Source organism: Roseinatronobacter domitianus, from assembly GCF_023336755.1.
Lineage (GTDB): Bacteria > Pseudomonadota > Alphaproteobacteria > Rhodobacterales > Rhodobacteraceae > Roseinatronobacter > Roseinatronobacter domitianus.
Window position 1 is genome coordinate 1 of sequence record NZ_JALZWP010000013.1, and the last position, 81,342, is coordinate 81,342.

The following is an 81,342-nucleotide window of genomic DNA, read 5'->3' on the forward strand; positions in this document are numbered from 1 at the left end:
TCCGAAACAGCGAAAAAGAAACGGAAGGAAACACCACAATTGACCCCAACATGACACGCAGAACATAACAACTGGGTGGGTCAGTTCTCGGTGACAATGCCGGGTCAGTTCTCAGTGACAATCAACAGACGGTGTGCATTTTCCCAAATGGCCATCATTTGGAACGGTTTTCTGAAATCACACCAAGATTGATTGCAGACGAAAGGATCATTCATACCCGCCGCGACAGTGATTTCTTCAAAAGCCTTGAAGACGCCTTTCTGGATGAGGATTGCAGTCTGATTTCCTTGGTCGAAACACGGCAATTTACTGCCGCTTGCGAAATTGTCTCGAATGGCCTTGGCATAGCGATTGTCAGCGAGTTGGATGCCATGCAATTTGTGCACCGGAACATTCAGATCAGACCGTTCTCACCTGCTATTTCTCACCGGTTGTCACTGGTCCGCCCGACCTTCAAACAGCCGTCTGCGATCACACTCGAATTCATAGATGCGTTCGCTGCGACCTTGGCCCCATTTGAAATGCGGGTCGCGCCGTCACAATAACTGCGCGATGGGTGGTTTTGAAGCAAATCCATCTGCAAGCCTTTGCGCGCGGCAGCGCCTTGATACGTAAATCTCGGCCCCGAAGAATCGCAACATGAAACCAAGCGGCCAGAGTGGCAATATAAACAAGCCATCCTCCGACCCTTGCTCGACGAGCTGCGGGTGTAGGGTGGAGAAGTCCTCATTATGGAATTAACAAAACACCTTTCGAAAAAGGTATCTTATCCAATGGGCACAGTTGCTCACTCAGTTTTTCTGTTTGAAAATGGCGCACCCAAGCGGCAGAAGATGAAAACTGGCAAGTTGTTTTGAAACGGTAGGTTGCGGTGGCAGGACTTTGGTTGAGTGCCCTGGGGCTCTGAGGTCTTAGCTGGGTAATCCCCCCTTTTTAACGGGGTGCATCCGTAGAGTTCACGCGGCCATTTTGTCGCTTCGCGCCCCTTTCAGGAGCAGTTTCATGGCGGGTGTTATGCCGCCGATGCCCATGTTCGGGCGGTCGTTGTTATATGTCCAGAGCCATTGCATGGCCTGATCCTGTGCCTCCTCTATGCTTTCGATGATGTATTGGTCCAGCCATTCATGCCGAACCGTCCGGTTGTAGCGCTCGACATAAGCGTTCTGCTGGGGCTGGCCTGGTTGGATGTGCTGGATCGCAACCCCATGTTTCTCAGCGTTTCACTGATGTATTCGGGGCCATTGTCGACCCTGATCGTGCCCGGTTTTCCGCGCCATTCGATGATGTGATCGAGGCTGCGTATCACCCGCTCGGCGGGCAATCGGATCATAGGAAAAGGCTTCGGCGCAGCCCCGAAAGCAGGATCGCGACAGTTGATCGGCCAGCAGCACCTTGGCCGCTTTGCCTTCAAGGCTGTTCCACTCTTCGCCGGTCAAGCTCGGTGGGTCGGACTTTAGTTCACGCACGACCGGCGCGAAGGGCTGGCAAAACGCATCGAGGGCCCGGCCGCTTTGAAACCAGATCATCATCAAAGGCCGCACCGTTTCGTCCTGGTTCAGGCTGTCACGGATTTCCGGCTTCGCGGTATCGCAGCCGCGCATGTAGTTGAGCACGCTGCGCGGGGACCGGGGATTTTCAACCGCCCGAACAACATCCGGTCGCTGGCGAAAGCTCTCAGGTGTCAGTTCATCGGCAGGCATTCGTTTTCCTTCTATCGATCATCAGGCAGACATCCGGTCAGTCGTGCGCTGTTTTCTCTGATTGCGGGCACGGATTGCGCGTGGCAGGCGGGCGTGGCGTCCCGCCTGCTTGGACGCTGCCCGTTGGCCGGGCTGTGTCGTGATGAGGTTTATTGCCCGATCGAGTCCGGCCCAACGCCGTCAAAGCCGGTGAACATGCCGTTGTCATTGGCGAGGCCCTCGGTCGGGACGGGCTGGATCACGTCCCAATGCTCGACGATCATGCCGTCTTCCATGCGGAACAGGTCGTAGAAGGCGTTGGTCGTGCCGTTCCACTGGCCTTCGCTGACGGTCAGGACGAAATTGCCCTCGCCCAGCACCGCGTGGATGTCGGTGTATTGGAACATGTTGCCTTGCGCCGTCAGCTGCTCGACCGCAGCGACGATCCCATCGAGCCCGTCCGCGATCATCGGGTTGTGCTGGGCGTAGCTTTCGGAACTGATATAATCGGTGATCCGCGACGGGTCCTCGCCCATCAGAACATCTCGCACCAGCGCAACGGCCAAAGCCTTGTTCGCCTCGGTCTTATCCAGATCGGTCACTTCGGTCGGGCCGTCGGTCTGTGTTCTGCCGCTGGCGGTTTCCGTCACCAGGGGCTGCAAGGCGTCCCAGTGTTCCGCGACCTTCCCATTCTCGTCCACGCGGATGATGTCGAAGGACACCATCTCGGGGGCGCCGAACGGCTCGGCATTTCGCCAGATATTGTGCATGAAGACGTAGTTGCCGTCTTCGAACATGCGGATGTTTTCGGCGGTGGTGCCCGCCTCTTGCAGCACCGGTAGCATCTCGATGAACGGTTCCAGCCCTGTCGGGATGAAGGGGTTGTGCTGGATGTAATCCGCATTCGCCACCTCGCGCATGGTATCGACGTCGCCTTGCAGGACAGCGCCCAGAAACTTGCCGACAATCGGCTTGATCGACGGGGTGCCCTCGGCAAGGGCGCCGGTGGCTAGCAAAGCGGTGGCTGCGACAGCAGTCAGGGTCTTTTTCATTGGATTGGTTCCTTTTTCGGTGGGTATTGAGGTGGTCAGGCGTCAACACCGCCCAGCACGGTGTCGAGCTGCATCTCTTTCAACAGCGCGTCCTGCCGCGGTTGGGTAACGGCGTTCATTTCGTCCACGCCCCAAGTGATGCCAACGACCGTGCGCGTGGGTCGCTTGCCGGGGGTGGCGTCGGCCAGCGACAAGTATGCGTCCACCACCAATTGAGGGTCGGGGGCTTCATCGCTGGCCAGCATCTGGGCGAACCCCGCGACCATGGCGTCAGGCACCTGCCCAAGGTCGCCATAGGAGGCCAGCACATCCGCGCGGGCGGGCGGCTTGCCGGCAGCCAGCAGGTTCGAGGGGAACGGCCCCGGTTCGACCAGTGCGATGTCGACGCCGAAGGGGGAAACCTCGTAACGCAAGCTTTGGCTGTAGGCTTCGAGCGCATGCTTGGTCGCGCAATAGGTGCCGAAGAAGGGCACAGAAACCCGCCCGGCGATCGAACTGGTGTTGATGATGAGGCCCGAACCTGCCGCGCGCATCGACGGCAGCACCGCCTGCATCGCACGGATGGCCCCGAAATAGTTGGTGTCCATCTGTTCCGCGGCCTGCGCGACGGAATAGGCCTCGGTCATGCCGATATACATGATGCCTGCGTTGTTGATCAGGATGTCGATGGGGCCATCGGCCAGAATGGCGGCGAACCCCTCGGCCACGGACGCGTCGCTGGTCACGTCCATCTCGGCGATGGTGATGCGGGGGGAGTAGCCCTCAAGCTCTGCCTTCTTGGCGGCGTTGCGGCCTGCCGTGTCGCGCATTGTGCCCCAGACGCGGTCGCCACGGTCCGCGAAGGCCCGCACGGCTGCCGCGCCGAAGCCGCTGCTGGCACCTGTAATGACGATGGTTCTTTCTGGTATGGACATGGGTCGTTCTCCTGCTTGCACGTTGTGTTACCAACTGGTACGAATATCAGATGCGCCCCGTCAAGACATAAAATACCGGATAGTATAAAAATGAGCGACGCCGATAAAGGACCCGCGCGCGGACGCCCGCGGACGATGAACGCCGAGCAGGTGCTTGACGTGGCAATGACCGCTTATTGGCACAGCGACCCGGCCGATGTGTCGGTCAATGCGATCTGCCAGATGGCGGGCATCTCGAAGCCCTCGCTGTATCGTGAGTTCGGCAGCGAGGACGGGCTGTCGCGCGCGGCGCTGGACCGCTATGCAGACCAGGTGCTGTCGGAGATGTTCGTGATCCTGCACGCCGGGGCGGGGCTGCGCCAGACGCTTGCCACGCTCATCGACTTCGCGAGCGATGATCCCCGGATGGAGACCGGGTGCTTGTTCTACAAGATGCGGGCGGGCAAGCACCGGCTTGGGACGGACACGAGGGCGCGCGTGGAGGAGATCGACGCGGCCGGGCAGGCTGCATACGCCGCTTTCCTGCAAGCGGCCCGCGATGCCGGTGACTGGCCGGATGGCCTGTCGGTCGAGGCCGGGGCGAAATACCTTGGCGAGCAGATCGCGCTTGCCATTACCCAACGCGCTTCGGGCGAAGACCCCGCGCGCATTCGCGAGATGCTGACGCTGGCGCTGTCGGTCTTCACCCGCCCATGACCGCATCGCCACGCGCCCTGATGCCCGACTATCTACGCCTTGTCGCGCTGTTCGGTATTGTCGTGGTCAATGTCCAGTTCATCGCGTTTTCGGCGCTTGGCAGTTTTGCCGATCCGGGCGGTGAGACCCAGCGCGACGAGATCACCCTGTGGTTGGTCAACGGGCTGGCGCTCCTGAAGACCTACGGGCTTTTCTCCTTCATGTTCGGCGTGGGGCTGGGGTTCCTGATGCGTTCGGCGGCGCGGCGCGGGCTGCCCTTCGGGCGCGTCTACCGCAACCGGATGATAGGGCTTGCGATACTTGGGGTCGTGAATGGCTGCCTGTTCTTTCCTGGCGACATCCTGACGATCTACGCGGTCACCGGTTCGATCCTATACCTGTTCCGGGATTGGCAGGTTGGTCGCCTTGTGCGGGTCGGTGCAGCGTTGCTGATTGTGCAAGCCCTTATCGCGCCGCCACTCCTGCTCGCCGCGCCGGAGACGCCGCCCGACATCGTCGCGATGGAACGCGCCATCCTGACCGGGGGCGGGTTTCTGGAGGCCGTCCTGTTCCGAAGCGTCGGCTTCGCGGTCATCATGCCGTCCTTCCTCGTGATCCAGGGAACCGCGGCGCTCGGCTGGTTCTGCCTCGGCCTTGCGGCGGTGAAATCCGGCATGATCGACGATGCCGCGCACCCGCTCTGGCGGCGCGCGCGGCGCTGGTGCCTTGGGCCGGGGGTGGTGCTGGGGCTAGTCGGGGCCGCGCTTTCGCAATGGGGGCCAGCGGTGCCCGGCGTCGCTCTGACGGTCGTTGCTGCACCAATAGCAACGCTTGGCTACCTGGGCCTGATTGCCGCCATTTCGCGCCCGCCGGGGCCGATCATGGCGAAGGCGCTGGCTGCGGGCGGTTCAAGCCTGAGTATATACCTCGGCCAGTCGATCCTCCTATCGATGATCTTCTCGGGCTATGGGCTCGGTCTCTGGGATGATGTCGACCGGTTCACCGCCGTTGCGATCGCCCTTGCGGTGACGGCGGGCTTGATGGGGGCTTTGATGATCTGGCGTGTCCGCTTCGCGCTTGGCCCTTTCGAATGGGTCTTGCGGCGGATCACCTATTTCAGGATTCGCGTCTGAGGCCTCAAGGCATCAGCCGATGCCACTGCATCGGTGTGAACATCGACAAAAACAAAAACAGAATGTTCATGATACCATTTCGTGTCTCACCCGCGTAATACGGGGGCCGATGCGGAGTGCAGCATCGCGGCCAAGATCTGTCGCCCGACGATCTCTAACCCAATGTGAAGCGCCGCTACAAGCACAGCCCCATGGGGTTTCCCGGAACCGCCCCTGCAAACGCGCACCATAAAACACAGTTGCCGCGCAGCAGACCCATCAACAACATATGCGGAATAAAATATGGCGCACCCGAAAGGATTCGAACCTCTGACCCCTTGATTCGTAGTCAAGTGCTCTATCCAGCTGAGCTACGGGTGCGTTGGAGGCTGATTATCGCCCTGCTCCAAGGTTTGCAAGGGGGGGCGGGCAGGGTTTTTCTGCGATCACGTCAAAAAACCGTCACGCATTGTTCGGCAGCCAGATGCGGAATTCGGTCCCGTCGGCGTCAGACCGCGCCAGTTCCAAGAACCCGCCATGCCCCCGGACCAATTCGGCGGCAATCGCCAGCCCCAGCCCCACGCCGCCTTTGCGCGCGCCACCTTGGAACGCTTCGAACAGGTGTTCGCGAGCCTTGGGCGGAAGGCCCGGCCCGCTATCACCGATACGAATTGTGACGCCGGATTGGGCCTCGTTGGCGGTTTCGGACGCCGTTATCTCTATCACGCCGGGTTTGCGTGTTGCCTCGAGCGCCTGACGCGCATTGCGCACCAGATTGCTCAGAACGCGGAAAAGTTGCTCGCTGTCGGCGCGCAGGTAGAGCGTCGGGTTGACCTCTGCGACAAAGGTGATTTCTGCATCTCCGCAAGCCAGCTTCTCGCTTTCGATCACGTCTTCCACAAGTGGGGCCAGCCGCAGCCTGTCCAGTCGGGGCGGGGGTTCTTCGGCCTTGCCGAATGCGAGGGTGGATTCGCAGAGGTTAATCGCGCGTGACAGGGAACTGACCAGCTTTGGCGCGGCCCGTTTCACGCTGGGGTCTTCGCTCATCTCTATGCGGTCGGCCAGCATGGAGGCCGTGGTCAGCATGTTGCGCAGATCGTGACTGATGCGCGCGACCGAGCCGCCAAGCTGGGCCAGTCGCTCTTTTTGACGCAGCAACCCTGTCAGATCGTTTTGCAGCTTTTGCAGCGCATCTTCGGCTTGGCGCAGTTCCGCAATGTTGGAATTGGGCGTAATGATGCGCCGCGCATCTTGGGGGGCTTCGGCATAGTCCGACATCGACCGGATGACGCGACTCATCGGTGCAACGACGAACAGGCGCACCGACAGATACAACAGCAACGCGGTGAAAAGCGAAATCGCCAGCGACAGCGCAAGAATGCGCCCGCTGTATTCCCACAACTCGCGCTGCAATTGAGCAGTGTCGAGCGTAATCTCTATCAGCAATCCGCCGCGCTGCACGGGGTTGCCGATGATGCGTATGATGCGCGGTTCTGTATGCGCCAACTCTTCCAACGCGTCACGGGTTAGCCCCAGCAGGCTTGCCTCGCGAAGATCGAAACTGGCATCCACCGGGCCGGGCAGAGGCGAGGCGAGCACCAGTTCGCGCACTTCGTCCCGGCGCAGCACCACGTTGAACACGCCTGCATTGTCCAGAAGTTCCGCCGCCAGTTCCCCGGCAATGGACCCATCAGAGGCCAGTAGCGCCAGCGAGGCGATTTGTGCGCGCTCCAGCCGCGCTTCCAGATAGTCCGCGCGATACCGCGCGACCGAGGGGCCGAAAATCAACACCTCGGCCACCATCACAAAGATGACGACCAACCACAGAAACCGCCCTGACAACGTATTTGCAAACATATCCGCCCAATGTGCCCGCAGGTCGGGTTAGGGCAGCCATTTCTGCACCAACCGCACCACGCGCTTGACCGTAGCATTATCAAACAGTTTGTCAGAGAAATAGGCCCCTGCGCCGCGTTTGCCGATTTCCGCCAATGTCGGGTAGGGCAGAACCGTGTTGGCGATGGCCGAAAGTTTCATCCTGTTGGCAATGGCCAACGCGTAGGGCGCGATCAACTCGCCCGCCTGACGGCCTACAATGGTGCAGCCCACGGGGCGGCCATTCGCGACCATCAGCTTTAGAAAGCCCTTGGTCGCGCCTTCGGCCTGTGCGCGGTCTATCTGGTCGTAACCCACTTTATGCACCGACAGTTTAATGCCGTATTCTTTGCGCGCCTCCGCCTCTGACAGGCCGACATGCGCCAGTTCCGGGTCGGTATAGGTAACATGCGGGATATGGTCGGCCCTGGCCTTGGCGGGCAGGCCGAACAGCATGGCGCGGATAATGATGCCCGCGTGATAGCCTGCCAGATGCGTAAACTGTCCTTTGCCCGCCACGTCGCCAATAGCATAGACGCGTTTATTGCTGCTGCGCAAATCGGCGCCGACCTTCACGCCCGTCCGGTCGGTTTTGACACCTGCGCGGTCCAGATCCAACTTGTCGATATTCGGTTTGCGCCCAACCGCGACCAGCAGGTGTGTGCCGGTAAAGATGGTGCCGCCCTTGACCTGCACCTCTATCGCGCCGGCGCGGCCTGACAGTGTTTCGACCTGAGCACCCTCGACAATGTCGATGCCCTCGGCCCGCAAGCTGGCCAGCACCACGGCTGCGGCGTCCGGGTCGTCGCGGCCCATTGCCTTTGCGCCTTCGATCACCGTCACCTCTGCCCCAAGGCGGCGATGCGCCAGTGCCATTTCCAACCCGATAGGGCCGCCGCCGATAACCAGCAAATGGCCGGGGCAGGCCTTTTGGTCGAACACGGTTTCATTTGTCATGTAGGCGACGGTGTCGATGCCGTCGATTGGTGGGACGAATGCGGTGGACCCTGTCGAAATCACAAACCGCCGTGCCTTCACCGTGGTGCCGTTCACCTCAACGCGATCTGGCCCGGTGAATCGGCCATAGCCTTGCAGCACCTGCACGCCCAAGCCCTCGAACCGTTCGACCGAATCATGCGGCGCGATGGCGGCGATGGTGGCTTTGACATGGTCCATGGCGGCGGTGAAATCGGCCGCGCTGGGCTTGGTGCCGCGCGCTTTGACGTCCCGCGCCTGCGCCAGCAGCGCCTTGGACGGCACGCAGCCATAGTTCAGGCAGTCGCCACCCATCTTGTGGCCTTCGATCAGCACCACCCGCGCGCCCATCTGCACCGCCCCCGCTGCCACCGACAGCCCGCCAGAGCCGCCACCGATAACGCAGATATCCGTTGTGATCGTGCTCATGTCTTGCGCTCCTTGCGGATGGATTTGACGATGTTGGGCAGGAAGGACAACGCCGCCAAGCCCAGCAGCGGGCCGATGATATGCGGTTCGAATATAATGCCCAGATTGGGGGTTTCCCCGCGTGCGAAGACCTCGCCCAGTCCGACACCGACCCAAGTGTAGACAATTCCGCCGGGGATGATGCCGAAAAACGTCGTTGCGGCAAAGACCGACAGGCGCACGCCAATCAGCGCGGGGATGATGTTGGCCACGAAAAACGGCAGCACCGGCACCAACCGCATCGAAAACAACACCGAGGCGCCATTGTCGCGGATGGCTTGCGTCATGCGTTTGACGCGCCCGTCGCTCGCATCGATCTTTTCAGCCAAGCCTTTACCCAAGCCGGTGCGCACGGCCAGAAATATCAACACAGCGCCGATGGTCGCGCCAAGGATGTTGAACAATGCTCCCGGAAACAGCCCGAACAGAAAGCCGCCGGTCAGCGTGGCGGGGGTCGCGCCGGGCAGCGAAAAGGCCACAATGACAATGTAGGCGGCGACAAAGGCAAACGCCGTCAGGGTGTAATTGGCATCGCGGAAGGCCAGAAGCGCCTCGCGGTTGTCGCGCAGCGCGTCAAAGCTCAGGTAGTCGCGCAGCGCGACGGCGCCGATGATGGCTACCAATATCACGGCGATAAGCGGCAGCCTTGCGCGCCATCTGGACGGGGGCGGGTCGGGGAAGGTCACGGGATGATCCTTTTGGTCAGGGTTACAGGCTGCACTTCGCCCTGAATGCCGCATGTGTTGCGAATGTGACAGCCTTATCACGGCTGGTTGATCGGGCGTGACCACATCGGGGCGAATGTTTCAATTCCGCACCAATTGCGGCACGTCCCCCGGTTTTCCGAATTGACTTGGCCGGGCGGGCCTTGTAACTCGCGCATCTGAGATTGATTGGCCGCCGATTCCGGCAGGAAGCCCGCGTGCCATAACGATTGTATCATACTGACAAGGACGCCAAGCGATGAAACGCACATTCCAGCCCAGCAATCTGGTTCGCAAGCACCGTCACGGGTTCCGCGCGCGCATGGCCACCAAGGCTGGCCGCAAGATTATCAACGCGCGCCGCCGCATGGGCCGCAAGAAGCTGACGGCCTAAGCCGTCCGGCCCGGTTCGGGCCGCGCTATGGGTGACAGCATGAATGCGCCGGGTTCAGACAAGGTGAGGAACGATGCCTCGCCGCGGTCTGGCCCGGCGTCGTCATGCGTGGCTGTCGAAACTCTGAAGCAGCGTGCCGATTTTCTGCGCGCTGCGAAAGCGAAACGGGCGCCATGCCCGGCGTTTTTGTTGCAAGCCCGGCACCGCGACGAGGCCGCGCTTATTCGCATTGGCTACACCTGTTCCAAGAAAATCGGCAATGCTGTCGCGCGCAATCGCGCCAAGCGCCGCCTGCGTGCAATGGCGCGGCAGGTGATGGCGCAGCATGGTCGCGCGGGTTGGGACTATGTTCTGGTTGGTCGGCCCGGTGCGACTGTGGACCATGATTTCGCGGCTATGGTCGCAGATCTGGAACGCGCGCTGGGCAAGCTGCATGGGGGGGCGCAATGACCCCAATGGCATGGATTGTCTCGGTGCCCATCCGGTTTTATCGCGTGGTGTTCAGCCCTTGGGTGGGACATGGCTGCCGGTTCCAGCCGACATGCTCGGCCTATGCGATGGAAGCTCTGGCGCGTCATGGGGCGATCAAAGGCACATGGTTGACGGTTCGCCGTCTTGGGCGCTGTCAGCCTTTGGGCAGTTCGGGCTATGATCCGGTTCCCGGCGCAGACCCGAACCACGATGCCTGCCAATCTCATACCGGCCAGCACGGAAAGGACTGACATGTTCGACGATACCGACCTGCCGCCGCTGCTGCAAAACGCGCCTGACAGCACCGAATTTCGCAAGCTGCGCAAACGCATCATCCGCGAAACCCGTGCGGCCATCGACCAATACGGCATGATAGAGCCGGGCGCGCGCTGGCTGGTCTGCCTGTCGGGCGGCAAGGACAGCTACACGCTGCTGGCCGCGCTGGTCGAATTGCAATGGCGCGGCTTGTTGCCGGTCGAACTGCTGGCCTGCAATCTGGATCAGGGGCAACCGGGCTTTCCGGCGACCGTGCTACCCGAGTTCCTGACGAAAATGCAGGTGCCCCACCGGATTGAATATCAAGACACCTATTCCATCGTGATGGACAAGGTGCCCGCAGGCCGCACCTATTGTGCCCTGTGTTCGCGGTTGCGGCGCGGCAACCTGTATCGGGTCGCGCGGGAAGAAGGGTGCAGCGCTATCGTTCTGGGCCATCACCGCGACGACCTGCTGGAAACCTTCTTCATGAACCTCTTTCACGGCGGGCGCACGGCGACCATGCCGCCCAAGCTGCTGAACGAAGAAGGCGACCTGTTCGTTTATCGTCCCTTGGCCTTTATCGCTGAAGAGGATTGTGACCGGTTCGCACGCGCCATGAATTACCCGATTATTCCCTGCGACCTGTGCGGGTCGCAAGACGGGTTGCAACGGATGCAGGTTAAAGCGCTCTTGAACGAATGGGAAAAACGCACGCCCGGACGGCGCAACAAGATGTTTCGGGCGCTGCTGAATGTGCGCCCCTCGCACATGCCGGACCCGGAGTTGTTCGACTTTCTTGGGCTTGCGCGCGAAAACGCCGGGCAGGAAGACACTGTTTGACGGGCATGTGACCCCGCCTTTCCGGGAAAACCGCTTGACCTTTGCGCGCCCCTTCTGTTGAACCGGGCGCGATAGCCGCAATGATAGGAACGCCCCTTCCATGGACGATCAGAATCGTAATCTTCTTCTGGCATTCGCGCTTTCATTGCTGGTTCTTGTCGGCTGGATGTATATGTTCCCGCCGCCCGAACCCGTGGCGCCCACGGCGGAAGATGCCGCCGAGATGAGCCTGCCTCCCGCAGAGGGTGCGCGGGCCATGGCCGATGCCGATGCGCCTGTGGCGGAAGAATTACCGCGTGTGACCATCGATACGCCGCGCCTGAAAGGCTCCATCAACATGCTGGGCGGGCGGATCGACGATCTGTCGTTGAAGGATTATTTCGAGAGCACGGATCCGGGATCCGACATTGTCCACCTGCTGACCCCAGAGGGCCGGAACGAAGCCTTCTACGCGCTGCAAGGCTGGCGCCCTGGCCGCGATATGTCGTGGGAAGAGGTGCCCGGTGCGAATACGCCGTGGCAGGTTGTGGAAGGAACCACGCTGGCCCCCGGAAGCCCGGTGACGATTGCCTGGGAAAATGGCGCGGGCCTGCGCTTTACCCGCCGCTTCATGGTGGATGACAACTACATGTTCACCATCACGCAGGGCGTGGAAAACAGCGGCACCAACACCGCGCGCATGGCCCCTTACAGCCTGCTATCGCGCCATGGCGAACCCTCTGACCTGGAGAATTTCTTCATCAGCCATGAAGGCTTTATCGAGGTTGCCGACGGCACCTTGACCGAGGAAGACTACGGTAATGTTCGCGATTTCCGCGTCGATGAGCGTGAAGGCACACATGCCCGCGTTGTCGAAGTGCAGGAAAACGGCTGGCTTGGTATTGCCGATAAATACTGGATGGCCACCATCATCCCGGTTCCGGGCGAAAGCTTTACGGCTGTCTCGCGCTATATTCCGGCTCGCGACGTCTATCAAACCCGCGCCGACCTGCCCACCGTGACTGTCGGACCGGGAGAGCGCGCCGAAGCGCAGACCATGCTCTTTGCCGGGGCCAAGGAATGGACCACGTTGCGCACCTACGAATCGGAGCTGGGCATTGATCGCTTCATCGACGCGATCGACTGGGGCTGGTTCTTCTTCCTGACCAAACCCATCTTCGCCACGCTCTATTTCATCGAAGGCCTGCTGGGCAATATGGGCTGGTCGATCATCGCGCTGACCTTGCTTATCAAGGCCGTGTTGCTGCCGCTCGCGTGGAAATCCTATGTCAGCATGGCGCGGATGAAGGAACTTCAGCCAGAGATGCTGGCGCTGAAGGAACGCGCGGGCGATGACCGCCAGAAGCTTCAGCAAGAAATGATGAAGCTTTACAAGGAAAAGAAGGTCAACCCCGCGGCGGGGTGTCTGCCGATACTGCTGCAAATTCCGATCTTCTTCTCGCTGTATAAGGTGATCTTTGTCACCATCGACTTGCGCCACGCCGAATGGTTCGGGGTGTTCAATGATCTGTCTGCGCCCGACCCGACCTCGCTTTACAACCTGTTTGGTCTGCTGCCTTGGGCGGCGCCGGGGCCGGAAAGCATTTTGTCGCTGGTCTTTATCGGGATTTTGCCGATCTTCCTGGGCATTTCGATGTTCTTCCAGATGCGCCTGAACCCCGCGCCGACCGAACCCATTCAGCAAGCTGTCATGACATGGATGCCGTGGATATTCATGTTCATGCTGGGCTGGTTCGCATCGGGGCTGGTTCTGTATTGGATCGCGAACAACACGATCACGTTTATTCAGCAATACTCGATCATGACCATGCACGGGTCGCGACCGGACCTGCTGGGCAATATCGGCGTGAAAAAGAAGAAGAGCTAGGGCCTTGGGGTGGCGGCTGGCGCATATCTTCCGTCACCCCATCAAGGCGCATGGGCGAGAGCGGCTTGACGCGGTCGATTTGACCGAAGGTCGCTGTCTGCCGTTCGACCGGCACTGGGCGGTTGCACATGATGGCGCCATGCTGATGCCGGGCTGGAACCCCTGCATGAACTTCACGCGCGGGGCCAAGACATCGGCCCTGCAAGCGATTGATGCAGCATGGGACGGCGCGAAGCTGACGCTGACCCATCCCGACCTTGCGCCGCTGACCTTCGAGCCGGACACCGCTGACGGCGAGGCTGCATTTCTGGACTGGGTTCGTCCTTTGCACGGGTCAGAGCGTGCCGGGCCTGCCAAGCTGGTCACAGCCGGGCGCGGTATGACCGATACCGATTTCGAATCCGTGTCCATCCTGAACCTTGCGTCCAACGCCGCATTAAGCGCCCAGCTTGGCGCGGAACTTGGCCTTGACCGCTGGCGCGCGAATCTGTGGCTGGAGGGTCTGGAACCTTGGGCCGAATGCGCGTGGATTGGCCGCGAGTTGGTCATCGGGGCCACACGTTTGCGGATTGTGGAACCCATTGGTCGTTGCCGTGCCACGATGGTGGATTGCGCCACAGGTCAGATCGACCACGACACGCTTAAAGCGCTGCGCATCGCGCGGGGCGATACGAATTTCGGCGTTTACGCCACCGTCATCCAATCCGGCCCGATCCGCGCGGGCGATGTTGTGGAGCTTGTCGCATGACTGTGCTGCCTTTCCCCTTGGCCCCAGAGGCCGATGACCAGAGTATTGAACAGGGCCGCAAGCTGCTGACCGGGCAGGTCGATTTCCTGAAAGGCGTGGTCGCCATGGACGGGCTGCCCCCGGCCGACCGGATGGAAGTGTGTTTTGCGGGGCGCTCGAACGTGGGCAAGTCCAGCCTTATCAACGCGCTTACCGGTCGCCGCGCCATCGCGCGCACGTCGAACACGCCGGGGCGCACGCAAGAGATCAATTTCTTTACTGCGGGTGACAGCCATTACCTTGTGGACCTGCCGGGCTATGGTTTTGCCAAAGCGCCCATCCCGGTGGTCGAGAAATGGCAACGCCTGCTGAAAGCCTATCTATCGGGCCGCGCCACCTTGCGCCGTGCCTTCCTGCTGATTGACATGCGTCACGGCGTGAAGGATGTGGATGCAGAGATCATGCGGATGCTCGACACCTCTGCCGTGACCTTTCAAGTGGTGCTGACCAAGGCCGACAAGATCGGCACGGCCGCGCGCGAAAAAACGCTGGCACAGGTGCGCGAAAAGCTGTCCAAACACGCCGCCGCCTACCCGGAACTTGTGGTCACCTCGTCCGAGACGGGTGACGGTATCGCCAACCTGCGCGCGATTATCGCGGGTCTGACCTGATGAAGAAGCAAAAGCCCATGTCCCAAGATTGGTTCGCCACCGCCCGCACCTTGTCAGAGGCGTTGCCCTATCTGCAACGCTATGCGGGCGCCATCGTCGTCATCAAATTCGGTGGTCACGCCATGGGCGATGCCGAGGAAATGGCCAGCTTCGCGCGTGATATCGTGCTGATGCGGCAAGTGGGCGTGAACCCGGTTATCGTGCATGGCGGCGGTCCCATGATTAACGAGATGCTGGGCAAGCTGAACATTCAATCCGACTTCGTGCGCGGCAAACGCGTGACCGATGCCGCGACCATGGAAGTGGTCGAAATGGTGCTGTCGGGTCTGGTCAACAAACGTATCGTGCAGGCCATTCAGGACGAAGGCGGGCGCGCCGTGGGGCTGTCGGGCAAGGATGGCGGCATGATCGCCTGCGAGGCGGACGACCCCGAACTGGGCCTTGTAGGCCGCCCGGTCGCGGTGAATACCGACCTGCTGCACCATCTGTTCACCGGTGGGTTCATCCCGGTGATTGCGCCTTTGGGCATGGGCCAAGAGGGCGAGACCTACAACATCAACGGCGACACGGTTGCAGGCATCATCGCCGCCGCGTTGAAAGCGGACCGGCTGTTGTTGCTGACCGACACGGCCGGGGTGAAAGACGCCAATGGCGACGTGGTCACGCAGCTTTCGCCCGCCCATGTGCGCGACCTGACCGACCAAGGCGTGATCGCGGGGGGCATGATCCCGAAAACTGAAACCGCGCTGACAGCCATTGCGGGCGGGGTGCGCGCGGCGGTTATCATGGATGGGCGCGCGCCCAATGCCTGTTTGTTGGAATTGTTCACAGATCACGGGGCGGGCAGCATCATCCGCGACAGTGACCCTCAGATCCTACCAAAGGCCTAGCCGGTGCCGGGCCTTGCAAAGATTGCAGAGGCGGCCCGCGCGCAGGCGCTAGATATTGCGGGGCTGGTCGCGCAAGGCTCCGCGCCGATGCCCGAAAGGGTGCGGACGATCCTGCTTCTGGCCCCGGACGAACCCCGCTTCTGGCCGCATTTTATCCAAAGCCCGGAATATCGCGATGGCGCGCCCGACCCGATGGACCGTTGGTCCTTACGGATCGTTGGCGCGCTGGCCAAGGAACTTGGCGCGCAACCGCTCTTTCCGTTCGCAACCCAGCCGCCGCACCCGTTCTACACATGGGCGCTGGCATCGGGCCGGGTATGGTCCTCGCCTGTGCAGTTTCTGGTCGGGGCAAGATCGGGGCTGTGGGCGTCCTATCGCGGGGCGCTTGGCTTTGCAGATGCACTGAACCCATTACCCAAGGTCGCCAAACCCTGCGACAGTTGCGCCCAGCCCTGTGCCACCGCTTGCCCGGTGGGCGCGTTGACCCCGGCGGGATACAACACCGATGCGTGCCACGCGTATCTTGACACCAAGGCGGGCCAAGACTGCATGACCAACGGTTGCGCGGTGCGCCGGGCCTGTCCAGTCTCGACGGCCTTCGGGCGCGACCCGGCCCAATCTGCATTCCACATGAGGCATTTTCACCGATGACATTGCGCCTGATCCTGACCCGCCATGCGAAATCCGACTGGGATAATCCGCTCGACAGCGATCATTCCCGTCCGCTCAGCGCGCGCGGAGTGGATTCCGCGCCGCGCATCGGGCGCTGGCTGTCGGGCAAGGGCTATCTGCCGGGGCAAGCGCTGGTGTCGGATGCCACGCGCACCCGGCAGACATGGGATCTGATCGCGGCTGAATTGCCCGACGCGCCTGTGCCGGAGGTTGACCGCTATCTTTACCTTGCCGGGCCGGACGTGCTGCTTGGCCGCCTGCGCCGGGCGACGGCGCCCTGCGTTATGCTCGTCGCGCATAACCCCGGCACGGGCGAATTCGCGGCGGCTGTGCTGCAAAGCCCCGTGGCCCATGACGCTTTCAACCGCTATCCAACCTGCGCGACATTGGTTGCAGAGTTCGATCTGCCGGATTGGTCGTCGCTGGACTACAAGACGGGCCGCGCGGCAGATTTTATCGTGCCGCGCGACCTGGACTAGTTGGTGTCAATGCACGCTGACCGGCTCGAAATCGTTTTGGCGGGCCATCACAAAGGCCATCGTGCGGTTTGAGACCAGCGCAAGCTGATCGCCTTCCTCGTGGTGGATGGCATACATTTGCGTAACGCCTTCAAGCTGTTCCTGAATATCATCAGGCAGGTCCGCGACCTGCACCGGGCGGACATAGGCAATGGGCCGCGTGCTGGTCAGATTCGGGAATTTGGTATCCATCAGTTCCCCCTTTCCTTGCGTTCGATGCGAATGGTCTGGATGGTGTCCTCGTGCTCGTGTCGTTTCAGGTCTATATGCAGTAACCCATCACTTAGCGCGGCACCTGCCACGTCCACCCCATCCCCCAAGGCAAAGACGCGCTGGAACTGCCGCGCCGCAATGCCCCGGTGCAGGAACACGCGGTCTTCTGCCTCGGTATCGGTCTGCTGACCGCGCACTACAAGCTGGCGTCCTTCAAGTGTGATCGACAGATCATCCTCCCGAAACCCGGCCAACGCGAGCGTTATGCGAAAGCTATGATCGCCCGTGACCTCTATGTTGAAAGGCGGGTAGCCCTCCGCTCCGCTGCGCGCGGTGCGTTCCACCAACCGTTCCAACTGGTCAAACCCCAGCAAAAGCGGGTGCGATGGAAAAGTAAGTTTGCTCATCAGCCATGTCCTTGTGCAAAAGCGACGGTGCTGCGGGCCCCGAACGTGGCGACCCGGTACACAAGATATGGGGCTGGAGGCTTTATTCTGCAAGCGCGGGCATCAAAGGCTTTTGTCACATCGGGTTCCGGGCTAGTCTGGCAAAAAACAACGGTAGTCCCGCATATGAACGCCCCCCATGAACTAAGCCATGAAGAGGTGTTGCGCCTGAAGCTGGAAGTGCTGCGGCGCAAACACCGCGATCTGGACGATGCGATTGACGCCTTGCAAGCGCAAGGACCGAACACGCAACTGACTGCGCAGCGATTCAAGAAAGAAAAGCTTGCCCTGAAAGACCAGATATCGCGCATAGAGGACGAGTTGACGCCCGACATTATCGCCTGAAGGAATTGCGCCCGTGCTTGCGCCTTGTATAAGGCCATAATTCAGCGGGACGGGGGTGTGCATGGCACAGGTCAAGGTCGGGATTATCATGGGCAGCCAGTCTGACTGGCCGACCATGCGCGATGCAGCGAATATTCTGGAAGAACTGGGCGTGGCTTATGAAACGCGCATCGTTTCGGCCCATCGCACGCCGGACCGGCTGTGGGAGTATGGGCGCGATGCGGTGGGACGCGGTTTGCAAGTGATTATCGCGGGCGCCGGTGGCGCGGCGCATCTTCCCGGCATGATGGCCTCTAAAACCCGTGTCCCGGTTATCGGCGTCCCGGTTCAGACGAAAGCGCTGGCGGGTGTCGACAGCTTGTATTCCATCGTTCAGATGCCGCGCGGTTACCCGGTGGCGACCATGGCCATTGGTGGGGCCGCCAATGCGGGCCTGATGGCTGCGGGTATTCTGGCGTTGCAGGACTCGGATTTGGCGAAGCGGCTTGACGCGTGGCGCGCGGCCCTTTCAAAGTCCATCCCGCAGGAGCCGCGTGATGAGTGATGCCCTGCCGCAAGGTGCGACAATCGGTATTCTGGGCGGTGGGCAACTGGGGCGCATGTTGTCCGTAGCGGCTGCCCGGTTGGGGTATCGCTGCCACGTTTACGACCCCGGCACGAACCCGCCTGCGGGTGATGTCTGCGCGCAAGTCACGAGTGCCCCTTGGGAAGATGAGGCCGCGCTGCGGGCCTTCGCAGCCTCCGTCGATGTGATTACGTTCGAATTCGAGAATGTGCCGACCGCCACGCTGGACCTGTTGGAAGCCGCGCGCCCCATCCGCCCGGACCGCCGCGCGCTGGCGGTGTCGCAAGACCGGCTGACAGAGAAACAATTCCTGCGTGATCTGGGCCTGACGACTGCGCCCTTCGCGCCTGTGTCGGACGCCGATACGCTCGAGCAAGCAGTGGCGCAGATCGGCACCCCAGCGATCCTGAAAACCCGCCGCATGGGCTATGACGGCAAGGGACAGGCGCGCATCATGGCTGCCGAGGATGCGCCTGCCGCCTTGGCCGCGATGGCCGGGGCGGACGCAATTCTTGAGGGATTTGTCAATTTTAGCCTTGAAGTGTCCGTTATCGCCGCGCGAGGGCTGGATGGCCGGGTTGCGGCCTATGATCCGGGCGAAAACCTGCACGAAGACGGCATCTTGCGTCAGACTACCGTGCCCGCGCGCTTGACCGGATCGCAGCGTGCTGATGCGGTTCTGCTCGCTGGCCGCATTCTGAACGCGCTTGAATATGTCGGTGTGCTGGGGGTGGAATTGTTCGTGACCCCGCAGGGGCTTGTCGTGAACGAGATCGCCCCGCGCGTGCATAATTCTGGCCATTGGACGCAGAATGGATGCGTGGTTGACCAGTTCGAACAGCATATCCGCGCGATCACCGGCCTGCCCTTGGGGGACGGGGGGCGCCATGCCGATGTGATTATGGAAAACCTGATCGGAAATGACATGGACCGTGTGCCGGAATTGCTGGGCGCGCGCGACGTGGCGCTGCACCTGTATGGCAAGCCCGAACGCCGCGAGGGGCGCAAGATGGGGCATGTCAACCGAATCGTGGCGCAAGGGTAGGGCATTTTGCGCGTGCCAAGGCGATTGCGCTGCCGCGTCACCGGGCGATTGGTGGTCAGCTCTCTTCCAACGCGCCCAGCACCTCTGCCAGAAGCGCCTCTAGCTCTGCACGCAACGCGGGATTCGTAGCCCCCTCAACCCCGCCAAGCCCTTCGCCAAGGCTTGCGGCATAGGCCACGCGATTGGCGATTTGGGTTTCGGCCAGATCGGCTGCCAGCCCCTGTGCGGCCTTGGAAATTTCGGCCCCCAGCTTGGTGCCCGCCCTTGCGCGGTTCAGCACCAGCAGCACCTCGCGCCCTTCGCGGCGCGCAAGGTCCAAGACCCCATCGGTCGCCCAAAGGTCGACATGGCTGGACGCGATGGGCACCAGAACCAGATCGGCCACCCGCAAGGCCGGGCGCAGATCGCTGTCAGCCTTGGGCGGCGTGTCGATGACTACAAAATCGGCCATGTCGCGCAGCTTGCCAACCTCGTAACCCACGCCCCATGCGGAAGACGTGGAAAACTCCATCCCCTCGGCGCGTCCCGCCTCAAACCGGGTCATGAACCACCGGCCCAGCGAGCCTTGCGGGTCCGTGTCCAGAAACGCAACCGAATGTCCCGCGCGTGCCAGCATCACGCCCAGATTGACCGCAAGCGTGGTCTTGCCGGACCCGCCCTTTTGCTGTGCGATGGTGATAACCTTGCCTTTGGCCATGTCACGCCCCTTTTGCTGCGGCGCAGCATAGCGGATATGTGACAGCTTTGCACGCGCAAATTCAGGCGCGCTCATCCTTGGGCGACCCCATAACCACCATCGTCGTCAGCGTGTTCAGATAGGGAAACGCGCCCAGATATTCGGTGTGGAAATGCTTGTAGGCGGGCAGGTCACGGGCTTCGACCCTTAGCAAATATTCAACCGTTCCGGTAATGTTGTGACACTCGCGCACTTGCGGCGCAGCGCGCATCAGGCGTTCGAATTCCGCCTGCGCGGCTTTTGTGTGCTGCGACAGTCCGACGGTCACATAGGCGACAAACCCTGTGCCGGTTTTCGTGGGGTCCACCACCGCACGGTAGCCGGTGATAATGCCGCGCCGTTCCATATCCTGCACCCGGCGCAGGCAGGCCGAGGGCGACAGACCCACCCGGTCGGCCAGTTCCAGATTCGGGATGCGCCCCTCGCGCTGCAAGATTCGCAATATATGTTGGGATTTACTATCTATATCGGTCATCGATTGTGAAAATACGTCAAAACGCAGGAATATTGCAAGCACGCCGCGGCGAAGTCACGTTAAGTTGCGCGAAAAGGGACCACTCCATGACCATCGAGATTTTCGCCGCCCTCGTCACCTTTGCGTTCGTTACCTCTGTCACGCCGGGGCCGAACAACGTGATGCTGCTGGCTTCGGGCGTAAATTTCGGGTTTCGTCGCACGGTTCCGCATATGGCCGGCGTGGCTTTGGGCCATGCGCTGATGGTCTTTCTTGTGGGCATCGGGCTGATGGGCGCGTTCATCGGGTATCCGCCGCTTCAGCTTGCGCTCAAAATCCTGTCCACAGTTTATATGCTGTGGCTGGCGTGGAAGATCGCCACCGCCGTGCCGCCCTCTGGCACAAAGGTAGAGGGGCGACCCTTCACGTTTTTGCAAGCCGCCGCCTTCCAGTGGGTTAACCCGAAAGCCTGGATCATGTCGCTGGCTGCCGTGGCCATTTATGCGCCAGACCAACAGTTCGGGGCGGTGGCTTGGGTCGCGCTGGGGTTCCTGAGCGTCGGCTGGCTGACGACAGTGATCTGGACGGCGCTGGGGGTAAGCGTGCGCCGATTGCTCAGCCGTCCAAGCTGGTTGCGCGCGTTTAACTACACCATGGCGGCGCTGCTCTTGGCCTCGCTTTACCCCGTAGTGTTTCAGGGCTGAAAGGCTTGCGTGGCAAGGGGTGCGCGGCTAGTCTTGTCCCCGGACCCGTCAGGGCCCCACGAAAAACACACATATCCTTGGGAGGATACTATGACATTCAAAGCAACGGCCCTCGTGGCCGCAGCAGCGTTTATGGCGGCCCCGGTCGCGGCGCAGGAACTGTCGATCGCTACCGGCGGCACTGGCGGGGTGTATTTCCCCTATGGCGGCGGCTTGGCAGAGGTGATCTCGAATCACGTTGACGGTGCATCGGCCAGCGCGGAAGTGACGGGTGCTTCGGTTGAAAACGTAGCGCTGATCGCGCGCGGCGACAGCGACATCGCAATTGCTTTGGCGGACACGGTTTATGGCGCCTTCACCGGCACCGGCGCGTTCGAGGGCCGTCAGGTCGGCGAGCTGCGCGCTTTGGCCTCGATCTATCCGAACGCGGTGCAGATCGTCACGCTGGCGGGTAGCGGCATTTCCAGCCTTGATGACCTGCGCGGCAAGCGCGTGTCAGTGGGCGCGCCAGGGTCCGGCACTGAAGTCAGCGCGCAAACGCTGCTGGCTGCCAATGGCATCACATATGATGATTTCGAAGAACAGCGCCTGAACTTCAACGAAACCGCAGATGCGCTGCGCGACGGCGATATCGACGCGGGTTTCTGGAGCGTGGGGCCGCCCACCAGTTCGATCCTGAACCTTGCGACCACGCGTGAAATTTCGATGATCGGGATGACCGAAGCAGAGGTTGCCGCCGCAATTGCGGCAGAGCCGACCTTCGCCCCCTACACCCTGCGCGCGGGCCTGTATGAAGGCATGGCCGAAGGCGTGACGACCATATCGACGCCAAACGTGCTGATCGTGCATGCCGATATGGACGAGGATCTGGCCTATAACATCACCAAAGCGATGTATGAAAACGTGGCCGACCTGATCGCCATTCACCCGGCGGCCAATGACACGACGCTGGAATTCTCTGTCGCGGCCACGCCCATCCCCTTCCACCCCGGCGCGTTGCGCTACCTGGAAGAAGTGGGTGCGGGTGTTCAGGACCGTCAGCGTCCGTGACGAATTGGGGTATGGGGCGGCCTGCTTTGGCCGCCCTTTTCCTTGGCCTGGCTGCGCCTGCGCAAGCCGCAGACCTTTTGCAGGTTGTCACGAAAGACGGCGGCCCTTTGGTGGCCATGCCCTTTGACGGTGGCGAAATTTGCCTGACATGGGCGCATTCTGTCACTGGCGGGGCCGTTGCCGATTGCTTTGCCGCGCAAGACGAACGGTTGATCTTGGTCCGCAGCTACCTGCATGATTACGCGGCGGGGCTTGGAGAGGTCGCAGGCCGTGGTCGCGTTGTTCCCGCCGAGCGCGGTGGCTATTGGATTGTCGGGATAGATGAAATGCTCCCCGTAAACGGGTTGCCGCTGCGCGTTGGCCCTGCGCGCGTTGGGCATAAGCTGACCGGCACGGCGGGGGTGGTCGACCTGTCGGCTCTTGCTGCGAATAGTCTTGTCACCTTGCGGGTTCGTCCCGAATAACCGAAGCGGAACCGTTCAGATGTCGCAAACAAACCCGCATGACGTGATCCCCGAAACCATGCGTTCGGCAGACGCAATTCAGCCGCGCTTTGTGCTTTGGGCGATCACGCTGACCGGGATTGCGCTGTCACTGTTCCAGCTTTACACGGCGGGCATTCAGCCGCTGGGCCTGTTCTACCAACGCCCGGCGCATCTGGCCTTTATCTTGTTTCTGGCATTTCTGCTGTTTCCGCTGACCGGGCAGAACCGCCGCCGCACATGGTGGGCCTGGATCATCGATGGCGCGTTTCTGGCCGCGTCATTCCTCAGCGGGTTCTACATCATCTGGTTTCTGGACGACATTATCGCCCGTGCGGGTTGGTGGTCGCAAGCCGACATCGTGGTGGGTATTATCTGCATTATCGCGGTGCTGGAAGCCAGCCGCCGCGCGGTGGGTTTAGGTCTGACGATTATCGGCCTGATCGCCATTCTATATGCGTTGGCGGGCGCGCGTGGCGCCTTGCCAGGCTTGGGTGAGTGGATGCCGGGGCTTATGTCGCACCGCGGTGCGAGCGTGGACCGGTTGGTCGGGCAGCTATACCTGGGGCAAGAAGGTATCTTCGGCCTGCCGTTGGGCGTGGCCGCAACCTACGTCTTTATGTTTGTCCTGTTCGGCGCGTTTCTGGAGAAAACCGGCGCCGGAAAGTTCTTTATCGACCTTGCCTTTGCCGCGACGGGGCGCAAGCCGGGCGGACCGGCCAAGGCATCGGTTATCGCCAGTGCCGGGATGGGCTCCATTTCCGGGTCGGCGATTGCGAATGTCGTAACCACGGGCGCGTTTACCATCCCGCTGATGAAAAAACTGGGCTACCGCCCCGCCCAAGCCGGCGGGGTAGAGGCCGCAGCATCCACTGGCGGTCAGATCACGCCGCCCTTGATGGGGGCAGGCGCGTTCCTGATTTCCGAATACACCCGAATTCCCTATATCGAAATCGTCCTCGTTTCTATCTTCCCGGCCATCCTTTACCTGGGCACCGTCTACCTTTTCGTGCATATCGTGGCGATGAAACAGGGCATGAAGGGCCTGCCCGCGTCAGAATTGCCTGTCGTGCGGCAGGTGCTTGCGGCGGGCTGGCAATTTATCGTCCCGCTGGTGGTTCTGATCTTTCTGCTGGTGAACAACATTTCGCCCATGCGGGTTGGGTTCTGGGCCATTCTGTCGGTGTTGGCCATGGCGGGCTTGCGCGGGATCTGGGCGCTTTACGCATCCGGCCCGGTGACAGGCGCTCGGGTGAAAGCGTCGGTTCTGCGCGGGGTTGACGTGGTCTTTGGCTCGCTGGAATTGGGCGCGCGCAACGCCGTTGCGGTGTCGATTGCTTGCGCGGTTGCGGGTATTATCGTGGGCGTTGTGGGCCTGACCGGGCTGGGGCTGAAATTCAGCTCCATGATGGTATCGCTGTCGGGCGGCAACATTGTGATTGCACTCATCCTGGTGCTGATCGCATCGCTTATCCTTGGCCTCGGGCTGCCGGTCACAGCCAGTTACATCGTGCTGATCGTGCTGGTTGGCCCGGCGCTGCATAATGAATTCGGCATCCCGCTCTTGATCGCGCATCTGGTGGTGTTCTGGTATTCGCAGGACAGCAACGTCACGCCCCCCGTCGCGCTTGCGGGTTTTGCGGGGGCGGCGATTGCGGGCGCGAAACCCATGGAAACCAGTATGCAGGCGTGGAAATTCGCCAAGGGGCTGTATTTGATCCCGGCCTTCATGGTGTTCAACCCGGAACTGATCTACGGCGGGCCGCTGCCCTATGTGATCTGGACGGGGTTCACCGCCGCGCTTGGGTTGGTGGCTTTCGCCAGCGCGATCGAGGGCTATTTGTTCGGCCCTATGAAAGCGGCGCTGCGTGTGGTGATGCTGCCTGCCATCGTCGCGCTGTTCTGGCCCAGTTTCACGGCGGAACTGGTTGGCGCCGCAATCATCCTTGTCGCGCTGACGCTCAACTGGCTGGGGGCACGTCAGACTCGGACAGCTCTTGCACCAGAAAACGCTCGAACGCATCCAGATTGAGCGCGTCATATTGCCCGAAAGCCTGCATCCAGACCGACGCTTCGCGCAACGCGTCGGGCTCTAGCTTGCACCATTTCACCCGACCGTGCTTTTCTTGGCTTATCAACCCGGCTGCGACCAGAATCCCAAGGTGCTTTGACACGGCGGCAAGGGACATCTCGAACGGTTCGGCAACATCGGTCACGGCCATGTCGTCTTCCAGCAGCATGGCCAGAATGGTCCGCCGCGTTGGATCGGCCAGCGCGGTAAAGACCATGTCGAGCGAGGGAGCATCTGAGGCACTCATGGCCCCTTGTCCCGGTTGCGTGCTGAAAGGTCAACTGTTTGGTTGAATATGCTGCAAGCGCGAAATCTGGCGATTGCGTAACAGCGCGGAATCCGACTTCAAATAAAATAATTTAAAAACAATAGCTTAAACCTATTCGACTGCTGCGTTTGCCAGCTTGACTCTGAGCGCCCCTCTGCATAGCTTGCGCGCAACTTGCATCCGGGAGAGGGCATGACCGACAGCGACGAGCGCGAGCGCCTCAAGGCACTCGAAACACGCATCTCGCAGGTTCGGGCCAAGCATGACCAAAAGCCGGCCGCGCAAGACCATCATTCAATGGCCCAAGTCGGGTGGCGAATGGTGATCGAACTTGTTTCCGGTCTCCTTGTCGGGGCTGGCATCGGATACGGGCTGGATTGGGTGTTCGACACCATGCCGCTCTTTCTGGTGGTATTTACGTTGCTCGGCTTCGCTGCCGGCGTGCAGACCATGATGCGCTCGGCGCGCGAATTGGCTGTGACGACAGATCAATCGACCCCGCCCGGAGCGGGCGACCAGAAGAAGGACTAGACCTGTGGCAGAAGAAAGTGGCGGCCTTGTCATCAAGCCCATGGACCAGTTTCGGGTCGAGTCGCTCTTTGGGGGTGACATCGCCTGGTACACGCCAACAAATGTTACGCTGTGGATGGCGCTGACCGTTCTGGCCGCGACTGCACTTATGGTGTTTGGCGCCCGTGGGCGTGCGTTGGTTCCCAGCCGCGCGCAATCTGCCGCTGAAATGACCTACGGGTTCGTCTACAAGATGGTAGAGGATGTGGCGGGCCATGATGCCGTGCGTTTCTTCCCCTATATCTTCACGCTGTTCCTGTTCGTGTTGTTTGCGAACTTGCTGGGCCTCATCCCGTTTGCCTTTACCACCACGTCGCATATCGCAGTCACGGCGGTCTTGGCCTTTACGGTGTTCTTTGTGGTCACGGCGCTTGGGTTCATTTTGCACGGGACCAAGTTCCTGAAGCTATTCTGGGTTGATAGTGCGCCCTTGGCCCTGCGCCCTGTGCTGGCGCTGATCGAAGTGATCTCTTACTGCGTCCGCCCTGTCAGTCACTCCATTCGTCTTGCAGGCGCCATGATGGCCGGGCACGCTGTGGCGAAGGTTTTCGCAAGCTTTGCAGCCGCGCTGGGCGCGTTCTTCTTTGTCCCCATTCTGGCAGTGACCGCGCTCTATGCGTTGGAACTGCTCGTGGCCGTCATTCAGGCCTATGTTTTCACCATTCTGACCTGCGTCTACCTGAAAGATGCCCTGCATCCTGCGCACTAAGCGCGGCGCCGAGGTCCGGATAATCCATCTTGCCAATTCCAAATCAAGGAGAGACGACTATGGAAGGCGATATCGCAGAAATGGGTAAATACATCGGTGTTGGTCTGACCGCCATTGGTATGGGCGGCGCAGCAATCGGTGTGGGCAACATTGCAGGCAACTTCCTGTCGGGTGCTTTGCGCAACCCGTCGGCCGCTGCCGGCCAGACCGCTATGCTCTTCATCGGCATTGCGTTCGCAGAAGCACTGGGGATCTTCTCGTTCCTCGTCGCTCTGCTGCTGATGTTCGCAGTCTAAGAACGTCCCGACGTATCCTTACGGCTGGCGGGGCGCGGATGCGCCTCGCCGGTGTTTTTCGGGTTAGGGGGATGATATGGCAGAGACTGCTGCTTCGGGGCCAGGTATGCCCCAACTGGATATAACCACTTTCTCTAACCAGATTTTCTGGTTGGTCGTCGCGTTGGTGGTTTTGTATTTCGTTATGTCGCGCGTCGCATTGCCGCGTGTGGCGTCGGTTCTGGCAGACCGTCGCGGTGCGATCACCGCCGACATTGCCGCAGCCGAGGAATACAAGCTAAAAGCGCAGGACGCCGAAGATGCCTTCAAAAAGGCTGAAGCGGATGCCCGTGCGGAAGCGCAACGCATTGTCGAAGCTGCCAAGGCTGAAATGCAAGAGGCGTTGCATGCGCAGATCGCCAAGGCAGACGCGGAAATTGCCGCTAAGTCCGCCGAGTCCGAAAAACGCATTCGCGAGATCACGGCTAACGCGGTCGAAATGGTTGCCGAAGTGTCGAATGACGTGACCAAGGACATTGTTGCGGCCTTTGACATGAAAGCGGATGCGCGCAGCGTGACCGCAGCCGTCAAGGCACAGATGAAGGGGGACGCATGATGTTGCGTATGGCCGTCATTGCCACGCTTCTGGCAAGCCCAGCCTTTGCTGCGGTTGAAGGCAAGCCCTTCTTCTCGCTCTACAACACCGACCTGATCGTTCTGGCAGCCTTCCTCGTCTTCTGCGGTGTGCTGGTTTACGCGAAGGTGCCCGGCAAGGTCAGCGGTTTGCTTGATGCGCGCTCCGAGACGATCAAGGCGGAGCTGGAAGAGGCCCGCCGCCTGCGTGAAGAAGCGCTGGAACTGCACGCGTCATTTGAGCGCCAGCATGCAGCGGTCAAGGAACAAGCCGCACGGATCGTAGAGAAAGCCAAAGCCGACGCCCAGCTTGCCGCCGAACAAACCAAGGCAGAGATCGAAGCGTCTATCGCTCGCCGCTTGAAGGCTGCGGAAGACCAGATCGCCTCTGCCGAGGCGGGTGCCATTCGTCAGGTGCGTGACAAGGCAACCGCAGTCGCGATCGCGGCGGCAGGTAGTGTCATCGCCAAGAACATGGATGATGCACGCAGCGATGCCCTGATTGGCGACGCAATAAAAGCGGTGCACGAACGTCTGCACTGAAAGCGGGACGTTGCAAATGTAAAAACCCGGCTGCAAGGCCGGGTTTTTTTATGTGCTTTCCTTCGTGTGCTCAAACCGAAGGCGCGCAATCGCTTCGTTATGCTCGCTGCGTTTATGGTCGTTCATGATCCGCTCGACAAAATCCAGATGCGCCGTTGCTGCCGCATGGGCCTCTATCGGGTCGCGCGCTTGAATGGCCGCATTGATCGCTTTGTGCTGTGCCAGCAGGTCGCTGCGCGTGGCACGTTGACGAAAGATCATCTGCCGATTGTAGAAAACGCCCTTATGCAGCAAATCGAACATGGCACGCATCATGTGCAACATGATGATATTATGTGACGCTTCGACAATCGACAGGTGAAATTCTGCATCAAGCTGCGCTTCCTCGGATGGGTCGCGTTTCTGATGAGCGGCCTCCATCCGGTGATAGAGCGTGTCGATCACCTTCAGGTCGGTATCAGACCCAAGGCGCGCGGCACGCTCGGCAGACATCCCCTCCATATCGCGGCGAAAACTGATGTAATCGAACAAGGCTTCGTCATGCTCGGCAAACAGCCGCACCAGCGAATCCGAAAAGGCGCTATCCAGAAGTTCTGCAACGAAAACCCCCGCGCCCGCGCGGCTTTCCAGCAGGCCGCGCAGCTGCAATTCGGCCAGCGCATCGCGCAAGCTGGGGCGTGACACACCCAACCGTTCGGCAAGATCACGTTCTGCGGGCAACCGCTCACCCGGCCGCAAGACACCGCGCAGCAGCAACAGTTCTATCTGGCGCACAACGGATTGGGACAGCTTTTCAGGCTGAATGCGTTGAAACGGCATTGGTCCTCCTCACCCCATCTCAATGGGGATGTTGGTAAAAAGATATGACCGAAACTCGCCCGTCGCAACGGAAAAGGCTGACCGCGTGGGCCAGCCTTTCGCTCCGGTTCGACAAGCTGCCTTAGCCCTGTTGGTGCGGTCGAATATAGATTTCCACCCGACGATTCTGCTGCCGCCCCGCCGCTGTGCTGTTATCGGCAACCGGCTGTGTCAGGCCGCGCCCTTCGGTGCGCACACGTGCCGGAGCGACGCCGTTGTTAAACAACACCTGCGCCACGCTTGCAGCGCGCCGTTCGGACAAGCCCTGATTATAGGCAGCCGAGCCGGTATTGTCCGTATGCCCAACCACACGCACATCGCTGCGCGGATAGTTGATAAGGTTGTTCGCGATGACGCGCAGATCGTTTTGCAGGTCGGGCCGCACGCTTGCGCTGTCGGTCGCAAATAGCAGGTCTTGCGGCAGGGTCAGGATCAGCTCTTGCCCGGTGTTCTGGACATTCACGTCACTGCCAAGCTGGCGCCGCAGTTCTGCGGCCTGACGGTCAAGCCGTTGGCCAATCAGGGCGCCTGCTGCGCCGCCGACAATAGCCCCGGCCAGTGCGCGGTCGCCACCGCCATCGCCGGTTGCTGCCCCGAAAATGCCGCCGACCGCTGCCCCGGTCAGGGCGCCTGTCAGCGTGCGGTTCTGCTGGGAGTTCGGGTCGGGCGCGCAGGCGGTCAACGCCAAAACCGAGATTGCGATAGGTGCAACGAGTTTCATGGAACACTCCTTTAGTGTGTCTTAGCTTGATACCACGTCGCTTGCCCGGCTGCTATTACAGCGCGGCGCGATACGCAGGGTTTTGCCATCACGCTTGCGCTACAGCATCTCTCCGCGCAGTTTCCCAGCCCAGCATGGCACGTTTGCGGGCTAGCCCCCAATGATAGCCCCCAAGCGCGCCACTGCCTTGCAAAACCCGGTGACACGGGATCACGAAGCCAAGCGGATTGCGCCCGACCGCCGTGCCCACGGCGCGCGCTGCACGGTCCGAGCAGACGGTTTTGGCAACTTCGCCATAGCTGGTCACATGGCCTGACGGCACCTGCAACAGCGCCTCCCAGACCTTTATCTGGAAGGGGGTTCCCATCATATGCAACTGTGCTGCGCCCTTGTGGGTAAAAGCCGCCTCGACATGCGGCGCGGCGCCCCCCGGATCGCAGATATAGGACGCTTTGGGCCAACGCCGGGTCATATCGGCCAATATGGCCGGGTCGTTCTCGGCTTCGGCAAAGGCAAGTCCGCACAAGCCCCGATCTGTCGCCATGCCCAAAGCTGGGCCAAACGGGCTGTCGAACCAGCCATAGCGAATGTCCAGCCCCGCGCCGCGCTTGGCGTAGTCGCCCGGAGTCATCGCTTCCCACCGCAAAAACAGATCATGCAGCCGCGCCTGTCCTGACAAGCCAAGCTGCATGGCGGACTCGAAGGTCGAGAAACGCGCGCCCAGAAGGTGGCGCGCATGGCCAAGCGTCAGATATTGCTGGTAGCGTTTCGGCGAAACCCCGGCCCATGCGCTGAACACCCGCTGAAAATGCGCTGCGCTCATTCCCAGTTCTGCCGCCAGATCATCAAGGCTGCGCCCGGTTCCGCCCGGCGCATCAATCAGCGCGATCGCACGTGCGATCAGCTTGTAATGATAGCTTTGCTCCATGGCGCACCTTGCTCTTGCGGGTGTTCCAGTCATAGCCCGCAACAGCATGTCCTGCACCCCGAAAGCTGCGCATTGCACTTTGTTCACAGGTTCAATAAAGCATGCGCATCCTTTGGGAGGAGGGGCTTTCATGAAACTTGGTCTGGCCTGCCTAGTGCTGGGCTATCTGCTCAGCCAGTTCTATCGTGCGTTTCTGGCCGTATTGGCCGGGCCGCTGACGCAGGATCTGGGCGTGACCCCGGATGATCTGGCGCTCTCCTCTGGCCTTTGGTTTCTGGTGTTCGCGGCGGCGCAAATCCCGCTGGGCATGGCTCTGGACCAGATCGGCCCGCGCCGCACCACAGCGCTGATGCTGGGGCTTGGCGGCACCGGGGGCGCTGCGCTCTTTGCGATGGCACAGAGTGCAACCCATATCAATCTGGCGATGATGCTTCTGGGCGTGGGCTGCGCACCCGTGCTGATGGCGTCTTACTATATTTTCGCCCGCAGCTTTCCGGCGGCTATGTTTGCCACGCTGGCAGGGGCGGTTATCGGCCTTGGGTCGTTGGGGAATATCCTTGGCGCCTGGCCCTTGGCGTGGGCGTCAGAGGTCTATGGCTGGCGCGCGGCCCTCTGGACGATGGCGGGCATTACGGCAGCGGTGGCGGCGGTGCTGTGGGTGGTCATCCCCGATCCGCCGCGCGCGCAAGCCCCCGAAGGCACCAAACCCCGCTTGCGCGATGTGCTGCGCATTCGCGCGCTTTGGTGGATGATGCCGCTTTTATTCGTGAATTACGCCCCCGCAGCCGGATTGCGCGGGCTATGGGCCGGCCCTTATCTGACCGATCTGTATGGTGCCAACGCCAATGTTGTGGGGCAGGTCACGCTGGTCATGGCCTTCGCGATGATCGCGGGCAATTTCGCTTACGGGCCGTTGGACCGTCTGTTGGGCACCCGCAAATGGGTCATCCTTGGCGGTAATCTGTTCGGCGCTTGCGCGCTTGGCATATTGGCGATTTCCCCCGCGATGGGGCTTTGGGCAAGCGCGGCTCTTTTAGCAGCGGTTGGGTTCTTTGGGGCGTCTTTCCCTATGCTCATGGCGCATGGCCGCAGCTTTATTCCGCCGCATCTGACAGGGCGGGGGGTCACGCTTATCAACCTGTTTTCCATTGGCGGTGTTGGGCTTTTGCAGGTCGCCAGCGGCCATGTTCACCGGCTGGGTGATGGTGGTGTTACGTCCTACAGCCTTTTGTTCGGGTTCTTTGCCGTGCTGATGCTGGCAGGCTGTGTGCTCTACCTTTTTGCCACGGACCGGACGGATTAACCGTCTAAAACCGTCCCCGGCGCAAAGCGATGCCCGTTCAAAAAGGCATCAGTGTCGCTTGCGCGCTTGCCTTCGCGCTGCACGCTAAGCACCGAAACTGCGCCAGTACCGCAGGCAACGGTCAACCCGTCCAGCACCTCGCCAGGCGCGCCTTTGCCCGCCACTGCCCGCGCATCCAGCAGCTTCAACCGCCCCGCGGGGCTGTCGCACCATGCGCCGGGAAACGGCGACAGCGCGCGAATATGACGGGCAACCTCCTCAGCAGGCCGAGTCCAGTCGATCCGGGCCTCAGATTTGTTGATCTTGGCAGCATAGGTCACGCCGTCTTCGGGTTGGGGCTGTGGCGACAGCGTATCGAGTCGCGCCAAGGCCTCTGCAATCAACCGCGCGCCCATTTGGGACAAACGGTCATGCAGGCTGGCTCCTGTGTCGCCATCATCAATTGGGGTCGCCTCGCGCAGCAGCACAGGTCCGGTGTCCAGCCCCGCTTCCATTCGCATAATGCACACGCCGGTTTCGGCATCCCCGGCCATGATCGCGCGCTGAATTGGGGCCGCCCCGCGCCAGCGCGGCAACAGCGAGGCATGGATGTTCAGGCACCCATGGCGGGGCGCATCCAGAACCGGTTGCGGCAGGATCAGACCATACGCCACCACGACCGCAATATCGGCCTTAAGCGCGTCAAACTCCGCCTGCGCCTCCGCCCCCTTCAGGCTGACCGGATGGCGGACCGGCAGACCAAGCGCCTCGGCCTGCATCTGTACCGGCGAGGGACGGTCCTTCTTGCCGCGCCCGGCAGGGCGCGGGGGTTGCGTATAGACGCAAACCACCTCATGCTCGGCGTGGACCGCGTCCAAGGCCGCGACCGAAAACTCCGGCGTTCCCATAAAGATAGCCCGCATCGCATCCCCCTTCATCTTGCGAAAAATACTCCGGGGAGCGTGAGGGGCTGGCCCCTCACCGGCACCACGGCGGCCACCGGCCTAACGCTTTTTTCCTGCGCGCCGCAGCAGCATATCCCGCTTCACCCGGCTTAGGCGGTCGAAGAACATCTGCCCCTCCAGATGGTCGATCTGGTGCTGCACGCTGGTCGCCCAAAGCCCAACCATCTCCCGCTCTTCTATCTCGCCCGCCGCATTCAAAAAACGCACCGTCACCGCGCGTGGGCGCTCAATCGTTGCGTGGACACCGGGCAAGTTGGGGCTGGCCTCGTCATGCGGGCGCATCACGGCGCTGGCATACAAGATTTCCGGGTTCGCCATGCGCACGGCTTGGCCGCGGCCCTCGGACGCATCGACCACCGCCAGCCGCAAGCTGACCCCGATTTGCGGCGCCGCAAGGCCGACGCCCGGCATCGCTTCCATCGTGTCGATCATGTCGTCCCAGATGGCGCGGATATCATCGGTGATTGCCTCGACCGGGGTGGCCTTGCGCCGCAGCACCGGGTCGGGCCATGGCAGGCAGCGGCGAACACTCACGCGCGCGCCCGCTCGCGTTTCAGTTTGACCATCTTGCGGGTAATCAACTGCCGTTTGATGCTGCCCAGATGGTCAATGAACAATTTGCCGTTCAGGTGGTCCAGTTCGTGTTGCGCGCAGGTGGACCATAAGTCGTCGAACGCGTCCTCGTGGGTTTTGCCATCCAATCCCATCCAACGCATCGTCACCAGCTTGGGGCGGGTGACTTCGCCATATTGCTCGGGGATGGACAGGCAGCCTTCCTCGTAGGTGTTCATCTCGTCAGAGGCCGCAATGATTTCCGGGTTAATCAGCACCATCGGGCGCGGGGCTTCGCCATCTTCCTTGACGCAATCCATCACGAAAATGCGCTTGGTGATCCCCACCTGCGGCGCGGCCAGCCCCACGCCCGGCGCGTCATACATCGTCTCCAACATATCCTCGGCCAGTTTGCCGATGTCGGACGTCACGGCAGACACCGGGTCACACAGCTTTTTCAGCCGCGGGTCGGGATGGATCAGGATGGGTCGAATGCTCATGTTAAGCGATTTATGCGATGCTCAACGCGCATTCAACGGCTTTTGGGCTTGAATGCAGTGCAAACACGGGACAGCTTGCCAAAAAACAGAGGGTAGCCCATGAATTTCGACGAGATCATCGACCGACGCGGCACGCATTCTTCCAAGTGGGACATGATGGAGCCGATCTATGGCGTGTCCCCGGATGACGGTTTGGCGATGTGGGTCGCGGATATGGATTTTCGCCCGCCCCAGGCGGTGCAGGACGCGCTGCAAGCCATGCTGGATCACGGCGTTTACGGCTATTTCGGCGATGACAGCGCGTATCGCGCCGCGATCTGCTGGTGGATGGAGCATCGCCACGGCTGGCAACTTGACCCTGCGCATATTTCCACCACACATGGGTTGGTTAACGCGGTGGGGCTGTGTCTGCACACATGGACCGCGCCGGGCGATGGGGTGATGCTGTTTACGCCCGTGTATCACGCTTTCGCACGCGTTATCCATTCGGCCGGGCGGCGGGTTGTCGAATGTCCGCTGGTGGAGTGCGATGGCCTTTACCAGATGGACCTTGAGGCCGCCGAGGCGTTGATCGATGCGGGCACCCGGATGGTCATACTCTGCTCGCCGCACAATCCCGGCGGGCGGGTCTGGACGGTGGACGAGTTGCGCGCGGTTGCGGCGTTTTGTGCGCGACATGATTTGATTCTGGTGTCGGATGAAATTCATCATGATCTGGTCATGCCGGGTCATAACCACACCGTCATGCCCGTGGCCGCGCCCGAGCAGATGGACCGCGTGGTCATGCTGACCGCACCATCAAAGACCTTCAATATCGCGGGCACGCATTGCGGGCAGGTCATTATCACCGATGACCGGTTGCGAGCTCAATTCACAGCGAGCCTTGGTGCGCTCGGCATTTCGCCCAACAGCTTTGGTCTGCACGCGGTGACAGCCGCTTACTCGCCCCAAGGGGCAGAGTGGGTCGAGGCCCTGCTGGCCTACCTTGACGAAAACCGCCGGGTGTTCGACGCAGGCGTGAACGCCATTCCCGGCCTGCGCTCGATGCCGCTGCAATCCACATATCTGGCATGGGTGGATTTTTCTGGTACCGGCATGGATATGGCAGAGTTCACCGCGCGGGTGGAAGAGAGCGCAAAGATCGTTGCCAATCATGGTCCGACATTCGGGACCGGCGGTGCAAGCTACCTGCGCTTTAACCTTGGCGCGCCGCGATCGGTGATTGTCGATGCCGTGGCGAGGCTACAGCGCGCGTTCAGTGATTTGCAATAACCTGCGTCACAATGTGGGCGCGCCCCGGCCTTGAGCCGGGGCCTCTTGTTTGGACCTGCGGGCAGAGGCCCCGGCTCAAGGCCGGGGCGGGTCGTTTTGCAGGCAGCCTCAGCCCATCAACTGTCCGGCTTCGGGCACCCAACGGAACGCGGCTCCATCCCGCCCCGTATCGACATAGCCTACAGCGGGGAAGGGCATATGATAGCCGATGGCCGGAATACGGTCGGCGGCGATCATGCCCAGCACACGACGGCGGCTTTCGGCAGCCATGGCCTTGTCCGAGTCAAAGCGCACTTCCCAGTCGGGCCGTGCCAGCGACCAGACAGGGTGGTTGGCAAGGTCCGCAAAGATCACCAGCCCCGCGCCCTCGCTTTGCAGACGATAGACCATATGCCCCGGCGTATGTCCGGGCGCGGCCATGCCGGTTATCCCCGTCACCACGTCGCCACCATCGCTGATGAAGCTCATCATCTCGGCCATCGGGCGGACATTGGCGTCAAAGCCGTCATTGCCCGCTGCCGCCCAATGGTCGAATTCCGTTTGGCCGGTGACATAGCGTGCATTCGGGAAGGTGGCTTCGCCATCCGTCATCATGCCGCCGATATGGTCGCCATGCATATGCGTCAGCACCACGATGTCGATCTGGTCGGGTGTGTAACCGGCACTCGCCAGCGCATCCGTGATCGCATCCCCGTTCAGCCCGGTGTCAAACAGAACCAGTTCCGACCCGGTATTGACCACTGTGGGTGTGAAGAAGAACTGCGATACATCGGTGGACAGGAAATTGGCCCGGCTGACTTCTGCGAATTCCTCTTCCGAGACGTTCATCCCGAAAATTCCTTGCGGGTTTTCGCGCGGGGTGGTGCCGGCCAGAATGGTCGTTACCTCGAACCCGCCAATGTTGAATCGGCGGTGACGAGCGAAACTGGCCCCCATCATCGGCGCTTCCGCGCGGGCGGAGTGGGGCACGGCCAGTCCTGCCAGTGGCAGAGTCGCCCCGGCAGCCATCAGGCTGCGACGGGTGAGTGTTGTCGTGTTGAGTGTGGTCATCGTGTCTCCTCCTGTTGATGTTGTCTTGCACTAGGTATCATGGCCGACGGAAAATCGTGTCACTCTCGCGTGAGGCCATATCAATGCGCCGCACATTGCCTGCGCATCTGCGCAGATTGGTTCGCGTGGAATTGCACCTTAGCTATCGTACAACAGCAAAGGGGATTTGATATGGGCGTTCTGATCGACGGCAAATGGTCTGACCAATGGTATGACACCAAGAAAACCGCAGGGGCGTTTCAGCGTGACACGTCGCGGTTTCGCAACTGGGTGACGGCGGATGGTGACGCGGGCCCAACGGGTGACGCAGGCTTCAGGGCAGAGGCAGGGCGCTATCACCTATACGTGTCCTATGCCTGCCCTTGGGCGCATCGCGCGTTGATCTTTCGCGCGTTGAAAGGGCTGAGCGACCTGATCGACGTGTCCGTGGTCCATCCCGACATGTTGAACGATGGCTGGAGCTTTGCGACTGATTTTCCCGGCGCGACCGGCGACACGCTTTTTGGCAGCGACCATATCCGCGACATCTACATCCGGGCTGATCCCAAGGTGTCGGGCCGGGCCACGGTGCCCATTTTGTGGGATAAGGCGCAAGGCAAGATCGTTTCGAATGAAAGCTCGGAAATTATCCGCATGTTCAATTCGGCGTTCAACGCGCTGACCGGGAATACCGACGACTACTCCCCCGAAGCCCTGCGCCCAGAGATCGACGCGGTCAACGCCCGTGTTTACGATACGCTGAACAACGGTGTCTATAAATCCGGGTTCGCGACCACGCAGGCGGCCTATGAGGATGCTGTTTATCCGCTGTTCGATACGCTTGACTGGCTGGAAGAGCGGCTGTCACACCAGCGCTATGTCGCTGGCGACAGGTTGACCGAAGCCGATTGGCGGCTGTTCCCGACCCTTGCGAGGTTTGATCTCGTGTACCACATGCATTTCAAATGCAACCGCGCGCGGATCGTGGATTACCCGGCGCTCTGGGCCTATACACGCGACCTATACCAACACCCCGGCGTGGCGGAGACGGTGCATTTCGATCATATCGTGCGGCATTATCATTACAGCCATGACACGATTAATCCGTATCGCATCATCCCGATCAACCCACGCCCAGAATTCATGGCCCCGCACGGGCGGGGGACGGTCTAGGCCGGGGCGTGTCGGGTCCGGGCGTCAGCACGGCAACCCCGGAAACCGCTGGCGCCACCTGCGCCGCGGCTTGGAGCGGGACGGCTGTGCCGGTGCGTTCCAACTCTTGCTGCTTTGACGCGAAAATCGTGATTGGCGTGCCGTTGCGGACCATAGCGTAGATGTCTTCCATCTGCCGGTCGGTTACGGCAATGCACCCATCGGTCCAATCGCCGCGCGCGCGCTGAAACCGGGGGCCGCGCCCGTGGATGAAAATATCGCCGCCCGGACGCCAGCCATTGGCCTGCGCATGGGCGCGGTCGGCCTCGTTCGGGTAATCAATGCCGATGGACAGGTGAAACGCGCTGTTGGGGTTGCGCCGGTCGATGATGTAATCGCCTTCGGGTGTGCGCCTATCGCCTTCGCGCTCCTTGTGTCCGAAGGGCGTGCCACCAAGCTGCACTCGGTAGCTTTTCAGCACCGTGCCGTAATGCCGCAACTCCATCTGGCGTTCGGCTTTGTAAACCACCACACGGGTCACTTCTGGCCCGCTATAGCTGCGGAATTTGGTGGGCGCACAGGCGGTCAGGACCGCCAAAAGCGACATGGCTAGAAACAAGCGGGCAAACTGCATCGAATCCTCTGGGGTTTCTTGCCACTATGCCCGAAGCCGCGAAACCTGCCAAGCTGCGCCCCCGCTCACGTCCGCGTCATCTGTCGCGGTCGGCCAGTTTCTGTTCGATCTCACGCAGTCGGGTCAGCACTTCGTCGCGGTATTCGTCTGTCGCTTTGTTCGACTCCGCTGCATGGGCGTCCTGCATCGAATTCACGATCAGACCGACCAGCAGGTTTACCACCGCAAAGGTCGTGACCATAATGAAAGGCACGAAAAACGCCCACGCATAGGGATACACTTCCATCACCGGGCGGACGATGCCCATCGACCATGATTCCAGCGTCATGATCTGAAACAGCGAATAGGCCGAATTACCCAGATCGCCGAACCATTGCGGAAAACTGTTCTGGAACAGCTTGGTCGCCATAACCGCGCCAATGTAGAAAATCATCCCCATCAGCAAAAACACCGACCCCATGCCGGGCAGTGCCGAAATGAAACCCTCTACCACGCGCCGCAGGCTGGGGCTGACCGACACCACGCGCAACAAGCGCAAGATACGAAGGGCGCGCAATACGCTGAACCCTTGGGTGGCTGGCATTAGCGCGATGGCAATGATGATGAAATCGAAGATATTCCAGCCTGACCGCCAGAATTGCGCGCGATGGGCGTAAAGTTTCAGCGCCAGTTCAACCACGAAAATGCCAAGACAAATCTTGTCCAGTATCAGAATGACAGGGCCAATCGCATTCATCACCGGGCGCGAGGTTTCCATGCCCAGCAACACGGCATTGAACAGGATCACCCCGATCACGCCATTGCGCACCCAGGCTTGGTCCAGAAAGGCGGCGATATTGGCGCGGCTGAACATGACATATCCCCGAAAATTAAGTTTGCGCAGATATGTTACCTTGCGAAGGCGGCTGCAAGCTCCACATGCGGGCTGAAGCGGAATTGATCGACCATCTGCACCCAATCTAGCCGGTAGCCCGCGTCACACAGAATTTTCGCGTCGCGCGCGAATGTAACCGGATTGCAGGACACGGCGGCAATGCGCGGCACGGCGCTGTCGGCCAGCGCGCGCACCTGCGCCTCGGCGCCCGCGCGGGGCGGGTCAATCACGACGGCGTCAAAGCGCGCAAGGTCTTCGGGCAAAAGCGGGTTGCGGAACAGATCGCGGGTTTCATGGGTGATGCGTTTTAGCCCTGTTGCATGCCGCCATCCATGGTCAAGGGCGGTCAGCATCTCGGCCACGCTTTCGACGGCATGAACCTCTGCCCCTTCGGCCAAGGGCAAAGCAAAAGTGCCACATCCTGCAAACAGATCGGCCACGCGCGGAGCGTCCCCCACGGCTTTGCCGACTGCCGATTGCAAAGCCGCTTGCGCGTCTGCCGTGGCTTGCAGAAACGCCCCCGGCGGCGGGGCGACCTTCGCGCGACCAAAGGTTTGCAGCGGCGGCGCGGCTTGGGCGATCACCTCGCCATCCCATGCCAGCCGTGCCAACCCGTTCGCGCCCGCCCATTGCCCCAGGGTGGCCTGCAACGGCCCGTCCAGCAGCTTGCCGCATGTCACGGACAGGTCCAGCCCAACGTCAGACAAGGTCAGCGACAGCGCCATTTCGCCTTTGCGAGAGCCCGCCATCGTGACCAGATCTTCCAGCAGCGGCAAAGCAGCGGTCAGTTCGGGCCGCAAGATCAGGCAGTCGGGCACGGATGCCACCGTGTCGCAGGCGCGCGCATGGAACCCCACAAGCGCGCCCTTCTTCAACCGCCGCCCGGAAAATGTGGCTCGCCTGCGGGTGTGCAGGCCCGATATATGCGGCGCATGGAAGGGCGCGTCCAACCCTTGCGCAGCCAACGCTTGCCGGATCACGCTTTCTTTCCAACCGGTGACAAAGCCTTCGCGCGCATGCTGAAGCGCGCATCCCCCGCAGGCTTTGTAATGCGGGCAGGGCGCGGCAACCCGTTCGGGCGAAGGCGTCAGGATACGCGGCGCTGCCAAACGTCCTTGCGCGATCTCGCCTTCAACCACCTCACCGGGCAGGGTGCGCGGCACAAAGACAGGCCCCTCGGCAATCCCATCGCCATGATGCCCCAAGCGTGTAATGGTCAGCGTCATGACATGGCCTTATGCGTGTTCTGCGTTATCATCCGTGCCCAGAAAACCGCCCGATTGCCGTGCCCAGAAACGGGCATAGGTGCCGCTATTGGACAGCAATTCTTCATGCGTGCCTTGCTCGACAATGCGACCATCGTCAAGCACGATAATCCGGTCAAGCTGCGCAATGGTGCTGAGGCGGTGCGCAATCGCCAGCACGGTTTTACCCTGCATCAGCGGTTGCAGCGCATCCTGCACGGCGGCCTCGACCTCGGAGTCCAGCGCCGAAGTGGCCTCGTCCAGAACCAGAATGGGCGCATTTTTCAAAAAGGCGCGCGCCAAGGCAATGCGTTGGCGTTGCCCGCCTGACAGGCGCACGCCGCGCTCGCCCAGTTGCGCGTCATAACCGCGGCGTCCTTCATGATCTTGCAAATCCTTGATGAACTCATGCGCTTCGGCGGCCTTTGCGGCGGCCTCTATTTCGGCGCGGGTGGCATCGGGGCGACCATAGCGGATATTCTCCAGCGCCGAGCGGTTGAACATGGCCGTTTCCTGCGTGACCATCGCAATGTTGCGGCGCAGGCTTTCCTGCGTCAGCTTGCGAATGTCGCCCCCGTCCAGCGTGATGCGCCCCGCTTCCACGTCATAAAGCCGCAGCAACAGTGCGACGAGCGTGGATTTCCCGGCACCGGATGCCCCGACAATTCCAATTTTCTCACCCTTGCCAATGCGCAGGGTCAGACGGTCTACCCCGCCCTTGTCACGCCCATAGGCAAAGCCCACGTCCTCGAACGCCACGGCCCCATCGGCGCGGCCAATTTCGACCGCGTCTGGCGCATCGGTCAGGTCGGGACGCGGTGTCAGGGTTTTCATGCCGTCCTCGATCTCTCCGATATTGGAGTAAATCGCCATCAGCACGAAACTGACCCAGCCGGTCATCTGCGCAATACGAATGGCGACGGCCCCAGCGGCAGCAATGTCGCCGGTGCTGGCCGCACCGATAGACCAAAGCCACAACGTGCCGCCAATCAGCAGCACTGGCAGAATGCCCGCAACCACCATAAGGGCAAAGCGAAACCACGCCTGCACCTCGCCAAACTCGACAGAGCGGTCACGGAACACGCCCATGGCGTTCAGCGCGGCGCGGTCCTCGAAATCGGCATGGGCGAACAGTTTGACGGTCTTGATGTTGCTGATCGTGTCGACAACCTGCCCGCTGACCTTTGCGCGGGCACCCGCCCGTTTGCCCGAACGCTCGCGCACTTGTGGCAGGAAATACCGGATCAGCGCCAGATAGGCCACCAGCCAGACCGCCAGCACAAGCGCCATGCGCGCATCGATGGTGAAGAGCAGCACAACCGAGCCGATGATCGACGACAGCGCGAAAGCCATTGTGTTGATCGTTTCATTCGCCACATCGGTCAATGCGCGCGCGGTCTGCACCTGCTTTTGCGCAATACGGCCCGCAAAGTCATTGTCGAAAAAGGTAACGGGCTGGCCCAACGTCCAACGGTTCAGCCGCGATTGCACCAGAACGAAGATATTGGGCTGCACGACGATGCTGTTTGCTGCCGAGGATATCCCGAAGGCCAAGGGGCGCAGCACGATGAAAAACAGGATGAACCCGGCGATCAGCCAGCCATGCGCGGCGATAAAACCCTGCGCGCCGGTCCCCACCGCTGCGTCAATGATCTGGCCAAGCAGCAGCGCCGAGATGACCTCGGTCGAGCCGACGATGGCAGAGATGACCGTGGCCAGCGCCAGCACCGGCCAAGACCCTTTGACCGACCACAGCATAAACCGCAGCAGGCTTTGCGGTGGTGGCCCATCCGCATGGGCGAAGCCGTCGATCAGGCCCGCCAGCCGAAAGGCAAGGGTCGGTTTTTGGGTGGGGTCTGTCTTTTGCAGCATGAAGCGTCCTTTGATCAGGACATAGGGCGTTGCCCGGCTTTTCGCCAGTCAGCTCAGCAGATCATTGCGCGTGGCGCTGAAATCCGAGGCGATCCAGCGGGCTTCCAATGCTTTTAAGTGTTGCCCCAGCGCCGCGCCCTCTAGCCCCGGCAAATCTGCCGCGCGGATGGGGAAATGCGCATTTGTGCCGCGCGTGACCTCTGCCTGCCAATCTGGGGGCAGGGGGCTTTCCAGAACCGCTGCGCGCGCCAGAACCGCATCCTCGCCCAACTCCGCGCCCAGACGGTAGCCGAGCACCGCAGGCGCGGTCATGTCGCCCAACGCATCGCGCAGGCGTGTCAGGCTGCGTGTTTCGGCCTTGGTGAGCCGCAGATGGTCGATGGACGGGCCAAGAACCGCGAGGCGCCGCATCCAGTGCGGCGCGCGTGCCCCCTCCAGATGCACCAAGGGGGCCAGTGCGCGCGGGTCAGCCCCCGGCAAGACCCGCGCCAACACGCCCGCATGATCCATTGCCGCGACTGAAGGCGCAGGGTCACGCGCAGACAAGAGTTTGCGCAGTTCCGATGTGACCCGCTCTGCGGACAACCGTGCCAGTCCATCTACCCCCGCTGCACATGCGGCCAGACCATCGGCATCAAGCCCATGATCCGGGTCGCCATACTGCGCATGAAAGCGGAAAAAGCGCAGAATTCGCAGATAATCTTCGGCAATGCGCTGGGCGGGGTCGCCCACGAAGCGCAAGCGTCGCGCGCGCAGGTCGTCCATGCCACCAAGCGGGTCCAGAACATGCCCCGCCGCATCGGCATAAAGCGCATTCATGGTGAAGTCGCGGCGTGCGGCGTCGTCCTCTATCCTGTCGGAAAAGGCGACTTCGGCATGGCGCCCGTCGGTCGCCACGTCGCGGCGAAAGGTTGTCACCTCGAACCCCTCGCCCCCTGCGATCAATGTCACCGTGCCATGCGCGAGCCCCGTGGGCACGGCGCGCAGGCCCGCGCTTGTCGCCAGCGCAATCACGGTCTCGGGCCGGGCAGATGTGGCAATGTCCACATCCGTCACCGCCTCGCCCAGTGCCGCGTTGCGCACGCAGCCGCCGACCGCATAGGCCGCATGGCCCGCGCCGGTCAGCAGGTCCAGCACCGTCTGCGTGCGGTCATTGTCCAGCCAGTCGCCGCTTACCCGCATTGCGCCATCCGTTCCGCCAGCCCGCGCAAGATGCGCGCACTCGCGCCCCAAGTATAATACGGCCCCCATGGCACCGCATAGAAATGCCGCCATTGTCCGCGCCAGATGCGGCGTTCAATCACAAAGCGCGCGGGGTCGGTGACATGCGCCAGGGGCACGCGGAACACTTCGGCCACCTCGCCCGGTTCGGGGCGGGGACTGAACGCACCGTCCAGTCGCGCGACAAAGGGCGTGATTAGAAACCCCGTTACCGTTTCATGCGTGGGCAGCGTGCCCAGAATGCGCACCTGCGACGGGTCCAGCCCGATTTCTTCCTGCGATTCTCGCAAGGCGGTGGCGGCAAGATCGGGGTCGCCCGTATCCTGCCGCCCACCGGGAAAGGCAATCTGGCCGGGATGATGGCGCAGATGCGAGGCGCGCTTGGTCAGCACCACGCCGCCCGCATCATCGACAGCAAGCAGAACCGCAGCAGGCCGCAACTTGCGTGCCGGATCGGTCGGCGCGAGGATAGGATTCAGGTCAAAATCGCTCGACGCATCGGCAGGGAGTGCCAAGGCTGCGCGCAAGCGGTCATCCATCCTTACCCTCGAAGCCTAGCGTGGCTGGGTCCATGACATAATGCGCGCCGCAAAACTGGCAGTCGGCGGTGACGGTGCCCTCTGGCGTGGTCATTGTGCCGATATCCTTGGCAGAATAAATCGACAACGTGCTGCGCACTTTTTCCTCTGAGCAGGAGCAGCCAAAATGCACTGGCTGCGGGTCATAGACGCGTGGCGCTTCCTCGTGGAACAGGCGGGCCAGCAATTCGGGCGGGCCGACACGCGGGCCGATCAGTTCCAGCTCCTCGACCGTGTCCAGAAGCATATTGGCGCGGGTCCAGTTTTCGGCCTGCTCTGCGGCCTCGCGCTTGGGGGCTTCGGAATTGCCGGGCATGTGCTGCAACATCACGCCCCCAGCCCGCCACGCCTGCGGCTGGCCGGGCAGGGTTGCACGCCCGAAGGATAGCGCAAAGCGGGTTGGCAACTGTTCGGATTGGGCGAAATAGGTTTCGGCACAGGCGCTCAAGGATTTTCCCGCAAGCGGGGTGATCCCCTGATACGGCGTCATGTCTGGCCCTTGGTCGATCAGGATGGCGAAATAGCCCTTGCCGATCTGGCTGTAGGGCTCTGCCTGCGTGTCCAGACGGTCGCGGTCGAAACTGGCATAGGCCCGGATGCGCGCGGGCGCACCTTCGGCTTCGGGGGCGTAATAGTCGGTTGCGATCAGCCGCACCGGCCCGTCGCCGCGAATTTGCAACGACAGTTTCCAGCGCAGTTTTATGGTCTGGCCGATCATCGCGGTCAGCAGCGTGGCCTCGGCAATCAGGGCTTCGACCACAGGCGGATATGCGTGTTTTTCCAACACGTTTTCCAGCGCGCCATCCAGCCGTGCGACACGGCCGCGAATGTCGCTATTGTCCAGTTGGAACGGCAGAACCGTGTCGTCCCAGGCGATCTGTTCGCCAATGCTCATGGTAGATATCCTTGCTGGTGTAGCGCGCCGCGCGCGCTTAGGCTTGTCCCCACATATAGGAACCAGACCGGAAGGGCCAAGGATGATCCGCAGATTCGGCGATGCCCGCGTGGACGGGCAGCACTACACGCGCCGCCACGGGGCATATGCGATCGTTTTACAGGGCGATCACGTTTTGCTGACGCACCAAAGCTGGCCCGAAAACGACTGGCAACTGCCGGGTGGCGGGATCGACGCGAACGAAAGCGCGGCCCAGGCTTTGCGGCGCGAGGTGCGCGAAGAAACCGGTTGGCGCGTGCGGCCCTTGCGGCGGCTGGGTGCGTTCCGCCGCTTTTGCTACATGCCCGATTACGATCTTTGGGCGGAAAAGCTGTGCAGCATTTATCTGGCGCAACCCTTGCGCGCCGTCGGCCCGCCCACCGAACCGGGGCATCGTGCGGCATGGCGCCCACTGCCAGAGGCCGTGGCGCTGCTGGGAAATGACGGCGACCGCAGTTTCCTGGTTGCACTGTTGCGATGATCCGGCCCGCTACCATGGCCGATGCGGATGTGATCCGGGCCTGCACCCGCGCGGCGTTCGGGCGGTATGTCGTGCGGATGAACCGCGAACCAGCCCCGATGCAGGCTGATTTGGCCCCTGCAATCGCGCAGGGTCAGGTGCATGTCGCCACCGGCCCAGACGGGTGCATTCTGGGCCATGTCATCTGCCGCAGGGTGGGGCGCGACATGGCGCTCGACACTTTGGCGGTCTGGCCGAACCATGCGGGGCGCGGTTTGGGCAAGCGTCTGGTTGCGCATGTCGAAACCTTGGCGCGGCAACAGGGGCTCAAGGCTGTGACCTTATATACCAATGCAGCGATGGTCGAAAACCTGCCATTCTATGAAGGGCTTGGGTATAGTTGCACAGGTCGCAACCGAGAGGATGGGTTCGACCGGGTTTTCTTTCGAAAGCCGCTGGGTTAGACGCCTTACGGTTGCGTAGGTTGGCCCCGGTAGTAGCGCGGCCGGCATGGTGTGCCGGGCTTGTAGGCGCTGAACTCCAGCAGCGCGCCAGAGATGTCGTCGCTGAACTCGTCCCGGCCGGACCACAGCGCCAATTCCCATTTCAACGCATCCAGAAACGACAGGCCGCGCAGCTTGGCCAATTTGACGAACAGATTGCTCAAGCCGTCTTCGCCAAATTCAAAACCCGTGCCATCCGCGCATTCGGTAATCCCGTCGGAATACAGGAACAGGCGGTCGCCGGGGCGCAGTTCGGCTTCGAAACTGCTGTATTGCGCGCCCTCTATCAGCCCGATGGGCAGCCCGCCTTCGCCCAAAAATTCCACCCCGCCATCCAGCCGCTGGATAACAGGATGCGGATGACCCGCCTGCACCATGACCAAACGCCCTGTGGTCAGGTCCAGATCGGCATAGGCCACGGTCAGATACGCCTCGGTGTCGATTTCTTGCAACATCAGGGTGTTCATGCGGGCCGCCACGTCATGCGGGGCGACCGCTTCCATCTGCCCGGTCATGTAATTGCGCGACAGCGCGATATTTTGCGACTGCGCACCGCCGAACATGCCGCCGATCCGTGCCCCAAGCAATGCCGCCGCCACGCCATGGCCCGACACGTCCAGCGAATAGATGCCGATTCGTTGCGCGTTGATCGGAAATGTGCCGACCATGTCGCCGCCGACATGGCCCGAGGAATGCAGCAACAGCGACAACTGGCTGCCGCCGAAATCATGGAACCGGTCGCGGATCAGCGATTGTTGCAACTTGCGGGCTTCCATCAGGTCGCGATCAACCGCGTCATACAGGGCCTGAACCGTGCGAAGTGCAGCTTGAAGCTCTTCGTTGCGGGCCTTGACCTGCCGCTCCATCGCCAACAACCGCTCGCCCGCGCGTATTCGCGCCCGCAATTCGGGTGTGCTGACGGGTTTTGACAGAAAATCATCCGCGCCCACATTCAACCCTTCGGCCACGGCACTTTTGTCGTTCTTCGAGGTCAGCAGGATGAAGTAGCTATAACTTTCCCGGTCGAGCGCGCGAAAGGCGCGGCAAAAATCCAGCCCGTTCATGCCCGGCATCATCCAGTCCGACAGAATCAGGTCGAACCGACCGGTCGCGCACAGATCCATCGCCGCATCGCCCGATGCGGCTTGTGTCACCTGATAGCCCCATCGTTGCAGGTTTTTGGCCAAAACAAGCCGTTGCGCTGCACTGTCATCCACCACCAACGCTTGTTTTGCGCGGATTGTTGCGATCAAAGGAGCATCTTGCGGTGTTACACTGGTATCCACGTCAATCATCCATAGGTTCCAACCCGCAGAGCTTCCGGGCAGCGTTAGTATTGCAGTGCTGGATTAACACCCGATGAAAACAGGCGGTCGTGCGCGGCGACCTGCCACTTCCTTACGAATCTTTAGGGGCTTTGCCGCAGAGTCGCCGGTGAAAGATTATTTGGGGGTCAAACGTGATAGATTGGTCAAGAGTGTCTGAACTCTATGAAGAAGTCGGCGATGAAGCGCTGGGCGAGGTGCTGGAGCTGTTTGCCTCGGAAGTTGCCGAAGGGCTGGAGCGGTTGGCCCATGCCACCGGCCCCATGTCGATTGCCGCAGAATTCCATTTTCTGAAAGGGGCGGCCCTGAACCTGGGGCTGGATAACGTGGCGCGGATCTGCGCCACGGGGGAGGAGAATGCCCGCAGCGGTGCCCCGACCGAAGAACAACGCCTTGCCGTTGCAGAAAAATTCCCGGCCTGCTGCCGCGAATTGTCCACCCAGTGGCGCGACCGGATCAGCACCGGATAGGTCTGGTTTCAGATTACGAAATTCGCCATGATCTCGTCCTCGGTTATGTCGGAATAGGCAAAGCCCGCATCATCGAGACGCGCAAAAAGCCCGTTGAAATTGTCGGGGTTCGTGGTTTCGATTCCAAGCAACACCGTGCCGAAATTACGCGCGGTTTTCTTCAGGTATTCGAAGCGCGCAATGTCGTCCTCTGGGCCTAAAGTGCCAAGGAAATCACGCAAGGCGCCGGGGCGCTGGGGTAGGCGCAAAAGCAGGTATTTCTTGCTGCCCGCGAATCGCATCGCGCGTTCTTTTACCTCTGGCAGGCGCTCGAAATCGAAATTTCCGCCAGAGACGACGCAGACAACCGTCTTGCCGGCGATCTGGCCGCGCAGGCTTTCCAGCACATCCAGCGACAGCGCGCCCGCCGGTTCCAGCACCAGCCCTTCCACATTCAACAGGTCCAGCATGGTAATGCAGATGCGGTTTTCCGGCGCGATCAGCACATGGTCGGGGTCCACATGTTTCAGCCGCGCGAAGGTCCGCGCGCCGATCCGCGCCACCGATGCGCCATCCACGAAACTGTCGATGCGCGGCAAGGTCACAGGTTCGCCCGCGCGCAATGCTGCCTGCAAGGATGCCCCGCCCAAGGGTTCGACATAGCGCAACGCGCTGTCCGGCGCGGTCTGGGCCAGATAGCTGGTCATCCCCGCGCTCAGGCCGCCGCCGCCCACCGGCAGCACCACCATGTCGGGCGCGTGGTCCAGTTGCTCCAGCATCTCGACCGCGACACTGGCCTGTCCTTCGATCACGTCCTCGTCGTCGAAGGGTGACAGGAAATGCGCGCCGCGTTCCGTGCAAAACGCCTGCGCCGCGGCCAGCGACTGGTCGAACGTGTCGCCAATGAGCTGAATGGTCACATGCTCTGCGCCAAAGCTACGGGTTTTCATGATCTTCTGTTGTGGCGTCGTCACCGGCATGAAGATCGTGCCCTGCACCCCGAAATGACGGCAGGCAAAGGCCACGCCCTGCGCATGGTTGCCCGCACTGGCGCAAACGAACGCGCGCCCTTCTGGCACGCGGTCCAACTGCTTGCGCATGGCGTTGAACGCGCCGCGTATCTTGTAGCTGCGCACCGGGCTTAAATCTTCGCGCTTCAGCCAGATATCGGCCCCGAATTTCTGCGACAGATAATCGTTGCGCAAAAGCGGCGTGGGCGGGAACAACTCTCGCATGGGCAGGCAGGCGGCACGCGCGCGGGTGGCAAAATCGCTCATGCCAGCGCCGCCTCCAGCTTGGTGTGCACTGCGTCGGGCATCGCGGTCGATCCGCGCGTGGCCGGGTCGAAAAACACCTCGACCACTTCATAGGTCGCATGCAGCGCGCCGGTATCGGCATGGCGCATCTCGAACAGGAACACGCAGCTTTTCGTGCCGATCTTGGTCACAACGCCCGTCACGACAATCAGATCACCCGCCTGCAATTCGGCCACAAAGCGGGTGGTCGCCTGCGCGGTCACGGTATGCACGCCATGTTGGGCCAGCATGTCGCGGTAAGCCAGCCCCAGCTTGGTCCACATGTGGTAGCAGGCATCGTCGAAAAACGGCGCGTAATGGCGCACGTTCATATGCCCGAAATGGTCGTGGTGCCACGGGTGGATCACCCCGCGCAAAAGCTCTAGCGCCATATCGCTCCTCCATCGCGTTACACCTTGCCATAGCATATCCACGCCGGGTGCAAACCCCGCGCGGCCTCTTGCAGCAGGGTCGCAAAGCCAATAGACCGCTGTGCAACCGCGATCCTTGCAATGTTCGGAGCCACCATGCCCAGCCATGCCCCCAAGAAAGTCGTGCTTGCCTATTCGGGCGGGCTGGATACGTCCATCATTTTGAAATGGTTGCAGACCGAATACGGCTGCGAGGTCGTGACCTTCACTGCCGATCTGGGGCAGGGCGAGGAACTGGACCCCGCCCGCAAGAAAGCCGAATTGCTGGGCATCGCGCCCGAGAACATTTACATCGAAGACCTGCGCGAAGAATTCGTGCGCGATTTCGTGTTCCCCATGTTCCGCGCCAATGCGCTGTATGAGGGGCTGTATCTGCTCGGCACCTCCATCGCGCGGCCGCTGATTTCCAAGCGGCTGGTCGAAATTGCCGCCGCCACCGGGGCAGATGCCGTGGCCCATGGCGCGACCGGCAAGGGCAATGACCAGGTCCGGTTCGAGCTTAGCGCCTATGCGTTGAACCCCGATATCAAGGTCATAGCACCATGGCGCGAATGGGATCTGACCTCGCGCACCAAGCTGCTGGAATTCGCTGAAGCGCACCAGATCCCGATCGCCAAGGACAAGCGCGGCGAAGCGCCGTTTTCGGTCGATGCGAACCTGCTGCACACGTCGTCAGAAGGTAAAGTGCTGGAAGACCCGGCAGAGGACGCACCCGATTACGTCTACCAACGCACCGTGGCCCCCGAAGATGCGCCTGATACGCCCGAATATGTCGAAATCAGCTTCGAGCGTGGCGACGCCACCGCCATCAATGGCGAAGCCATGTCGCCCGCGACCATCCTGACCAAGCTGAATGAACTGGGCGGCAAGCATGGCATCGGGCGGCTCGATTTCGTGGAAAACCGCTTTGTCGGCATGAAATCGCGCGGAATCTATGAAACACCGGGCGGCACACTGCTTTTGGAAGCGCATCGCGGGATTGAACAGATCACGCTGGACAGCGGGGCAGGCCACCTCAAAGACAGCATCATGCCGCGCTATGCAGAGCTGATCTATAACGGCTTCTGGTTCTCGCCAGAGCGCGAGATGCTGCAAGCCCTGATCGACGCAAGCCAAAAGCATGTCAGCGGCACCGTGCGATTGAAGCTCTACAAAGGGTCCGTGCGTTGCGTGGGCCGCTGGTCGGATCACTCGCTCTATTCCGAAGCGCATGTCACTTTTGAGGATGACGCCGGCGCTTATGACCAGAAAGACGCGGCAGGCTTCATCCAGCTCAACGCGCTGCGCCTGAAACTGCTGGCCGCCCGCGCGCGGCGGTTGAAGGGCTGATCCTCTTCATCTTGCCCCAAATACTCCCGCCGGAGGCGCACATACGCCCCCGGCACTCCCGTCCAGGAAAGGCTGCGCCATGACCAAACCCGTCGTTTTGTGCATCCTTGATGGTTGGGGGCTGAACCCGTCGCTCGAGGGCAACGCGGTCGCCCAGGCCAACACCCCCAATTTCGACCGGATCATGGCCGAGTGCCCTCAGGCTACGCTCGTCACGCATGGTCCCGATGTGGGCCTGCCGCGCGGACAAATGGGCAATTCCGAAGTCGGGCACACCAATATTGGCGCGGGCCGCGTGGTGGCGATGGATCTGGGGCAGATCGACCTTGCCATTGAAGAGGGCAGCTTCGCCACCAACCCCGCCTTGGGCGATTTTATTGCATCGCTGAAAACCACCGGCGGCACGGCGCATGTCTTTGGTGTGGTGTCAGATGGCGGTGTTCATGGCCATATCACCCATATGAAGGCGGCGGTCGCGGCGCTGGTGAATGCGGGCGTGCCGGTTGCCATTCACGCCATCACCGACGGGCGCGACGTGGCGCCCAAAAGTGCCGAAGTCTTTTTGGCCGATCTGGTCGACAGCCTGCCCGACGGCGCGCACATTGCCACCGTCATTGGCCGCTACTGGGCCATGGACCGCGACAATCGGTGGGAGCGGGTGGAACGTGCTTGGCGCGCAATCACGCTGGGCGAGGGCGAAAAGACCGCCAACCCCGCGCAAGCCATCGCCCAAGCCTATGCGCGCGGTGAGACGGATGAATTCATCGCGCCCAACGTGATCGGCGATTACACCGGCGCGCGGGCGGGTGACGGTCTGTTCTGTCTGAATTTCCGCGCCGACCGCGCGCGCGAAATTCTTACCGCATTGGGCGCGCCAAGTTTTGTCGGGTTTAACCGGGGCCAGCCGCCGCATTGGGTGGCGATGTTGGGAATGGTCGATTATTCGACCGCGCATAACGCGTTCATGACAACTGCTTATCCCAAGCAACAGGTCAAGAACGGCTTGGGCGAATGGGTGGCCGCGCATGGATTGCGCCAGTTCCGGTTGGCAGAGACAGAGAAATACCCGCATGTCACCTTTTTCCTGAATGGCGGCACAGAAACGGCAGCGGATGGCGAGGACCGCGCCATGCCCGAAAGCCCCAAGGTTGCGACATATGATCTGCAACCCGAAATGTCGGCAGGCGAGGTCACACAGAAGCTGGTTGCTGCCATCGGCGGGGGCTATGATCTGATCGTGGTCAATTATGCAAACCCGGACATGGTCGGTCATACCGGAGACCTGCACGCGGCAATGCGCGCCTGCGAAGCGGTGGATGCAGGGCTTGGCGCGGCGCTCGCCGCGCTGGACCAAGCGGGTGGTGCGATGCTGGTCTGCGCCGATCACGGCAATTGTGAAACCATGATCGACCCGGAAACCGGCGGGCCACATACCGCGCATACGCTAAACCCCGTGCCGGCGGTGCTGGTGGGCGGGCCTGCGGGGGCCAAGCTGCGCTCTGGCCGGCTGGCCGATGTCGCGCCAACAATCCTTGCGTTGATGGGCCTTGCCCAACCGCCCGAGATGACCGGCGAAAGCCTGATCCAGAGATGAGGCTCTGGCGCGCGACCTTGCTGGCGGTTGCGCTTTGCGGCTCGCCCGCGCTGGCCGACCCGGCGGAACGCGCGCTGGAAGCGGCGCGCGCGCTGGAAGCGGCCACCGAAACTTTGCAAGCCGCGACCCGGCAGAGTGACAGGATCGACGCGCTGACCGAAACGGTGCAAGCCTACGAGGTCGGGCTTGCCGCGCTGCGCGAAGGTCTGCGCGAAGCCCAACTTGCAGAGGCCGCGCAAACCCGCGCGCTGTCGGAGCGCAGCGCCGATCTCAGTCGTTTGCTGGCAGTTCTGATGGGCACGGCCAGCTTGGATGACGCGACGGTTCTGGTGCATCCCGAAGGCGCACTTGCGGCAGCGCGCGCGGGGTTGGCGTTGCGCGATGTGGCCCCCGCGCTTGGCGCCGAAGTGGCCGAACTGCGAGACGCGCTGGAGGATATCTCGGCCTTGCGGCGCGCGCGCCAATACGGGCTTTTGGCATTGGAACAGGGTCTGTCGGCGGCGCAACATGCGCGGTTGGCCTTAACGCAGGCGATTGCTGAACGCGGCCCGCTTCCCAAGCGCTTGTCCGAAGACCCGGATGCGATGGCTGCGCTTGCGGCCAGCGCGGCCTCGCTCGACGCGTTTGCAGAAGAACTGGCGTCGCGCGCCCCGCTTTTGTCGGATGCGGCAACTGGTGCGATCCGCGGGTTTCGCGATGCCAAGGGGCGTCTGACCCTGCCGGTGCGCGGCAATGTGGTGCGCGGATTTCAGCGGCCCGATGCAACCGGCGTTCTGCGCCCGGGATTGGATATTGCCACGCTTCAGCGTGCGCTTGTTGGCGCACCATGGGCCGGCACCGTCCGTTATGCCGGGCCGCTGGCAGGGCGTGGGCAGGTTGTGATCCTGGAACCCGATGAGGATATCTTGCTGATCCTTGTGGGGCTTGGAGAGGTGCTTGTCGAAACCGCGGCCATCGTGCCCAGTGGTGCCGCGCTGGGGATCATGCCGGGGGGCGAGGACGCAAATGGAGTCGGGTCAGAAGCTGGCGGTCGCGGTCAAACACTCTATTTTGAAATGCGAGAGCAGGGAAAGCCCATTGACCCGGCGATGTGGTTCGCATTGACTGGCGCGCGACCCTAAGGCGAAAATCTTGGCCGCCCCTTGAACGGGTGGGCGACGAACGGAAAGCGAAATGATGAAGAAATTTGTTCTGGCAAGCCTCGGCGGCATTCTGGGCGGCGTGTTGATCGCAACGCAAGTGACCGGGCCGCTCTTGGCGCAGGAACGCTCCGACACGCCGAATGTCTATGAACAGCTTGATCTGTTCGGTAACGTGTTCGAGCGTATTCGCAGCGAATATGTAGAGGACGTGGACACATCCGACCTGATCGCTGCTGCGATCAACGGCATGCTGACCTCGCTTGATCCGCATTCCAGCTATCTGCCGCCCGAAGATTTCGACGACATGCGCACCCAGACGCGCGGGTCTTTCGGGGGGCTGGGCATTGAAGTGACCCAGGAAGATGGCTTTATCAAGGTCGTTACCCCGATGGATGATACCCCCGCCGACATGGCGGGTGTGGAGCCCGGTGATCTGATTACCCATGTCGATGGCGAGCCGCTGCTGGGCCTGACATTGGCCGAAGCCGTCGAGTTGATGCGCGGCCCGGTCGGGTCCGAGATTATCGTGACCATCGCCCGCGAAGGTGTGGCCGAACCGTTCGACCTGTCGATCATCCGCGACACGATCCGCTTGCAGGCCGTGCGGGTGCGCAGCGAAGGAGAGACCGTCATCCTGCGGCTGACCACCTTCAACGAGCAGACCTATCCCAACTTGCGTGACGGGCTGGCCGAAGCTATCGAAGAGATGGGCGGCATCGACGAGCTTGGCGGCGTTGTGCTCGACCTGCGCAACAATCCCGGCGGTTTGTTGAGCCAGGCGGTCAGCGTGTCCGACGCGTTCCTTGAGCAGGGCGAGATCGTGTCCACGCGGGGCCGCGCCGAAGGCGAGGGCGACCGCTATAACGCGCAATCCGGCGACCTGATCGACGGGAAACCCTTGGTCGTGCTGATAAACGGTGGTTCCGCGTCGGCGTCGGAAATCGTGGCTGGGGCGTTGCAGGACCACCGCCGCGCCATCGTCGTCGGCACGCGCAGCTTTGGGAAAGGGTCGGTTCAGACGGTCATGCCGCTGCGCGGTGACGGGGCGATCCGCCTGACGACGTCGCGCTACTACACGCCATCGGGCCGGTCCATTCAGGCGCTGGGCGTATCGCCCGATATCGTGGTCGAACAACCGGCACGCGCGCCGATTGAAGAGGTCGACGACACGACGCGCCCCACCCGCTCTGAAGCGAATCTGAGAGGGCGTTTGGACAATGCAGACAACCTGTCGGAAGAAGAACTGCGACAAATGGAAGACGAGCGCGCCCGCGCAGAAGAGGTCGCGCGCCTGCGTGATGAAGATTACCAGCTTGCCTATGCACTGGATATTCTGCGCGGCCTGACGGCTTTGAACGGGCGGTAGCACCGTGACGCCTGACCAGATCGCGGCCTTGCCTTATCGGCCTTGCGTGGGGGTGATGCTCATCAACGCGCAAGGGCTGATCTTCGGGGCGCAGCGCCTCGACAGTGACAGCCCGGCTTGGCAAATGCCGCAAGGCGGGATTGATCCGGGCGAAAACCCCGGTCTGGCCGCCTTGCGCGAGTTGGAAGAAGAGATTTCTGTCCCGCCAGAGCTTGTCGGACCCTTGGCGGAAACCCGCGACTGGCTGACCTACGATGTGCCGCACGACCTTGTGCCGCACATCTGGGGTGGCAAGTATCGGGGCCAGAAGCAACGCTGGTTCCTGATGCGATATCTGGGCGATGACACCCAGATCGACCTTGCGACAGAGCATCCCGAGTTCAGCGCTTGGCGTTGGATGATGGCAGAGCACATGCTGGCCGCCATCGTGCCTTTCAAACGCGACATCTATGGCGCCGTGATGGATGAATTCCGCGACTGGTTGGCCTAGCGCGTGTCTTGCGAAAGCGACCGGGCGCAACGGGTGCTGCAAGCGCGAGTGGCCCGCCGATTGTGGCGCTAACCTCATGTAAGCGCTGAACCGCGAGGCCCCGGCGCAAGGCCGGGGCACGAAGCGCATTGGGCTTGTCTCGCGCCCCGGCCTTGCGCCGGGGCCTCTTGGCTAGAACCCCGCTCAATAAAAACTCTGCGGGTCGATATCGATGACCAGCCGCATATTTACGCCCAGCTTTTGCGGGCGGGTCCAGTCCCGCAAAGCGGCCTGCAAGGGTGCGCCTTTCGCGGCCTTGACCAGCAGCCGCACGCGGTGTTGCCCGCGTATACGCGCAATCGGGGCGGGGGCCGGGCCAAAGACCTGCGCCCCTATCCGGCGCAGCGGGGCATCGTTTTGCGCCAGCGCGTTGCCCAATGCAAATACCGGTTCCAGCTCTGGCCCTGACAGGATAATCCCGGCCAAGCGCCCGTAAGGCGGCATGGACAGCGCCCGCCGCGCCTCTGCCTCGGCCTGCCAGAAGGCTTCCTCGTCGCCCGACAGAATCGCGCGGATCACGGGGTGTTCGGGTTGGCTTGTCTGGATCAGCGCGCGGCCTGGCTTGTCAGCGCGGCCCGCGCGGCCTGCGACCTGTCGCGTTAGCTGAAACACCCGTTCCGCGGCCCGCAGGTCTGACCCTGACAGCCCCAGATCAGCGTCGATCACGCCGACCAGCGTCAGATGCGGAAAATTATGCCCTTTGGCCACGATTTGTGTGCCGATGATGATATCGGCCCCGCCTGCCGCGATTTCCTCTATTTGTGCTTTCAAGGCCCGCGCCGAGCCGAACAGGTCCGAGGACAGCACCGCCACGCGCGCCTCGGGCCAAAGCGTGCGGGTCTCTTCCTCCAGTCGTTCTACACCCGGACCGACCGGGGCCATGCGGTCCTCTGCCCCGCATTCGGGGCATTTGGTCGGGATCGGAGCGTTCGCGCCGCATTGGTGGCAGACAAGGCGTTCCAGAAAGCGATGCTCGACCATGCGCGCATCGCAATCGGTGCAGGCAACTTGATGGCCACAGGCGCGGCAGACCGTCAGCGGTGCATAGCCGCGCCGGTTCAGGAACAAGAGGGCTTGTTCGCCGAGCCCCAGCCGCGCCGTGACCGCCGATTGCAGATCGGGCGAAATCCAGCGGTTGGCGGGCAGGTCTTGGCCGCGCAGGTCGATTGCAGCCATGTCCGGCAGGGCGTTGGGGCCGAAGCGCGTGGTCAGGTCCAGCCGCGTGTATTTGCCCGCGTCCGCATTTGCCCAAGTCTCCAGACTGGGCGTGGCCGATGCCAGCACCACCTGCGCCCCGTTCAACATGCCGCGCAGAACCGACATATCGCGGGCGTTGTAGAACACACCCTCTTCCTGCTTGTAGGATGTGTCGTGTTCCTCATCGACCACGATAAGCCCAAGGTTCTGGAACGGCAGGAACAGGGCGGACCGTGCGCCGACCACCATTTGCGCGCCGCCTTGGCCAACCATGCGCCACAAGCGGCGGCGTTCCGCTTGGGTCACGCCCGAATGCCATTCGGCAGGCTTTGCGCCGAACCGCTTTTCCACGCGCGTCAGGAATTCTGCGGACAAAGCGATTTCCGGCAACAGCACCAAGGCTTGCCGCCCCGCGCGCAGGCAGTCTGCGACGGCTTCCAGATAAACTTCGGTTTTGCCAGAGCCTGTCACGCCCTTCAGCAGCCATGTGCCATAGCCATCACGCCCCGCGCGCAACGCATTGGCCGCGCGTGCCTGATCGTCCGACAGGTTGGGGCCGGGGCGGGTCGGGTCCAGACGTGGGAAGGGCTGGTCGCGGGGGGCGGCGCGTTCTGCCAAGGCCCCTGCCGCGACCAAGCCGCGCACAACTCCGGTGCCAACGCCCGCCGCCTGTGCCAACTCGCCCGGAGCCAGCCCGGCGCCGCCGAATTCATCGAGTGCGGCGATGACGCGGGCGCGCGCGTCGGTCATTCTGTCGGGTAGCGTGCCGTCGCGAAACAGCAGTTTGCGTGTGACCGGTCCATCAGCCAGCCCCGGAACGCGGGTTGCCAACCGCAGCACCATCGGCAATTGCGTCAGCGTATAGTCGGCCAACCGGGTCAGAAAGTCGCGCAACTCTGTCCGCATGGGGGCGGCATCCAGCACGCGGATGATCTGTCGCAGCTTGGCTTGGTCGAACTTCCCTTCGGCGGGGCCCCAGACAACGCCCAGAACGCGGCGCGGACCAAGCGGCACTTGGACGAATGCGCCCAGCCAGCAGCCCCCTTCGGGCGCGCGATAATCCAGCACGCGGCCCAGCGGTTCGGTGGTCAAGACACCGCAGGGCATGCCTTCGTCATAGAATTCCGGGACATTTTGCATGGGTTTTCGGGGTTCCTTGACGCTGCTTCATAAGGTATGACGCCCGCGAAACAAGGTCGCAAGCCGAAGGGGACACCGATGAAATTCTTTGTAGATACCGCCGATGTTAGCGCTATCCGCGAGTTGAACGATCTGGGCATGGTGGACGGGGTCACAACGAATCCCTCGATCATCCTGAAATCGGGCCGCGACATTATGGAGGTCACGCGCGAGATCTGCGAGATCGTGGATGGTCCCGTCTCTGCCGAGGTGGTCGCGCTGGAAGCCGACGCCATGATCGCCGAAGGCCGCAAGCTGGCCGAGATCGCGCCCAACATCACCGTCAAGCTGCCGCTGACATGGGATGGGCTGAAAGCCTGCAAAGTGCTGTCGGGCGAAGGCAAAATGGTCAATGTCACGCTATGTTTCAGCGCAAATCAGGCGCTTCTGGCAGCAAAAGCGGGCGCGACCTTCATTTCGCCCTTCATCGGACGGCTGGATGACATGGCGCTGGACGGGATGGAGCTGATCGAAGATATCCGCATCATCTACGACAATTACGGGTTTGAGACCCAGATCCTCGCGGCGTCGATCCGCTCGGTCAACCATGTGCTGGACGTGGCCCGCATTGGCGCGGATGTGATGACTGCACCGCCAGAGGTGATCCGCAAATTGGCCAGCCACCCGCTGACTGACGCAGGATTGGCACAATTCATGAAGGATTGGGAAAAAACAGGTCAAAAAATCCTGTAACCTTTGCTATAGTCTGGCAAAGAGCACCAAAAACAGCAGTCAACGGACAGGCACATCATGTCATCAGCGGCCCTCGGCGCAGAGCTGGACCAGCTTCGCGCGCAAATCCTGTCGGACCCGGCGCTCATTCTGGATGACAAGGACGTCATGCGCGCCCTTGTTGCCGCGTCCGAGCGCGAGATGGGCACGAATATCGTGGACCTGCGCGGGCTGGCCATGGAGCGGTTGGAAGCGCGTCTTGACCGGCTGGAAGAAACCCATCGCGCGGTGATCGCGGCGGCCTATGAGAACCTGTCGGGCACCAACCAAGTGCACCGCGCCATCCTGCGGATGCTGGACCCCACGCAATTCGAGGATTTCCTGCGCAATCTGGGTTCTGACGTGGCCGAGATATTGCGCGTGGATGCGATCAAGCTGGTGCTGGAAAGCCCGGAAGCCGGGCCTGATCCGGCGTTGGAACGGATTTCCGATGTGCTGGTCGTGGTCGAGCCGGGCTTTGTGGATGACTATATCAACCTTGGCCACGCGCCCACCACGCGGCAGGTGATCTTGCGCCAAGCTGTCCCCGCCACAACCCGCATCTATGGACAGCGCGCTGCCGATCTGCGGTCGGAAGCGTGCTTGCGGCTGGATCTTGGATCGCAGCGCATGGGGGGCATGTTGGTTATGGCGTCGGACAACCCGCATACGTTCAAGCCGGGGCAGGGCACCGATCTTCTGTCCTTCTTCGCGGGCATCTTTGAGCGGTCGATGCGGCGCTGGCTGGCATGATGGCCCCAAGGGCGGCTTTTTTGGCGCCCGCTCTGGCCGATACACTGGCGCGCTACCTTGCGCGTCAGAAAGGGTTGGCGGGCGCATCCGACAACACTATTGCTGCCTATACGACCGATCTGCGCAGCTTTCTGAGCTTCATGGCGCAGCATCTGGGCGGCATGGCGAGCCCGCGTGCTCTGGCCGACATCACGCAATCCGATATGCGTGCCTGGATGGCAGACGCGCGCGGGCGTGATCTGTCGGCACGGGCTTTGGCACGCAAACTCTCTGCCGTGCGCGGTTTCGCGCGGTTCGTGGCGGATGAAACCGGCATTGATATTTCTGCCATCCTTGCCACCCGTGCGCCCAAACACGCGCGCGGGTTGCCGCGCCCCCTGTCGCCCACGGACGCCCGAGAGGTTCTGGACACGGTTGGCCTGCAAACTCGCACCGATTGGGCGGGGCTGCGCGATGTGGCGGTCGTGACGTTGCTATATGGCTGCGGGTTGCGCGTGTCAGAGGCGCTGTCGCTGACCGGCCGCGACGCCCCCTTGCCAGAGGTGCTGCGCATGATAGGCAAGGGCGGGCGCGAACGGCTGGTGCCGGTGCTGCCCGTCGCGCGCCGCGCCGTGGATGACTACCTGTGCGCCTGCCCGCACGCGCAAGCCCCCGATCTGCCCCTGTTCCGCGCTATGCGTGGCGGCACGCTCGATCGCCGCCATGTCGCCCGCGTGATGGAAGCAACCCGCCTGCAACTGGGCTTGCCCGCCAGCGCCACGCCACATGCGCTACGCCATTCCTTTGCCACGCATCTGCTGGCCAAGGGCGGAGATCTGCGCGCTATTCAGGAATTGCTTGGCCATGCGTCGCTGCGGTCGACGCAGGTCTATACGGCGGTTGACTCCTCCCGCCTGATGGATGTTTACAACGCCGCACATCCGCGCGCGGCTAAACCGACAAAGGCTCGCCCGTGCTGCTGACCCTCAAGGCCTATTCCGTCCACCTGTTCACCGCGACCGGTGCTGTCTTTGCCATGTTGGCACTTCTGGAAGCGGCCAAGGGCGATTGGGCGATGATGTTCCTGTGGCTTGTGGTGGCCTTTATCGTCGATGGAATCGACGGGCCATTGGCGCGGCGCTACCACGTCAAGAAGAACGCCCAGATCATTGACGGTGTTTTGCTGGACCTGATTATCGACTACCTGACCTATGTGTTCATTCCGGCTTTCGCGCTGTTCCAGTCGGATCTTCTGCCGGGCTGGACGGGCTGGGTGGCGATCATTGCAATTACCTTCACCTCGGCGCTGTATTTCGCCGATTCACGGATGAAAACCGCCGATAACAGTTTTCAGGGCTTTCCGGGCTGCTGGAACATGGCGGCACTGATCTTTTTCGCGGTGCAACCTGCCGCAGTGGTCATTCTGGGGGCGGTGGCATTCCTGGCAGTCGCTATGTTCACCCCGTTGAAGTTCATTCACCCGGTGCGAACCGAACGCTGGCGCAGTCTGTCGTTGCCGGTAGCGCTGATCTGGACAGCGCTGGCCGGATGGGCGGCCTGGACCGGGTTCGCGCAGCCCTTGGCGGTGACATATGGACTGATTGTAAGCAGCTTGTATCTGATGACAGTGGGAATCGTGCAGCAAGTGGTCCCGAAGCGTGAGAGCGTGTAGCCGCATGGAGTTCTGCGCAAATTCGGTTACCCGTTTTGCGTAAGATGCTCTTGGGCCTTTCGCGCTTGCGGCATACCCCGCCCCGGCCCTATGTTAGCGTCAAAGCCAAACAGGAGCGGTAGATGGAGATCAAGACAGTCGGCATCGTTGGCGCGGGGCAGATGGGCAGCGGTATCGCCCATGTTTTTGCCCTCTCTGGACATGATGTGCTGCTAAGCGATATGTCCGCCGATGCGCTGTCCAATGCCCTTGCGCTGATCGACCGCAATATCGAACGACAAGTGTCGCGCGGCAAGGTTTCGGCAGAGGATAAAGCCGCCGCGATTGCGCGCATCCGCACCACGACGCGGCTGGCCGATCTGGGGCCGACCGACCTGATCGTAGAGGCAGCGACAGAGCGCGAATCCGTCAAGGTCGCGATCTTTGAGGATCTTTTGCCGCATATCCAGCCGCACACGATCCTGACCTCGAACACCTCTTCCATTTCCATCACCCGGCTTGCCACGCGCACCGACCGGCCCGAGAAATTCATGGGCCTGCATTTCATGAACCCGGTGCCGGTGATGCAACTGGTGGAATTGATCCGCGGCATTGCGACCGATGAGGCGACCTATAAGACGCTTCTGGCCGTGGTGGAAAAGCTGGGCAAAACAGCGGCGAGCGCCGAGGATTTTCCGGCCTTCATCGTCAACCGCATTCTGGTGCCGATGATAAACGAGGCGGTGTATACGCTATATGAAGGTGTCGGGTCGGTGCGGTCGATCGATGAATCGCTGAAACTGGGCGCGAACCACCCGATGGGGCCGTTGGAGCTGGCGGATTTCATCGGGCTGGACACATGCCTTGCGATCATGAACGTGCTGCATGACGGGCTGGCGGATACCAAGTATCGGCCCTGCCCATTGCTGGTGAAATATGTCGAAGCAGGCTGGCTGGGGCGCAAGACGCAACGCGGGTTCTATGATTACCGTGGCGAAGTGCCTGTCCCGACTCGCTAGATCACGATATAGACCATCACCAGAAGCGCGACGATCACGGCCCAGAATTCGTAATTGTTCCAGGCGGGCAGCTTGCGCCCACAAGAGCTGCAATGCGATCTTCGGAACCTGTTGGCGTGCCCGCAGATCTTGCATTTTGCAGGACGAAAGCCGGCTGATGTCTCAGGGGTCATTGTTGCGTATCCAGAACTTGCGGGGCATGGCCCCAAGGCAGATGACGTCTCAGCCCGCACGCGCACTCAATACACCGTTACGCGGTGGACTGTTTCACGACGCGTCTGTCATTTCCATGACCAAGCGCACAGTTTTGCTGATTGCCCCGCAAACTGCCTGAAAATTCATGCAGTTGCGGCAGGATATACCGCTTGGGTTGTGGTGTTTCGTATGAATTGCAATCTAAGCCAGAGCCACCGGCGGGTTGCGCGGCTTCCCGAATCGGTTGATGTGTCGAGGCGCAATTTGCTGAGAGGCCCCGGATCAGGTCCGGGGCGCGGAGTGTTTTCGGCCTCTGCACAGCGCAATGCTATGCGCAAAGCCGGGCAAGGGCCGTCGCGCGCGGGGGCGCGTCATGCCGCAGGCATGCTTTCAGCATGACGCTTGCGCGGCGGGCCTACGGCCCTTGATTCCGCGCGCTACTTTGCTTTTTCACCTACAATATTGTCAGCCAACCGAACATAATCTTCTAGTGTTATTATATAAGTCTTTACACTTCCAGAACTAATTTTCTTTTCCCTGTAATGACGATTAAGATCACCCTCATGAACAATACTGTGTCGCCTTAGCACAGCGCCATTGACTCGCTTAATAAGGAACTTCTTCTTATGTGCTTTTTCTACTCGACCAGTTAAGCCGGGTATTCCGACTTTTGCGAATAATTTGTCAATTTCCGTTGTCTGCTGTGTTGTCAGTCGAAACAGTGCGGGATGAGCTTTGTTTCTGATCGTTCTGAAAGGTCTCTCGGGCTGCTGGATTATTAAGTTCAGCAAGAACTTCTGGTTTATGCCCCAAGAATCAAGCGTTTTAAGAAGATCATCACTCGGTTCTTTATATCTCAGATGCCGAGCAAGTATATCAGCAAAGCGATGAGTGAAATATCTATCAAATCCCGCTACAGCCAATGCAAGTGCGCTTCTGAGGAGGTCGTCAACTTTATCGTCTACCGGAAGTTCATCATGAACCTCTACCAAAAGTTTCGCCCGTTCAATAATGGTCTCAAATGTTTCAAGTGATTTACTCATATCTAATGTCCTTCTCAATCAAACATCCAATTCCTCCACAAACCTAGCATTCTCGCTGATATACTGGAACCGTAATTCCGGCTTCTTGCCCATCAGCCGCTCGACAAGGTCTGACGTCTCCCCCGGCAGGTCGTCATCCACCGACACGCGGATCAAACGCCTTGAAGCCGGGTCCATCGTGGTTTCCTTCAAATCCTTCGCGTCCATCTCGCCCAACCCCTTGAAGCGCGACACGTCGATCTTGCCTTTGCCGCCCAGCCCTTCGGCGAATAAGCGCTCCTTCTCGGCCTCGTCCAAGGCATAGACCCGCTTGGCCCCCTGGGTCAGCCGGAACAGGGGCGGGCAAGCCAGATACAGGTGGCCCGCGTCGATCATCGGGCGCATCTGGGTGTAGAAAAACGTCATCAGCAGCGCCGCGATATGCGCGCCGTCCACATCCGCGTCGGTCATGATGATGATCTTGTCATAGCGCAAATCATCCAGCCGGAATTTCGGCCCAAGACCCACGCCCATGGCTTGGCACAGATCGTTAATCTCTGCATTCGTGGTCAGCTTGTTGGATGCCGCGCCCAGCACGTTCAGGATTTTACCGCGCAAGGGCAGCAGGGCTTGGGTTTTGCGGTCGCGGCCCATCTTGGCAGAGCCGCCGGCCGAATCGCCCTCGACGATGAATAGTTCCGTGCCGATCTTGTTGGTGGCGGTGCAATCGACCAGCTTGCCCGGCAGGCGCAGTTTTTTGGTCGCGGTCTTGCGCGAGGTTTCCTTTTCCTGACGGCGGCGCAGCCGTTCTTCTGCGCGCAGCACCAGAAAATCAAGGATCGCGCCCGCAGATTTGGGGTCGGCGGCCAGCCAATTGTCGAAATGGTCGCGCACCGCCCCTTCGACCATGCGCGCGGCTTCGGTCGTGGCCAGCCGGTCCTTGGTCTGGCCCACGAATTCGGGTTCACGGATGAAGCAGGACACCAGCGCACAGCCGCCCGCGGCCATGTCCTCGCGCGTGATCTGGGCGGCTTTCTTGTTATTGGCGAGTTCGCCGTAAGCGCGGATGCCCTTCAGGATCGCGGCCCAGAATCCGGCTTCATGCGTGCCGCCTTCGGGGGTTGGCACGGTGTTACAGTAGGATTGCACGAACCCGTCGCGCGCGGGCGTCCAGTTGATGGCCCATTCGACGGAACCGGGCTGGTTGAACTTCTCCTGAAAGCTGACCTTCCCGGCGAAGGGTTTGTCGGAATAGGTGACATTGCCGGTCAGTTGCTCGTTCAGGTAATCTGCCAGCCCGCCGGGAAAGTGGAATGTGGCCTCCATGGGGGTGTCGCCATCGGGGATGGCCGATTTCCAACGGATCTCAACGCCAGAGAACAGGTAGGCCTTGGACCGCACCATGGTCAGCAACCGCGCGGGGCGGAATTTTAGCGCGCCGAAAATCTCTGCATCCGGGTGGAAGGTGAAGGTCGTGCCGCGCCGGTTCGGTGCCGGGCCGACCTTTGCCACCGGCCCTTGCGGGATGCCGCGCGAGAATTCCTGCGCATAAAGCTCGCGGTTGCGGGCCACTTCCACGCGCAGCTTGTCCGACAGCGCATTGACGACAGACGCCCCCACGCCGTGCAGACCGCCCGATGTGGCATAGGCTTTGCCGCTGAATTTACCGCCTGCGTGAAGTGTGCAGAGGATCACCTCCAGCGCGGATTTGTCGGGGAATTTGGGGTGCGGGTCGATGGGGATTCCGCGGCCGTTGTCGCGGATGGTGATGGAGTAGTCAGCGTGGAGTTCGACCTCTATGCGGTTGGCGTGGCCGGCCACCGCCTCGTCCATCGAGTTGTCGAGCACCTCGGCCACCAGATGGTGCAGCGCGCGCTCATCCGTGCCGCCGATATACATGCCGGGGCGCTTGCGGACGGGTTCCAGCCCTTCCAGAACTTCGATGGAGGAGGCGTCATAACTGTCGGATTGCGGCAAAAGGTCGGACATGGGCGCGCTCGATTCCTGATTGGGGGAAGGACACCACCAATAGATCACCGCGCGGGGCAGGGCGCAAGGGATTGAGGCTTGCGCCCCGCTTTGGTCAGAGTGTGAGCCAGAACTGGAAGAGCAGCCCGCTTGCAAATGCTCCGCCCAGCGAGATCGCGATATACAGCGCAAACACCCGCAGCTTGACCAGCGCCCAGACCGCAATCGCGGCGGGCAAGGAGGTTACACCGCCCGCGACCAGAAACGCCATGCCTGCGCCGCCCAACATGCCTTGGTCCATCAGCCCGCCGATCAGGGGCAGCGCCGCGTAACCGTTGAAATAGGCGGGCACGCCCACCAGCGTGGCAATTCCGATGGGGGCAAGCCCCGCGCCGCCCAGTGTCTGCGTGACCATTTCGGCGGGGATATAGGCCAGCATCAGGCTTTCCAGCAGAAAGGCCAGCGACATCCATTTCAGCAAAAACAGAAACGTGCGCGTGCCCTCTGTACGGAACTTGGTCAGGCGCGCGGGCTCGTGCCAGAAGGCCCAGACCGGCGGCTTGGGGTTGCGCGCCTTGGCACCACCGCAGCCGCCATTGCCAATGCCCTCGCGCAGCGGGGCGGCTAATCCGCCCGCGCGCACGACCATGTGCACCACGGTGCCGCCCAGCACGCCCATGCCCAAAGCGATCAGGGTTTTCGCAATGGCAAATTCCAACCCCAGCACGCCCGTCGTCAGCGCGAACATGGACGGGTCCATTAGCGGAGAGGCCAGCCAGAACGCCATGACCGGCGCAAGCGGCACGCCCATGGCCAGAAACGCCGCGATCAGCGGGATCACCCCGCAGGAACAGAAGGGCGACAGCCCGCCCGCAAGCGCGCCCATGGCGATCATCATCGCAGGCGCGCCGGTAAATGCCTTGGCAATCAGGTTATCCGCGCCGGTCGCGCCCGCCCATGCGGCAATCAGGATGGATGCGGCAAGGAAGGGTGCGACCGACAGAAGCGAGGCTGTGACCTTGTCGAAGGATGGTGCAAGCTGTGCAGGGTCCAGCAGGGCGATGGCCGACACGATCAGCGCACAAGCCAGCCAGACCCGTTCCTTGCGCCAGATATAGGCCCATGCGCTGGCCCAGAGCCGGGGGCGGGGCAGGGTTTGATCTGTCATGGCCATATCTCCAGAAAAGTAGTTATTTTTGGCAAGCCTTGTCAGGCCCTGTCAGGCCGCATCGGTCACGGCGGGCAGGCCCGCGCAACAATCATTCAGCAGAAAATCCAGCACATCGCGCAACTCGACGGTGCAGGCGCTTGTGCGAACCTCGCGCCCTTGCCGGGTTTGTGTCACCAACCCGGCATCCTTCAGGCTGCGCAGGTGGTGCGCGAGCGTTGAGAGCGGCATGTCCAGATGCGCCGCAATCTCGCCCACCAGAAGCCCATCGGGCGCGGCGCGCACCAGCAGACGAAACACGTTTAGCCGGGCGGTGTGGCCAAGGGCGGCAAGGGCGGTTGCGGCGGAATCGGGTGTGATGCTCATGGCAGTCAAAATAACTAAAAATCTGGTTATGTAAAGATATTTGGTAGGCGCCAGACCCGCCGCGCCCAATCGCGCAAGAAATGCAAAGAAACTCCCGGCTTTTGCGCAAGTTTCCGGCCATTTTGGCATTGACCCGCCCTGCATGGGCGCTTACTTTCCGCCTACGTTAAAGCAACGGATGGCGGCAATGCGCTCAGCACTTGTAATTGTAGTAGGAAACACGCGCATGGGCCGGTAACGGACTTCCCAAACGGAACCCATGCGCCCCCGAAAGATCGGGGGCTTTTTTATTGCCGCAACCCGCGCTAAAGCGCTTTTGACATGACGGTGGATGGAGCAAGCGATGACACGTCAGATGACCGGAGCCAAGATGGTGATAGAAGCCCTGAAAGATCAGGGTGTGGACGTTGTATTCGGCTACCCCGGTGGCGCAGTCCTTCCCATCTATGATGAGATGTTCCAGCAAAACGACATCAAGCATATTCTGGTGCGCCATGAGCAAGGCGCGATCCATGCCGCCGAAGGGTATGCCCGCTCGACCGGCAAGCCCGGCGTTGTGCTTGTGACCTCTGGCCCCGGTGCGACCAACACCGTGACCGGCATTGTCGATGCGCTGATGGATTCGATCCCGATTGTCGTCCTGACGGGGCAGGTGCCGACCTTCATGATCGGGTCGGATGCGTTCCAAGAAGGTGACACGGTGGGCATCACCCGCCCCTGCACAAAGATGAACTGGTTGGTCAAGGAAACCGACAAGCTGGCGGGCACCATCCATGAGGCGTTCCATGTCGCGACCTCTGGTCGCCCCGGCCCGGTCTTGGTCGATATCCCGAAGGATGTGCAATTCGCCACCGGCACCTATACCGAAAAGGCCGCCGCCCGCACCGCGCATTACGCCCCGCGCACCAAGGGCGACCCGGAAATGATCGCCCGCATGGTCGAGCTTATTGAAACCGCAGAGCGCCCGGTGTTCTACACCGGCGGCGGGGTTATCAATTCGGGCGACCGCGCCACCGAATTGCTGCGCGACTGGGCCGAGGCAACTGGCTTTCCGGTCACATCCACGTTGATGGGCTTGGGCTGCTACCCGGCCAGCGGCAAATCTTGGCTGGGCATGCTGGGCATGCACGGCACCTATCAGGCCAACTGGGCGATGCATGATTGCGACCTGATGCTGAATATCGGCGCGCGCTTCGATGACCGGATCACGGGCCGCATCAACGCGTTCAGCCCGGACTCGACCAAGGTTCATATCGACATCGACCCGTCATCGCTGAACAAGGTGATCCATACGCAGGTGCCGATTGTCGGTGATATTGCCGAAGTGCTGGAAGAGGCGTTAGCCTTGTGGAAATCGCGCGGCAGCCGCGTGAACCGCGAGGCGCTGGCCAAATGGTGGAAGCAGATCGACGAATGGCGCGCGGTGGATTGTCTGGCTTACAAGCCCGGCGTGCATGCCATCCGCCCGCAACACGCCATTGCCCGGCTGGAAGCCCTGACCAAAGAGATGGACCGTTACATCACCACCGAAGTGGGCCAACACCAAATGTGGGCGGCGCAATATCTGGGCTTTGAAGGCCCGAACCGTTGGATGACCTCTGGCGGGCTGGGCACCATGGGTTACGGTGTGCCCGCGTCCATCGGTGTGCAAATCGCCCACCCCGATGCGTTGGTCATCAATGTCGCGGGCGAGGCATCGTGGTTGATGAACATGCAGGAAATGGGCACGGCGGTGCAATACCGCGCGCCGGTCAAGCAGTTCATCCTGAACAATGAACGCTTGGGCATGGTGCGCCAGTGGCAGGAATTGCTGCATGGCGAGCGCTATTCCAGTTCCTGGTCCGAAGCCCTGCCCGATTTCGTCAAGCTGGCCGATGCATTTGGCTGCAAGGGCATTCGCTGCGACAACGAGGCTGACTTGGATGATGCGATCCGCGAGATGCTCGCCTATGACGGCCCGGTGATCTTTGACTGCATCGTGGAAAAGCACGAAAACTGCTTCCCCATGATCCCGTCGGGCAATGCGCATAACCAGATGCTGCTGGGCGATGCGGACACCCAAGGCGTTATCGGCGCCAAGGGTGCGGTTTTGGTGTAAGGAAAAGCAATGTCCCCCCTCAATATCCAGAAAGGCGCGTCGAAGCATAGCGCCTATGACCTGCGCGACCCGAATGCAGAGGTGATCGAAACGCATACGCTTGCCGTGATCGTTGACAACGAATCCGGTGTGCTGGCGCGGGTGATTGGCCTGTTCTCAGCGCGTGGTTACAACATCGACAGCCTGACCGTGGCCGAGGTGGACCATCTGGGCCATCTGTCGCGCATTACGGTTGTCACCAGCGGCACGCCGCAGGTGATTGTCCAGATCAAGGCGCAGTTGGAACGCATGGTGGTGGTTCACCGCGTGCATGACCTGACCATGGAAGGGCCGAATGTGCAGCGCGAGCTGGCGCTGTTCAAGGTCAAAGGCAGCGGCGAGCACCGGATCGAAGCGCTGCGACTGGCCGAGATTTTCCGTGCCAATGTGGTGGATTCGACGCTGGAATCCTTCGTGTTCGAAATGACTGGCCCGCCGCAAAAGGTCGATGCCTTTGCCGAATTGATGCAGCCCTTGGGGCTGATCGAGGTGGCGCGCACCGGTGTCGCGGCCATATCGCGCGGCGTCTGAAGGTCTTACCCACGCAAAAGGCCGCCCCGATCCGGGGCGGCCTGTGTGACGTGGTAGCGGTTTACGCGACCGAGACCAGTTCGACCGCAAAGGTCAGGTCTTTGCCCGCCAGAGGGTGATTAGCGTCCAGCGTGACGGTGGTTTCGGTCACTTCGGCAACCTGCACCGGAACCTGCCGACCGTCCGGCGTTTGCATGTTCAGCATCGTGCCGGGATCAAGCGGAATATCCGCCGGGATCTGGTCACGCGGCACGTCTTGCTTGGCGTCCGCCTGATATTCGCCATAGGCTTCGGTGGCCGGGATCGTAACGGTTTTCTGCTCGCCCGCGGTCATACCGTCGATCGCGCGGTCAAGACCGGGGATGATCTGGCCAGACCCAACGGTAAATTCCAGCGGGTCGCGCCCTTCGGAACTGTCAAAGACAGACCCGTCTTCCAGAGTGCCGGTGTAATGAATACGAACTGTGTTGCCCGCTGTCGCGTGCGTCATGGGATATCCTTCCGAATGGGGGGAGTGGGTTGGGCGAGGCGCGCAATCTCGCGCGGTAACTCTGGCCCCAAGGTTGCCCGGTGTGGTCTAGAATGTAAACCCCGCGGCTTTGGGCGCTTGACCGCTTGGCCCGCCCACGCCATACCCCCGCCGCGACAAGGGGTGCAAGATGACAGACCAGACACGCAATTTCTACGGGCGGATTAAGGGCAAAACCCTGAAATCGGCGCAAAAGCGGCATCTGGAGCAGGATTTGCCCGCGCTGGAATTGCGCGGCGTCAGCCGTGAGGAGAACCCGTCCCGCGAGCAGATTGACCCGCAAACGATATTTGGCGACGCGCGGCCGCTCTGGCTGGAAGTTGGCTTTGGCGGCGGCGAGCATCTGGTGCATCAGGCCGGGCGCAACCCAGAGGTCGGGATCATTGGTTGTGAGCCATATCTGAACGGCGTGGCCATGGCGTTGGGTAAAATCCGCGCGGCGGGTGTGTCTAACCTGCGCGTGTATCCGTGGGATGTGCGCGACCTGTTCGATGTGCTGCCCGAAGCCTGTCTGGACCGTGCCTTTTTGTTATATCCTGACCCGTGGCCCAAGGCGCGCCACCATCGCCGCCGTTTCGTGACACCAGAGCACCTGTTGCCATTGGCGCGCGCCATGCGGCCCGGCGCGGTGTTTCGCGTGGCCACCGATATTCCCGACTATGTGCGCCAGACTATGGAAGAAGTGCCGCAAGCCGGGTTCGACTGCCTGACGCCGGACCCAGAGGCATGGCGTATTCCGTGGGAAGATTGGCTGTCCACCCGCTATGAGCAAAAGGCTTTGCGCGAGGGGCGCAGACCGCATTACCTGACCTTCCGGCGGCAGGGCTAGGGGTTCGCCAGCTTGCGCAATGCGCTGACAAAGGTGATCCCGTGGTCGAATTGCCCGTAGCGCAAAAATTCCAGCACTTCGGCCATCACGACCGGGTTTGACATTATGAACGTATGGCTGGTCGCCAAGACGATATGGTCGGTCATCCCGGCAAGCTTGGTGCTTTCCACAGACACTTTGCCGTCATCCTTGCCGTCAATAAACGCCGAGGTGATCGGGTTCAGGGAGACATCGCCCGCAATGACGCCCAATTCGTAATCGGGAAATTCCGGCAATTGGTTGGGCGTTGCGTCTATCGCGGTGCCCAGTTCCAGCCCGGCGGGTCCGTTGAGCCATTCGAACGCTTCTATGTCAGCGAACGCATCGACCAGTTCTGACCCATGATTGGGCGGGGCCAACATGACCAGGCGCCCCATCTGGGCAGGTCGGTGTCGTGCCAGCCAGCCGCGTGCCAGAATCCCCCCCATGGAATGGGTGACGAAATTTACGCGCGCATCGCCGCATTCCGCGACGCTGGTGCCGACATGGTCCAGCAATTCTTCGATTGGTTTCGCGGTCGAGGGGTAGCCGTGGTTCACGACCTTGAACCCGTGCAACTGCAAGGTTTCCGCCAACACCAGCATGGAGTTTTCAGTCCGAGCCAGCCCGTGCAGCAGCACCACGCAATCGGCCATGGCGGCCCCCGGTAGCAGGAATAATGACAGGATGATCGCTTTCATCTTGCACATATAGTAGGGCAGGGGACCGCTTGCCAGACGGAGCCGCCATGCCACCCCCTCGCCTTGCCGTGCGTGCGTTGATCTTGCATCAGGGCCGCTTGCTTATTGTGAACGCGTGGCCCGACGGCAAAAGCGATCTGTGGTGCGCGCCCGGTGGCGGGGCAGAGCGCGGGGCATCTTTGCCCGATAACCTGAAACGCGAAATCCACGAGGAATGCGGGTTGGAGATTGCTGTGGGCGCACCTTGTCTGGTGAATGAATTTCACGACCCGAACAGCAGTTTTCATCAGGTCGACATCTATTTCCACGCGACGATCACGGGCGGTCAGCTTGACCCTGCGTGGCGTGATCCCGAAGGCGTGGTGACAACCCGCCGTTTCGTGACCGAGGATGAGCTACGGACCCTGCGCTTCAAGCCAGACAGCCTGCCCGAACTGGCCTTTGGTGAGGGTGTTCATTCTGCGTTCTATGACTCGCTGGAGCCGATTGTCCTTTAGCCGGTGCAAAGCAGGGTGCATTGACATTCCCCCTGCCTGTCTCACATGTAAACCGGCATCACTGGGGCACACCCGCAAGATAGATTTGAGGAATTCATGGCCGTTGTCGTCGTCGAATCGCCTGCCAAGGCCAAGACAATCAACAAATATCTGGGTGCGGGGCACACGGTTCTGGCCTCTTACGGGCATGTCCGCGACCTGCCGCCCAAAGACGGGTCGGTCGATACGGAGCATGAATTCGAGATGAAATGGGAGGTGGCGAGCGATTCGCGCAAGCACCTCAAGGCGATTTCCGACGCGCTGAAAGACGATAACGAGTTGATTCTGGCCACTGACCCCGACCGCGAGGGCGAGGCGATTTCGTGGCACCTGACCGAAGCGCTGACCAAGTCGCGCGCGTTGAAGAAAGACACGCCGGTCAAGCGCGTTGTGTTCAACGCCATCACCAAATCGGCGGTGACAGAGGCGATGAAGAACCCGCGCGACGTCGATATGCCGCTGGTGCGGGCCTATCTGGCGCGGCGGGCCTTGGATTACCTTGTCGGCTTCAACCTGTCGCCTGTGCTGTGGCGCAAGCTGCCCGGCGCCAAATCGGCGGGGCGCGTGCAGTCGGTCTGCCTGCGCCTGATTGTCGAGCGCGAGATGGAGATAGAGGCATTCCGCGCGCAGGAATACTGGAGTGTCGAGGCTGAACTCGCGACCCCACGCGGTGCAACCTTCACCGCCAAGCTGGTCAACCTTGCGGGCAAGAAGCTGGACAAGTTCGATTTGAACAATCAAACCGCTGCCGAAATGGCCGTTCAGGCCGTGACATCACGCGATCTGACGGTCACATCGGTCGAGGCAAAACCCGCCAGCCGCAACCCGTCCGCGCCCTTCATGACATCCACCTTGCAGCAAGAGGCCAGCCGCAAATTCGGCATGGGCGCAAAGCACTGTATGAGCACCGCGCAGCGCCTGTATGAGGCGGGCCACATTACTTATATGCGGACTGACGGGATCGACATGGCCCCCGAAGCGGTGATGGCCGCGCGTGATGTCATCAAGGACCGCTACGGGGCTGAATATGTCCCGAAATCTCCGCGCATGTATAAGAACAAGGCCAAGAACGCGCAGGAAGCGCATGAATGTATCCGCCCCACCGACATGGCGGTCAGCCCTGATAAACTGCGCGTGTCCGACACGGACCAGCGCAAGCTGTATGACCTGATCTGGAAGCGCACCATCGCGGGCCAGATGGAAGCGGCGCGGCTGGAGCGCACCACGGTCGAGATTGGGTCCAGGGACGCGCAGGTCGGCTTGCGCGCCACGGGACAGGTGGTGCTGTTCGAGGGTTTTCTGAAGGTCTACGAAGAAGGCCGCGATGACGTGGTCGATGACGACGACAAGCGCCTGCCGCAGATGTCCGAGGGTGACGCGATGGACAAGCGCGCCATCACGCCAGAGCAGCATTTCACCCAGCCGCCGCCGCGCTACACCGAAGCGACCTTGGTCAAGCGGATGGAAGAATTGGGCATCGGTCGCCCGTCCACCTATGCCAGCATTGTCACGACCATTCAGGATCGGGGCTATGTGCTGAAGGACAAGAACCGCCTGATGCCAGAGGACAAGGGCCGCTTGGTCACGATCTTTCTGGTCAACTACTTCAAACGCTATCTGGAATATGATTTCACCGCTGCCTTGGAAGGGCAGTTGGATGATATTTCGGCAGGCGAGGCCGACTATAAAGAGGTGCTTGAAAAGTTCTGGCGCGACTTCTCGGCGGCGATTGCCGAAACCTCGGAATTGCGCATCACAGAAGTTCTGGACAAGATCGATGAAGTCCTCGCGCCGCAGCTTTATCCGCCGCGCGAAGACGGGTCTGATCCGCGTGTCTGCCCCAAATGCGGCGAGGGCCGTCTGCATCTGAAAACCGCGCGCTCTGGTGGCGCTTTCATTGGCTGCGGCAACTACCCCGAATGCCGGTTCACGCGCCCCATTGGGGTAGTGGACGAAGCGCAGGCGGAATTGTCGGGCGATGGCAAGTTGCTGGGCCATGACGCAGGCGACCCGATCAGCCTGCGCACCGGGCGTTTTGGCCCCTATGTGCAGCGCGGAGAGGCGACCAAGGAAGACCCCAAGCCGCCCCGCGCGTCGCTGCCCAAAGGCTGGGAGGTGGACAGCATCGACCTTGAGAAAGCGCTGATGCTGCTGTCCCTGCCGCGCCCTGTTGGCCCCCATCCCGATGATGGAGAGATGATCGAGGCCGGGATCGGGCGCTATGGCCCCTTCGTCAAGCACGGCAAGAAATACGCCAACCTGCCAGAGGTTGATGAGGTCTTTACCATCGGAATGAACCGCGCGGTCGAGGTCTTGGCCGCCAAGCCCATGCGTGGTCGCGCCGCTGCTGCCGAGCCGCTGAAAACGCTGGGCGATCATCCCGATGGTGGCGCCTTGGCGGTGATGAAGGGGCGCTACGGTCCTTATGTGAAGTGGGACAAGGTTAACGCCACGCTGCCCAAGGACATGGAGCCAGAGGCGATCACGCTGGAGCAGGCGATAGAGCTGGTCAACGCCAAGGCCGCGACGAAGGGCAAGAAGAAAGCCCCCGCCAAGAAAGCTGCGGCAAAAAAGCCCGCGGCCAAGAAACCGGCGGCGAAGAAGGCGACCACTGCCAAAAAGGCAACACCAAAGGTAGAGTGAAGACGCGCCCATCTGGTTGACTAAAGCCCGGCAGACGGTCAATTGTATTCCTTGGTATATCGAAACGAGGCATGGCATGAAAAAGATCTACGGCACCGCGTCAGAGGCGCTGGATGGGCTTTTGTTCGACGGCATGACCATCGCGGCAGGCGGTTTTGGTTTGTGCGGCATTCCCGAATTGCTGATCGCCGCGATCCGGGACGCGGGCACCAAGGATCTGAGCATCGCGTCCAATAATGCGGGTGTCGACGGGTTCGGGCTTGGCGTGCTGTTGGAATCACGCCAGGTCAAAAAGATGATGTCGTCCTATGTCGGCGAGAATGCCGAGTTCATGCGGCAATATCTGAGCGGCGAGCTGGAGCTGGAATTCAACCCGCAAGGCACGTTGGCCGAACGGATGCGCGCAGGTGGCGCGGGCATTGCCGGCTTTTACACGCGCACCGGCGTCGGCACGCAAATCGCCGAGGGCAAGGAGCACAAAGAGTTCAACGGCGAAACCTTCGTTCTGGAAACCGGCATTTTCGCTGATTTGTCCATCGTGAAGGCGTGGAAGGCCGATACCACGGGCAACGCGATTTTCCGCAAGACCGCGCGCAACTTCAACCCGCCCGCCGCGAAATGCGGGCGCGTCTGTGTGCTGGAGGTAGAGGAAATCGTGGACCCGGGCACGCTGGACCCTGATGCTATCCATCTGCCGGGAATTTACGTGAACCGCTTGATTCAGGGGGATCACGAGAAACGTATTGAACAGCGCACCACGCGCGCGGCGTAACGAGGGGTAGCGATGGAAGGACAATCTCTCCAAAGCGCGTTTGTCACGAACGAGACATTTTCAGAATACTCGCGTCTGAGTATCTCCATCGTGCTGACCGATCCAACGCAGGACGACAATCCTATCGTCTATGTCAATGACGCGTTCGAGCGCACGACAGGTTATAGTCGCGCGGTGTCGATTGGTCGCAACTGCCGCTTCCTGCAAGGTGAAAAAACCGACAAACGCGACGTGGACCGAATGCGCGCGGCGCTGGCCGCACGGCGCGAAGTGTCGGTGGATATCGTGAATTACCGCGCGAATGGCACACCGTTTTTCAACCGTCTGATTATCGCCCCCATTTTTGGCGAGGATGGTGAGCCGGTGTTCTTTTTCGGTCTTCAGAAAGAGCTTACCGAAAAAGACCACGGCGGCGATAACCGAATTTCCGGCGATAACCTGACCGTGGTTCAAAACCTTGTGCAGCGCGATCTGGCCATGATCCTGACGAGCCTGCGCGAACCGGCCATCAGTGATGAGATGACGACGCGCCGCGAGTTGGAATCGCTCCCACGTCGTCTGGAAACGCTGCAACTGGTCTATGAAGAAATGCGCCTGACGGGCGGTGCAGATGGGCGCGGCAAGGTCGATCTTGGCACGCTTCTGGGCCGTGTATCTTCCGCGATTGCGCATGACGAAGGGCGCGCGGGTATTCGCTTTGTGCAAACCGCGGAACGCGCAGAGATCACGCTGGATCACGCGACCCGCATTGCCATGATCGTGTCGGAAACGCTGCACAACGCCTTTAACCACGCTTTTAGCCTGCAAGATGAGGGGCGGATCGAATTGCGCGTCACCACCTTGTCGGGCGGTGGCGTGAGGATCATGGTCAGCGACGATGGCGAAGGTCTGCCTGCGGGCGTGGCCTGGCCAAGTGAGAAACACGCAGGCGGGCGACTTGTGCGCGGCTTGCTGAACGGGCTGGACGCCACCTTGAACGTGGTGCGCGGCGCGGCGGGCACTGTCGTGCTGCTGGACGTGCCGGTCAATTTCGAGACTTGAACCCAAGAAGGATAGCAAATGCCCTGGGACCGCAACCAGATGGCCGCACGCGCGGCGCAGGAACTGGAAGATGGGATGTATGTCAATCTTGGCATCGGGATTCCGACGCTGGTGGCAAATTACATCCCCGAAGGGGTGCAGGTCACGCTGCAATCGGAAAACGGGATGCTGGGCATCGGCCCGTTTCCAACCGAGGATGAGATTGACCCCGATCTTATCAACGCGGGCAAGCAAACCGTAACGGCGCTGCCGCACACGGCCTATTTCGACAGCGCCGAATCATTTGCCATGATCCGCGGTGGCAAGATCAACATGGCGATTCTGGGCGCGATGGAAGTGGCCGAAAACGGCGACATCGCGAATTGGATGATCCCCGGCAAGCTGGTCAAGGGCATGGGCGGCGCGATGGATCTGGTCGCGGGCGTGAAACGCGTGATCGTGGTGATGGACCACACCAACAAGGCGGGCGAATCGAAACTGTTGCGCGCCTGCACGCTGCCGCTGACCGCGACGGGCGTGGTCAAGCGCATCATCACCAATCTGGGTGTGCTGGATGTGGTCGAAGGTGGGCTGAAGATCGTGGAATGCGCCGAGGGCGTCACCGAGGACGAGATTCGCGCCGCAACAGAGGCAGCCATCGTCGCCTGACCCGACCGCTACCCCGCTTGGGCGATCTTGAACACACACGGGTCGCTCGGCAATTCCGGCACGGTCGCGCATAGCCCGCGCGCGACCTGCCACGCCGCCAGCACTTTGGGCACGTAGTCGCGGGTTTCGGCAAAGGGCGGGACGCCGCCATTGCGGTCTACCGCGCCCTCGCCCGCGTTGTATCCGGCCAAGACCAAAACCACGTCATTGTCGAATCGTTCCATCAGCCAATGCAGGTATCGCACACCGCCTGTGATGTTCTGACCGGTGTCGAACGGGTCGGTCACGCCGAATCGTTCTGCGGTGGCGGGGATAAGCTGCATCAATCCCTGCGCATTTGCAGAGCTGATGGCATCTGCCCGCCCGGCTGATTCGACAGAAATGACGGCCAGCGCCAGCGCAGGGGATACGCGGGTTCCGACTGTGGCCCGCAAGATAGAGGACGCGTGCGATTCGGCGATATTCTGCAAATCCTGCAGACGGGGCGCGCGTAGGTTGGTTCCCGCCGGGGGCGCGGTCAGCACGTCGCGCGCGGCCAGGAAACGGGACACATCTGGTCCGCCTTTTGGGGGCACACGCTCCCAGAACCATGCAAAATTGCCCGGTGATGCGCGGTCCGGTGCCCCTTCTGGCGTTGGGGGCGGGGTCTGTGGAACACGGGGCGCGGCGGCAATACGCGCGGCTTGTTCTGCGGGGTCAATCTGCACCGTGATGCGCTTTCCGGCGCCCGATTCGCCCACGGCAATGCGCCGAAAGGTGAAATCGCGGTCGCCCTGCTCTTGCGCAGAGGCAAGACCGGGCAGCGTGGCCATGCAAAGGGCCGCCATCAGGGCGCGGTTGGAATACATCGGAATAACTGCTTTTTTATACTTTTGTTCAACAATGCCGATAATGACGCTATTAATCCAGAGGTTTCAGGTGGTCGGTTCGTGGATAGGCCGTGTGCCCCTGATCGACAGGGCCTGACATGGGTAAAACCCACTCGGCGCGACCGAAAGTTGGTCTAGGACGGGGATTTGCGGAAAATTCGCATGGTTCCAAAATGGTCAGAATCGCGCCCCAATGCTGCCACGGTTCGGGGGCTATATCGGTCTCAGCCAAGCGGTCAACGACCAAACACCCTTAGAGTAACCGGTTCGGCTGAGTAGAAACTGTTCAAAATGTTGGAGACTTGAAAATGAAACTGTTCGCAAACATCAAAACCTTCGCCGCTGACGAATCTGGTGCCGTGACCGTTGACTGGGTCGTTCTGACCGCAGCCATCGTGGGCCTGGGCATTGCCGTGATCGCCTCCGTTCGCACCGGCACCACCGATCTGGCAACGGATATCCAAACCTCGCTGACAGGCGGTTCGGTTGCTGCACTGGGCGAACTCGGCGTGAACAACTAAGGCTTATCAGCCTTGGAATTCAGGGCGCTCCTTCGGGGGCGCCTTTTCTGTTTCGTCATCCGGTTTGCCCGCCGTGAAGGGTCAGCAGCCTGTCCCTGTCGGGGCAATGGCCGAATTCCAGTCCCGGCAGGAACAACAATCTGCCACATTCGGATGGCATCGTTTCCTGTAACCAGTTCCCGGCACATATCCGGGCTAATTTTTGAAAGGATTTGGCAATGCGCATCGTTTTCGGAGCCGTCCTTGTCGCAGGTCTTGGCCTGGCCGGCACGGCCGCGTATCAAACTAAGGGCTACATTTCCAGGATGCAGGCCGAGCTTGCCCATGCCCGCGCCAACGTGAACACCGCAGAGATGGTCGATGTGTTCCTGGCCAAACGTCCGCTTACCTATGGGGAGCGTCTGACCCGCAATGATGTGCTGGTGGCGCCTTTCCCGCAATATGCAGTCCCGGCGAATGCGCTGGGCTCGGTGGACGCACTGTTCCCGAACAATATCGACCACCGCATCGTTCTGCGCACCATGGATGCGCGCGAACCGATCCTGCTCAGCAAACTGACCGCGCCGGGCAAAGAGGCGGGGATTACCTCGCATCTTAGCCCCGGCATGCGCGCCTTTACCATCCCGGTCAACCAGATCAGCGGCGTGGCCGGGTTTTTGCGCCCCGGCGACCATGTCGATGTGTTCTGGTCCGGGCGCCGCAATGGCAACGAGGAATTTACGCAGCTGATCGAATCGCAACTGCGCATTATCGCGGTGGATCAGTCGGCGGATATGGATCGCTCTGAAAAGGTGCAGATTGCAAGCAACGTCACGGTCGAAGCCAGCCCGGAACAGGCCGGGGCATTGGCGCTGGCGCAGAATTCCGGTCGCCTGTCTCTGGCGCTTGTCGGCGTCGATGACCGCGAACAATCCGCCGCAGTGGAGATGACACAAGACCGCCTTCTGGGCGTTGTCCGCGAAGAGCGGGTTGTTCAGGAAACATGCCATATTCGCACCCGTCGCGGCAACGAGTTGGTTAATATTGAGATCCCCTGCACGAACTGACCACGCCAGGCTGGCACCGCGCGACGGGGATCAGGCAGAAATCCGATCCGCCGCGCCGGTGTCGTCCACCCCCAGATGCGGTGGTTGGTTGATAGCTGGCCGCGACATTTGCCTTGTTCCTTGGGGCTGTTGCAGGAAATACATAAAGAACACCCCGCAACTATCTGGAATCTTGATAAGTTGTGACGGATAGGGCATAGTCTTTAAAAATAATCGGCAACGTCCGAGCAGATTTCAGAGGCAGGCACCTTATGAGTATAAAGAGATTGGCAGTCGCGCTGCTGACCGTTTCCGGTCTGGCGCTTGCGCAGGCAGCGCCTGCATTGGCCCAGAATGTCCGCGTCCTGAACGCCGATTCGGCATCGACTTTGCGGGTTCCCATGAACCGCGCCGTGGTTGTCGAAACCGAGCAACCCTTTGCTGAACTTTCTATCGCGAATCCGGGTATTGCCGATATTTCGACGTTGTCCGACCGCTCGATCTACGTTCTGGGCAAGATGCCCGGACGCACGACCTTGACCGTGCTGGGCGTCAATGGCGACCTTATGTCGAACGTAGAAGTGCAGGTCACACCCGATATTGCCGAGTTCCGCGAACGCCTGCGGCAGATTTTGCCGAATGAGAAGATAGAGGTCCGCACTGCCAATGACGGCATCGTGCTATCTGGCACCGTATCGACCCCCGCCCGACTTGATGCCGCATTCCAGCTGGCACAACGCTATGCGCCCGAGCGCGTGTCCAACCTGATGAGCGTCGGCGGCACGCAGCAAGTTATGTTGAAAGTGCGGTTCGCCGAGATGCAGCGCGGGATCAGCAAATCCCTCGGCGGCAGTCTGCAGGTCACGGGCGGCACGCATGGCACGCTGAGTTCCGGCAATTTTGCCACGGCGAGCGCATCGAACCCAGCCGGCACACTCGGGTTTCGGGTTGGCGGCGGCAGCCTGACCGCGCAGGTGCTGATTGAGGCGCTTGAAACGCAAGGCATGGCGCGCACTTTGGCAGAGCCCAACCTGACCGCGCTATCGGGGCAACAGGCTTCGTTCCTGGCTGGCGGCGAATATCCCATCCCGGTGGTCGTGGATGGAAATGTGTCCATCGACTACAGGCCGTTCGGGGTGGAGTTGACCTTCACGCCGCGCGTGCTGGAAGACAATGTCATCAATCTGGAGTTGGAAGCAGCGGTCAGTTCGCTGGACGGGGCGAATACCGTGTCCGTCGGTGGCACTGTCGTCAACGCGTTCCGCCGCCGGTCAACAGAGACCACGGTAGAACTGCGGGACGGTGAGAGCTTTGCGATTGCCGGTCTGCTGGAAGACGACTTCCGCTCGGGCTCTACGGCCGTGCCGTGGATTTCGGAACTCCCCATTCTTGGGGCGTTGTTCCGCAGCGTGAATTATCAGCGCAGCCAGACGGAACTTGTCATCATCATCACGGCGCATTTGGTCACGCCAACCCGTGGCGAGGCTTTGATGCTGCCCACCGACCGTGTCCGCCCGCCAAGCGAGCGCGAACTGTTTCTTGACGGGCGGTTGACGGCACGCGGTGGCGGGGCGGTTGGTGAAGTGGCCCGGCAGGATTTCGGTGGGTCTTACGGCTATGTGATGGAATGATCGTCACGCGTTTTCATTGGTGCAGGAGCCTGCCATGGCTGTAGACAGACGTTTTTTCTTGTTGGGTGCCGCCGGCTTTGGGCTGTCGGCTTGTAGCGGGTCTTTCAATCGCGAAGCTGGGATCAGCCTGGACGAAGGCGGTTTCGGCAACCCGAGCATGCATAATCACCTTGTCCAGACCGGTCAGATCAGTCTGGCTGAGATTATGACGCGGCGCTTCCATGACGAAGTGCCCTCGATGGTGAATTTCGATTTCGGCAGCGCCGCGCTATCCTCCGAGGCACAGGGCATCCTGCATGTCCAGGCCGATTGGATGAAGCGGTTCCCTGAACTGCGTTTCACTGTCTATGGGCATACGGACGCGGTGGGCAGCAGTGCCTCCAACCATCGGCTTGGGTTGCGGCGCGCGCAGGCGGTGCGGCGGTTCCTTGTGGGGCGTGGCGTCCCACATCGCAGCATCATCGCGGTTGTCTCGCGCGGGGAGGAGCAGCCGCTTATCGTCAGCGAGGGGCGTGAGCCTGCCAACCGGCGCACTGTAACAGAGATTTCCGGCTCCATGCGGCGTCATCCCAACATCATCAACGGCGAATATGCGCGAATCATTCATCGCGAATATGTTGCCGCTGCGACAGAACTGCCTTGACCACTTGCCGGAAAGCAGGAACCGGGAGTGTCATGAACTTTGTGTATCTGGTCTGGCCCATGCGGGTTTCAGATACGGTTACGCATTGAAGCGATCCTCGAACATTATGGCGAAATGGTTGCGGGCGGCAAACCATTCCCGGACATTTCG

Annotated in this window: 89 protein-coding genes, 1 tRNA gene and 2 pseudogenes; 53 read left to right on the forward strand and 39 right to left on the reverse strand. The window is 61.3% G+C overall.

Features of this window, described 5'->3' with window-relative positions; translation table 11 throughout:
* Positions 1 to 131 precede the first annotated feature (131 nt).
* On the forward strand, positions 132 to 545 hold the full coding sequence (locus M3N55_RS12430; RefSeq protein ID WP_249059559.1) for a LysR substrate-binding domain-containing protein: 414 nt from the start codon (positions 132 to 134) through the stop codon (positions 543 to 545).
* 411 nt (positions 546 to 956) lie between these two features.
* Here the strand turns inward: M3N55_RS12430 and M3N55_RS12435 are convergent.
* The 4 genes and pseudogenes from M3N55_RS12435 to M3N55_RS12450 all read right to left on the reverse strand — a co-directional run.
* A pseudogene (locus tag M3N55_RS12435) lies at positions 957 to 1,321 on the reverse strand (integrase core domain-containing protein); the annotation flags it as partial.
* A 37-nt stretch (positions 1,322 to 1,358) separates the two neighbouring features.
* Positions 1,359 to 1,700, reverse strand: a pseudogene (locus tag M3N55_RS16790) (hypothetical protein); the annotation flags it as partial.
* 149 nt (positions 1,701 to 1,849) lie between these two features.
* The gene (locus M3N55_RS12445; protein WP_249059560.1) at positions 1,850 to 2,731 is read right to left on the reverse strand and encodes a nuclear transport factor 2 family protein; all 882 of its coding nucleotides are present in this window, start codon (positions 2,729 to 2,731) and stop codon (positions 1,850 to 1,852) included.
* A gap of 35 nt (positions 2,732 to 2,766) precedes the next feature.
* Positions 2,767 to 3,645: an SDR family oxidoreductase gene (locus M3N55_RS12450; RefSeq protein WP_249059562.1), complete on the reverse strand. Its 879-nt coding sequence runs from the start codon at positions 3,643 to 3,645 to the stop codon at positions 2,767 to 2,769.
* Positions 3,646 to 3,735: 90 nt separating this feature from the next.
* On the opposite strand from M3N55_RS12450, the gene M3N55_RS12455 reads away from it, so the two are divergent.
* Positions 3,736 to 4,341, forward strand: coding sequence for a TetR/AcrR family transcriptional regulator (locus tag M3N55_RS12455; RefSeq protein ID WP_249059564.1), 606 nt, complete (start codon positions 3,736 to 3,738; stop codon positions 4,339 to 4,341).
* A complete protein-coding gene (locus M3N55_RS12460; protein ID WP_249059573.1) occupies positions 4,338 to 5,453 on the forward strand; it encodes a DUF418 domain-containing protein in 1,116 nt (371 codons plus the stop codon). Before M3N55_RS12455 ends, M3N55_RS12460 begins: the two co-directional genes overlap by 4 nt.
* A 283-nt stretch (positions 5,454 to 5,736) precedes the next feature.
* Here M3N55_RS12460 and M3N55_RS12465 read toward each other — a convergent pair.
* The 4 genes from M3N55_RS12465 to M3N55_RS12480 all read right to left on the reverse strand — a co-directional run bounded on the left by M3N55_RS12465 (position 5,737) and on the right by M3N55_RS12480 (position 9,436).
* Positions 5,737 to 5,813 (reverse strand) — tRNA-Arg (locus M3N55_RS12465).
* 81 nt (positions 5,814 to 5,894) lie between these two features.
* Positions 5,895 to 7,289: a sensor histidine kinase gene (locus tag M3N55_RS12470; RefSeq protein ID WP_249059575.1), complete on the reverse strand. Its 1,395-nt coding sequence runs from the start codon at positions 7,287 to 7,289 to the stop codon at positions 5,895 to 5,897.
* 27 nt (positions 7,290 to 7,316) lie between these two features.
* Positions 7,317 to 8,711, reverse strand: a complete 1,395-nt coding sequence (locus M3N55_RS12475; RefSeq protein WP_249059577.1) for a dihydrolipoyl dehydrogenase family protein — start codon at positions 8,709 to 8,711, stop codon at positions 7,317 to 7,319.
* The gene (locus tag M3N55_RS12480) at positions 8,708 to 9,436 is read right to left on the reverse strand and encodes a TVP38/TMEM64 family protein (RefSeq protein WP_249059586.1); all 729 of its coding nucleotides are present in this window, start codon (positions 9,434 to 9,436) and stop codon (positions 8,708 to 8,710) included. The genes M3N55_RS12475 and M3N55_RS12480 overlap by 4 nt, the downstream gene beginning before the upstream one ends.
* Before the next feature lie 277 nt (positions 9,437 to 9,713).
* Here M3N55_RS12480 and rpmH point away from each other — a divergent pair, with 277 nt between their 5' ends.
* The 10 genes from rpmH to M3N55_RS12530 all read left to right on the forward strand — a co-directional run bounded on the left by rpmH (position 9,714) and on the right by M3N55_RS12530 (position 16,723).
* The gene (rpmH, locus tag M3N55_RS12485) at positions 9,714 to 9,848 is read left to right on the forward strand and encodes a 50S ribosomal protein L34 (RefSeq protein ID WP_072244369.1); all 135 of its coding nucleotides are present in this window, start codon (positions 9,714 to 9,716) and stop codon (positions 9,846 to 9,848) included.
* 39 nt (positions 9,849 to 9,887) lie between these two features.
* Positions 9,888 to 10,298 (forward strand): ribonuclease P protein component, encoded by a 411-nt coding sequence (rnpA, locus tag M3N55_RS12490; protein WP_249059588.1) that lies wholly within the window; start codon positions 9,888 to 9,890, stop codon positions 10,296 to 10,298.
* Positions 10,295 to 10,570, forward strand: coding sequence for a membrane protein insertion efficiency factor YidD (gene yidD, locus M3N55_RS12495; RefSeq protein ID WP_249059590.1), 276 nt, complete (start codon positions 10,295 to 10,297; stop codon positions 10,568 to 10,570). The genes rnpA and yidD overlap by 4 nt, the downstream gene beginning before the upstream one ends.
* 1 nt (position 10,571) lies before the next feature.
* Complete coding sequence (gene ttcA, locus M3N55_RS12500) at positions 10,572 to 11,417, forward strand: tRNA 2-thiocytidine(32) synthetase TtcA (RefSeq protein WP_249059592.1); 846 nt, start codon at positions 10,572 to 10,574, stop codon at positions 11,415 to 11,417.
* 100 nt (positions 11,418 to 11,517) lie between these two features.
* On the forward strand, positions 11,518 to 13,284 hold the full coding sequence (yidC, locus tag M3N55_RS12505) for a membrane protein insertase YidC (RefSeq protein WP_249059594.1): 1,767 nt from the start codon (positions 11,518 to 11,520) through the stop codon (positions 13,282 to 13,284).
* A 4-nt stretch (positions 13,285 to 13,288) separates the two neighbouring features.
* On the forward strand, positions 13,289 to 14,032 hold the full coding sequence (locus M3N55_RS12510) for an MOSC domain-containing protein (protein WP_249059596.1): 744 nt from the start codon (positions 13,289 to 13,291) through the stop codon (positions 14,030 to 14,032).
* Positions 14,029 to 14,682: a ribosome biogenesis GTP-binding protein YihA/YsxC gene (gene yihA / locus M3N55_RS12515; RefSeq protein ID WP_249059601.1), complete on the forward strand. Its 654-nt coding sequence runs from the start codon at positions 14,029 to 14,031 to the stop codon at positions 14,680 to 14,682. The genes M3N55_RS12510 and yihA overlap by 4 nt, the downstream gene beginning before the upstream one ends.
* Positions 14,683 to 14,699: 17 nt before the next feature.
* The gene (gene argB / locus M3N55_RS12520) at positions 14,700 to 15,572 is read left to right on the forward strand and encodes an acetylglutamate kinase (RefSeq protein WP_249059603.1); all 873 of its coding nucleotides are present in this window, start codon (positions 14,700 to 14,702) and stop codon (positions 15,570 to 15,572) included.
* Positions 15,573 to 15,575: 3 nt separating this feature from the next.
* Positions 15,576 to 16,223 (forward strand): 4Fe-4S dicluster domain-containing protein, encoded by a 648-nt coding sequence (locus M3N55_RS12525; RefSeq protein WP_249059605.1) that lies wholly within the window; start codon positions 15,576 to 15,578, stop codon positions 16,221 to 16,223.
* Positions 16,220 to 16,723 (forward strand): SixA phosphatase family protein, encoded by a 504-nt coding sequence (locus M3N55_RS12530; RefSeq protein ID WP_249059607.1) that lies wholly within the window; start codon positions 16,220 to 16,222, stop codon positions 16,721 to 16,723. The genes M3N55_RS12525 and M3N55_RS12530 overlap by 4 nt, the downstream gene beginning before the upstream one ends.
* Positions 16,724 to 16,729: 6 nt before the next feature.
* Here M3N55_RS12530 and M3N55_RS12535 read toward each other — a convergent pair whose 3' ends face one another.
* Both M3N55_RS12535 and M3N55_RS12540 read right to left on the reverse strand, forming a co-directional pair.
* Positions 16,730 to 16,954: a DUF1150 family protein gene (locus M3N55_RS12535; protein WP_249059609.1), complete on the reverse strand. Its 225-nt coding sequence runs from the start codon at positions 16,952 to 16,954 to the stop codon at positions 16,730 to 16,732.
* Entirely contained in the window at positions 16,954 to 17,382 is a 429-nt protein-coding gene (locus tag M3N55_RS12540) for an Hsp20 family protein (protein ID WP_249059612.1), read from the reverse strand. The genes M3N55_RS12535 and M3N55_RS12540 overlap by 1 nt, the downstream gene beginning before the upstream one ends.
* Positions 17,383 to 17,547: 165 nt before the next feature.
* On the opposite strand from M3N55_RS12540, the gene M3N55_RS12545 reads away from it, so the two are divergent.
* The 3 genes from M3N55_RS12545 (at position 17,548) to M3N55_RS12555 (ending at position 19,376) form a co-directional block, all read left to right on the forward strand.
* Positions 17,548 to 17,766 (forward strand): YdcH family protein, encoded by a 219-nt coding sequence (locus tag M3N55_RS12545; RefSeq protein ID WP_249059613.1) that lies wholly within the window; start codon positions 17,548 to 17,550, stop codon positions 17,764 to 17,766.
* 61 nt (positions 17,767 to 17,827) lie between these two features.
* Entirely contained in the window at positions 17,828 to 18,310 is a 483-nt protein-coding gene (purE, locus tag M3N55_RS12550; protein WP_249059615.1) for a 5-(carboxyamino)imidazole ribonucleotide mutase, read from the forward strand.
* Positions 18,303 to 19,376: a 5-(carboxyamino)imidazole ribonucleotide synthase gene (locus tag M3N55_RS12555; protein WP_249059617.1), complete on the forward strand. Its 1,074-nt coding sequence runs from the start codon at positions 18,303 to 18,305 to the stop codon at positions 19,374 to 19,376. Before purE ends, M3N55_RS12555 begins: the two co-directional genes overlap by 8 nt.
* 55 nt (positions 19,377 to 19,431) lie before the next feature.
* Here the strand turns inward: M3N55_RS12555 and parA are convergent, their stop codons facing one another.
* Both parA and M3N55_RS12565 read right to left on the reverse strand, forming a co-directional pair.
* Complete coding sequence (gene parA / locus M3N55_RS12560; RefSeq protein WP_249059721.1) at positions 19,432 to 20,073, reverse strand: ParA family partition ATPase; 642 nt, start codon at positions 20,071 to 20,073, stop codon at positions 19,432 to 19,434.
* A 61-nt stretch (positions 20,074 to 20,134) separates the two neighbouring features.
* Positions 20,135 to 20,587, reverse strand: coding sequence for an Lrp/AsnC family transcriptional regulator (locus tag M3N55_RS12565; protein WP_249059619.1), 453 nt, complete (start codon positions 20,585 to 20,587; stop codon positions 20,135 to 20,137).
* Between the two features lie 86 nt (positions 20,588 to 20,673).
* Between M3N55_RS12565 and M3N55_RS12570 the strand changes: the two genes are divergently transcribed.
* From M3N55_RS12570 to M3N55_RS12585, 4 genes are all read left to right on the forward strand, one after another.
* Positions 20,674 to 21,270, forward strand: a complete 597-nt coding sequence (locus M3N55_RS12570) for a LysE family translocator (protein ID WP_249059620.1) — start codon at positions 20,674 to 20,676, stop codon at positions 21,268 to 21,270.
* A gap of 90 nt (positions 21,271 to 21,360) precedes the next feature.
* Positions 21,361 to 22,320 carry a TAXI family TRAP transporter solute-binding subunit gene (locus M3N55_RS12575; protein WP_249059621.1) on the forward strand — a complete coding sequence of 320 codons (960 nt, stop codon included), beginning with the start codon at positions 21,361 to 21,363 and terminating at the stop codon, positions 22,318 to 22,320.
* Positions 22,317 to 22,784, forward strand: a complete 468-nt coding sequence (locus M3N55_RS12580) for a DUF1850 domain-containing protein (RefSeq protein ID WP_249059622.1) — start codon at positions 22,317 to 22,319, stop codon at positions 22,782 to 22,784. Before M3N55_RS12575 ends, M3N55_RS12580 begins: the two co-directional genes overlap by 4 nt.
* A 19-nt stretch (positions 22,785 to 22,803) precedes the next feature.
* Positions 22,804 to 24,834, forward strand: a complete 2,031-nt coding sequence (locus tag M3N55_RS12585) for a TRAP transporter permease (protein ID WP_249059623.1) — start codon at positions 22,804 to 22,806, stop codon at positions 24,832 to 24,834.
* Here the strand turns inward: M3N55_RS12585 and M3N55_RS12590 are convergent.
* Positions 24,764 to 25,120, reverse strand: a complete 357-nt coding sequence (locus tag M3N55_RS12590) for an ArsR/SmtB family transcription factor (RefSeq protein ID WP_249059624.1) — start codon at positions 25,118 to 25,120, stop codon at positions 24,764 to 24,766. The two genes, M3N55_RS12585 and M3N55_RS12590, sit on opposite strands and share 71 nt — an antisense overlap.
* A gap of 213 nt (positions 25,121 to 25,333) precedes the next feature.
* Here M3N55_RS12590 and M3N55_RS12595 point away from each other — a divergent pair, with 213 nt between their 5' ends.
* The 5 genes from M3N55_RS12595 (at position 25,334) to M3N55_RS12615 (ending at position 27,871) form a co-directional block, all read left to right on the forward strand.
* The gene (locus M3N55_RS12595; protein WP_249059625.1) at positions 25,334 to 25,672 is read left to right on the forward strand and encodes an AtpZ/AtpI family protein; all 339 of its coding nucleotides are present in this window, start codon (positions 25,334 to 25,336) and stop codon (positions 25,670 to 25,672) included.
* 40 nt (positions 25,673 to 25,712) lie between these two features.
* Complete coding sequence (locus M3N55_RS12600) at positions 25,713 to 26,420, forward strand: F0F1 ATP synthase subunit A (RefSeq protein ID WP_249059723.1); 708 nt, start codon at positions 25,713 to 25,715, stop codon at positions 26,418 to 26,420.
* A gap of 59 nt (positions 26,421 to 26,479) precedes the next feature.
* Positions 26,480 to 26,716 (forward strand): F0F1 ATP synthase subunit C, encoded by a 237-nt coding sequence (locus tag M3N55_RS12605; protein WP_071470100.1) that lies wholly within the window; start codon positions 26,480 to 26,482, stop codon positions 26,714 to 26,716.
* A gap of 76 nt (positions 26,717 to 26,792) precedes the next feature.
* Positions 26,793 to 27,311 (forward strand): F0F1 ATP synthase subunit B', encoded by a 519-nt coding sequence (locus M3N55_RS12610; protein ID WP_249059626.1) that lies wholly within the window; start codon positions 26,793 to 26,795, stop codon positions 27,309 to 27,311.
* Positions 27,311 to 27,871 (forward strand): F0F1 ATP synthase subunit B family protein, encoded by a 561-nt coding sequence (locus tag M3N55_RS12615; protein WP_249059726.1) that lies wholly within the window; start codon positions 27,311 to 27,313, stop codon positions 27,869 to 27,871. Before M3N55_RS12610 ends, M3N55_RS12615 begins: the two co-directional genes overlap by 1 nt.
* A 48-nt stretch (positions 27,872 to 27,919) precedes the next feature.
* Here the strand turns inward: M3N55_RS12615 and M3N55_RS12620 are convergent, their stop codons facing one another.
* The 3 genes from M3N55_RS12620 to M3N55_RS12630 all read right to left on the reverse strand — a co-directional run bounded on the left by M3N55_RS12620 (position 27,920) and on the right by M3N55_RS12630 (position 30,378).
* The gene (locus M3N55_RS12620) at positions 27,920 to 28,690 is read right to left on the reverse strand and encodes a FadR/GntR family transcriptional regulator (RefSeq protein WP_249059627.1); all 771 of its coding nucleotides are present in this window, start codon (positions 28,688 to 28,690) and stop codon (positions 27,920 to 27,922) included.
* A gap of 121 nt (positions 28,691 to 28,811) precedes the next feature.
* Positions 28,812 to 29,450, reverse strand: coding sequence for a YiaD family glycine zipper/OmpA-like lipoprotein (locus tag M3N55_RS12625; protein WP_249059628.1), 639 nt, complete (start codon positions 29,448 to 29,450; stop codon positions 28,812 to 28,814).
* A gap of 88 nt (positions 29,451 to 29,538) precedes the next feature.
* Positions 29,539 to 30,378: a methylated-DNA--[protein]-cysteine S-methyltransferase gene (locus tag M3N55_RS12630; RefSeq protein ID WP_249059630.1), complete on the reverse strand. Its 840-nt coding sequence runs from the start codon at positions 30,376 to 30,378 to the stop codon at positions 29,539 to 29,541.
* A gap of 130 nt (positions 30,379 to 30,508) precedes the next feature.
* Here M3N55_RS12630 and M3N55_RS12635 point away from each other — a divergent pair, with 130 nt between their 5' ends.
* On the forward strand, positions 30,509 to 31,681 hold the full coding sequence (locus M3N55_RS12635) for an MFS transporter (protein WP_249059632.1): 1,173 nt from the start codon (positions 30,509 to 30,511) through the stop codon (positions 31,679 to 31,681).
* Here M3N55_RS12635 and fmt read toward each other — a convergent pair.
* The 3 genes from fmt to def (M3N55_RS12650) form a co-directional block, all read right to left on the reverse strand.
* Positions 31,678 to 32,583: a methionyl-tRNA formyltransferase gene (gene fmt / locus M3N55_RS12640; protein ID WP_249059633.1), complete on the reverse strand. Its 906-nt coding sequence runs from the start codon at positions 32,581 to 32,583 to the stop codon at positions 31,678 to 31,680. The two genes, M3N55_RS12635 and fmt, sit on opposite strands and share 4 nt — an antisense overlap.
* An 81-nt stretch (positions 32,584 to 32,664) precedes the next feature.
* Positions 32,665 to 33,159: a peptide deformylase gene (def, locus tag M3N55_RS12645; protein ID WP_249059641.1), complete on the reverse strand. Its 495-nt coding sequence runs from the start codon at positions 33,157 to 33,159 to the stop codon at positions 32,665 to 32,667.
* A complete protein-coding gene (gene def / locus M3N55_RS12650; protein ID WP_249059644.1) occupies positions 33,156 to 33,677 on the reverse strand; it encodes a peptide deformylase in 522 nt (173 codons plus the stop codon). The genes def (M3N55_RS12645) and def (M3N55_RS12650) overlap by 4 nt, the downstream gene beginning before the upstream one ends.
* Positions 33,678 to 33,776: 99 nt before the next feature.
* On the opposite strand from def (M3N55_RS12650), the gene M3N55_RS12655 reads away from it, so the two are divergent.
* Complete coding sequence (locus M3N55_RS12655; RefSeq protein WP_249059645.1) at positions 33,777 to 34,949, forward strand: MalY/PatB family protein; 1,173 nt, start codon at positions 33,777 to 33,779, stop codon at positions 34,947 to 34,949.
* A 108-nt stretch (positions 34,950 to 35,057) separates the two neighbouring features.
* On the opposite strand, the gene M3N55_RS12660 is transcribed toward M3N55_RS12655, so the two are convergent.
* Positions 35,058 to 35,999, reverse strand: a complete 942-nt coding sequence (locus M3N55_RS12660; protein ID WP_249059647.1) for an MBL fold metallo-hydrolase — start codon at positions 35,997 to 35,999, stop codon at positions 35,058 to 35,060.
* A 171-nt stretch (positions 36,000 to 36,170) separates the two neighbouring features.
* On the opposite strand from M3N55_RS12660, the gene M3N55_RS12665 reads away from it, so the two are divergent.
* Positions 36,171 to 37,151, forward strand: coding sequence for a glutathione S-transferase family protein (locus tag M3N55_RS12665; RefSeq protein WP_249059650.1), 981 nt, complete (start codon positions 36,171 to 36,173; stop codon positions 37,149 to 37,151).
* Here the strand turns inward: M3N55_RS12665 and M3N55_RS12670 are convergent.
* From M3N55_RS12670 to hslO, 7 genes are all read right to left on the reverse strand, one after another.
* Positions 37,120 to 37,764 carry a L,D-transpeptidase family protein gene (locus M3N55_RS12670; RefSeq protein ID WP_346429273.1) on the reverse strand — a complete coding sequence of 215 codons (645 nt, stop codon included), beginning with the start codon at positions 37,762 to 37,764 and terminating at the stop codon, positions 37,120 to 37,122. The genes M3N55_RS12665 and M3N55_RS12670 overlap by 32 nt on opposite strands.
* Positions 37,765 to 37,840: 76 nt before the next feature.
* Entirely contained in the window at positions 37,841 to 38,617 is a 777-nt protein-coding gene (locus M3N55_RS12675) for an ion transporter (protein WP_249059652.1), read from the reverse strand.
* Between the two features lie 35 nt (positions 38,618 to 38,652).
* Complete coding sequence (locus M3N55_RS12680; RefSeq protein ID WP_249059654.1) at positions 38,653 to 39,864, reverse strand: class I SAM-dependent RNA methyltransferase; 1,212 nt, start codon at positions 39,862 to 39,864, stop codon at positions 38,653 to 38,655.
* A gap of 9 nt (positions 39,865 to 39,873) precedes the next feature.
* Positions 39,874 to 41,754, reverse strand: a complete 1,881-nt coding sequence (locus M3N55_RS12685) for an ABC transporter ATP-binding protein (RefSeq protein ID WP_249059655.1) — start codon at positions 41,752 to 41,754, stop codon at positions 39,874 to 39,876.
* A gap of 48 nt (positions 41,755 to 41,802) precedes the next feature.
* Positions 41,803 to 42,936 (reverse strand): CCA tRNA nucleotidyltransferase, encoded by a 1,134-nt coding sequence (locus M3N55_RS12690; RefSeq protein WP_249059658.1) that lies wholly within the window; start codon positions 42,934 to 42,936, stop codon positions 41,803 to 41,805.
* Positions 42,927 to 43,514 (reverse strand): NUDIX hydrolase, encoded by a 588-nt coding sequence (locus M3N55_RS12695; protein WP_249059659.1) that lies wholly within the window; start codon positions 43,512 to 43,514, stop codon positions 42,927 to 42,929. The genes M3N55_RS12690 and M3N55_RS12695 overlap by 10 nt, the downstream gene beginning before the upstream one ends.
* Entirely contained in the window at positions 43,507 to 44,448 is a 942-nt protein-coding gene (hslO, locus tag M3N55_RS12700) for an Hsp33 family molecular chaperone HslO (RefSeq protein WP_249059662.1), read from the reverse strand. Before hslO ends, M3N55_RS12695 begins: the two co-directional genes overlap by 8 nt.
* 82 nt (positions 44,449 to 44,530) lie before the next feature.
* Between hslO and M3N55_RS12705 the strand changes: the two genes are divergently transcribed.
* Positions 44,531 to 44,968 (forward strand): NUDIX domain-containing protein, encoded by a 438-nt coding sequence (locus M3N55_RS12705; protein ID WP_249059663.1) that lies wholly within the window; start codon positions 44,531 to 44,533, stop codon positions 44,966 to 44,968.
* The gene (locus M3N55_RS12710) at positions 44,965 to 45,411 is read left to right on the forward strand and encodes a GNAT family N-acetyltransferase (protein WP_249059664.1); all 447 of its coding nucleotides are present in this window, start codon (positions 44,965 to 44,967) and stop codon (positions 45,409 to 45,411) included. Before M3N55_RS12705 ends, M3N55_RS12710 begins: the two co-directional genes overlap by 4 nt.
* 5 nt (positions 45,412 to 45,416) lie before the next feature.
* Here M3N55_RS12710 and M3N55_RS12715 read toward each other — a convergent pair whose 3' ends face one another.
* Positions 45,417 to 46,745 (reverse strand): PP2C family protein-serine/threonine phosphatase, encoded by a 1,329-nt coding sequence (locus M3N55_RS12715; RefSeq protein ID WP_249059666.1) that lies wholly within the window; start codon positions 46,743 to 46,745, stop codon positions 45,417 to 45,419.
* A 182-nt stretch (positions 46,746 to 46,927) separates the two neighbouring features.
* Between M3N55_RS12715 and M3N55_RS12720 the strand changes: the two genes are divergently transcribed.
* Complete coding sequence (locus M3N55_RS12720; protein ID WP_249059667.1) at positions 46,928 to 47,245, forward strand: Hpt domain-containing protein; 318 nt, start codon at positions 46,928 to 46,930, stop codon at positions 47,243 to 47,245.
* Between the two features lie 8 nt (positions 47,246 to 47,253).
* On the opposite strand, the gene ilvA is transcribed toward M3N55_RS12720, so the two are convergent.
* Together ilvA and M3N55_RS12730 are read right to left on the reverse strand one after the other, a co-directional pair.
* Positions 47,254 to 48,501: a threonine ammonia-lyase IlvA gene (gene ilvA, locus M3N55_RS12725; RefSeq protein ID WP_249059668.1), complete on the reverse strand. Its 1,248-nt coding sequence runs from the start codon at positions 48,499 to 48,501 to the stop codon at positions 47,254 to 47,256.
* Entirely contained in the window at positions 48,498 to 48,911 is a 414-nt protein-coding gene (locus tag M3N55_RS12730; RefSeq protein WP_249059669.1) for an acyl-CoA thioesterase, read from the reverse strand. The genes ilvA and M3N55_RS12730 overlap by 4 nt, the downstream gene beginning before the upstream one ends.
* 135 nt (positions 48,912 to 49,046) lie before the next feature.
* Between M3N55_RS12730 and M3N55_RS12735 the strand changes: the two genes are divergently transcribed.
* The 5 genes from M3N55_RS12735 (at position 49,047) to M3N55_RS12755 (ending at position 54,871) form a co-directional block, all read left to right on the forward strand.
* Positions 49,047 to 50,279: an argininosuccinate synthase gene (locus M3N55_RS12735; RefSeq protein ID WP_249059670.1), complete on the forward strand. Its 1,233-nt coding sequence runs from the start codon at positions 49,047 to 49,049 to the stop codon at positions 50,277 to 50,279.
* Positions 50,280 to 50,358: 79 nt separating this feature from the next.
* On the forward strand, positions 50,359 to 51,873 hold the full coding sequence (gene gpmI / locus M3N55_RS12740; RefSeq protein WP_249059671.1) for a 2,3-bisphosphoglycerate-independent phosphoglycerate mutase: 1,515 nt from the start codon (positions 50,359 to 50,361) through the stop codon (positions 51,871 to 51,873).
* Complete coding sequence (locus M3N55_RS12745) at positions 51,870 to 52,994, forward strand: murein hydrolase activator EnvC family protein (protein ID WP_249059674.1); 1,125 nt, start codon at positions 51,870 to 51,872, stop codon at positions 52,992 to 52,994. The genes gpmI and M3N55_RS12745 overlap by 4 nt, the downstream gene beginning before the upstream one ends.
* Positions 52,995 to 53,049: 55 nt before the next feature.
* Positions 53,050 to 54,381: a S41 family peptidase gene (locus M3N55_RS12750; RefSeq protein WP_249059727.1), complete on the forward strand. Its 1,332-nt coding sequence runs from the start codon at positions 53,050 to 53,052 to the stop codon at positions 54,379 to 54,381.
* 4 nt (positions 54,382 to 54,385) lie between these two features.
* Positions 54,386 to 54,871 carry an RNA pyrophosphohydrolase gene (locus tag M3N55_RS12755; protein WP_249059676.1) on the forward strand — a complete coding sequence of 162 codons (486 nt, stop codon included), beginning with the start codon at positions 54,386 to 54,388 and terminating at the stop codon, positions 54,869 to 54,871.
* Between the two features lie 183 nt (positions 54,872 to 55,054).
* On the opposite strand, the gene M3N55_RS12760 is transcribed toward M3N55_RS12755, so the two are convergent.
* Positions 55,055 to 57,247, reverse strand: a complete 2,193-nt coding sequence (locus M3N55_RS12760; RefSeq protein ID WP_249059678.1) for a primosomal protein N' — start codon at positions 57,245 to 57,247, stop codon at positions 55,055 to 55,057.
* A 78-nt stretch (positions 57,248 to 57,325) separates the two neighbouring features.
* Here M3N55_RS12760 and fsa point away from each other — a divergent pair, with 78 nt between their 5' ends.
* From fsa to M3N55_RS12785, 5 genes are all read left to right on the forward strand, one after another.
* Positions 57,326 to 57,979 (forward strand): fructose-6-phosphate aldolase, encoded by a 654-nt coding sequence (fsa, locus tag M3N55_RS12765; RefSeq protein WP_249059680.1) that lies wholly within the window; start codon positions 57,326 to 57,328, stop codon positions 57,977 to 57,979.
* A 57-nt stretch (positions 57,980 to 58,036) separates the two neighbouring features.
* Positions 58,037 to 58,750 (forward strand): DUF484 family protein, encoded by a 714-nt coding sequence (locus tag M3N55_RS12770; RefSeq protein WP_249059682.1) that lies wholly within the window; start codon positions 58,037 to 58,039, stop codon positions 58,748 to 58,750.
* Positions 58,747 to 59,712 carry a tyrosine recombinase XerC gene (locus tag M3N55_RS12775; protein WP_428982654.1) on the forward strand — a complete coding sequence of 322 codons (966 nt, stop codon included), beginning with the start codon at positions 58,747 to 58,749 and terminating at the stop codon, positions 59,710 to 59,712. The genes M3N55_RS12770 and M3N55_RS12775 overlap by 4 nt, the downstream gene beginning before the upstream one ends.
* Entirely contained in the window at positions 59,703 to 60,401 is a 699-nt protein-coding gene (locus M3N55_RS12780) for a CDP-alcohol phosphatidyltransferase family protein (protein WP_249059684.1), read from the forward strand. Before M3N55_RS12775 ends, M3N55_RS12780 begins: the two co-directional genes overlap by 10 nt.
* A 122-nt stretch (positions 60,402 to 60,523) precedes the next feature.
* On the forward strand, positions 60,524 to 61,399 hold the full coding sequence (locus M3N55_RS12785; RefSeq protein ID WP_249059687.1) for a 3-hydroxybutyryl-CoA dehydrogenase: 876 nt from the start codon (positions 60,524 to 60,526) through the stop codon (positions 61,397 to 61,399).
* On the opposite strand, the gene M3N55_RS12790 is transcribed toward M3N55_RS12785, so the two are convergent.
* The 5 genes from M3N55_RS12790 to M3N55_RS12810 all read right to left on the reverse strand — a co-directional run bounded on the left by M3N55_RS12790 (position 61,396) and on the right by M3N55_RS12810 (position 66,118).
* Entirely contained in the window at positions 61,396 to 61,572 is a 177-nt protein-coding gene (locus M3N55_RS12790) for a hypothetical protein (RefSeq protein WP_249059688.1), read from the reverse strand. The genes M3N55_RS12785 and M3N55_RS12790 overlap by 4 nt on opposite strands.
* A 459-nt stretch (positions 61,573 to 62,031) precedes the next feature.
* Positions 62,032 to 62,637 carry a HEPN domain-containing protein gene (locus tag M3N55_RS12795; protein WP_249059689.1) on the reverse strand — a complete coding sequence of 202 codons (606 nt, stop codon included), beginning with the start codon at positions 62,635 to 62,637 and terminating at the stop codon, positions 62,032 to 62,034.
* A gap of 18 nt (positions 62,638 to 62,655) precedes the next feature.
* Positions 62,656 to 64,605, reverse strand: coding sequence for a DNA topoisomerase IV subunit B (gene parE / locus M3N55_RS12800; protein WP_249059691.1), 1,950 nt, complete (start codon positions 64,603 to 64,605; stop codon positions 62,656 to 62,658).
* A 94-nt stretch (positions 64,606 to 64,699) separates the two neighbouring features.
* Positions 64,700 to 65,752: a permease gene (locus tag M3N55_RS12805; RefSeq protein WP_249059692.1), complete on the reverse strand. Its 1,053-nt coding sequence runs from the start codon at positions 65,750 to 65,752 to the stop codon at positions 64,700 to 64,702.
* Positions 65,753 to 65,803: 51 nt separating this feature from the next.
* Entirely contained in the window at positions 65,804 to 66,118 is a 315-nt protein-coding gene (locus M3N55_RS12810; RefSeq protein ID WP_249059694.1) for an ArsR/SmtB family transcription factor, read from the reverse strand.
* 343 nt (positions 66,119 to 66,461) lie between these two features.
* Here M3N55_RS12810 and M3N55_RS12815 point away from each other — a divergent pair, with 343 nt between their 5' ends.
* The gene (locus M3N55_RS12815; protein WP_249059695.1) at positions 66,462 to 68,216 is read left to right on the forward strand and encodes an acetolactate synthase 3 large subunit; all 1,755 of its coding nucleotides are present in this window, start codon (positions 66,462 to 66,464) and stop codon (positions 68,214 to 68,216) included.
* A 9-nt stretch (positions 68,217 to 68,225) separates the two neighbouring features.
* Positions 68,226 to 68,786: an acetolactate synthase small subunit gene (ilvN, locus tag M3N55_RS12820; RefSeq protein ID WP_249059696.1), complete on the forward strand. Its 561-nt coding sequence runs from the start codon at positions 68,226 to 68,228 to the stop codon at positions 68,784 to 68,786.
* A 61-nt stretch (positions 68,787 to 68,847) separates the two neighbouring features.
* Here the strand turns inward: ilvN and M3N55_RS12825 are convergent, their stop codons facing one another.
* Positions 68,848 to 69,276 carry an FKBP-type peptidyl-prolyl cis-trans isomerase gene (locus tag M3N55_RS12825; protein ID WP_249059698.1) on the reverse strand — a complete coding sequence of 143 codons (429 nt, stop codon included), beginning with the start codon at positions 69,274 to 69,276 and terminating at the stop codon, positions 68,848 to 68,850.
* Positions 69,277 to 69,445: 169 nt separating this feature from the next.
* Here M3N55_RS12825 and trmB point away from each other — a divergent pair, with 169 nt between their 5' ends.
* Complete coding sequence (gene trmB, locus M3N55_RS12830) at positions 69,446 to 70,144, forward strand: tRNA (guanine(46)-N(7))-methyltransferase TrmB (protein ID WP_249059700.1); 699 nt, start codon at positions 69,446 to 69,448, stop codon at positions 70,142 to 70,144.
* On the opposite strand, the gene M3N55_RS12835 is transcribed toward trmB, so the two are convergent.
* Positions 70,141 to 70,917, reverse strand: a complete 777-nt coding sequence (locus M3N55_RS12835) for an alpha/beta fold hydrolase (protein WP_428982655.1) — start codon at positions 70,915 to 70,917, stop codon at positions 70,141 to 70,143. The genes trmB and M3N55_RS12835 overlap by 4 nt on opposite strands.
* On the opposite strand from M3N55_RS12835, the gene M3N55_RS12840 reads away from it, so the two are divergent.
* The 5 genes from M3N55_RS12840 to M3N55_RS12860 all read left to right on the forward strand — a co-directional run bounded on the left by M3N55_RS12840 (position 70,911) and on the right by M3N55_RS12860 (position 76,503).
* Positions 70,911 to 71,360, forward strand: coding sequence for an NUDIX domain-containing protein (locus tag M3N55_RS12840; protein ID WP_249059702.1), 450 nt, complete (start codon positions 70,911 to 70,913; stop codon positions 71,358 to 71,360). The two genes, M3N55_RS12835 and M3N55_RS12840, sit on opposite strands and share 7 nt — an antisense overlap.
* A gap of 96 nt (positions 71,361 to 71,456) precedes the next feature.
* The gene (gene topA / locus M3N55_RS12845) at positions 71,457 to 74,042 is read left to right on the forward strand and encodes a type I DNA topoisomerase (protein ID WP_249059705.1); all 2,586 of its coding nucleotides are present in this window, start codon (positions 71,457 to 71,459) and stop codon (positions 74,040 to 74,042) included.
* Between the two features lie 76 nt (positions 74,043 to 74,118).
* The gene (locus M3N55_RS12850; RefSeq protein ID WP_249059708.1) at positions 74,119 to 74,814 is read left to right on the forward strand and encodes a CoA transferase subunit A; all 696 of its coding nucleotides are present in this window, start codon (positions 74,119 to 74,121) and stop codon (positions 74,812 to 74,814) included.
* A gap of 12 nt (positions 74,815 to 74,826) precedes the next feature.
* Positions 74,827 to 75,855: a PAS domain-containing protein gene (locus tag M3N55_RS12855; RefSeq protein ID WP_249059709.1), complete on the forward strand. Its 1,029-nt coding sequence runs from the start codon at positions 74,827 to 74,829 to the stop codon at positions 75,853 to 75,855.
* Positions 75,856 to 75,873: 18 nt separating this feature from the next.
* A complete protein-coding gene (locus tag M3N55_RS12860; RefSeq protein WP_249059711.1) occupies positions 75,874 to 76,503 on the forward strand; it encodes a CoA transferase subunit B in 630 nt (209 codons plus the stop codon).
* An 8-nt stretch (positions 76,504 to 76,511) separates the two neighbouring features.
* On the opposite strand, the gene M3N55_RS12865 is transcribed toward M3N55_RS12860, so the two are convergent.
* Complete coding sequence (locus M3N55_RS12865; RefSeq protein WP_249059713.1) at positions 76,512 to 77,351, reverse strand: lytic transglycosylase domain-containing protein; 840 nt, start codon at positions 77,349 to 77,351, stop codon at positions 76,512 to 76,514.
* Between the two features lie 329 nt (positions 77,352 to 77,680).
* On the opposite strand from M3N55_RS12865, the gene M3N55_RS12870 reads away from it, so the two are divergent.
* The 4 genes from M3N55_RS12870 (at position 77,681) to M3N55_RS12885 (ending at position 81,192) form a co-directional block, all read left to right on the forward strand.
* Positions 77,681 to 77,893, forward strand: coding sequence for a Flp family type IVb pilin (locus M3N55_RS12870; RefSeq protein ID WP_249059714.1), 213 nt, complete (start codon positions 77,681 to 77,683; stop codon positions 77,891 to 77,893).
* A 218-nt stretch (positions 77,894 to 78,111) separates the two neighbouring features.
* Positions 78,112 to 78,939 carry a Flp pilus assembly protein CpaB gene (gene cpaB, locus M3N55_RS12875; protein WP_249059715.1) on the forward strand — a complete coding sequence of 276 codons (828 nt, stop codon included), beginning with the start codon at positions 78,112 to 78,114 and terminating at the stop codon, positions 78,937 to 78,939.
* A 251-nt stretch (positions 78,940 to 79,190) separates the two neighbouring features.
* Complete coding sequence (locus M3N55_RS12880; RefSeq protein ID WP_249059716.1) at positions 79,191 to 80,549, forward strand: type II and III secretion system protein family protein; 1,359 nt, start codon at positions 79,191 to 79,193, stop codon at positions 80,547 to 80,549.
* A gap of 34 nt (positions 80,550 to 80,583) precedes the next feature.
* Entirely contained in the window at positions 80,584 to 81,192 is a 609-nt protein-coding gene (locus M3N55_RS12885) for an OmpA family protein (protein WP_249059717.1), read from the forward strand.
* Positions 81,193 to 81,342: the final 150 nt, after the last annotated feature.

Bases quoted from the DNA above. Each gene is read 5' to 3' on its own strand.
- M3N55_RS12885 (WP_249059717.1), top strand. From the start codon at position 80,584: ATGGCTGTAGACAGACGTTTTTTCTTGTTGGGTGCCGCCGGCTTTGGG.
- M3N55_RS12795 (WP_249059689.1), bottom strand. From the start codon at position 62,637: ATGAGTAAATCACTTGAAACATTTGAGACCATTATTGAACGGGCGAAA.
- M3N55_RS12445 (WP_249059560.1), bottom strand. From the start codon at position 2,731: ATGAAAAAGACCCTGACTGCTGTCGCAGCCACCGCTTTGCTAGCCACC.
- M3N55_RS12855 (WP_249059709.1), top strand. From the start codon at position 74,827: ATGGAAGGACAATCTCTCCAAAGCGCGTTTGTCACGAACGAGACATTT.
- M3N55_RS12880 (WP_249059716.1), top strand. From the start codon at position 79,191: ATGAGTATAAAGAGATTGGCAGTCGCGCTGCTGACCGTTTCCGGTCTG.
- M3N55_RS12605 (WP_071470100.1), top strand. From the start codon at position 26,480: ATGGAAGGCGATATCGCAGAAATGGGTAAATACATCGGTGTTGGTCTG.
- M3N55_RS12865 (WP_249059713.1), bottom strand. From the start codon at position 77,351: ATGTATTCCAACCGCGCCCTGATGGCGGCCCTTTGCATGGCCACGCTG.
- M3N55_RS12850 (WP_249059708.1), top strand. From the start codon at position 74,119: ATGAAAAAGATCTACGGCACCGCGTCAGAGGCGCTGGATGGGCTTTTG.
- parA (WP_249059721.1), bottom strand. From the start codon at position 20,073: ATGGCCAAAGGCAAGGTTATCACCATCGCACAGCAAAAGGGCGGGTCC.
- ilvA (WP_249059668.1), bottom strand. From the start codon at position 48,501: ATGAGCGATTTTGCCACCCGCGCGCGTGCCGCCTGCCTGCCCATGCGA.
- M3N55_RS12585 (WP_249059623.1), top strand. From the start codon at position 22,804: ATGTCGCAAACAAACCCGCATGACGTGATCCCCGAAACCATGCGTTCG.
- rnpA (WP_249059588.1), top strand. From the start codon at position 9,888: ATGAATGCGCCGGGTTCAGACAAGGTGAGGAACGATGCCTCGCCGCGG.
- M3N55_RS12705 (WP_249059663.1), top strand. From the start codon at position 44,531: ATGATCCGCAGATTCGGCGATGCCCGCGTGGACGGGCAGCACTACACG.
- M3N55_RS12450 (WP_249059562.1), bottom strand. From the start codon at position 3,645: ATGTCCATACCAGAAAGAACCATCGTCATTACAGGTGCCAGCAGCGGC.
- M3N55_RS12690 (WP_249059658.1), bottom strand. From the start codon at position 42,936: ATGCGGGTAAGCGGCGACTGGCTGGACAATGACCGCACGCAGACGGTG.
- M3N55_RS12675 (WP_249059652.1), bottom strand. From the start codon at position 38,617: ATGTTCAGCCGCGCCAATATCGCCGCCTTTCTGGACCAAGCCTGGGTG.
- fmt (WP_249059633.1), bottom strand. From the start codon at position 32,583: ATGCGGGCTATCTTTATGGGAACGCCGGAGTTTTCGGTCGCGGCCTTG.
- cpaB (WP_249059715.1), top strand. From the start codon at position 78,112: ATGCGCATCGTTTTCGGAGCCGTCCTTGTCGCAGGTCTTGGCCTGGCC.
- M3N55_RS12790 (WP_249059688.1), bottom strand. From the start codon at position 61,572: ATGACCCCTGAGACATCAGCCGGCTTTCGTCCTGCAAAATGCAAGATC.
- argB (WP_249059603.1), top strand. From the start codon at position 14,700: ATGTCCCAAGATTGGTTCGCCACCGCCCGCACCTTGTCAGAGGCGTTG.
- ttcA (WP_249059592.1), top strand. From the start codon at position 10,572: ATGTTCGACGATACCGACCTGCCGCCGCTGCTGCAAAACGCGCCTGAC.
- M3N55_RS12660 (WP_249059647.1), bottom strand. From the start codon at position 35,999: ATGACCACACTCAACACGACAACACTCACCCGTCGCAGCCTGATGGCT.
- M3N55_RS12590 (WP_249059624.1), bottom strand. From the start codon at position 25,120: ATGAGTGCCTCAGATGCTCCCTCGCTCGACATGGTCTTTACCGCGCTG.
- M3N55_RS12770 (WP_249059682.1), top strand. From the start codon at position 58,037: ATGTCATCAGCGGCCCTCGGCGCAGAGCTGGACCAGCTTCGCGCGCAA.
- M3N55_RS12665 (WP_249059650.1), top strand. From the start codon at position 36,171: ATGGGCGTTCTGATCGACGGCAAATGGTCTGACCAATGGTATGACACC.
- M3N55_RS12680 (WP_249059654.1), bottom strand. From the start codon at position 39,864: ATGACGCTGACCATTACACGCTTGGGGCATCATGGCGATGGGATTGCC.
- M3N55_RS12745 (WP_249059674.1), top strand. From the start codon at position 51,870: ATGAGGCTCTGGCGCGCGACCTTGCTGGCGGTTGCGCTTTGCGGCTCG.
- M3N55_RS12730 (WP_249059669.1), bottom strand. From the start codon at position 48,911: ATGGCGCTAGAGCTTTTGCGCGGGGTGATCCACCCGTGGCACCACGAC.
- M3N55_RS12615 (WP_249059726.1), top strand. From the start codon at position 27,311: ATGTTGCGTATGGCCGTCATTGCCACGCTTCTGGCAAGCCCAGCCTTT.
- M3N55_RS12735 (WP_249059670.1), top strand. From the start codon at position 49,047: ATGCCCAGCCATGCCCCCAAGAAAGTCGTGCTTGCCTATTCGGGCGGG.
- M3N55_RS12695 (WP_249059659.1), bottom strand. From the start codon at position 43,514: ATGGATGACCGCTTGCGCGCAGCCTTGGCACTCCCTGCCGATGCGTCG.
- M3N55_RS12715 (WP_249059666.1), bottom strand. From the start codon at position 46,745: ATGATTGACGTGGATACCAGTGTAACACCGCAAGATGCTCCTTTGATC.
- M3N55_RS12620 (WP_249059627.1), bottom strand. From the start codon at position 28,690: ATGCCGTTTCAACGCATTCAGCCTGAAAAGCTGTCCCAATCCGTTGTG.
- M3N55_RS12655 (WP_249059645.1), top strand. From the start codon at position 33,777: ATGAATTTCGACGAGATCATCGACCGACGCGGCACGCATTCTTCCAAG.
- trmB (WP_249059700.1), top strand. From the start codon at position 69,446: ATGACAGACCAGACACGCAATTTCTACGGGCGGATTAAGGGCAAAACC.
- fsa (WP_249059680.1), top strand. From the start codon at position 57,326: ATGAAATTCTTTGTAGATACCGCCGATGTTAGCGCTATCCGCGAGTTG.
- M3N55_RS12545 (WP_249059613.1), top strand. From the start codon at position 17,548: ATGAACGCCCCCCATGAACTAAGCCATGAAGAGGTGTTGCGCCTGAAG.
- yihA (WP_249059601.1), top strand. From the start codon at position 14,029: ATGACTGTGCTGCCTTTCCCCTTGGCCCCAGAGGCCGATGACCAGAGT.
- M3N55_RS12470 (WP_249059575.1), bottom strand. From the start codon at position 7,289: ATGTTTGCAAATACGTTGTCAGGGCGGTTTCTGTGGTTGGTCGTCATC.
- M3N55_RS12575 (WP_249059621.1), top strand. From the start codon at position 21,361: ATGACATTCAAAGCAACGGCCCTCGTGGCCGCAGCAGCGTTTATGGCG.
- M3N55_RS12540 (WP_249059612.1), bottom strand. From the start codon at position 17,382: ATGAGCAAACTTACTTTTCCATCGCACCCGCTTTTGCTGGGGTTTGAC.
- gpmI (WP_249059671.1), top strand. From the start codon at position 50,359: ATGACCAAACCCGTCGTTTTGTGCATCCTTGATGGTTGGGGGCTGAAC.
- M3N55_RS12570 (WP_249059620.1), top strand. From the start codon at position 20,674: ATGACCATCGAGATTTTCGCCGCCCTCGTCACCTTTGCGTTCGTTACC.
- hslO (WP_249059662.1), bottom strand. From the start codon at position 44,448: ATGAGCATTGGCGAACAGATCGCCTGGGACGACACGGTTCTGCCGTTC.
- M3N55_RS12530 (WP_249059607.1), top strand. From the start codon at position 16,220: ATGACATTGCGCCTGATCCTGACCCGCCATGCGAAATCCGACTGGGAT.
- M3N55_RS12810 (WP_249059694.1), bottom strand. From the start codon at position 66,118: ATGAGCATCACACCCGATTCCGCCGCAACCGCCCTTGCCGCCCTTGGC.
- M3N55_RS12805 (WP_249059692.1), bottom strand. From the start codon at position 65,752: ATGACAGATCAAACCCTGCCCCGCCCCCGGCTCTGGGCCAGCGCATGG.
- M3N55_RS12595 (WP_249059625.1), top strand. From the start codon at position 25,334: ATGACCGACAGCGACGAGCGCGAGCGCCTCAAGGCACTCGAAACACGC.
- M3N55_RS12455 (WP_249059564.1), top strand. From the start codon at position 3,736: ATGAGCGACGCCGATAAAGGACCCGCGCGCGGACGCCCGCGGACGATG.
- topA (WP_249059705.1), top strand. From the start codon at position 71,457: ATGGCCGTTGTCGTCGTCGAATCGCCTGCCAAGGCCAAGACAATCAAC.
- M3N55_RS12610 (WP_249059626.1), top strand. From the start codon at position 26,793: ATGGCAGAGACTGCTGCTTCGGGGCCAGGTATGCCCCAACTGGATATA.
- M3N55_RS12635 (WP_249059632.1), top strand. From the start codon at position 30,509: ATGAAACTTGGTCTGGCCTGCCTAGTGCTGGGCTATCTGCTCAGCCAG.
- def (WP_249059644.1), bottom strand. From the start codon at position 33,677: ATGAGCATTCGACCCATCCTGATCCATCCCGACCCGCGGCTGAAAAAG.
- ilvN (WP_249059696.1), top strand. From the start codon at position 68,226: ATGTCCCCCCTCAATATCCAGAAAGGCGCGTCGAAGCATAGCGCCTAT.
- M3N55_RS12535 (WP_249059609.1), bottom strand. From the start codon at position 16,954: ATGGATACCAAATTCCCGAATCTGACCAGCACGCGGCCCATTGCCTAT.
- M3N55_RS12760 (WP_249059678.1), bottom strand. From the start codon at position 57,247: ATGCAAAATGTCCCGGAATTCTATGACGAAGGCATGCCCTGCGGTGTC.
- M3N55_RS12825 (WP_249059698.1), bottom strand. From the start codon at position 69,276: ATGACGCACGCGACAGCGGGCAACACAGTTCGTATTCATTACACCGGC.
- M3N55_RS12785 (WP_249059687.1), top strand. From the start codon at position 60,524: ATGGAGATCAAGACAGTCGGCATCGTTGGCGCGGGGCAGATGGGCAGC.
- parE (WP_249059691.1), bottom strand. From the start codon at position 64,605: ATGTCCGACCTTTTGCCGCAATCCGACAGTTATGACGCCTCCTCCATC.
- M3N55_RS12555 (WP_249059617.1), top strand. From the start codon at position 18,303: ATGAGTGATGCCCTGCCGCAAGGTGCGACAATCGGTATTCTGGGCGGT.
- M3N55_RS12750 (WP_249059727.1), top strand. From the start codon at position 53,050: ATGAAGAAATTTGTTCTGGCAAGCCTCGGCGGCATTCTGGGCGGCGTG.
- M3N55_RS12670 (WP_346429273.1), bottom strand. From the start codon at position 37,764: ATGCAGTTTGCCCGCTTGTTTCTAGCCATGTCGCTTTTGGCGGTCCTG.
- M3N55_RS12565 (WP_249059619.1), bottom strand. From the start codon at position 20,587: ATGACCGATATAGATAGTAAATCCCAACATATATTGCGAATCTTGCAG.
- yidD (WP_249059590.1), top strand. From the start codon at position 10,295: ATGACCCCAATGGCATGGATTGTCTCGGTGCCCATCCGGTTTTATCGC.
- rpmH (WP_072244369.1), top strand. From the start codon at position 9,714: ATGAAACGCACATTCCAGCCCAGCAATCTGGTTCGCAAGCACCGTCAC.
- M3N55_RS12710 (WP_249059664.1), top strand. From the start codon at position 44,965: ATGATCCGGCCCGCTACCATGGCCGATGCGGATGTGATCCGGGCCTGC.
- M3N55_RS12475 (WP_249059577.1), bottom strand. From the start codon at position 8,711: ATGAGCACGATCACAACGGATATCTGCGTTATCGGTGGCGGCTCTGGC.
- M3N55_RS12840 (WP_249059702.1), top strand. From the start codon at position 70,911: ATGCCACCCCCTCGCCTTGCCGTGCGTGCGTTGATCTTGCATCAGGGC.
- M3N55_RS12870 (WP_249059714.1), top strand. From the start codon at position 77,681: ATGAAACTGTTCGCAAACATCAAAACCTTCGCCGCTGACGAATCTGGT.
- purE (WP_249059615.1), top strand. From the start codon at position 17,828: ATGGCACAGGTCAAGGTCGGGATTATCATGGGCAGCCAGTCTGACTGG.
- M3N55_RS12685 (WP_249059655.1), bottom strand. From the start codon at position 41,754: ATGCTGCAAAAGACAGACCCCACCCAAAAACCGACCCTTGCCTTTCGG.
- M3N55_RS12775 (WP_428982654.1), top strand. From the start codon at position 58,747: ATGATGGCCCCAAGGGCGGCTTTTTTGGCGCCCGCTCTGGCCGATACA.
- M3N55_RS12815 (WP_249059695.1), top strand. From the start codon at position 66,462: ATGACACGTCAGATGACCGGAGCCAAGATGGTGATAGAAGCCCTGAAA.
- M3N55_RS12860 (WP_249059711.1), top strand. From the start codon at position 75,874: ATGCCCTGGGACCGCAACCAGATGGCCGCACGCGCGGCGCAGGAACTG.
- M3N55_RS12460 (WP_249059573.1), top strand. From the start codon at position 4,338: ATGACCGCATCGCCACGCGCCCTGATGCCCGACTATCTACGCCTTGTC.
- M3N55_RS12625 (WP_249059628.1), bottom strand. From the start codon at position 29,450: ATGAAACTCGTTGCACCTATCGCAATCTCGGTTTTGGCGTTGACCGCC.
- M3N55_RS12600 (WP_249059723.1), top strand. From the start codon at position 25,713: ATGGACCAGTTTCGGGTCGAGTCGCTCTTTGGGGGTGACATCGCCTGG.
- yidC (WP_249059594.1), top strand. From the start codon at position 11,518: ATGGACGATCAGAATCGTAATCTTCTTCTGGCATTCGCGCTTTCATTG.
- M3N55_RS12630 (WP_249059630.1), bottom strand. From the start codon at position 30,378: ATGGAGCAAAGCTATCATTACAAGCTGATCGCACGTGCGATCGCGCTG.